This window comes from Mesorhizobium sp. M6A.T.Cr.TU.014.01.1.1 (assembly GCF_004022765.1).
Lineage (GTDB): Bacteria > Pseudomonadota > Alphaproteobacteria > Rhizobiales > Rhizobiaceae > Mesorhizobium > Mesorhizobium mediterraneum.
The window spans coordinates 1-90,747 of sequence record NZ_RZPG01000031.1; the positions used below are offsets into that span (position 1 = coordinate 1).

The window sequence follows — 90,747 nt, forward strand, 5'->3', positions numbered from 1 at the left end:
AATCGTCTCATCCGACGCCGCCAGACCGTCCGCCAGACTCAACTGACCCAAAACACGATCCGCCATCCCGAATCTCCCTGCTCCAACCTTCACCACAGAATCACCGTTCGGCTTCTGTGCAAAGGTCTCCTTGTGGGAGAAGGTGGATCGGCGCGCAGCGCCGAGACGGTTGAGGGGTGTTGGAAGGAATGAGGCGTTCGCGTTCCCTGGAACACCCCTCATCCGACCGAGCTTCGCTCGGCCACCTTCTCCCACAACAAGGGGAGAAGGGAGAGCTGCATATGGACGCAATAAGGCGCCAATTTCGAGCTCACTCTATTCGTCGCGCGAAATGATTTCCTGGCCGCCGATGACCAGCCTGAGGCCGAGATCGCCGGCGCGGCGGCGCGCGAGGAAGCGCGGGCGGCGCGTGTTCGAAATCCGACCCTTGCGACGGTCCTGCGCCGGCAATGTCTTGATGGCGGCGCCTAGCGATTCCTCCAGCGTGCGGGCGACGCCGTCGGATTCGATCAGAAGCATCGGCAGACGGTAAGCGTCGGCCCAGGCGCGCCAGTCGGCGGCGACATCCTCGAGATCGTCGGCAACAAGCAACGGCACCGACAGCATCGGATCATTGTGCAGAAGCTCCAAAGTCACCGTGACATTGCCATCCGGATCCTCCATCGCTCGGGCGGCCACGCCGCGAAACGCGTTGGCGGGCAGAGCGATGATCGCCGGCACGCCGCTCATCTCCAGCATGCGGCGAATGACGGCGCCACGGTGGTCGATGGTGAAGGTAACGTCGCCATAGTCGTCGCGCGTGGCGTAGCTCACCACCTGCGGCAGGCGGAATGGGTCGAGGCGCATGTTGCGCCCGGCCCAGACTGGCTTCAGTCCAGTGTTCATATTGTGCCTTTCCTGTCTCTCCTGAGAGCCGGTCTTCCGGGTCTCCGGGCCGGTTTTTCCAGCCTCGTTGTGGGGAAACATTAGCGCGGGCTTCTTATCGCTGCGCTTAAGAAAGTCGGTTAAATTTTGCTGATCTCGGAGGGATGGTTATCGGAATACGACCAGGCACAAGATATCGAAAGGATCAGATAACCTTACCGGGATTCATGATGCCGGCCGGATCGAAGGCCGTCTTCACCCTGCGCATCAGCTCGATCGCCATCGGCGGCGCCGTCGCGATCAATTCATCCCGCTTCAGCTGGCCAATGCCGTGCTCTGCCGAGATCGAGCCGTGGAAGCTGCGCACGACATCGTGCACGGCCTTGTTCATGGCGTGGTAGAGCGCAAGAAACGCTTCATCATCGCCGCCGACCGGCCGGGAAATATTGTAGTGGAGGTTGCCGTCGCCCATATGGCCGAAACAGACCTCGCGCGCACCGGGGCTGACCGACTGCACGGCGCCGGCCGCCTTTTCGATGAATTGCGGGATAGCCGCCACCGGCACCGAGATGTCATGCTTGATCGAGGCGCCTTCGGGCTTCTGTGCGTCGGGCAGCACCTCGCGGAAATTCCAGAAGGCATCGCCTTGGGCGAGACTTGCCGCGATCACCGCATCGCCGACGATCTCCTGTTCAAGACCTTCCGACAGCACCTCCTCGATCAGGGCCCTTGCATCTTCCGCTGAGCGGCCCGACGAGATCTGCATCAGCACATACCACGGCCAATCCTCGGCCAGCGGCCGCACGGCGCCTGGCGCGTGCAGAAGCGTGAAGTCATAGGGCCTCTGTCCGATTAGCTCGAAAGCAGTGAGCGCGGCCCCGGCACGATCCGCCAGGCTGAGCAGAGACAGCGCCGCCTCGGGCGAGGACAGGCCGGCAAACGCCACCTCGCGCCCCTTGGGCTTGGGGAAAAGCTTGAGCACGGCAGCGGTGATGATGCCGAGCGTGCCTTCCGCACCGACAAACAGGTTCTTCAGATCGTAGCCGGTGTTGTCCTTTTTCAGCTTGCGCAGATCGTCGAACACCTCGCCGGTCGGCAGCACCACCTCGACGCCGAGGCAGAGCTCACGCGCATTGCCATAGGCAAGCACGCCGGTGCCGCCGGCATTGGAAGAGAGATTGCCGCCGATCTGGCAGGAGCCTTGCGCGGCAAGCGACAGCGGAAACAGCCGGTCGGCGGCATCGGCCGCCTCCTGCAGCGTCTGCAGGATGACCCCGGCCTCGACGGTGACCGTGTTGGACAGCACGTCGATCTCGCGGATGCTGTTCAGCCGCGACAGCGACAGCACGATCTCGCGGCCGGATGTGTCTGGCACCTGCGCGCCGACCAGCCCGGTATTGCCGCTCTGCGGCACGATGGGCGTCCCCGTCTCGGTCGCCAGCCGCATGATGCGGCTGACCTCGTCGACGCTGCCGGGCCTCAGGACCAGCGCCGTCCGGCCATGCCAAAGGCCGCGTCTCTCCGTGAGGTAAGGCGCGATGTCCTGCTCGTCGCGAAGCGCATATTTGTCGCCGACGATGACCGCAAAGCGTTCGACGAGGGCGGGGTCGATATCCCTGGATATGTCGTTCATGGATGGGAAACTATGGTGCTCAATCGATCTTGTCACGGGGGGCGGCCTGGTCACGAGGGGCGGCGGCGCGCGAAAGCCGGTCGTTGATCGCCTCGCCTAGCCCATCGAATGGTATGGGCTCGACGGCGATTGTCCTGGCGCCGCTGCGATCGAGATCCTGCATGTGGGCAAAGAGGTTGGCTGCGGCCTCGCGCAGGTCGCCGGTCTCGGACAGGTTGCGCAAAGCGGCGGCATTCTGCCAGCCCTCGGCACGGCGATCGCCGAAGGCCAGCAAGGCTTCGCCTTTGGCAATTGTCTCGGCGTTGAGCCGCACCGCAGCGCCCGGCGCATAGTGCGAGGCCAACATGCCGGGAGCCTCGATGCCCGCCGCGCCGCGCGACAGCTTCACGCCGGCGGCCGCTTCGATCTCCTCGGCGGCAATGCCGCCCGGCCGCAGCAGCCGCAGCTTTCCGCCCTCGACCTTGACGATCGTCGATTCGAGCCCAACGGACGTTGCGCCGCCATCGACCACCAGCCTGATTTTTGAGCCGAGATCGGTCGCCACTGCCTCGGCCGTCGTGGCACTGATCCTTCCCGAAGAATTGGCGCTGGGCGCCGCAAGCGGGCGGCCGAGCCTGGCGATCAGCTCGCCGCCAAAGCCTTTCGGCATGCGCAGCGCGATCGTATCCAACCCGGCGGTGACCAGCGGATGAATACCGTTGCCCGGCCGCTGCGGCAGCACCAGCGTCAGCGGTCCCGGCCAGAATGTCTGCGCCAGTCTTTTCGACAGCGGATCGAACAGCGCGATATGCTCGGCCATCGCCAGATTGGCGACATGGGCGATCAGCGGGTTGAAGCGTGGCCGGCCCTTGACCTCGAAGATACGCGCCACGCCAACGCCATTGGTGGCGTCGCCGGCCAGCCCGTAGACGGTTTCCGTCGGAATGGCGACGACATCGCCGCCTTCGAGCAGCGCCAGCGCCCGCTCCATCGCCTCGCCGGCGGCAAGTATCTCAGCCACTCTCATCACCTCACAGATGTGGGTGCGTAATACGGTGACGTTTACGGAGCAAGTCCGGGCGTTGGCGAATTACCAAATCGCTAAAATGCTATCTTTCCTCGCAAGCCCGCATCAATTCCCCGACGGTATGGTGCCGGCTTGTTGGGCAAGGGGAACTATCATGGTCTGGGTGCGTATCCTGGGAGCGCTTGGTCTCACTTTGGCGGCGGGCGGAGCACAGGCTTCGTCCTTCGTCGTTCTCGGTGCAGCATCCTCGACGCCGTCCGTCGTCAGGCTCGGCGCGCCCGAACCGGTGAAAGTGACTGAGAGTTCCTCGACACCGTCGATCGTGGCGCTCGGCGAACTAGTGCCCGATGTCGCCTATGAAAAAGTTGCTGCGATCCCGATCCAGCCCAAGCATGATTTCGTGCAAAGCCCGATGATCATTCGCGGCGGCATCGTCGGCGACGCCTTCGCAACACCGGCTCCCAGTTCCGCACCTGCCGCGACCACCGCTGCCGCAGCACCTGGTGCAGACACCAAATCCGACAAAAAGGCAGGGAAAACGAACAGCGAGCCGGCAACGCCACAGCCGACGCCCATTCCCGAGATCGACCAAGCCAGATAGCCGCTCGAGGCCAGGACGACGCTCACGCGCCGCCCCGGTTCACTGAGTAAAACTCCGTCGCTTGAAAAAACCTAGGCCGCGACCTCTTCGTCCGCGTCGTCGGAGGCGTCCGACTCTTCCTCTTCTTCCTCTTCCTCAGCGTCCGGCGCCTCGGCCTTCACGCTGTCGTCTTCGTCGTCATCTTCTTCGTCTTCGTCGTCTTCCTCATCGTCATCCGAGAGGGTGGCGGCTTTGTCGTCTTCAGCGCCTTCCTCGGCCGTCGCTTCGCTTTCGTCGTCGTCACTGTCCTCGTCCGACAGATCGGCAGCTTCGACTGCAGTGGTGGCGGCCTGGTCGAGGGTCGTTTCGGAAGCCGACTCAAGCGTCTCAGCAGGCGTTTCTTCTGTCACTTCGATGTCGCGAGCGGAATTCATGGAAGCCTCCGTGGGTTTGGGGAACATGCTCCTTGTGCCACGCAGAGATCATCGTCATATGACTGTAAGCCGGCTCGAATCGGCTATTGGAACAAATTATTTCCAAGCCTCAGCCGGCGATCTTCGAGAAATCCGCGACCTGGCCAGTCGCTGCCCGGATGCGCGCCAGCAGTGCCAGACGGTTGGCTCGAACGGCCTGATCCTCATCATTCACGAGAACGCGTTCAAAGAATGAATCAACCGGTTCGCGCAACGCGCTAAGCGCCAGCATGGCGGCGGAAAAGTCTTCATTGTGAATCGCTTGGCCGGCTTCCTTCTCGGCCTGATTCACCGCAGCAAACAGCGTTTTCTCGGCATCTTCCCGGAATAGAGCTGGCTCAACATGCTCGGCGATCGTCGTTTTCTTCTTCTCCTCGGCAGCCAGAATGTTCGCCGCACGCTTGGTGCCGGCCAACAGGTTCTTGCCGTCCTCAGTGTCGAGGAAGGAGCCAAGCGCCTCGACCCGGCGGACGATTTGAAGCAGGTCGTCGTTCGGCGATTGACCAATCTCCCCCCTTGAGGGGGAGATGCCCGGCAGGGCAGAGGGGGGCGTGACAGAATGAGACGCCGGCGGTCCCCCCTCTGTCGGCTCCGCCGACATCTCCCCCTCTAGGGGGGAGATTGGCGCGCTTCCGCCACCCGCCAGCACAGCATCGATTAGATCATGGCGAGCGCCTTGATCGCGGAGATAGACCTTCAGACGATCATGGAAGAAGGAGAGGAGGTCGGCAATTATTTCAGCCGCAGAATGGTCTGGGAGTTCTACGCCACGTACCTCCGAGGACAACAAACCTGCTCGCTCACTGAGCAGATCATCGGCCGATCCAACGCCGGTAGTGAAATCCCCCCCGTCATCCGCTCGCCAGACCACCGAAAAACGATCACCGCCATTGTAGGTAAGTCCGAACAGTGCGTTAAGAAACTGGCGCTGGACCGGTAGCCTAACCTCATTCTCAACCAAAATCCTTACCACCCCGAGCGCAGCCCTCCGCAACGCATAGGGATCTTTTGATCCGGTCGGCTTTTCGTCAATCGCCCAGAACCCCACCAGCGTATCTAGCTTGTCGGCGAGCGCCACGGCCACGGATACCGGATCGGTCGGAACACGGTCGGACGGCCCCTGCGGCTTGTAGTGCTCCTCAATGGCCGCGGCGACGGATGGATGCTCGCCCTGCAGCAGCGCATATTTGCGGCCCATGGCGCCCTGCAGCTCAGGGAATTCTCCGACCACTTCGGTGGTGAGATCTGCCTTGGCCAGGACTGCGGCGCGGCGTGCGAGCGCGGGAATCTCCCCCCTTGAGGGGGAGATGTCGCCGAAGGCGACAGAGGGGGTCGGCACGTCCTGACGCGACTCCGTATTGCGGACAGAGGATGCCGGCGCTTCACGCGAGGCGACCCCCTCTGGCCTGCCGGCCATCTCCCCCTCGAGGGGGGAGATTGAACTCGCTACGATCGGCGCCAACTCCTCGGCAAGCCGGGCAATCCGCTCAACCCGCTCGCCTTGCGTGCCGAGCTTGGCGTGGAAGGTGACACCGAGATGGTCGAGGCGAGCCATGCGCTGGTCGAGCGGCTTTTTGAGATCGAGCCCGAACTTTTCCGCCGATGCCTGTAACTGGTCGAGGTCAGGCAGGTCGCCCTGGTCGGTCTTCCAGAAGTAGAGCGCGTCGGAGAGGCGGGCGCGCACCACCTTGCCGTTGCCGTAGGCGATCTCCTTGCCACCGTCGCTTGCTTCGGTGTTGGCGGTCAGGATGAAGCGGTTGGAAAGGGGCGATTGGCCATTCTCCCCCCTTGAGGGGGAGATGCCCGGCAGGGCAGAGGGGGGTGCCTCGCGCCCAGAGGTCGGCGGGACAGCGCCCCCCTCTGTCGGCTTCGCCGACATCTCCCCCTCAAGGGGGGAGATCAGGCGCGTCGTCACGAAACACTTCTGGTTGGCCCGGATGGTCAGCCGGATCACCTCGGCCGGAATGGCGAGAAAGTCTTGCTCGAATTCGCCCATCAGCACGACAGGCCATTCGACCAGGCCTGACACTTCCTCGAGCAGGCCCTCGTCTTCGACCAGGTCGAGCCCGTTGGCGAAAGCGAGATTCCTGGCGTCGGAAAGGATGATCTGCTTGCGCCGGTCGGCATCGAGCACGACCTTGGCTGCCTCCAGCTTTGCTGCATAGTCGTCGAAGCGGCGCACGGTGATCGCGCCCGGCGCATGAAAACGGTGGCCGTAGGTGACATTGCCGGAGCGGATGCCGTCGATCTCGAAATCAACCACCACCGGCTCTTCGGTCTCCGGGCCGAAGGTGCAGAGGATGGATTGCAGCGGCCGCACCCAGCGCAACGATCCAGGTTTCGCCGAGGCCGCCCCCCAGCGCATCGATTTCGGCCATGGAAAGCCGCGGATGATGCCCGGCACCAACTCGGCGATGATTTCTTCCGCCGCCCTGCCTGGCTTCGCAATATGGGCGACGTAGAAATCGCCCTTCTTCGGATCGGAATGGACATGCGCCTCGGCGATCGAGGAAAGACCGGCCTTGCGCAGAAAACCCTGGACCGCCTGTTCGGGCGCCTTGGTCGAGGGTCCCTTGATCTCCTCGCTTATGTCCTTCGAGCGCGCGATCATGCCGCGAATGTCGAGCGCCAACCGGCGCGGCGTCCAATATTCGCGCGCCGCCTCATAGGTCAGTCCGGCCTCGACCAAACCGTCCGTCATCATCTTCTTCAGGTCACCGGCCGCCTTGCGCTGCATGCGGGCAGGGATTTCCTCGGAGCGAAGTTCTAAAAGCAGGTCGGGCATTGATTGTGCTCACGCGGCAAAATGGTCCGGGCGGGGCATAGCAACTCGGCTGGCCGCTGTCACCCTTCCCCATGCAATCGGCGCATCTACCAACGATTTCCAAAAACATTCCGCTGTCTGTCGGGTCGAAGCGGGGTCGTCCGTCCTTGGGTCAAAGATTTCCATGAACCGAACGCAGCGCTGAAGCGACCCACGCTCAGGCAGAGAACTATTGGCTGAACGACCATGAAGACGGCATCGACATTCCTTCAGATCCTCGCGCTCAGCGCCTGTTTCGCGGCGCAGGCTCATGGCACGTTCGCGATGCCCGGCGTTAGACAAGCGCTGCGGACAATGGCTGGATCCAGCGCCCAAGGCGTATTGCCAATCAGCGCTTCAGTCGAAATCGCCAACGGCCTTTGGAGCTAAGCCGCCAGCCCACCTGCCTGCGTCAGCAAAAACGCCTCGCCGCAGGCTTTCGCCAGATTGCGCACCCGCAAGATGTAGCTCTGCCGCTCGGTGACGGAAATCACGCCGCGCGCGTCGAGCAGGTTGAAGACGTGGCTGGCCTTGATGCACTGGTCGTAGGCGGGAAACACCATCCGGTGCATCGCCAGATTGTCGTTCGAAGCTGGCGCGCCGGCATCGAGCAGCGCCTTGCACTCGGCTTCGGCGTCCTCGAAATGCCGAAGCAGCATCGCCGTGTTGGCGAATTCGAAATTGTGGCGCGAATATTCCTGCTCGGCCTGCAGGAAGACGTCGCCATAGGTCACCTTGTCGGCGCCCTCGCGGCCGTTGAAGTTGAGGTCGTAGACATTGTCGACGCCTTGCACATACATGGCCAGCCGCTCCAGCCCGTAGGTAAGCTCGCCCGCCACCGGCGCGCATTCGATGCCGCAGACCTGTTGGAAATAGGTGAACTGCGACACTTCCATGCCGTCGCACCAGCACTCCCAGCCCAGTCCCCAGGCGCCGAGCGTCGGGCTTTCCCAGTCGTCCTCGACGAAGCGGATGTCATGCAGAAGCGGATCGACGCCGATGGCCGCCAGCGAGCCGAGATAAAGCTCCTGCAGATTGGGCGGGTTCGGCTTCAGGATCACCTGGTATTGGTAATAGTGCTGCAGCCGGTTCGGATTCTCGCCGTAGCGCCCGTCCTTGGGCCGTCGCGAAGGCTGCACATAGGCGGCGTTCCAGCGCTTTGGCCCCAGCGCGCGCAACGTCGTCGCCGGATGGAACGTGCCGGCGCCGACTTCCATGTCATAGGGCTGGAGAACGACGCAGCCATAGTCCGCCCAGTAGTTATGCAAGGTCAGGATCAGCCCCTGGAACGAGCGGCTGGGATGCATATGGGCTGGGATATCAACAGTCACGGCGGCCTCGACGGAGCGGCGGGATGCGGCACCTGTTGGATCAGGCCGCATGATCTGTCCGAAAAGTCTGCAACTTTTTGCTGCGCTGACCTTCGGTTCGGGATCAGGCTCTAGAGCGCCACCCGCCGAGCGTCAAGGCGAACGGGTCAGCCCTTCGGCGCGGGCGCCGGTTCGGGCTTGACCTTCGGGGTTTCCTGCGCCGTGTTGGATTCGATCGGCGGCAGGCCCTTCAGCAGTTTCTGCTGCAAGGCGGCGAGCACGTCGGGATCCGGCTTCAGGTCGCGGGCCTGGTTCCACTGGAAGGTGGCTTCCAGCCTGCGGCCGACCCGCCAATAGGCATCGCCGAGGTGATCGTTCAGCACCGGATCTTCCGGCTTCAGCGACACGGCACGCTCCATTTCGCGAACAGCGTCATCAAACCTGCCCAGGCGGAAATAGGCCCAGCCCAGCGAATCGACGATGTAGCCGTCGCTCGGCCTGAGGTCGACGGCCTTCTGGATCATCTCAAGGCCTTCCTTGAGGTTCATGTTCTTGTCCACCCAGGAATAGCCGAGATAGTTCAGAACCTGCGGTTGGTCGGGGAACAATTCCAGCGCCTTGCGGAAATTCGGCTCGGCTTTCGGCCACTCCTTCAGCCGCTCATAGGCGATGCCGCGCTGGTAGAAAATGTTCCAGTCGGCGCGGGTCGGGGCCTGCAGCGCCGCCACCGCCTTGTCAAAGAGATCGGCCGCGGAGCGGAAGTCCTCCTTCGAGGCATAGACGCCACCGAGCGCCTGATAGGTGCGCATGTCGTTGGGATGCGCTTCGACGAGGGCTTTCAGATGGGAGATGGCCTCGTCATGGCGGTCGAGATCGGCAAGGTTGAGGCCGAGCTGCAGTTCCGAAAGCTCCTTCAGTGGCGAACTGGCCGGGATGCGGCGATAGAAGGCGATGGCGCCCTCGCCGTCCTTCAGCTGCTCGGAAACGGCGGCGAGCTGGACAAGGGCCACGTCGCTGTCGGGCTTCAGCGCCAGGGCATATTGCAGATAGAGGCGGACGAACGGCTCGCCGCCACCGCGATTGAGCGCGGTGGCGAGATCGAGCAGAATTTCCGCGGCGCCGTCGGACGGGCCGGCAACGAAGGGTTCGATCTTCTCGCCCTTGGTGATCTTGTCGCGAAGCGCTGATATCTCCACCTTGCCGGATGCAAATGCCTCGGCCTGATCAAGCACGGACAGCGCCTTGTCCTTGTCGCCCTTGCGGGCGAGGAAAGAGGCATAGGCCTGCGCATTGCGCATCCAGGTTTCGGGCGCGGCGCTACCGGTCGCGGTGTCCTGGAGGGTCGCGGCGTAAATCGCATCCGCCTTTTCGGGCAAGCCAGATGCGTCCGCAATCAGCGCGCGATGGAAGGATTTGAAGAGGCCGAACCAGTCCGGACCCTGCAGCTTGTCGATGGAGGCCATGGCCTCGCTGGCGTCGCCGGCGCCCTGCTTGGCCCAACCGGTCATAACGCCGGAGATCAGCCGGTCGAGGTCGGATTCAAGCGAAAGCTTGAGCCAGTATTCTGCCTTGGTGAAATCCTTCTTGTGAAAGGAATCGACGGCCAGCGCCAGGCGCGAGAACCGCTCGACGTCGGGAACCGCCTTGAGCTTGTCGGCATAGACCAGGGATTCTTCGAAGCGCCCTTGCGCGATCAGCGACAACATCAGGCTTTGCTGCAACGAGGTATCGTCGGGTGCGAAGGCGAGCGCCTGCTTGTAGTAGGCGATGGCATTGTCGAGATCATTGTCGCCTTCGGCGACCCGCGCGGCCAGATAAGCTCCCGAGAAGGATGTGATCTTGACCGGCTCGGTGGTCTCTTTGGCCAGGGCTGGCAGACCAGAGATCGCCATGCCCGTCACAATTGCCAGCCGTGTCAGCCAGCGCGCACATCCTTGCCGCATCGTATCCCTTTCAGTCAAAGCCATGCCCGCGTCAGCGGGATCGCCGTAGACTCGATCTTTTCCAGGCAAAGCATGGCCTTTTTGGGGTCACGCTTCAACCCGGCCCGAATTCACAATCGAGTCATGCGATTATCAAAGCATGCGGAACGGCGCGCAACTGCGACCATCGACCGCGCTTTGCCGGCCTGGCGGGCTGCCGGCTTGCCCTGCTGCGGCACCGGCAACCCGATGCCGTAAGCGATCCGTAAGCGGCGGGCGTCGAAAGTTTACGCAACGGAATGATGCGTGGAACCGTGCAGATGGATGCCGTTGCTTCGCCCAGGAAGATGCCGATGCTGGAAATGCCGCAGGACGAGCAGGCCTTCGCCATTGTCGATCTAATCTACGAAGCGGCGTTCGCGGCCGAGCTATGGCCGGAGGTGTTGGGAACGGCAAGCGCGATCTCCCGCTCGGCAAGCGGCGCGATCTTTGTATTCAGCGATCACTCGCCGGTCCGCGCCATCACCGAAGCGCATGTCCAGCCCTTGCTCGATGAGTTCATGGAAGCGGACAGCTGGAAGTTTTCCGAAAGTGTGCAGCGCATGTGCAGCACACAGCCAGCAAGCTTTGTGCGGGTCGATGATTTCATGACCGGCGAGGAGATCGAGCGCGACCCCGTCCGCAAAAGCGCAACGGCATTTGGCGTTGGATCGCATGTATGCACATCCGTCCCAATGCCTGGCGGAGAGCTTGTGCTTTTTGTCTTCCAGCGCTGGCTAAGGGACGGGATCTACGATCAGGCCGCGATCGATCGGCTGGACGAACTGCGCCCTCACCTCGCGAGAGCTGGCGTTATTGCCGGGCGCCTGGGTCTGGAACGGGCAAAGACCGCCGTATCGACGCTGCGCGAAATTGGACTGCCGGCCGCTGTCATGAGCGGGTCGGGCCGCGTGCTGACGGCCAATCCGCTCCTCGAAGACATGGCCCACGTTTTCCTCCCCACGGCCCATGGCGGCATCGCGCTTGCCGATGAACCGGCAAACGCGCTTTTCCAGCAGGCCATCGCGCAGAACCGGGATAACCGCATCGTGCGGTCCATCCCTGTTCCGGGCACGAAGGGGCGGCCCGCGCTGGTCGTCCACCTGCTGCCGTTGCGCCGCGCCGCGCATGATATCTTTTCGGGTGCGGATGTTCTCGTTTCGGCAACCGAGGTCAGCCTCTGCGCGACTGTTCCGTCGCCCAATATCCTTTCCGGCCTGTTCGACCTGACGCCGGCTGAAGCCCGGCTCGCCGTCGAGCTTGCCTCCGGCCGTTCCGTGCAGGAGGTGGCCATAGAAATCGGCATCGCCGTCAAATCGGCCCGCACCTATCTCGAACGAATATTTCGGAAAACCGGAACTGGCCGTCAGAGCCAGTTGGTGGCGCTGCTGAAGAGCGCGTGGTCGTTTTCATGATCTCGACAGCACCCAGTTTCGAAGTTGCTTGAGGATCTGCTGGCCGGGAAATTCCGTGCTGATTTCGCCCCCACGCTTGATAAAACTCAGGATTCTTGGACAAGTCTTGCGTCCAGCGACTGCATCGCCACGGTGATCAGAGCGTGCAGCCGCTCTTTCGGCACACCGTCGCGCGCCTGCACCGAGAGACCAAACAAGAGCGTGGTGTAGTAATCGCCCAAGGCCTCCGGGTCCGTGTCCGGTTTGAGCTCCCCGTCCCGAACGCCCTTTCTCAGGCGCTCGACAATCAGCGCATTGCGCGCTCGGCGACGTTCGGCCAGCCAATAAAGCACGCGATCGTTCTCGGCGGCACAGTTGGTCGCGGCCGTGACGACCATGCAGCCCTGCGGCAGATCCGGCCTCGTGTAGATTTCGATTGCATCACGCAGCAACCGCTCGACAAACCGCCGAGCGGTTGGCTCCTCGGCAAGCGCGCGGGTGGCGAAGCTTCCTTCTTTGGTCTCGTAGAGAACGACCGCTTCCCGAAACAGGTCCTCCTTCGAGCCGAAGGCGGCATAGATGCGCGGCGAGGCCAGACCAAGCACCGACACGAGATCGGCCATCGAGGTGCCCTCATAGCCGCGCGTCCAGAAGGCGTCGCGGGCCTTCTCCAGCGCCTGATCCCGATCGAACTCCCTTGGCCTTCCTGCCATCGCGACCTCCATTTTTTATCAATCAACAAATAATCCGCTTGACTTCGGATTGCAAACTCAATTCTTTGTCGATCGATAAAGAATCAACATGGAGATTTGACATGAGCTCACTCGATCAAGGCGCGCCGTTCGGCGCCGCGGCAGCAGGGGGGATCGGCGCGAAGCGCGGCGCCACACTGGCGTTGCTCGCCTTCGCCCAGCTCATCATCGCTCTCGACCTCAACATCGTCTTCGTGGCTTTGCCGGAAATCGGCGCCGGGTTGGGCTTTTCGGGCCAGACCCTGCAATGGGTGGTCAGTGCCTACACCGTGTTCACCGGTGGCTTCCTGCTGTTCGGCGGCCGGGCTGCCGACCTGATCGGCCAGCGCCGTGTTTTCATCTTCGCGCTTTGGCTCTATGCGCTTTCGTCCCTGGTCGGCGGCCTCGCCTGGTCGCCGGAAGTGATCATCGCGGCCCGTGCGGTGCAAGGCATCGGCGCCGCCTTCCTGTTCCCGACCACGCTGTCGCTGATCAATCGGCTGTTTGCCGAGGGGCCGGAACGCAATCGGGCGCTCGCGGTCTGGGGCGGCGCCGGAGCGAGCGGCCTCACGCTCGGCTCGTTGGCGGGAGGCCTTCTCACCAGCGCCTTCGGCTGGCCCTCGGTCTTCTATGTCAACGTGCTCTTGGCCGGGGTCGCCATCATCGCGGCCTTCGCCATCATTCCGCGGGACCGCAAGCGGCATGAACATCGCAGCTTCGATCTGCCGGGCGCGCTGACCGTCACCACCGGCGCGACGCTGCTTGTCTTCACGCTGGTTCAGGGCCCCGAATATGGCTGGGGGTCGACTGCGATCATCGTCAGCGCCGCACTGGCGGCACTCTTCCTGATCGCCTTCGCGGTGATAGAGGCGAAGAGCGCCGATCCGCTGATGCCGCTGCGCCTGTTCCACAACCGCAGCCTGATCGCCGGCATGACAATCACCTTCCTCTTCATGGGGACTTTCGGCGCCCTGCCCTACTTCCTCACCGTGCTGCTGCAGAACGTGCATGGCTTCACCGCCTTGCAGGCCGGCCTTGCGTTCCTGGTGCCATCGGTCGCCATCGCGGTCGGCACGCAATTCGGTGAACGCCTGGCAACGCGTTTTTCGACACGCGCCACGCTGGTCGGCGGCATGGTCATTGGCGCGATCGGGACGGCCTTGATGGTATCAGGCGCATCCGCAGACAGCAGCTATCTATCCCTCGTGCCCGGCCTGATCATCTCCGGCGTCGGACAAGGCATCGTCTGGACCGCCATGTGGATCGCCGCCGCCTCGGGTGTTTCCCACGACGAACAGGGCGTCGCGTCGGGAATGGCCTCCACCATGCTCAATGTCGGCAATGCGATCGGCATGGCGGTGTTGATCGCGATCGCCAACCGCCATGTCGGCGGATTGGCCGGTGATGCCTTGAAGATCGCTGTTGCCGACGGCATCCAGGTCGCCTTCTGGCTCGCTGCGGCAGGCATCGCCGTCAGCCTGCTCGCCGCAATGGTGCTTCCGGGGAAACCAAGATGAGGAGCGGCGCCTCTCAGTTCACCCGGCTGATGCAGAAATCGATGACGTCGATCAGCGCCGATTTCTGCGGCGTCGCTTCGAGCGGCGCCAGCGCGTCGCGGGCAATCTCGCCGAAATGGCCGGCGCGTCCAATGGTGTCGGCGATTGCCCCGTGACGGGTCATCAATCCGATCGCCTTTTCCAACCCGGCGTCGTCGATGACATTGTCCTCGATGGCGCGCTTCCAGAAGGTGCGTTCGGCCTTGGTGCCGCGCCGGTAAGCGAGAATCACCGGTAGCGTCACCTTACCCTCGCGGAAGTCGTCGCCGACATTCTTGCCCAGATCCTTGCTGGTGCCGCCATAATCCAGCGCATCGTCGATCAGCTGGAAGGCAAGGCCGAGATTCATGCCATAGGAGCGCAGTGCCGCGCGATCGTTGCGCGTCGCCTGGGCGATAACCGGACCGACCTCGGCGGCGGCCGAGAACAGGGCCGCCGTCTTGGCCTTGATCACGGCGAAATGCTCATCCTCGGTGGTTTCGAGGTTCTTGGCGGCAGCGAGCTGCATCACCTCGCCCTCGGCAATGATCGAGGCAGCACTCGACAGGATATCGAGCGCTTCCAGCGAGCCGACATCGACCATCATGCGGAAAGCCTGGCCAAGCAGGAAATCGCCGACCAGCACGCTCGCCTGGTTGCCCCAGATCATGCGGGCTGTCTTCTTGCCACGCCGCATGCCGCTCTCGTCGACGACATCGTCGTGGAGAAGCGTGGCGGTATGCATGAACTCGACTGATGTGGCGAGTTTGACGTGGCCCTCGCCGGAATAGCCGAACATCTGGGCTGAGGCGAGCGTCAGCATCGGCCTCAGCCGCTTGCCGCCCGAAGAGATCAGGTGGTTGGCAATCTCCGGGATCATCTCGACGTCGGAACCGGCCTTCGACAGGATCAATTTGTTAACGCGCCCCATATCGGCTGCCGTCAGGTCGATGAGATCCTTGATCGAGGCGGCTTCCCGCTTCCCGTTTTCGATGTTGAGAACGACACCCACCACAAACACTCCCGTCTATAAGTCACGCGCACGACGGCACCCTGATCCCGCCACAGACTCTAGGGCGGTACCCACAGGCACGGCAAGAGGCGATTTGGCGCGGTCGAGGCTGGCGACGGAGCCCACCCACATTTACATAGACGCTGCAACCTGCGAGTTTCGTCCGATGATAGAGCTTATCCGCACCAACGATGCCGTGATCATCTCCTTTGTCGAATCGCTGATGCGCGATGCCGGCATCGGCTGTTTCGTCGCCGACCAGAACATGAGCGTGCTCGACGGTTCGATCGGCATCCTGCCCCGGCGCATCATGGTCGAAGCCGATCAGGCCGATGCGGCGCGGCGCATCCTGACGGATGCCGGCATCGCCAACGAGATCCGCCAGAAATAATGTCCGCGGCGCGCGCCACCCTTGTCCAGGATACGCCGGCCCATACGGTCGATGCCTTCCATCGCGGACGGTTCTGGCTGGTTCAGCCGAAACAGGCCGGCCATCGCGCCGGCATGGACGCCATGATGCTGGCGGCTGCCGTGCCGTCCTCCTTCGCCGGGCGCCTCGCCGATTTCGGCGCGGGTGCTGGCGCCGCAGGCCTGGCGGTGCTGTCGCGCTGTCCTGATGCCAAGGCCGTGCTCATCGAACGGTCTGCGGAAATGGCGGCCTTTGCCGCAACGACGCTTGCCCACCCCGGCAATGCGCATCTTAACGACCGCGCCTCGGTCCTCGCCGCCGACGTCGCTCTGTCGGGTCAGGCGCGAACAGCCGCCGGGCTTGCCGACAATTCCTTCGATTTCGTCATCATGAACCCGCCCTTCAATGCCGCCGAGGATCGCGCCACGCCCGACCCGCTCAGAAGGGCAGCACATGTGACGGAGGACGGGCTGTTCGACAGCTGGATCCGAAGTGCGGCTGCTGTGGTCAGGCCGCGCGGTGGTCTTGCCGTGATTGCCAGGCCCGATCAGCTCGGCGCCATCCTCGATGCGATAACAGGCCGCTTCGGCGATGCTGAGATGCTGGCCGTCCACCCTCGCCCCGAGGCGGCGGCGATCCGCATCGTCGTCAGGGCGATACTCGGGGCACGCGGAAAACTGTCGATCCGCCCGCCGCTGATGCTGCATGCGCAATCGGGCGACAGCCCAACGGAGCGGACCGAGATGATCAACAACGGACTGGCTTCGCTGTTCGGCGACTGACCTACAGCGCCGCCCGTCCTTCCGGACGAGCCAGGAGCGCTGTAGCACTTTTGATTTGCGCATGATCCTTTCCTAAAATCGATTCTGATTTTAGGGGTCATGCGGCTAGCCGGCCGGCGTCGCGGCATTGCCGTTGGCCGGCGAATCCCTACATGCCTTCAGGCCAATTGACCGGAGATCCCGTGAAACGCTTTCTCAACCGCCTGCTGCCGAAATCCTGGCGCTCCGACATCATTATCATTCCCGTCATCCGGCTGCACGGCACCATCATGGCCGGCGGCGGCCAGTTCCGGCCGAGCCTTTCGCTTGCGTCCACCGCCGGCCCTATCGAGAAGGCGTTTTCCTTCGAAGCCCCCGCGGTGGCCATTTCGATCAATTCGCCGGGCGGCTCGCCGGTGCAATCGCGGCTGATCTTCAAACGAATTCGCGACCTGGCGGCCGAGAAGAACAAAAAGGTTCTGGTCTTCGTCGAGGACGTGGCGGCGTCGGGCGGCTACATGATCGCGGTCGCCGGCGACGAGATCTTCGCCGATCCGTCCTCCATCGTCGGTTCGATCGGCGTGGTCTCGGCCTCGTTCGGCTTTCCCGAGCTGATGAAGAAGATCGGCGTCGAGCGCCGCGTCCATACCGCCGGCCAGAACAAGGCGGTGCTCGATCCGTTCAAGCCCGAGAAGAAGGAAGACATCGAGCGGCTGAAGGCGCTGCAGCTCGATGTCCACGAGACCTTCATCGACCTCGTCAAGGACCGGCGCGGCACCAAGCTCAAGGACGACCCGGATCTGTTCACCGGCTTGTTCTGGACCGGTAAGAAGGGGCTGGAGCTTGGCCTTGTCGATGCGCTCGGCGATATGCGCAGCGTGCTGAAGACCCGTTTCGGGCCGAAAACCCAGCTCAAGCTGATCACGGCGCCACGCGGCCTGTTCGGCCGGTTCGGCTGGTTCGGCTCAAGCAAGGGGGGCTTTTCAGCGCCCGATATCGCCGCTGCTGCCGCAAGCGGCGTGATCGATGCGGCGCAAGAGCGCGCGCTATGGGCTCGCTTCGGGCTTTGAAAAATTGGTGAAACCGTCTAGCATGATGCGTCAAACGACCCGACCGGACCCCTGTGCCGGCCTTGCGAGGGAGGAGTTTTGATATGCCGCAGATCATTTTCTTTGTCCTCGTTGGCGTCGTCGCCTATGTCGGCTATCGCTCCTTTGTCAGGGAAGCCGAGCGCGTGACGGCCAAGATACGGCGCACCGAAAAGCAGGCTACCAACGGCTCAATGGGCACGCTGGTCAAGGACCCGAAGACCGGCGAATACCGTCTGGCCAAGGACTGACATCATCCCGCTCGCGACTGACACAGTGGATTCCGGCATCACCGTCCGGGCATTGCATGCGCATGCCAAGATAAATCTCGCGCTGCACGTCACCGGCAGGCGCGCCGACGGCTATCACACGATCGAGAGCCTGGCGGTGTTCACGCGCTTCGGCGATAGGGTCGAGATCGAGCTCGCCGACAGCGACGGGTTTTCCGTGTCGGGCCGATACGCCTCCGCGGTCCCGCTCGACGACAGCAATCTGGTCGTCAAAGCGCGCGACGCGCTGCGGAAGCGGGCCGGTCTCCAACATGCGCCGCCGGTCGCCATCAGGCTCGAAAAGAACCTGCCGGTCGCATCCGGCGTCGGCGGCGGCTCGAGCGACGCCGCAACGGTGCTGCGCGGGCTGGCTGAGACGTGGAGACTGGACCTCGACGAAGCCGAACTGGCGCGGTTCGGCCTCTCGCTGGGCGCCGACGTTCCCATGTGCCTTACGGCGAAACCGCTGATCGCGCGCGGTGTTGGTGACGAGCTGTCGGCCGTGCCGGGCTTTCCCGCACTCGGGCTGGTCCTCGTCAATCCCGGCATCGCCGTCTCCACGGCCGAGGTGTTCAACGCGCTTTCCCATCGCGACAATGAGGGATTGCCGCCGCTGCCGCGCAGCCTCGACTTCCACAGCATCCGCAATTGGCTGGAGATCACGCGCAACGATCTCGAGCCCGCTGCACGGGCGATCCAACCCGCCATCGGCAAGGCGCTTTCGGTGCTCAACAAGGCCGGGGCGGGGTTCGCCCGGATGTCCGGTTCCGGCGCGACCTGCCTCGGGCTGTTCGAGACCGGCAATGTGGCCAAGCGCGCGGCCGTCGATATTCGCAGCCGCCATCCCGACTGGTTCGTCGCCGCAACGCGAAGCATGACATCGGAGGCTGACGCACATGGTCAGGATTGACGAGAGCCGCTCCTTCATTCCCGTGCGCATCGCGGTGCTGACCGTTTCCGACACCCGCGGCCTCGCCGACGACAAATCCGGCCAGACGCTGGCCGACCGCATCGTGGAGGCCGGCCATGTCCTGGCCGACCGCGACATCGTCACCGACGACCGCCAGAAAATTCGCGACAAGGTTCTGGGCTGGTCGAAGGATGAAGCGATTGATGTCGTCATCACCACCGGCGGCACCGGCTTTACCGGCCGCGACGTGACGCCGGAGGCGCTGGAGCCGATCTTCGAAAAGCGCATGGACGGCTTTTCCGAAGTGTTCCACCGCATTTCCTACGACAAGATCGGCACTTCGACGATCCAGAGCCGTGCCACCGGCGGCGTCGTCAACGCGACCTTCGTCTTCGTGCTACCGGGTTCGCCCGGCGCCTGCAAGGACGCCTGGGACGGCATTTTGAAGCCGCAGCTCGACTACCGGCACATGCCCTGCAACTTCGTCGAGATCATGCCGCGCCTGGACGAACATCTGCGGCGCGGCGGCACCAAGACAAGTTAGGCCAAGTTCCGGAAAGGCTGCTTCTGGGCTTTCCCAAAAATCAGCGGCAAAGATCAGCGGATGACGGGCTCACCGTGGAACCGCCGCCGTGAGGGCGGCGAAACGCCGAAGCCGACTTCCATCATCAGCCGCGGTTTGCGCGTCGGCACGGTGCCCATGTGGAAGCCGAAGGGATCCTCGACAAAGCCCAAACCCGCCTCGCCGGTCAGCGTAATCGGGCTCTGCGCGCCGTAGACGTTCAGGACCTCTTCCGCCGGGTGGCCGACAAGAAGCGTCATCTGGTGCTTGAGGATGCGGCGATTGTGGCTGCCGCGGACATAGACATGCGGACCGGTCTCGGTATCGACCGGATTGAGATAGAAGAAGAATTTCAGCATCCGCCAATCGTCGAGATCGAAGTGGTATTTGCCAAGCGACGCCAGGTTCTTCTCGGCGTCGGAGACGGAGCTCGTCGGAAAGCTCCACCAGACGCGCGTGGTGATCAGCTTCGCCTGGCTGCCGAGATAATGGGCGGCGATGTCGAGAAGCAGCGGGTCGCGCTGCACGGTAAGCGCGGCATTACAGTCGAGGATCCGCTCGAAAAAGTGCCCGCTGAGCAAGGGACGGCCGAAGTGCTTCTCGGCGTCGGCATGCTCGGCCGGCATGAACTCCAGCCGACGGTCGAAATTGCCGAAGCAAGGCGTGCGCTGCGCAAAGCTGGCGATCTCTTCGTGGACCGACGACGGCAGGGCAAGCCCGGAAAAGAGACCGTCCGAGCGGAGTGCGCCGACAGCCGCATCACGATCGACGCCGGTGAACATTGTTTCCTGGGCTTTTTGCGCCGGCCGAACCGGTTTTGCGCCACGCCAATGCAACCGCCGCGCCGGCATGGTGCGCGCCAGCATGAACATCGGCAGCCATGCCGGATTCTCGCGAAGGTCCGACAGATAGGTCGGAATCCGCACGGCAATGCGGCGCAGCAGGCTGCCGTTTCGAGCGATCGACTCAAGGCTTGCAGCACCAGACTTGTCAGGGCTTGAAAAGGTCATCAGTATCCTCAGCTATGAGGGCAGCGTCGACAAAGCGTCGGTCGCTCACCGCTCCGGCATTACCCAAGCCCGTCCGCCCGCGACGAAAGAATGGTAACCCCAGGTCTGATTTTGTGCAATGCACAATAAAAAGAGAGGCTGGTAATTTTTCTGGGGAATTATGCTCGCCCCATCAACTCACCCAGCGCCGACATTTTACAATCGAATGCCGTCGGCGCCGAACAAATATGCGCGCTGGAGTCCGAAAATTTCTGTTTTGCCGGTTTCGAAACGATCCGCTTCGCGGCTTTCAACGGTTATCATCGAGCCGCTAGCGAGCAAAACATGGCCGTAGGTGACGCCGCCAAGGCGCTCGACAAGGGAGATCTTGCCAGAAAGCGCTCCAGTTGCGCCTTTGGCGGGCACGAAATGCTCCGGACGAATGCCGAGACTGACAGATGTTCCCAGTTTCGGCGGCGCGCCGCGTGTGGCAACGGCCATGCCGACGAGGCCGGCCTCCGGCGCCGTGACCACAGCCCGTCCGTCTTCGACAGCCATGACCGTGGCCGGGACGAAATTCATCCGTGGTGAGCCGATGAAGCCTGCCACGAAACTGTTGTCGGGATTCTCATAAAGCTCCAGTGGGGCGCCGACCTGCTCGATGCGACCGGCGCGCAGCACGACGATACGGCTGGCCAGCGTCATTGCCTCGATCTGGTCGTGCGTGACATAGATCATGGTCGTGCCGAGTTCCTGATGCAGCCGGGCGATCTCGATGCGCATCTGCACACGCAGTTCGGCGTCGAGGTTCGACAGCGGCTCATCGAACAGGAAGACGCCCGGCTGGCGCACGATCGCGCGGCCGATGGCAACGCGTTGGCGTTGGCCGCCGGAAAGCTCGCGTGGCTTACGCTCGAGATAGGCCTCCAGATGCAGTATCTTCGCCGCTTCCGCCACCTTGCGGTCGATCTCCTCCTTGGGGCGTTTGGCCATCTCCAACGGAAATCCCATGTTGGTGGCCACAGTCATGTGCGGGTAGAGCGCATAGGTCTGGAATACCATGGCTATACCGCGCTTGGCTGGATCCTCGTCGGTGACGTCGCGCCCGCCAATCAGGATACGCCCGTCGGACGTTCTTTCCAGCCCGGCGATCATACGCAGAAGCGTTGATTTGCCGCAGCCGGAGGGGCCGACAAAGACGACAAACTCACCATCGGCGACGTCAAGATCGACGCCGCCGATAACCTCCGTTTCGCCAAAGCGCTTCCTGACCGACTGAAGTGATAGACCCGCCATAGTTCTTCCCTCGAGCCTATTTCACGGCGCCATCGGTAAGGCCGGAGACGAACCAACGGCCGACAAGGGCGAAGAGTGCGACGACCGGAATGATGGCTGCCGTGGCGCCGGCAAGCAGGAGGCCCCAGTCGATCTGATACTGGCCGATAATGCCGGCAAAGCCGACCGGAATGGTGCGCCTGGCATCCGACACGATCAATACCGAGGCGAACAGGAACTCCGTCCAGGACGAGATGAACGCGAAGATAGCGACGCTGGCGATGCCCGGCGCAATCAGCGGCATCAGGATTCTGATCAGAATGGTGGTGGTGGGTGCTCCATCGACGACCGCCGCCTCCTCGATCTCGCGCGGAACGGTCGCCAGGAATGAACGCATCATCCAGATCGAGAACGGCAATGCGAAGGCAACGTTGACGATAACCAGCGCCACGGGGCTGTCGATCAGCCCGACCTTCGCGAACAGGCCGTAGAGCGGGATCAGCACCACCACGCCAGGGAAAGCGTAAGCGAGCAGGATCGTCTTGTAGAGCGCGTTGCGGCCCGGAAACTCCATGCGAAAAAAGGCATAGGCGGCAGGCAAGGCAAGCAACACCGTGAAGGCCGTGGAAAACAGCGCCACAACCATGCTGTTGAACAGATAAATCGGGAAATCCGAAGCCTGCAGCAGCTTTTCGAAATGTTGAAGGGTAAAGCTGTGCGGCACCATCGTGGGCACACGCTGGATGATTTCCTTCGGCAATTTGATGGAGCCGGTCAACACCCACCAGAACGGCAGACCGATCGCGAGAACAAGGACCAGAACGCCGCCATAGAGCGAAAGCGACTGGCCGAAAGTACGCCTCATCGATCCGCCTCCGCCGCCGTCATGGCTCGTGTCGTCAAAAAGGCAAATCCCATCAGGAGGATGCTGGTGAGAACGGAAATCGTTGCAGCTTCGCTCAAACGATAGCCCTTGAAGGCGGTTTCATAGATGAGCACAGGCAATGTCTGGGTTGCGCTGGACGGGCCACCCGCGGTGAGCAGCCAGATCACATCGAAGACGTTGAAGGACAGAAGCGTGCCGACGACGCCGAGCACCATCAGCGTCGGTTGCAGCAACGGCCAGGTGATGCGCTTGAAACGCTGGAAGGTGCCAGCGCCATCAATCCGCGCCGCCTCGTAGAGATCGCCAGGAATGCGCATCAGGCCAGCCAGCATCATCAGTGTGGTGAATGGAAACCAGCGCCAGGAATTGATCATGATCAGCGTGGTCATGGCGCCTTCGCGCGTGGCGAAGAAACCAACCGGACGCTCGATCACGCCGGCCTGGATCAAAAGAGGGTTGATCATGCCGCCCGACGAGGAAAGCAACCACCGCCAGATGATGACAACGACCACGGTCGGCACAATCCATGTGAGAATTATCCAGGTGCGTGCGATCCGGACGCCGGGAAATTTCTGATTGAGGATAAGCGCCGCTGCCAGCGCCAACAAAGTCTGCACCACCGCGTTGGACAGCACCCAGACGACACTGCGGCCAAGCGCCCGCCAGAAGCCGGCGCCGCCGAGGATCGTCGCATAGTTGCCGAGCCCAATGAAGTGGCCTTCAGAGCCGATCACGCCGACATCCTGAAAGCTCAGGATGGCGGCTTGAACGAGCGGCCAGCCGAGAACCGCCAGCAGGAAGAGGAGCGCCGGCGAAACGAACGCAAAAGCGAGCGTCGTGTTCTTCATGAGCGTTCCCCGGCTTGCCCGCTATTTGGCGGCGATTTCGGACATCCGCGCCTGCCCGGCCTTGACGGCATCGGCGGCGCTCTGACCGTCGACAACAACGCGCTGCAAGGTCTCGGCGATCACGTTCTGAGCCGAGATGGCGCCGATCGACGGAAACACCTTGCCGGTGGTGAAGCCGAAGAGCTTGCCGGTTTGCGAATTGGCAATCATGGTTTCGACCTGGGACTTGTATTTAGTCACGGTCTTGTCGCTCCAGAACGATTCCGCCTTGGCGCCGTCATTAGTCACCGGCAGGAACAGGCCTGGCTCCATTGTGAGAAAGCGCCCGTAATTTGCAGATTCAAGCAACCATGTGAGAAACACCTTGGCGGCTTTCTGCTTCGCCTCATCCTTTGTCGTCAGCATGATGGCGTTCGAATAGGAGATGGTCGCCGACGCGCTCTGCTCGTCGGCATGCGGAACGGGCGCCACGCCGAGATCGGCGGCATCGCCTTCGGCCTGCGTTTCGTAGGTGTTGATGACACCGAATTGCAGGATCATGCCGCAGCTGCTGTTCGCAAAGCAGGCCTCCGCCTCCCCCCATGTCCACGTGCTGTTGTCGGGTGGCGAAAACTTGGCAAGCTTGCTGTAGAAATCGTAAGCCTTGACGGTTTCCGGCTTGTCGAAAGCAATCGAGCCGTCGTCGTTGTAGAGATCGCCGGCACCGCTGTTGACCATGAAGCTATAGACGGTTTGGTCCGTATAGAGCTGCTTGTTGGCCGGAAGACCGATGCCGGATTTGCCATCGGTGCTGAGCTTCTCGGCGGCCGCCTGCCACTCGCTCCAGGTCTTCGGCACCTCGACGCCTGCCGCTTTCAGCACGCTGTTGCGGTACCATAGCGAGATCGCCATGTTGTAGGCCGGCACGGCCCAAACATGGTCGTCGTATTTATAGGGCGCGAGCGTCGCCTCGACGAAGCCATGCTTGCTGTCGAGGTCCTTGACCAGATCGTCGACCGGCACGACCACATCGATGCCTTTCAGGACTGTTGTGAAATCGGGAATGGTAAAGAGAAGGTCCGGACCGTTTCCGGCGGCGAAGGCCGCCGGCGCCTTAGCGTAGACCTCACCCCAGCTTTGCGGCTCCTGCTTGACCTGGATGTCGGGATGGGCGGCGTTGAATTCGTCGAGCAGTTCCTTCATGCGCTGCACGCGGTGCGGCGGCTGCTCCATATGCCAGACCGTCAGGTCGACCGGCTCGGCATAGGCGGTGCCGGCAAGAAGTGTAGCGGCGAAGCCGGCGATCGTCAGAAATCTCGTAGGGCTCATCATCATATTCCTCCCGTTGCTCCGAGACTCCCGTTGAGTCCGGAATCCCTGTGTCCTGGAATTCTCAAAGATGCGGATTGCGCGGTCGATAACGATCAACCAGCGCCTCGTTGACCTCCTTGGCGCCCGGCATATTGGCGCTGAGATAAATGGGTGCGGCGCCACCAGCCGACTGCAGACGCGCAGCTGCTTCGACGAACACGGCGTTCATCAGCGCTGCCCCAATCGAAGTTGACACCGGGCCGACACGCAATTTGCTCCCCGGCAGGTTGATGGTGGCGTCACCAGGAGGCGCACCATTGTCAAGGACGATGTCGGCGACGTCGGCGAGCCGCGTCCGCCCTTGGGCAGCAACCTTCGAATAGGCTTCCGAGGTGATCGCGACAACGGTCGCTCCGATTGTCTTGCCGATCAGCGCAGCCTCCACGGTGGCCGTATTGACGCCGCTGTTAGACACGACGATCAGCACATCGTTTGGCCCGATCGGATAGCGGGCGAATATGGGCGCGACGATGCCCGACATTCGCTCGAATACAGTGCCCGCGACCGCACCTTCATGCACCATGGTCGTAGCGGCGAGGATCGGCACGGTCAGCGCCAGCCCACCGGCCCGGTAGTGCGCCTCTTCGGCCATGGTGTGGCTATGGCCGGTGCCAAAAACATAGACCAGCCCGTCAGCCTTGGCCGTGCGCTCGACGGCGGCGGCGGCGAGCGCGATCGCTTCGGCATTGTCGTCGTATAGACGACCGATACGAGTAGTGAGGTCGGCTAAATAAGCGGCGGCAGTCGGCGTTTTGGTCATGTGTCTGTTCCGAGCGTCAGATTGACGCGCATCACGAAGCAGTCGCCGCGATAGACCGCCCGGACGTATTCGATCGGACGGCCCGTCGCGTCGAGCGTGCGGCGGGTGAGAAAGAGAACCGGACTCTGCAGCGAAATACCAAGTGAGGCAGCACTGGCCGCATCCGGATGCGCGGACCAGAGCTTCTGCTCGGCTTCGCTCGGGTAGAGGCCATAGTCCTCTCGCAGCACGCGATAGAGCGAATCCGTGCTGAAATCCGCGCGTTCCAGCAGTTTCGGCGCCAGCGCCGCCGGGATTTCGGTGCGCTCGAGGCCAACGGGCTCGGCATCCGCCAGACGCACACGAACCAAGCGATGGACCGGCGCATGCTCTGCAATGCCAAGCGCCGCCGCCGCTTCCCGATCCGCCGCGCCGACGCCTGCATCCAGCACGATGCTGGAAGCCAAGCGGCCGCCGCGATGCATCTCCTCGGTAAAACCGCTCAGAGTACTGAGCTGCTGTTCGATGCGCGGATGGGCGACAAAGGCGCCTCGGCCGGTACGCGTCTCCACCAAGCCGCGCCGTTCGAGAAGCTTAAGCGCCTGGCGAGCCGTCATTCGGCTCGCGCCGAGCTCCTCGGCCATCTGCCGCTCCGACGGCAATCTTTCGCCGACCTTCAGCGCACCGGATGCTATCTGCGCCGCGAACGAACTCGCGATGCGTTGATAAAGCGGCACATGATCTGCGGCGACGATTGAAGGCATGGACAGGTTAAACCAGAATTTCTCGTGGTATGTACCACCTGAAACAACTTTGTAGAGCTTTTCCGGCTATCTGCGCAAGCTGCTGTCGCGGCGGGCGCGATAATTAGCGAAGGCGCGGTCCCAGGCCGGCTTCACGGAACCGTCCGGCTCATGGCGGCGCTGTATCTGCCGGGTCGCCTTCGACGCTTCGCGGATCGAACCGAACCGTCCAATGGCTGTCGCCGCGAGGAGAGCTGCTCCCCTGGCACCAAATTCGGTCCCGGCCGGGACGAGAACAGTGATGCCGAGCGCGTCGGCGATCATTTGGGTCCACATCAGGCTGCGCGCTCCGCCGCCGGTCAGCAGGATTTTGTCGCCGGTGCCTTCCAGACCTTGGTACAGATCGCGCATCGCCAGCGTCACGCCCTCATAGACGGCCCGGATCATGTGAGGCCGCCCGTGTCGGGGTGCGAGACCGTAAAAACCGGCACGCGCCTCGTGGTCAACCACCGGCGCAATGATGCCGCTCTCGCTGAGATATGGCAAATAGGTCACGCCCTCATTGCCGATAGGTAGCGGGGCGATCATCGCCTCCATCCGCGCGTAGAGATTGGGTTCCCCGGCTAGGTCGGGCAACAGCGTTTCGATAGCCCAGTCAAGGTTGAGCGTGCCGGCCACGTTGACCATCGCGCGAAACCAGTTCTCGCCGGGCAGGGTAAAAAGCAGGCCCAAATTGGGTGGCGTGAACACGGGCTGATCGGAGACGATGCCGACCATGCAGGTCGTACCGAGAACGGCCATCGCCATCCCGCTTTCGAGTGCGCTGGCGCCAATGACCGTCGCCGGGACATCGCCAGCGCCGATCGCCACCGGCGTGCCTTCCCTCAGGCCGGTAGCAGTTGCTGCCGTGGCCGTGACGAAGCCGCCTATGGTTTCGGAATCTGCTGCTGGCGGCAGTTTGTGCGCCAGGTCGGCGACGTCGAACAATGCAAGCATTTCGGGGCTATGGTCGCGCTGCCGCGCGCTGCCTGGCGCCACTGCAGCTTCCGTGCGATCGGTGGCTACCCGTCCGGTCACTTTCAGGCGCAGGAAATCCTTATAGCCGAAGACATGTGCCGCCCTGTCCAGCACATCTGGCTCATACGTTCGCAGCCAAGCAAGTAGCGGCAACGTGCACCCCTGCTGTAATACGCAACCATCGGATTGGAAGACCCTTTGATAGAAATCCGGCACGTCGGCCGCCCGCCGTTCCAGCAAATCCTGCGCCCGGCTGTCTTCCCAAACGATACCGGGACGCAAGGCACTGCCGGTATCATCGACCAGCCATGCCCCTACCATGGCCGCCGACAGACCCACGGCGGCAATATCGTTTCCCACGATACCGGCGTTGGCGAGAGCTGCACGGATCGCCTCGCTCACCGCGTTCCATGCAAGGACAGGATCGAGTTCCGACCAACCCGGATAGGGTCTTTGCAAACGGATGCGACGAAATCCCATGCCGAGCTGTTGGCCTTTTTCGTCGAATACCGCGACTTTGGTTACTGACGAGCCCGCGTCGATGCCAAGGAAATAACTGGTCATGAATTGGTCTTATCTCTGATGGCACGCAATGCTGGCTGATGCACCGTCACCTCGGTGCCGATTCAATCGTGCCCAACATCAGTGCGCACTTGTCTCACGAAAGAGTTTGCTGATGGCGCCGGGATCGCCTGGCAGCTACCATATTTCATCTGCCCAGCCCGAGCTCAGCAACGAAATCGTAGGCGTCGCCGCGAAAAATCGACCGACTGGATTCAACGACGACGCCATCCTCCCTCCGGGTTATCCGGTAGATGTCGAGCGCTGCAGCGCCCGTCGGTGCGTTGAGAAGGCGGGCGCTCTTTTCGTCGAGGTTGATCGCCGAGAAACGCTGAACGGCCTTGACCGGAACATGACCAAGATCGCGCAATGTCCGGTAGAGGGAGTCTTCGATCTGCTTCGGGTCGGGCAGGATAGCAGCCGGAATCAATGAGGTTTCCAACGCAATGGGCTCTTTATCCGCCAGCCGCAGCCGGCACATCCGAACGACAGACCCGCCATTGGGCATTTCGAGCCGGCGCGCCTCATCGGCATTCGCCACGCTAAGGTCGCGCTCCAGCCACAGCGTACCTGGCGACCGTCCGCGCGACGTCATGTCTTCGGAGAAGGAATAAAGTCGGCTCAAGCTTTGCACGACGCGCTCGCGCGTCCCCGAAACATACGTTCCGCTGCCATGTCGCTGGATAATCAGACCTTGGCGGACAAGTTCAGCCATCGCTCTACGCACGGTAACCCGCGAAATGCCAAGTTCAAGGGCAAGCTCACGTTCGGGCGGAAGAACGGCGCCCGGTTTCAAGGTGCCCGAGGCGATCGCGTCGACTAGGGCTGCCTGCAGGCGCCTATAGACCGGCGCATCACTTCCATTGCTCTGCGCAGCAGCAAAAAATTCGAGGAATGTCACGCCTGGGACCCATAGCGACAATACCAACATGATACCAATTTCCGCGATGACCGCAACAACCAGAGTGGCACGTCCGGAAGCTGCCCTCGTTAGTCCCATCGGCCCGCAGAGTGGAGGGGCAGCTAACTCTGCCCCCTGAAGCCAAACGACAGCGAGTGTTTTGAGCGAGTGGAAAGAAGAGGTTGCGCACGGCGGAGAAGATCGGGACGAAGCGATCAGACCCCTTCGAGGATGATGATCGTCGGCCGGTCGGGCAGCGTCTTCAGCGAGACCGTCAGCGACCGGCCGGAGAGGAATTCCACCGCGAAATCGTCACCCATCCTGCCTGTGAACTCACTGATCGGGGTCGAATGGCGATGCATCGGCAGGATCATCGACGAATAGAGCCGCGCGGTGATTTCGGTCATCCGGTCGAGCGACAGCGTCATGCCGCCGTCGATAGGCACCATAAGGACGTCGAGCCGGCCAATGGCGCCATAATGCGCGTCCTCCAGCCGGTGGTGCAGATGGCCGAGATGGCCGATGCAGACCCCCGCCACTTCGAAGATGAAGATGGAGTTGCCGTCCTTGCCGAGATCGCCGCCATTGCGGATATCCGTCGGCACGTTGCGGATGTAGACGTCATCCACGACAAGAGCGTGGCGCGCCGGACCGCCGTCCGGATTCCAACCGCGCAGCACATATTCGATGGCGGGATCCGGATGGTCCGAATAATGGGTGCGGTGGGCCTTGTTCATGGTCACCACGCGCGGCAGCGGGTCAGCGCCGTAGACGCCGGAAAAGTCGGTGGCGATCCTGACGCCGGCGGGTGTCTCGATGATGTAGGTCGAATGGCCGGCATAGGTGATCGTAACGTCGCCGTCGACGAAGGCCTCGGCCAGCATAGGCGTCTGCGCCTTTGGCGCTGTGAAGCTGGCATAGGTGGCCGACGGCAGCGCTTGCGCGATCGCAACGCATCTCGACGGCGGCGGCTGTTCCTGGGCCGAAGCGGTGAGCGGCCAGAAAGCCAGGATCAGCAGAACGGCGGCAGATAGGCGGAGCATGGCTGCCTCCCGTGGCAGAACTGGCGCCACGCCACGATAGCGCTAACGATTACGATGGCTATCGCCGGGAAAGTCACGTTTTCGCGAGCGCCGGAGGGGCTGAACGTCTGAACCGATTGTCGCGACTTGCGCGACAATCGCGTGAAATGGGACGCGCCATGGCCCGGCCGCCCGGATATCGCCAGCGATCAGGGCGTCGGGCGGAAGACGCCGTTCTCGTCGCGCTTGAGCGGCGCGGTTTGCCGGGAAAGCGGCGCACCAGGCGCTTCGGTGACCGAAACACCCTCCGTCCAATCGGCGGGTGCAATTGCGATGTAACGCGCATATCCGCCTGACCCGCCGAGCGGCTTGGCAAAGCCGATTGTAACCAACGCCCCGGCCTCCGGCACCTTGTCGAGGTTTGCAACGCCTTCTGCCTGGGTGAAATCGTTGTGCAGCAGCCAATGTTCGCCTTCGAGATTGGGCGTGGTGTCGGTGTCGAGCGGCTCATGGCCATGAAACAGAATCTTCCGCTCCAGATGCAGGAACTTCAGCGCGTCCAAACTGACGCCTGGAAACGGCTTCTGGTTGAAGCGGGCGGCATCGGACCATTTCTTGTACCAATCCGAACGCACGAAGACGACCGAACCTTCCGGTATGCGGCCGTGCTCCTTTTCCCACTCTTCGATGTCGGCGACCTGAAGGTGATAGCCTTCGTCAGTCTGCACCTTGCCGCTGATGTCGATCACGACGAGCGGCCGCACGGCATAAGTGGCCGGCAGGTCGCTGATCGTTGCACCGAGTGGGTTCCAGTGGGAGGGCGGATCGAGCTGCGTGCCATATTGGTCCGTCGTCAGCTCGTAGGCGGTCGCGACGAACCCATGCTTGTCGTAAGTGAACTCTTCGCCGGCCTTGACGTAGCCCTCGATGTCCCGACCGGCGACAGTCGGTTTGAACTTGGCATTGGCGAAGCCCGGCCATACAGGCTGCACCGGCTCGAAGGCATGGGTCAGATCGATGTACTTGGCCGATTTGAGCGTGTTCTCATAAACCGACCAAAGGGACGACTCCTGCGCCGACGCGATCGCCGGCACTGACCAAGCTGCTGCCAGCAAGGCGATACGAACGAATTTAGATACATTCATCTGCAATCTCCCCGAAATGTTGCCAAGTATCGCGAGTTTCCCGCACGGCGACAAGCGTATGCATTCCTCCCAGGAGGGTAGCTGCAATACGGCTTCCACCAAGCCGCTTTCCGCCCACGGCTTGCGCGCCGCCTAACCCAGCAAGCTACGGCAGAGGAAGGCCCCTCATTTCGCCGGCGCCACCCAGATCTCGGCGTCGAGCCGCTTGGTCGCAAGGCCGCGCGCGATGGCTTCGGCGCTGCGGGCGTTTTTCGACAAGGCCGCGGCCTGACGCTTGCTGATCACCAGCCCTTCGGCCAGTGCCCGGTTTCCCGAAAAGACCCGCGACAGGAACGGCACGCGGCTGCCGCGCGCCCTCGAGAACCGCGCCGGCATGGTTTGCCTGGCCGTGTGGGCGGCCACCTCGTCGATCCAGCCTTCCGCCAGCCGCGCGCCCGGCTCCAGCAGCAGCAGCCAGTCGCCCTTTGCCTGCCTGATACCGGCAGCAACGCCGCCGCTCGCCACAAAAAGGCAGCCGGCATGTTCAGCAACGCGGTGCGTCTGGTCGGTCGAGCCGCCGTCGCAGACGACGACATCGCGCACCACGCCCTCGACCGCGCCGCCGATCAGCGAGGCGAGCGTGCGGGCAAGTCTCTCTTCGTCATTCAGGGTCTGGATGAGAACGCTGAGCATCGTTAGCCGAATAGCGGAAAGCCGAACGCGACGCCAGTTTTTGCGTCGCGTCATAAAAAAGTTCTTGATTTGTTCTCATCGGCAAAATAGGATTATTTTCATGAACAGAGCGAATCGACAGCCAGCCGACAGTCCCTGGGAGAGGGCGAAGATGGAACAGATCGTACGTGCCGACATTGCCGCCTTCGGCGCCGGAAGAGCCGAGATGGCCAATGCAATGATCGAGCAGAGTGGCGTCCGCGTCCGCCCCGACCGCAATCGCGGCCGTTCCGCCGGCATCAACCCGTCCGGCCGGTTCGAGCCGGTCAGCCGGCATGTGTTCGACGATGGCTGGAATTCGCTGGAGGAACTGCCGCCCTTCAAGACCGAGGTGCAGGTCGAGAAGCCGCGCACCATCATCACCCGTAACGAGTCGCCCGACATTTCCTTCGACCGCTCGATCAACCCCTATCGCGGCTGCGAGCATGGCTGCGTCTATTGCTTTGCCCGGCCGACGCACAGCTTCATGGGCCTGTCGCCAGGGCTGGATTTCGAATCGAAGCTGTTCGCCAAGCCGGATGCGGCGCGGCTGCTCGACAAGGAACTGTCCAAGGACGGCTATCAGCCGCGCACCATTGCCATCGGCACCAACACCGATCCCTACCAACCGATCGAGAAGCAGTACCGGATCATGCGCGAGATCCTCGAAGTGCTGGAGGCGCGCGGCCACCCGGTCGGCATCGTCACCAAATCCGCGCTGGTGACGCGCGACATCGACATTCTGTCGCGCATGGCCGAACGCGGGCTGGCCAAGGTGGCGCTGTCGGTGACGACATTGGACCGGATGTTGGCCAGAACGATGGAGCCACGCGCGTCGACGCCGACCAAGCGGCTGGAGGCGATCTGGCAACTTTCGGATGCCGGCATTCCGACCTCGGTCATGGTCGCTCCGATCATCCCCGGCCTGACCGATCAGGAGATGGAACGCATCCTCGATTCGGCACGTGCAGCAGGAGCGCGCGAGGCCGGCTATGTCGTGCTGCGCCTGCCGCTGGAAGTCGCGCCGATCTTCAAGGATTGGCTGCTGCGCCATTATCCGGACCGCTACCGTCACGTCATGTCGCTGATCCGTTCGATGCGCGACGGCAAGGATTACGATTCGGATTGGGGCAAGCGCATGAAAGGCGCCGGTCCCTATGCCTGGCAGATCGGCCGGCGCTTCGAGATATCAGCCAAAAGGCTGGGGCTCAACGCCGAGCGGCGGTCGCTCAGGACCGATCAGTTCGTCGTCGCGGCCAAGGCAACCGAGCAACTGATGTTGCTGTGAAGACATCATGTGCCGCCGGCGCCGGCGGCACATAAAGAGATCCCGTCCGGCCTGTCTTGTCCCCGGGCTTGCAGACGGTGCCCTCTAGGTCCGGTGCCCCGCCCGACCCGGAGGGGCTTGCGGAGAATCGGAGCCAATGCGAACCTCGCCGCAACATGGCTCGCGCGCGCTCTGATTCTCCGCTTCTCTTCGAAATCGTCGAGAGACCCGATTTCTCCTTCGAGACGAAGGCGATGGCCGAAGGCCTGTGGCCGGTCGCGGGAATGGACGAGGCTGGCCGCGGCCCGCTCGCCGGGCCGGTCGTCGCGGCAGCGGTGGTGCTCGATCCCGCCAACATTCCCGATGGCCTCGATGATTCCAAGCGCCTCGGCCATCTACAGCGCGAAGCGCTGTTCCTGAAAATTCTCGGCTCCGCTCTTGGCGTGTCGATGGCTTCGGTCAGCGCGGAAGGCATCGATGGCAGCAATATTCTCAAGGCCAGCCTCGAGGCGATGCGTCGCGCATTGGTCGGGCTCTCGGTGCAGCCAAAACTGGCCCTGGCCGACGGCCGCGACGTGCCGCCCGGGCTGCCATGCGAAGGCAGAGCGCTGATCAAGGGCGACCAGCGCTCGCAGTCGATCGCCGCCGCCTCGATCGTCGCCAAGGTGATGCGCGACCGCATGATGTGCGGCTGCGGCAGCCATCACGCGCAATACGGTTTCGAGGTCCATATGGGCTATGCCACCGTCCGCCACCGGACGGCGATCGAGGTGCATGGACCGGTGGCGCGGCTGCACCGCGCGTCCTTCGCACCGTTCCGGCTTGGCGGCACCGAAGTGCTCGACGAAGAGGGCCTTGCCGGCCTGGATTGAAGCAGCGCCAAATCTCCCCCCTTGAGGGGGAGATGTCGCCGAAGGCGACAGAGGGGGTCGCTTCAGCTGGCGCGACGCCATCTGGGGCGAAGAGAAGGCTGGCGCTTCACGCGCGGCTACCCCCTCTGGCCTGCCGGCCATCTCCCCCTCAAGGAGGGAGATTACGCGCTCGCCCGCCCGCACAAAAAAAGCCGCCAGGTTTCCCAGGCGGCTTTCGATGAATTTCTCGATGAAATCGCTTAATTCAGCTTGGACTTAACATCCTGAAGCGAGGCCTTGAACAGGTCGGCGCCGGCCTTGGCGTCGATCTTGCCGGCGAGCAGCGTGCGTGCGGCTTCGACGGCGATATCGACGGCACTGGCGCGCACCTCACCGATCGCCTCGCGCTCGGCCTGACCGATCTTCAATTCGGCAAGCGCGGTGCGCCGGGCGACATAGTCCTCGGTCTTCTGATGCGCCTCGGCGGCTAGCATGTCGGCCTCGCGCTTGGCGGCGGCGACGATGTCGGCGGCCTCCTGCTCGGCTTCCTTGCGCTTGCGCTGGTATTGGCCGAGCAGTTGCTGGGCCTCCTCGCGCAGCCGGCGCGCGTCCTCAAGCTCGTTGCTGATCTTGTCGGCGCGGGCATCGAGCGCCTTGGCGATCAGCCCCGGCACCTTGATGTAGACGGCAATGGCCAGGAAAATGACGAGGGCAACAGTGGCCCAAAGCGTCGCGAGTGATGTGGCGTCCATGATGCGCTCCTCACCGGGCCACGGATTTGACGGCTGCTGCGATCTCGGCCTTGCTGGCCTTGCCGCCGACAAGCGCCTCGACGATGGCCGAAGCGGTGTCCTCGGCGATCGTGCCGACTTCCTTCATGGCATTGGCCTTGATGGACGAAATGCGGGCCTCGGCCTCGCCAAGTTTTTTGTCGAGGGCAGCCTCGACCTTCTTGCGGGCGGCCTCGGCTTCCATCTTGGCGGCATCGTTGGCCTGCTGCCCGATCGCATTGGCCTTGGTCTTGGCTTCCGCCAGTTCCTGCTCATAGGCGGCAACGGCGGCATCGGCCTCGCCCTTCAGCCTGGCGGCATGGTCGAGGTCCTGGGTGATGCGGTCGTTGCGGACATCGATGATGCCGCCGACACGCGGCATCACCACCTTCTTGAGGAACAGATAGAACAGCCCAAAGGTGATCGCCAGCCACAGAAGCTGCGACGGGAATGTCGCCGGATCGAATGGCGGGAACATGCCGTGCGCCTCGGCAGGCACGCCGGTGCCGGAATGCGTTTCGCCTTCCGTGCCGGTATGGCCGCCTTCGACGGCGGGCGCGGACTCTTGCGCAAAGGCAGATGTCACGAACATGGACTATTCCCTGATATCAGGCCCGCCGCTGATTGCGGCCGGCCCGTCCAATTCCCAATGTTAGCCGAACAGGGGCTCAGCCGAACAGAGCCAGAAGCGCGATGAGAAGGGAGAAGATGCCCAGCGCTTCCGTCACGGCGAAGCCGAAGATCAGACGGCCGAACTGGCCATCCGCGGCCGACGGGTTGCGCAGCGCGCCCGCCAGATAGCTGCCGAAGATGTTGCCAAGGCCGATACCGGCGCCACCCATGCCGAGGCATGCGATGCCGGCGCCGATGTACTTTGCTGCTTCTGCTTCCATTTGTTCAACTCCTTTGGATCTAAAATTCCGTTGCGATTCCATCCGGCAGCAATGCCGGAAACTCTTGGCCAGCCTGGGTCAGTGCCCGGGATGCAGGGCATCGTTCAGATACATGCAAGTCAGCACGGCAAAGACATAGGCCTGCAGGAAGGCGACCAGCAGTTCCAGCGCCGTCAGCGCCACGGCCATCGCCAGCGGCAGGACCGATCCGGCAATGCCGAGCGTGCCAAGCGCGCTCAAGCTCACCACGAAGCCCGAGAACACCTTCAGCGTGATGTGGCCCGCCAGCATATTGGCGAACAGACGCACCGAGAGGCTGACCGGGCGCGAGACGAAGGAAATCACCTCGATCAGCACCACCAGCGGCAGCAGGTAGACCGGCACGCCATGCGGCACGAACAATTTCAGGAAACCAAGGCCGTGCTTCATGAAGCCGTAGACGACGACCGTTCCGATCACCAGCGCGGCGAGGCCGAAGGTGACGATGATGTGGCTGGTGACGGTGAAGAAATATGGGAAAAGACCGAGCAGATTGGCAACGAGCACGAACATGAACAGCGAAAACACGAGGGGGAAGAACTTCATGCCCTGCGTTCCGGCTGCGTCCCTCAGCATGTTGCCGACGAATTCGTAGGCCATTTCCGAGACCGACTGAAGACGGCCGGGAACGAGGCTGCGGCTCGAGGTGGTGAGATAGAGGAACGCCGACGCAACGGCAACGGTCGCGACCATGAAAAGAGCCGAATTGGTGAAGGACAGGTCGTAGCCGCCGATCTCGATCGGAATCAGCTTGTTGATATGGAACTGGTGGATCGGATCGACCTTGTCAGCAGCCACTTTAATTCCCCATCAAAGCCGCACGCGGCCTGAGTGTCTTTGTTCACTGCGCCGGCAAGCGGCGCCTCAAGTTCATTCTTTCGGATCGCGCGTTTTGTCGCCCTGTCCGAATTCCGCCATAAGCCCTGCGGAACGCAGGACGTTGAGCACGCCGGCGCCAAAACCCAGCAGCAAAAAAACGATCAGACCCCATGGCGATGTCCCCGCCACACGGTCGATGATCCAGCCAAGACCTGCGCCAACCACTATCCCGGCGATGAACTCGCTGGACAGCTTGAGCGCCTGGCCATATCCGGCCGCACTGCCCGCTTTCGCGTCGTCTTTCCCCTCGAGCCGGTTCGGCCGCCTTGTCGCAAGCGATGCTTCAAGGTCGCGCCGGCGGCGCTCAAGATCGTCGTCGCGGATGTCGGCTTGACGCTGTTTGCCGCGGCCGGTTTCTCCGGTTCCGTCTGGCCCATTCTCGTCGGCCATCGCAACCCCCTTGCCCGGTCAGATCGTCACCGTCCGTCCGCTCTTAAGTCGCCGGCAACATAGTTAGAGGGTCCGCGCCCGTCAAGCCACGGGCGGAACTTCAACCCCAAGTATTTTCCCTATTGAAATCAATGATTTGCCAGGGTGCGACATCGTGCCCGATACCGTCGTTGGCATGCCGCGACCGAATCCCTCCGGCGACGGGTCTTCGATCGACCGCGCCGGGGGCCTTGCCGGAGCGCTCAGCTCCAGCCGCCGCCATAGGTGCGGTAGAAGATGTGCAGGCCGATCTTGGTCATTTTTTTCATCGTTCGCGCCCAACCCGGGTTGACGTAGTTGGCGTAGTAATGGGTCGATGATCCCACTTCCGGGATGAAGATCTTGCCGGCAGTGACCGCCATGGCGACATCCTGCGCGGTCTTGTAGTGGGCGGGGCTCTGGATGCGCTTCTTCCTGCCGTCGCAGGCGAAGGAAAACTGGCAACGGTTGAACCATTTGTCGTTCTGGTAGACGACGCCGCAGATCGAGTTCGGATAGGCCGGATTGCGAACGCGATTGAGGATGACCTGGGCGACGGCAGCCTGGCCGCGCACGGATTCACCGCGCGCCTCGAAATAGATGCCGTTGGCCAGGCAAGTCTGTTCCGGCTTGGAGAAGACGCTCGCCGGCAGCGGCGTTTGCATCCACGAATGATCGCCCTTGGCCACCGGCGGAATGAAGCGGCCATCGTTGGGTTTTTCGTCCTGCAGCAAGGCCTCGAAGGGCGACGCTTGCGCATAGTCGGGCGCGGCCGAGGCGTAGGCCGTCGCCAGGACGTCGGGGTGATCGTTGTTGACCAGTGCGGCAAGCATGGCCGGCACGCCCGGATCCGGTTTCTTGTCGACGCGCGCGTGGAACGCGGCGGCGATCTGGATCTCCTTGCCTTTGATCTCTGGCTTGGCGAAAGCCATCTTCAGGCTGCTGTCCATGCTTGGGCGAAGAAGAGAGGAAGTGCGTTTGAAAATCGAGCCGGCGTTGAAATTCTTCGGCGGCGCGACCGGCGAGACCATGATGATGCGGCCCTTCTTGGCGGCTCGCACGACGCGGTCCTCGTCGGGCGTCGTGCTGGCCACGCTGCCCTTGCCGCGAAACGACACAGCGCCGATGCCGGGCAACTGGACGCCGGAACCCGAGATCGAGCCGGTGCTGTCGGAATCGAGGAAAGGCATTTCGGCGGCATGGACCGATCCGGCGACGGATTTCTCGACATAGGCGTTCCAGCGGGCGTTCGGCGCCTTGAGGCCGGAAACCAGGCTCGTCATGTCCTGGTAGGCAATGACATTGGGAAAACCGACCCAGATGCCAAGCCCAATGACCAGAGGAGACAGGAGTGAACGTCTTTTCTCACCGACGGCGGCAACCGGCGTCGAGACACGTCGGCGCATGGGGATCTTCGGAAAGCCGACCCGACTGCACAGACCAATAATGGACGGAGACAGGAGTGAACGTTTCTTCTCACCGGCGACAGCGACAAGCCGCTTCAAAACACGTCGATGCACGGAACTCTCCAGAAACGCAACTGACCCCACTGGAGAGGCACAATGATGCATTAACCTTGATGGTGCGTTAACAGGTTGGATCGTGTTTTCCCTGTCGACCTTCCCTGTCGATCTGAAGTCAGGCGCTTTTGCGGCCATGTTCGGGCCGAAGAAAGATCGGCCCGGCGATCAGTGCGCAAAAAGCCGCAGCCAGCCAGACGACCGCCCACGACCAGAAGCCGAGAAGCCCCGGAATGGCGATCGGCACCAGGAAGAAGGCAATGAAGACGAGGCTGTTGGCGAGGCCGAGCGCCGTTCCAGCGTGGTTAGCGCCGGCCGTCGCCGCCGGGTTGGGACTGACGATCCGCACCGATATCGGTCTGCCGTCCACTGTCAGGGCAATGACGCCGGAGGTTTTGGGGCTGCCCGCACTGCCTGAGATGGCGCTGTTCCTGCATCGCAAGGAGGCCGAGCCGGATCCGGTGGCGGCACGCCTTGCCGATATCCTGCTGCAGGCGGCGCTGGAATCGCTACCCGAAAACGCGCAAGCGCATAGCGGTCATCGGAGCGCTGTTTAAGGACCCGCGGCGGCGCTCAGCGGCGTTTTTTCGCCTTGCTGGCGAACGGATTTTCCGAGGTGCGCAAGGCGATGCGGATCGGCACGCCAGGCATGTCGAAGGCTTCGCGCAGGCTGTTCGAGAGATAGCGGACATAAGATTGCGGCATCGCGTCCGGCCGTGAGCAGGAGACGACGAAGCCCGGCGGGCGCGTCTTGGCCTGCGTGACATATTTGATCTTCAGCCGGCGCCCCGCCACGGCGGGCGGCGGATGATGCGCCAGGATGCCTTCCAGCCAGCGGTTGAGCTTGCCGGTCGAGACGCGGCTGTTCCACACTCTGTGCGTCTTGATGACGGCATCCATCAACTTGTCGAGGCCGCGCCCAGTCTCGGCCGAGACCGGCACTGCCTGCATGCCCCGCGCCTGCGGCAACAGCCGCTCGGTCTTCTCGCGCAGTTCCGCCAGGAGTTCCTGGGGGTGGTCGATCATGTCCCATTTGTTGAAGGCGATCACCGGCGCGCGGCCCTCGCGGATGATCAGGTCGGCAATCTGCAGATCCTGCTTCTCGAAGGGAATGGTGGCGTCGAGCACGATGATGACGATCTCGGCAAAGCGGATGGCGCGCAAGCCGTCCTGCACCGACATGACTTCCAGCTTTTCGTGGATCCTGGCCTTGCGGCGCATGCCGGCGGTGTCGAACAGTTTCAGGCGGCGGCCATGCCAGTCCCAGTCGACGGAGATGGAATCACGGGTGATGCCAGCTTCCGGCCCGGTCAAGAGCCGCTCCTCGCCGATCAGCGCGTTGATCAGCGTCGACTTGCCGGCGTTCGGGCGGCCGACGACGGCGATGCGCATCGGCTTGGTATCGTCATAGCTCGGCTCGGCATCCGGATCGGTGATGTCCTCGCCGATCAGCACCTCGCTGGCGGCGGTCTCCTCGTCCGCATCCCCTTCTTCTTCGCCGAAGGCGCGCGCCTCGCCAAGCGCTGCGATCACCGCATCGCGCAAATCGGGCAGGCCCTGGCCGTGTTCGGCCGAGACCGGGATGGGCTCGCCAAGGCCGAGTTCCCAGGCCTCCAGCATGCCGCCCTGCGCGCCGCGCGCCTCGGCCTTGTTGGCGACGACGACAACCGGCTTGCCGGATTTGCGCACGATCTCGGCGAAGGTCTTGTCGTCAGGCATCAGCCCGGACTTGGCATCGATCGTGAAAAAGATCAGGTCGGCTTCGCGTATGGCGATCTCGGTCTGGGCGCGCATGCGGCCTGGCAGCGTCGAAGCAGCAGCGTCCTCGAAGCCGGCGGTGTCGATGACATCAAAATGCAGATCGTAGAGCTTGGCGGCGTGGACGCGACGGTCGCGGGTGACGCCCGGCGTGTCGTCGACAAGCGCCAGCTTCCTTCCCACCAGACGGTTGAAAAGGGTCGATTTGCCGACGTTAGGCCGGCCGATGATGGCGACTTTGAATGTCATCGGACTCTACCTATTGTGCATGTCGTTGACCCCAAAACCGCTGCGCACCCTTGGGTCAAGCCCGAGGGCATGCTTTTGGGCAACATGCACTACGACGCGCTGCCCGACCCGCGGATCAGCTCGGACATCAACGTCGCCCGCTCGCGCGCGTTGCGCGGGGCGCCGTCATCCGAGGCGATCTGGTCGAACAGTTTCAGTGCGTCCGTCGCCTTGCCTTCCTTCCAGGCGGCAAGGCCGAGCGCCTCGCGCGCCGTATGGCGCAGCGTGTTGGTATCGGCGGTGAGAGCCTCGACGCGGCTGGAGACATCGGCGAAGGAACCGTGGTCAACGAGCAGCAGTGCTGCCCTGAGGCGCGCCATGTCGCGAAGACCCGATGGAATGTCTGCGTCGGCGGCGACCTCGTCGAAGTCCTTGACTGCGGCGGCGACGTCGCCCTTGTCCGCCTTGACGGTTGCCGCGCGCATGCGGGCGAGCAGCGGATAGGCGCCGTAGCCATCCTTTTCCAGCGCATCGAGGGCCGTCAGCGCTTCGTCGCTCTTGCCCTCATTGGCAAGCTTCAGCGCCTGCGAGAAGGCATCGCCCGAGCGATTGGCGCGGGTCTCGTCCCAATAGCGATAGCCGACGAAGGCAGCGGTGCCGACCACCACCAGCACCGCGAGCGCAAGCAAGGCAGGACCAAAACGGTCCCATAGCGCATGCGCCTGATCGCGACGCATCTCTTCGTTGACTTCGCGGATAAAACTGTCGTCCGACATGGATCAAAAACCATTCCTGCCCCGGCCGGGGCGTACATGAGCCCGCGTTTTAGCGAAATTCTGTCCGCATGGAAGGGGTTCGACAGGAAAATCGGCTAATCGCCGGATAGGCGACGTAAATGGCGACCGCACCCGCGCCACATTTCGCCGATAGCCGGTGCTCGAACCCTCCCCAAATCCAGATCAGATGTCGATGCCTCGCTTGTCCCGCATTGTTGCGTTTTCCATCGCGTCGCTTGCTGCGGCGGGCACTGCCGTCGCCGATCCGCCCGCGGCGCCTGCGCCGACAAAGCCGAAGCAGGTCGTCATCATCTCGTTCGATAGCGCTCGCGATATTCCGCAGTGGAAGCGCAGCCGGGCGCTGGCAGCCCGCACCGGCGCCCATTTCACCTATTTCGTGTCCTGCGTCTTCCTGCTCTCGCCGAAAACGCGCAAGGAATATACGGCGCCCGGCAAGACCGCAGGCAAATCCAACATCGGCTTTGCCGCCTCGAAACAGGAAGTCGCTGACCGGCTCGAGCAGATAAACCTTGCCGCCTCGGAAGGTCATGACATCGGCAGCCACGGTTGCGGCCATTTCGACGGCAAGGACTGGAGCAAGGCCGACTGGCTGAGCGAGTTCGGCTCTTTCTCACACATTCTCGAAAGCGCCTATTCGATCAACGGCATTGCCCCCGAACCCGCGGGCTGGCGCGAAATCGCGCGCAAGGCGGTCGGCTTTCGCGCGCCCTATCTGTCTGCAAACAAGGCGCTCTACGAGGCGCTGCCAAGGGCGGGCTACCTGTTCGACGCGAGCGGCGTCTCGCGCGGCCCAGTCCGGCCGACGACCGCCAATGGCATCATGCGCTTTTCGCTGCCGCAGATTCCGGAAGGGCCTCGTTCAAGGCCGGTTATCGCGATGGACTACAATCTCTATGTCAGACATTCCGGCGGCTTCGAGCGGCCGAGCAAGGCGGACGAATTCGCCGACCGGACCTATGATGCCTTTCGCGCCGCCTTCGACGCCCAATACCAGGGAAAACGCATTCCGCTGGAGCTCGGCTTTCATTTCACGCTTATGAATGACGGCGCCTACTGGAATGCGCTGGAGCGCTTTGCCGGCGAGGTCTGCACCAGGCCCGATGTCGAGTGCATCAGCTATCGCGACTATGTTTCGCGCCAACGCGGCCACGAAAAGCAGGCGTCGGTGGGCGGCTGAGCCGGAAGCGCTCGCCGCCCGCCTCTCCTAGCTTACCGGCTGATCTTCAGGGCGCAAGCCGGCTTGCTCACGCTCCAGATAATGCTGGTCGATGTCCGGAAGCGGTTCGCCGTGGATCGTTGCCTCAAAGGCGCGTAGACGCTTGTGCACCGACAGAAGCTCGACGATCGTCGACCATGAATTGACGAGATACTGGAACGAGCTAGTCACCTGGCCGAAAGCTGAACTGACCTGGTTGATGAGACCCAGCGTTACCGTTCCCGCGATGATCGAGGGCACCATCAGAAAGAGGGCGAAGATGTTGTTGGTCTGCAAATAGAGATAGCGGACCACATTGAAATAGACGTAGTGGAAATAGAGGCGAAAATAGTTTCTGCGCACATTTCCAAACAGTTCCACAACTGTCGGCGGCTGCGCCCGATCTGCATTGTCCTCACCGTAGACGAGTTCCTTACGGTAGGCCGCTTCGACGCGCTGGTTTCTGAATTGCAGGCCGGGAAGTTTTATGCCGGCGGTGGCAATGCAGACCGTGCCGAAAATTGCCCAGAAGATCGCAGCCACAACCAGCGGCTGCGGAACGTGACCAATGAACGGCAAAACAGTGATGTGCTTAGAGTAAGCCAGCAAAATCGGCATGAAAGCGATCAGGGTCATGATGGAATCGACAAAGCTGGTACCAAGGTCTTCCATGATTTGGGAAAACCGCATCGTGTCTTCCTGCACGCGCTGGGAAGCCCCTTCGATATGGCGCAGCTTTGGCCAATACGACATGTAATAATTGTTCATCGCAGTACGCCAGCGGAACACCCAATGGCTGACGAAGAAGTTCGTAATGACAAAAACTGTAACCGCAACGAGAGCGATGCCGAGGAACGCCAATACTTGCGCGTAAAGATCAGCTTCTGTGGCCGTTACAGTTTTGCTGAGGATGGCTTGAATGAGATCCCAGAACGGCCCGTACCAGGCATTGATCGCGACGCTCACCTGGACCTGAAAATAGGTCGTGAACAAGATCAGCGAGGAACCCAGGATGGACCAGCGGTCCCACGGGTGCGGGGAATACCAATGCCAAAAGGCGTAAAAGAGCAGCACACCAAGGGTAAAGTAGATGTAAAACCAAAGGAATGGAGGAGACCAGAAGACCGAAACGCCAATGATCGGCGGCGCGTCCGCTGCGAGGGGAGGCAATCCGATCAAAGCGCCTAGCTGGTCGCCACCGAGAAACCATACGGCCACCATGACCGCACTCCAGAGGGCCGCCGAGGTGAAGAACAACTTCGGCTGCGGGAAGAAGGATACGAACACGGTGGGGAAATCCTCGGTCGATGCGCAAATCAGCGGCGTTGCTGTTCAGCGGGCATAAGGTCACACATCGATCGGAATGAAAATGGCCGGTGCGTGATGCCCGGCACCGAGCAAGACCACAATCATGGCGATTTTGGAGCAGCCGACCAGGTGATCGCGCCAGAAATCAGCAGGACGGCGGCGGCCACGATCGATGCGAGGAAGAAGTCGCCCGAGGCTTGCGCAAGCAGCCCGGCGACGATCGGACCGACGATCTGACCGAGGCCGAAAGAGGCCGTCATCAACGCCAAGATCCGGCGTGGCGCTTGCGGGACAAGCTGTCTTCCGGTCTGCAGGCCGAGCGCGGTGATGGCGATGAAGGTCCCGCCAAGCAGAAACCCGCCGAGCAGCGGCCCAACGTGTCCGCCCATGGCGACGCTCGCGGTGACGCCGACCACCTCGACTAGGCACCCTAAGGCATAAGCCGCATACAGGCCGATCCTTGCGGCGATCTTCTGCCAGAGCCAGATCGAAGGAATCCCGGCTAGGCCGGTGACCATCCAGACCACGGCTTCGAACACACGTCCGCCGCCACCTTGCCGGACAATGGCGATCAGAAACGTCGCCGTCACGATGTAACCGAAGCCGAACAGGCCATAGGCGACGATGATCTTCATCAGCGAGCGGTCCTTCGGCAGCGCCGGTTCGCGACCATCGGCCCCGTTGGCGGTCGAAGTGCTGCCGACCAGCAGCGCCACGACCGCAAAGGCGGAGGCTGAGATCGCGGCGGACCAAAACCAGCCCGCTGCCCAGCCGGCATGTTCCGTCACGAGGATCGCCATCAGCGCCGAGGACGCCGCTATGCCGAGGCCGACGCCGCCGAAATGCAGCGCCTGCAGGTCGTTTCGGCCGGCGGCGGCCAGATGGCCGAAAACGATGCTGGACATGAAGACCAAGACGAAGGCGCTGGCCAGACCGGCAAGAAAGCGGATGACGAGAAAGGCGGCCATAGTGCCGGCCAAGCCCATCAGCCCGGTGAGGACCGCGGTGGCGGCAAGACCGGCCAGCATCAGCAGGCGCTCGCGACCGTGCGCCCAGCCGCCGACGGCTGCAAGCGCACCAATGAGATAGCCGAGATAGTTAGCGGATGCGATCCAGCCGGCATCGGCCGGCGACAGGCCAAGTTCCTCCATCATGCCGGGCAGGATCGGCGTGTAGACGAAGCGGCCGATGCCCATGGCAGCGGCCAAGCCAATCATGCCGGCAAAGGCGAGACGCAAGGGAGACGGCGAAACGGCTTTCATTGCAGTGCACAATAGGTGCACGAGCCTGTGAGACAATCCGCTTGTGTTGGGCCAGAACGGGTTGCCGCAGCCGCCAGCATCCAGCCTCCGCCCGCACGTGCCGGCAGCTGAGGGCGACCGCCCGCTGCTACCGTTTCAGAAGCTTCAACCGCAACCTGCTTGCACGGTAGCCGTCTCGTAGGCAGTGCGCCGGGCCGTCAGCCGGAACGGCACGTCGCCGAGCTCGCGCTCCGACATGGTGTCGAGCACAGGATGCGACAGCGGATCAATCACCCATCGGGTGGTCTCGCTTTCAGGCGACCGGCTTTGCCGCGCGCCGGCAGCGGAAAAGACCCTGAGCAATGATAAAATCTTCATCGGATTTTCCTCCAGTGGTCTGCTTGTTTCGCTAAAATCTGCCAATCAGCCCTGCGTTTCAATTGAGATTTCAATCGCGGCGGTTTAGAAAAACTGTATGGTCATGCTGAACCGCGTCCACCTCAACGGCTTGCGCGCCGTGGAAACCGTCGCCCGTCTGGGATCGCTTTCGGCTGCGGCGAGCGAACTCAACGTGTCCGCGAGCGCCGTCAGCCAGCAGGTCAAACGAACAGAAGAGCAACTCGGCCAGGCGCTGTTCGAACGAACGGCGAGCGGTCTGGTGCTGACCGAATTCGGCACCGTCTTCACCGCGCGCCTTGGGGCAGGTTTCCGTGAGCTTGCGCACGCCGTGGCGCTCGCCGACGAGACCTCAGAATGCACGCTGGTGGTTTCGGTCGCGCCGGCCTTCGCCTCGAAGTGGCTGCTGCCGAGGCTGTCGCGGCACTTCGCCCGGCATCCGAATGTGCTTTTGCGCATCGACGCCTCGGGCCGGATCGCCGATCTCGACCATTCCGACATCGACATCGGCATCCGGATGGGCGACGGCAAATGGCCGGGCGTCCGCGCGGAACTGCTACTGGCGCAGGAGGTGTTTCCGGTCTGCGCGCCGTCGATCGCGGCCAGACTGAAGTCGATCCAAGACCTGGCGCAGACCTGCGCCATCACCGACGAGCGGTCGATGATCAGTTGGGACAGTTGGTTCGAGGCGGCCGGGGTGAAGCCTGTCACCTTTCTCAAGGGTGCGCGTTTCACCGACCCGATGCTTTGCCTGGAATCGGCGATTGCCGGCCATGGCGTGATGCTCGCCTGGCAATTACTGACGGCTGACGCTCTCACCGACGGCCGACTGGTCGCGCCGTTCGGCGTGCGCGCTGAGAGCGGGTTGGGCTACTGGCTGGTGACCGCCAAGTCCGAAAGCCGCAAGGTCAGGGATTTCAAGATCTGGATCCGCGAAGAGATAGCGGCGACCATGGCGCAATTCGGGTCGCTCGCCAGCGTGGGTTGAACCTGGGCGCATGACCCCAAAAATCGGAATCGATTTTTGGAAAAGGATCATGCGCAAGATCAAAGTGCCACAGCGTCCTTTGCGCGTCCGCCAGGACGCGCGGCGCTGTGGTAGTCGCAATCGCTGTGGAAAGCGCAGCGACGGCGATCTATGTAGGAACCAGACACCACATCACGACAGGCAGGATCATGACCACACATTCGCGCGGCGTTTCCGCAACGATCGACCCGGTGAAACTCGACAGGCTGGCCGAAGTCGCCATCAAGGTCGGGCTGCAATTGCAGCCGGGGCAGGATCTGGTGCTGACGTCGTCGATCGCAGCGCTGCCTTTAACGCGGCGGATCGTCGAGCATGCATACAAGGCCGGCGCCGGCCTGGTGACGCCGATCTTCAACGACGACGAGATGACGCTGGCGCGCTTCCGCCATGGCGCCGATGCCGGCTTCGACCACGCCGCCGGCTGGCTCTATGAGGGCATGGCAAAGGCCTTCGCCAACAATGCGGCGCGGCTCGCCGTGCGCGGCGAGGATCCGTCGCTGCTGTCGGCGCAGGATCCGGCGAAAGTGGCGCGCGCCAACAAGGCGAACTCGATGGCCTATCGGCCGGCGCTGGAAAAAATCACCGGCTTCGACATCAACTGGAACATCGTCGCCTATCCTGATCAGGCCTGGGCTAAGCAGGTTTTCCCGGGCGATACCGACGACGTCGCCGTGGCCAAGCTCGCCGACGCCATCTTTGCCGCCTCACGGGTCGATGTCGACGACCCGATCGGCAATTGGACAGCGCATAATGCCGCGCTGCGCGGCCGCACCGCATGGCTGAACGGCCATAATTTCCACGCGCTGCATTTCACCGGACCCGGCACCGATCTGACCGTCGGTCTCGCCGACGGCCATGAATGGATGGGCGGCGCCTCGACCGCCAAGAACGGCATCACCTGCAACCCGAACATCCCGACCGAGGAGGTCTTCACCACACCGCATGCCAGGCGCGTCGAGGGCCATGTTTCGAGCACCAAGCCGCTGTCCTACCAAGGCACGTTGATCGATGAGATCTCGGTGCGTTTCGAGGAAGGCAGGATCGTCGAGGCAAAGGCTTCGAAGGGAGAGGACGTGCTGAAGAAGGTGCTCGACACCGATGAAGGCTCGCGCCGTCTCGGCGAGGTCGCGCTGGTGCCGCATTCCTCGCCGATCTCGGCGAGCGGGCTGCTGTTCTTCAACACTCTGTTCGACGAGAACGCCGCCTGCCACATCGCATTGGGACAGTGCTATTCGAAGTGCTTTGTCGACGGCGCCTCGCTCAGCCAGGACGAGATCGCGGCGCGCGGCGGCAACAAGAGCTTCATCCATATCGACTGGATGATCGGTTCGGACAAGATCGACATCGACGGCATCGGCAAGGACGGCAGCCGCGTGCCGGTCATGCGCAAGGGCGAGTGGGCGTAAGGAGCCGCCAACAGCCGTCATGGCGGTCAACCCCGGAGTTGACGATGAAACTCGACATCAAGGTCAAGCGCATCTATGAGCCGCCCTCGCCTAACGATGGGCAGCGGGTGCTCGTAGACCGCGTATGGCCGCGCGGCGTCCGCAAAGAAGACGCCGAGCTGACGCTATGGCTGAAGACCATTGCGCCAAGCGATGAATTGCGCAAATGGTTCGGCCACGAGCCGACACGCTGGATGGAATTCCAGCAGCGATATCGCGGCGAGCTCGACAGGAACGGCGACGCGGTTGGCCAGTTGCGCGCCCTGCTCGACAACGGCCGGGTGACGCTGCTCTACGGCGCCCAAGACGAGCTGCACAATAATGCGGTGGCTTTGGCTGACTATCTCAGTCTAAAGGGTTGAGGCGGCGCGCACGCTGCACCGCGTCTATTTCCCAACCACCGCCTGCTGGTAAACATCAGGCTTGAAGCCGACGAGGATGCGATCGCCGAGCTCCAGCACCGGCCGCTTGATCATCGTCGGCTTGGCCAGCATCAGCGCCTTGGCTTTGTTCTCGTCGAGGCTCAGCTTGTCCTTGTCCGACAGTTCGCGAAACGTCGTGCTCGCCTTGTTGAGCAGGATTTCCCAGCCGACCTTGCTGGACCAGCCGTCCAGCCGCTTCGCGTGGAGCCCTTCGACCCGGTAGTCGTGAAACCGGTAGGCGACGTCATGGCGTTCCAGCCAGGTGCGGGCCTTCTTGATCGTGTCGCAATTGGTGATGCCGTACATGGTGATCGTCAAGATTGTGATCCTCGGACTGGTCTGTGTTCGAATCCGGCGGCACCCTAAAACCGCGTTTGCGACTTTGCCAGCGGCCAGGCCGGCATCTTCAAATTTTTGGGCTTGCCAATACTAAGGAATTTTCCTAAGTATTTTCCCGAACCATCTTTGACCATGCGCAGTGGCGCGAGGAAGACATGACCGTCGCAACAAACTCGCAGACCGCAAGCCCCCCGCCGATCGACGGCATTTTCCGGGCGCTTGCCGATCCAACGCGTCGACGTGTTGTCGAGCGGCTGAACAGAAGCCCCGCCTCGGTCGGCGAGCTTGCCCAGCCCTTCGACATGGCCCTGCCCTCCTTCATCGAACATCTGAAGGTGCTGGAAGGTTGCGGGCTGGTGCGCTCGCAAAAGACCGGCCGCGTCAGGACCTACCGGCTTGCGCCAGAGCCGCTGAAGCTCGCCGAAAACTGGCTGGCCGAGCAGCGTGCAATGTGGGAGCGCCGCCTCGACCAGTTCGACGCCTACGTCATGACACTCAAGGAGAAAGACATATGAGCATAGTGTTCAAACCGGATCCCAGACTGGACCTCGTTCTCGAACGCGTCGTCGACGCGCCACGAGAACTGCTCTGGACCGCCTACACCAAGCCCGAGCATGTCCGCCAATGGTTCACGCCGAAGCCATGGATCGTCACCGATTGCGAGATCGATCTGAGGCCCGGCGGACTGTTCAGGACCTGCATGCAGTCGCCGGACGGCAAGCAAGTCAACGACCGCCATTGCTGCTATCTCGACATCGTCCCGAACGAGCGGCTAGTGTGGACCGATGCGTTGCTGCCCGGCTATCGGCCGTCAGGGGACCCATTCATCACAGCGGTCATATCGTTGCAGCCAGAAGGCAAGGCGACGCGCTACACCGCGACCGCCATCCACAGGGATGAAGCGACACGAAAGAACCACGAGGAGATGGGCTTTTTCGATGGCTGGGGCACCGTGGTCGACCAGCTTGCGCAATACGTCAAGACGATCTGACACGGCGTCTTCTCACACGGCGGCCACAGCGTCGTCCTGGTCGCTCAATTGCCAGCGGCCATAGAGTTGATACCGGCCGCGCCCAAGGAAACTGTGGATGAGGACGAAGTCCCGCACCGTCCAGCCGATCGGTTCGATGACCCGTTCGCCTAGCTTCGCGACACGCGTCCTGTCGCGCAGCAAGGTGACATGAGGTTCGAAGGAATTCGCCACTAAGGGCTTCAGCGGGCTATCGGAGAGCGTAGCGCCGAGGCTGCGCCAAAAGGTTTGCAAGGCTGGATTGCCGCCGCTACCGCGCAGCACCAGTGCGCCACCGCCGAAGGCCGACAGGCGATCGAGGGTAACATCGAACGATGCTGCCTGAACGAGCCCGCCGGCGCGGCAGGCGGTGTCCACAAGGGACATCGGCAATCCGTCATGGTCGCCGAGCCCAACCAGCGAGACATGCAACTGCTCCGCCGCAATGAGCTTGCCGCGCAGGCCCAACTCACGCTGCCAACCAGCCGCCTTCAGCGCCAGCGGCGTGGCAATCGTGCTGTCCAAAAGAATGGCGAAAAACAGCCGATCGTTCCGCCGCTGGTCTGGCTCGTTCCAGCGGAAGAAAGTCTGGCCGTTTTTGCCGATTCCGAATGAAGGCAGCTCGTTCATGGCTGATCCCGTCCGGTATTTTATCCGCGGGAACAAACTACAAGGGAGAATAGCAGCCGCGCTCGATGGCGAGGCGGCGCACCAGCGCCAGCACGCTGTCGATGGTGGGAGTCGGCTGGCCAGTCAGCCGGCCAAGCTCCTGGACCGCTGTCACCAGCGCGTCGATCTCCATCGGCCGGCCGCGCTCCAGGTCCTGCAGCATCGAGGTCTTGTGCTCGCCGACGTCGCCGGCGCCCTTGATGCGGCGGTCGACATTTATCGGAAAACGCACGCCGAGGCTTTCGCCGATTGCCTGCGCCTCCAGCATCATGGTGCGGGCAAGCGTGCGGGTTGCCTCGTCGGCAGCGATTGCCGCAAGCGTGCTGCCGGTCAGCGCGGAAATCGGGTTGAACGAGAGATTGCCCCAGAGCTTCACCCAGATTTCGCTGCGAATGTCGTCGCGAACCGGCACCTGCAGGCCCGCCGCAACCATTTCCTCGGCAAGCCGGGTGACTCGTTCGCTCTTCTCGCCCGACGGCTCACCAAGCGAGAAGCGTTTTCCCTCGATATGGCGGACCAGGCCGGGCGCATCCACCTCGGCAGCGGGATAGACGACTGAGCCGATGACGCGAGCCGGCCCAAGCCGATCCCAGATCACCCCGCCGGGATCCACCGCTTGCAACCGCGTGCCTTCGAGCGACCCGCCGATCTTGTGGAAGTACCACCACGGCACGCCATTCTGCATGGTAACGACGGCCGTCCCCTCGCCCAGCAGCGGCGCGATCTGGTCGAGCGCTGGTGCTAGGGAATGGGCCTTGAGCGCCAACACGACATAGTCTTGGACGCCTAGTTCCTCCGGCTGCGCAGCGGCCCTGACAGAGGCGATGGAATCATGACCGTCTTCGATCAGGCGAAGCCCGTTCGCCCTGATCGCGTCGAGATGCGCGCCGCGCGCCACGATCGAAAGATCGACCCGACCGGCCATGGCAAGTTTGGCCGCGAGATAGCCGCCGATCGCGCCGGCGCCAAAAATGGTGATCCGCATCATTATCCCAGACCGGGTTTGGCAAGACCGAGTTTGGTCGCGAGACCGATACGCTGCAGCTTGCCCGTAGCGCCCTTCGGGATTTCGTCCAGGATCAGGACAATGCGCGGCACCTTGAAGTCGGCAAGCCGCATCGCGGCAAAGCTGCGAATCTCGCCTTCGGTCGCGGCCATGCCCTCGCGCAGCACGATCGCAGCCGCGACCTCCTCGCCGAGCTTGTCGTGCGGCGTGGCGAAGGTGACGACCTGCGCCACCGCCGGATGGTCCATCAGTACGTCGTCGACCTCGAGCGGCGAGATCTTCTCGCCGCCGCGGTTGATGATCTCCTTGAGCCGGCCGGTGACGCGCAGATAGCCGTCGTCGTCGAGCACGCCCTGGTCGCCGGTATGAAACCAGCCATGCGCGAAGGCGGTGGCATTGGCGTCCGGGTTCTTCTCGTAGCCCGCGGTGACATTGGGTCCGCGAATGACGATCTCGCCGGTCTCACCCGGCTTCAGCAATTGTCCGTCCAGCGCCATTACCGCCACCGCCGGTCCGGCGGCGGCGCCGACGCTGCCCGGCTTGCGCACGCCCGGCGGCAGCCGGTTCGAGGCCATCTGGTGCGCAGCCTCCGTCATGCCGTAGGATTCAATCACCGGGCAGCCGAAGGTCGCCTCGAGCTCGGCCATCACCTGCGGCGGCAGCGATGCCGAGGACGAGCGGATGAAGCGGAGAGGCGCTGTCGCCAGCGCATCGGCATTGCGCGCCGCGCGCGGCAGGATCGCCTGATGCATGGTCGGCACGGCCGTGTACCAGCTCGGCCGCGCCTCGCTTAGCCAATGGAAGAAGCGCAGCGCGTTGAAGCCCGGCGTGCAGAACACGCTGCCGCCGGCGGCGAGCGAGGACAGCACCGCCGCGATCAGCCCATGGATGTGGAACAGTGGCATGATGTTGAGGCAGCGATCACCTGATGTCAGGCCGAGCGTCGCGCCAATGTGGGCGGCCGAGGCGGCGAGATTGGCATGGCTGAGCGGCACCAGCTTGGGGCGCGACGTGGTGCCGGAAGTGTGCAGCAACAACGCGATGTCGCCATCCTCAGCCAGGCCGGACAAAACAGACGGACCAACCGGTTTGCCCTCGATCTTAAAACTGCCGGCTGGCGCGTCACGCCGCGTGACCAGCCTCAGCACCGCTATGCCGAGACGCTCGGCAACCGCGACCGCCGGGCCGCTTTCGTCCTCGGCGACCAAGATTGCGTTGGCGCCGATGTCGGAGAGATAAAAATCGAGCTCGTCGGCCCGGTAGGCCGGGTTGAGCGGCGCCGTGGATGCCGCCGCCGCCGCAGCGACAAAGGCAGTGGCCATCTCCGGCCCGTTCGGCAGCACGATGGCTATCCGGTCGCCACGGCCGAGGCCCAGTGCATGCAGTTGCGCCGCCGTTTCGGAGATCAGGCGGCGCAGCCCGCCATGGGTCAGCGTGATCCTGTCGGGTGCCGAAATCGCCGGCGCATCATCCGCTCCGGCGGCAAGCCGTTCAATGATCGACGCTTCAGACAACGCGAACCTCTAGGCCGCCGACGCCATCGATATGACCGCGAAGAACATCACCGCGAACAACCGCCCCGACGCCCGCCGGCGTGCCGGAAAGGATGATGTCCCCCGGCATCAGCGTGAAAAGACCTGAGAGATAGCTGATCATTTCCGGAACTTTCCAAATCATCTGGTTGAGGTCGCCGGTCTGTTTTCGCTCGCCATTGACGTCCAGCCAAATCGCTCCCTGGGTTGGATGACCGATCGAGCTTGCCGGAACCAACGGCGTGCATGGCGCCGACGCCTCGAAGGCCTTGCCGACCTCCCAAGGACGGCCCATGTCCTTCGCCTTACCTTGCAGGTCGCGCCGCGTCATGTCGAGACCTACGCCATAACCGAATACGCAGTCCAGAGCCTTTTCGACCGCGATGTCCGTGCCGCCGCTTTGGAGCGCCACGACCATTTCGATCTCGTGATGGACATCGTTGGAGGCCGGAGGATATGGAAATTCTCCGCTAACATTGAGGTTATCGGGGTTCTTCTGGAAGAAGAACGGTGGCTCCTTGTTGGGGTCGTGTCCCATCTCGACGGCATGCGCGGCATAGTTCCGCCCGACGCAATAGACGCGGTGCACCGGAAACATCTTGTCGGTTCCCGCCACCGGAATGCTTGGGATTGCGGTCGGTTCGATGACGTAGCTTGAGGTCGTGCCGTGCATGTTCACTGTCTTGCTCCTGCATAGTATTCGACTTTGGCTTCGGCCCTTTCGATCAGTTCGGCGATCAGCAGGGCGAAGGCAAAAAGGATGATGGTCAAGGCCCAGAATTCGGCCATGCGGAAATTTCGCGAGAAGGTCTCGAACAGCGCGCCGTAGCCGACGATGGCGACGAGCAACTGGCCGATGACGACGCCCTTGACGCCGCGGATGAGGCCGAGGCGGATGCCGGCAAGGATTTCCGGAAGAGCCGCCCACAGGATGATCTTGGTATAGAGCGCCGGGCGCGAGGCGCCATAGGAACGCGCCATTTCGATCAGCGACGGCGAGATGTGGCGGACCCCGGCGCGGGTGTCTAGAACGATGATCCAGATCGCAAACAGGAACACCGCCGCAACGATCGTTTTCTCGCCGAAGCCGAACAGGATCATCAGCACCGGGACGATGGCCGAGAGCGGTGCGCTTGAAAAGATATTGACCCACATGCCGAGCAGGTCGTCGGCAATCTTGACGCGTCCCATCAGGACGCCCAGTGGCACGCCGATTACGATCGACAGCGCCATGCCCATGGCAAAGGCGCGAAGGGTCGTGACCGTCGCGCTCTGCCAGGACGGGGTCTGCACCAGACCGACTGCCGCAGCCAGCACGTCGCTAAACGGCGGCAGCAGAAAGACAAGGTCCAGCCGGCCGACGATTTCCCATATGACGCACCAGACGAGCAGAGATGCCATCATTGGTACACGGTAGCCAAACAAGGTCATGGCCGGTCATTCCACATATTGCTTCAGCCCCTGCCAGATCTCATCGACGGTATCGAGATAGTGCCTGTCGCGATGAATGCGCTCCGGGTCGCCGGAGCGATCGATTTCCGGTTCAATGATCTGCGAAACCCGGCCGGGTCTCGGTGACAGCAACACGATGCGGTCGGAGATGTAGACCGCCTCCTCGATCGAGTGCGTCACGAAGATGAAGGTCTTGTTTTGGTTGGTGCGCAGCCGGATCAGATCTTCCTGGAACTTCCGCCGGTTCTGCTCGTCGACCGCCGAAAACGGTTCATCGAGCAACAGGACATCGGCATCGACCGACAAGGCCCGCGCCAGGCCGACGCGCTGGCGCATGCCGCCCGACAGCTCGTGCGGATATTTGTCCTCGAAGCCGGCGAGCCCCACTTCGGCGATGTAGCGGCGGGCGATCTCCTCGCGCTCGGCCTTGTTGGTGCCGCGCAATTCCAGCCCGAAGGCCACGTTGCGCGTCACGGTCGCCCAAGGCATCAGCGCAAAGTCCTGGAACACGAAAGCGCGTTCGGGGCCTGGAGCGCTGACACGCTTGCCGTTGATCGCGACGGTCCCGCCATCGGCCCGTATCAGCCCCGCTATGATCTTCAACAGCGTCGTCTTTCCGCAGCCGCTGGGTCCGAGAAGGCTGGTCAGCTTGCCCCTGGGAAAGTCGAGATCGATGCCACGCAACGCCTCGACATTGCCGTAGGTCTTGGAGATTCCTCTCACTTCCACGATTGGATCGATCGGTGCGGGAACCGGCGACGGTCCATTTCGCAATGCGGTCGCGCCCATGTTAAGCACCTCTACTCTCGGGCCTGAAAACACGGACTTCCACCCACTGCAGAAAGACGAGCGTCAGGGTAGAAAGCGCGATGATCGAGGCAATTGTTGCGTACATCTCGGCGTAGTCTGCGCGCGAGCGGTGGAAGGTGATGAGGTCGCCGATGCCGGTCGGGGTAATCAGCAGCTCGGCGAGCACCACGCCGACGAACCCGGCAGCGACGCCGAGGCGCAAGCCGGCAAAGATCACCGGGCTGGCGTCGGGAAGAATGATCTTGGCGACGGTCTGCCAACGTGTGCCCAGGAATGATCGGCACATGACGAGCAGCGACTCGTTGACGTTGCGCACCGCCTTGTAAGTGTTGAGAACGATGACCGGCAGCGCCAGGATCATGACGGCGAGCGTCTTGGCGGTCATGCCGATCCCGTAGACGAAGGTGACCATTGGAATGAAGGCGGCGACGGGTGCAGCCTGAAGCACGATGAACACGGGGATTAGCAGCCATTCGCCGGTGCGCCATAGACCACAGATCGTGCCGAGACCGACACCCAGGAACGCCGACAAGACAACGCCGAGCACCAGCGGCTGCAGCGTCGAGAGGTAGGCAGTTGCCAGGCTGCCATCGGCGAGCAATCCGAAAAACGCGACGATCGTGTCGGAAAAGGTCGGGAAGGCGAAGCTGACGGGAATGCGGCCGGCCACCTCCCAAATTCCCGCGAACAGGGCGATCGACACGAGCCTGAGCAGGATCGGCTGGTCCCACGATGCGCCCGTTGCACTGCGATTGGAAAGGGGAGCGAGGCCGGCAGCCTCGCCGTCGGTTCTGATGCTTACGGCCATCCGGCAGGCCGCCTATTTCTTGCCGAGCTTGGCGACAGCGCGGTCGAGTGCCGAGACATCCCAGAAGTCCTCGACCTTGAGGCTCGCGGGATCGCCTTCGATCTGGCCGGCAAGGCTGAAGAAGGCGAAGTCGTCTGCGGCCGCATCCGCTCCGCCGCCATTCAGCGCAAGGCTGCCGGCTTCCGCGGTTTCCTTGTAGTATTCGGTGATTTCGCTATCCGCTTCCGCGCCGAGATCCGGCAGCAATTTGTACTTGTTGCGGAGCTCGACCGCCACCGCCGGGTTCGCGGTTATCTCGCGCGCGGTCTTCATCAATTCCTCGACCAGGATGTCGACGTCGGCGGCGTTGTTCTTCAGATAGTCTGCGGTCGCGAAAAGCGCTTCGTCCGAGGCGCCGAGATCCTCGACCGGCAAGACGATGAACTTTCCGGGGGCTTCGGCCTCGAGCGCGCGCCTGTTGGCGGCGTCGACGATCGACGCCTTGATGGTTCCCTGGAGCAGCGCATTGCGGCGAACCTCGGAGCCCGGGACATAGCTGATGTTGCCGAGCTTGATGCCGTGATTTTTCGCCATCAGGAGCATGACGGCCTCGGTACCAGAGCCGCGCGCCTGAACGGCGACTTCCTGCCCGTCGAGATCCTTCCATTCCTTGTAGAATTCGCTGTTGACGACGGGAAAGAAGCGCAGCGTCGATATCTGCGCAAAGATGCGAATCGGCACGCCCACCTTCTGGATCAGAGTATAGGGCGCGCCGATGCCGACATCGGCCTGGCCGCCGACAATGGCCTGGGCAGCCAGATCCTCGTCATTGAGAACGATGAGCTCGACATTCACGCCGCGTTCCTTGGCGCGCTCTATCGCCGCGAGTGTCTGGATGGATTCTATACCGGGAAGGTCGCCGAATGCGATGCGCATGTCGCCCGCATTTGCGGCCGACAGGGGCAGTGCCCATGCCAGGGCCGCGGCAAAAGCGGTGGCAAGGATGGTACGTCTGGTCATGCTGGCCATTGTCATTCCTCCCGTTTCCTGTAACCATTACCTTAATTGGTTAAGGCCACAGACCGGATTGGTCAAGGAGAAACTGCGGCGTGTCGGACACGTTCGCCCAGAAAACTCGGCAGTTGACGGTTTGCGCTAATCGTTTTAACACCAACAAAGGGAAATCTTATGCGAATTGGTTAAATTGATGGACGATCCCGGAAATGGCGGCCACGCCGCTCTGGTTCAGCTTCAGGCCTATCTTGCCCAGATGGACCATGCCGGCGAGACTCGGCTGCCTGCCGAGCGGGAACTGTCCGAGAGCCTCGGCGTATCGCGCGGCGATCTGCGCAAGGCGCTGGCGGTGCTCGAGAAAGACGGCCGCATCTGGCGTCACGTCGGCAGGGGCACCTTCGTCGGCAGTGGACCGGTCGAGGAGACGATTGGGATTTCGGAAATCGCCGGGCGCACGAATCCGGCCGACGTGATGCGCGCGCGTCTCATCATTGAGCCCGAGATTGCGCGCGAAGCGGCGCTGCACGCCACGCTTTCGGATATCGCCTCGATGCGGCAATCGCTGGTGCAGACGCGGGAAGCCGTCACATGGCGGCAATATGAGAACATCGACAATCTGCTCCACCGGCAGATTGCGCAGGCGAGCCGCAACAATGTGCTGCTCGGCCTGTTCGACGTCCTGAACGCGGTGCGCCGAACCGTGGTCTGGGGACGTCTTCGTTCAGATGGCGCCCGTCCTCCGGCGGACCATCACAGCTTTGCCGACCATGAACGGATCGTCGAGGCGATCGCCGAACGCGACCTTGGCGGCGCGGCCGCGGCGATGCGCTTGCATCTCCAACAGGTCGAGCGGCGCCTGATCCCTGTCCGCGAAGCCGCCGAATAGTTTGGATTGGCCACGCTACAGCGCCGCGCGTCCTTCTTAAACGCGCGGCGCTGTTCGGGTCATGCGCTAGAGCAATTCCAGGAAAAGTGTGAAGCGGTTTTCCGTCCGGAATTGCGCAAAAACAAAGAGATAGAGCGGTTCGGCGTTTCCGTGAAACGATGAACCGCTCTAGGCGCCGTAGCCGATGATGCCCTTGATCTCGAGGAAATCATGGATCGCCCAGTCGGCATATTCGCGGCCGTTGCCGGATTGCTTGTAGCCGCCGAAGGGCGCGAACGTATCCCACTCCGGATAGTTGATCGAGACCTGTCCGGCGCGCAGGCGGCCGGCGACTTTTCGCGCGTGATCGATATCCCCGGACTGCACATAGGCGGCGAGGCCATAAACAGTGTCGTTGGCGATCTTCACCGCGTCGTCGTCGTCATCATAGGAGATGACCGAAAGCACCGGCCCAAAAATCTCCTCCTTCTCGATGGTCATGCCCGGCGTGACGTGACCGAAGACGGTCGGCCTGACATAGTAGCCGCGGTTGAGGTGCTCCGGCCGACCGGGACCGCCGGTGACCAGCGTAGCACCCTCGGCGATGCCGGCCTCGATCAGCCGCTGGATCTTGTCGAACTGGATGTTGCTGACCACCGGACCGAGCTTGGTCTCTTCCGAGCGCGGATCACCGACCTTGTGCGCTTCGGCCGCTTTCTTGGCGATCGTCAGCGCCTCGTCGTGGCGGGCCGCCGGCACCAGCATGCGCGTCGGCGCGTCGCACGACTGGCCGCTATTGCCGAAACAGGCGTTGACGCCGTGGCGCACGGCCGCCTCGAAGTCGGCGTCGGGAAGCACGATGTTGGCCGATTTGCCGCCGAGCTCCTGCGCCACGCGCTTGACGGTCTCGGCCGCCGTCTTGGCGACGATGATGCCGGCCCGGGTCGAGCCAGTGAAGGAAACCATGTCGACATCGGGATGGCCGGCCATGACCTGCCCGACGTCGGGACCGGTGCCGTTGACCATGTTGTAGACCCCCTTCGGCGTGCCTGCCGCCTCCATCACTTCCGAAAAGATGACGCCGCTGATCGGCGCGATCTCGGAAGGCTTCAGCACGACCGTGCAGCCGGCGGCGATCGCCGGCGCCACCTTGCAGACGATCTGGTTGAGCGGCCAGTTCCATGGCGTGATCAGCGCGCAGACGCCGACCGGTTCCTTGACCACCATGGTGCCGCCGCGCTTCTCGCTGAATTCGTAATCCTCCAGCGCTTTGATGGTGGATTCCATATGCGCCCTGCCTGCCCAGGCCTGCGCCTCGCGCGCCCAGGTGATCGGCGCGCCCATCTCCTGGGAGACAGCTTGCGCGATATCCTCGTAGCGCTCGTTGTAGACCTCGAGGATGCGCTTCAGCAGCTTCAGACGCTCGGCCTTGCTGGTTTGGGAAAAGGCCGGAAAGGCCGCCTTGGCCGCTGCCACGGCGCGATCCACATCGGCCTTCGAGCCGACGGAGATTTTCGTGTAGGCCTCTTCAGTGGACGGGTCGATCACATCCAGCGTTGCCGGCACCACGGGCGCGACCCATTTTCCGTCGATAAAGAAGTTCAGATGATTGCTCATCGGGTAATGCTCCGGTTTTCTGGAAAAGATAGGGAACAGATTAGCTGGGTAGCATAGGGCAGTTAGCGCCACGGCGCAGGCTGATATGCGCCACGTCGCCGACGCTGAATTGAAAACCTTCCGCCCGGCGTGGCGCGTCGATCACCACCGGTATCCCCTGCCCCAATTCGGCGTGCAGGCGCAAGGTGCGGCCGTGAAAGACAATGCTGCTCACCCGCGCCGGCGCGGTGCCGGTCGCCGCTTCGGTTGCTGCCAAAAGATCCTCCGGACGCACGCCGATGGTTCGCAACGCGCCTTCACCCGGTGCTTCGCCGGTTTCCGACGTGGCTTCCAGCGGCAAGGCGCCGGCGTTGAAATGCAACCGATCGCCGTCACGGCCGACAAAGCGCGACTGCAGCAGGTTCATCGTGCCGATGAAACTGGCGACGAATTTGGTGGCGGGCCGGTCGTAGAGCGCTGCCGGCGGTGCGATCTGCTCGATACGGCCCTTGTTCATGACGACGATGCGGTCGGAGATCGACAGCGCCTCGGTCTGGTCGTGGGTGACCATGACGAAAGTGGTGCCAAGCCGCGACTGCAGCCGCTTCAGCTCGACCTGCATCTGTTCGCGCAGATGCGCGTCGAGCGCCGATAGCGGCTCGTCGAGCAACAGCACACGCGGTTCGCAGACGATGGCACGGGCAAGCGCGACGCGCTGGCGCTGGCCGCCCGACAATTCGGACACGCGGGCGCCGAGCTTTTCGGCAAGGCCAACCATGTCGAGCGCTTCGCCGACGCGCTTTGCCTGTTCTGCCCCGGAAAGCTTGCGCAGCGACAGGCCGAAGCCGACATTTTCGGCGACGTCCATGTGCGGAAACAGCGCATAGTCCTGGAACACGGTGTTGACCGGCCGGTCAAACGGCCTGAGTGCCGTGATGTCACGGCCTTCGAGCAGCACCCGCCCGCTTGACGGGCTTTCGAAACCAGCGATCACCCGCAGGCTGGTGGTCTTGCCGCAGCCGGAGGGTCCGAGCAACGTCAGGAACTCGCCGCGGGCAATGTCGAGATCGATGGTGTCGAGACCGACGATGCCGCCGGGGAACATCTTCGACACCGCATCCAGCCGGACGAGAGGATCAGGCGCCATCGCGAACCTCGGACGGCTTGGTCGTGTTGACCCAGAGGATCTGGCAGCACTCGACGCCCGGATTGCGGAAGGCATGCAGCAAGGTGCTCTTGAAGGCGAAGCTGTCGCCGGCCTTCAGCCCATAGGTGGTGGAATCGACCACAAGCTCGACCTCGCCCGACATGACGAACCCGAATTCGTGGCCGGCGTGCGCATAGGCCTCGGCGGTGCCGCCGCCGGCTTCCACCGTCACCAGCATGCCGGTGAGCGTAGCGGCCGGCGGCGACAGCAGCGCCTTGGCAATGCCTTCCGATTTCACCGGGATTTGCCGACGGCTGTTGGCGCGCACGCAATAGAGGTCGTTGCCGGCATCGTTGCCGTCGGCGATCAGCGCCGACGGCTCGATGTCGAGCGCGGCGGCAAGCGGCCAGATCACCTTGACGCGAAGCGAGGACAGGCCGCGCTCGATCTGGCTGAGCGCACCGATCGAAACGCCGGCCTTGGCGGCAAGCTCGGCCAGCGAAAGATTGCGTCCCAGCCTGAGCGCCCGCACGCGCCGGCCGACCCGCACATCGGCGTCGTCCTTCGGCTTTTCAGCGGTTTCGTTTCGTATGTCCATCTGTTTCCCGACCTCGTTTTCGGTATCCTGAAGCGGTGCTTCGCGGTTCTCCCTTCCCCCTTGTGGGAGAAGGTGGATCGGCGCGCAGCGCCGAGACGGTTGAGGGGTGCTGGCCGGAGTGCGGTTGGTGCCAAGCTGGAGCACCCCTCATCCGACCGAGCTCCGCTCGGCCACCTTCTCCCACAAGGGGAGAAGGGAAGGCGAGACTCAGCCGCCTGCCTTGACCTTCTCAAACATCTTGGCGAGTTCGTCATTCTGTTTCATCGGCCCGGTGAAGACGGTGGTCTTCAGCATCACTTCCGGATCGGACGGCAGCTGCAGTTTCTCCAGTTCTTCCTTCGGCACCGCAGCGAAGGCCGAGCTGGTCGAACTGCCGTAGCCATAAGCCTGGATCAGGTATTTTCCCGAATCCGTCTCCAGCCGGCTGTTGATGAAGTCATAGGCGAGATCGACGTTCTTGGCATCCTTGAGCATGACGAAGCCGCACGACCAGGTCAGCATTCCTTCCTTCGGCTTCATGAACTCGACCGGAACGCCCTGCTTCTTAAGCGAGGTGGCTGACGCATTCCAGGTCATGGCGGCGACCAGCTGGCCGCTGGCCAGTGCCTGTTCGACCGAGGTCATGTCGGTGGTGTAGTTCGAGAGCAGCGGGCGCTGCTCGCGCAGCTTTTCAGCCACCTTGTCCATCTGTTCCGGCGTCATGTCGAATGGATTGACGCCGGCGAGAAGGGCCGCCACCACGGGCGTGTCGTGGACGGCGTCGATCGTCGCCATGCGCCCGGCATATTGCTTGTCCCACAGCAAGTTCCAGCTCGGTTCCGGGTTCTTCACGAGATCGGTGCGGTAGAGGATCGAGGTGTTGCCCCAATCCCACGGCACCATCCAGACCTTGCCGTCGCCGGCCTGCAGGTCGGGCAGGTTCCTGAAGACCGGAAAAATCGAATCCCAGTTCTTGATGCGCTTGGTGTCGATCGGCTGCAGCAGGCCTTCCTTGTTCCAGCGCGCCACCTTGTCGTAGCAGGGATGCGCGACATCAGGGCGGAAACCGGCCTTGACCTTGGTGAAGGCATCATCGTCGTCGCCGAACATCGAGGCTTCTACGCCATCGGGGTGTGCGACGAGGAAGCTCTTGTTGAAGTCGGGCAGTTCGTAGCCCGACCAGGTGAAATATTGCAGCTTGTCGGCCGCAAACGCGACGGTCGACGAAAGCGCCAGCGCGAAGGCGGCCAATCCGGCTTGGACTGTCTTGCGATTTATCGATTTCAGGTCGAATGCCATTGCAGTTCTCCTCTTTCGGTTTCTTCTGGTTTGGACAGGTCGGCGGGCACCGGCCGCTGAGCGGCGGCGAGCCCACGATGGCGCAGGATTTCGGCCATTGCCGCGATGACGAAGGACAGGGCCAGGATTGCCGTGCCCAGCGCCATGACGGTCGGCAGCGACTTCGGGAATCGCAGCTGGCTCCAGATATAAAGCGGCAGCGTCGGCTCGGTGCCGGCCAGGAAGAAGGCGACGATGAACTCGTCGAAGGAGGTCAGGAAGGCCAACATGAACGCCGACACAATGGCGGGCAGGCTGAGCGGCAGCATGACCCGCCTGAATGTCGTCCAGTCGGAAGCGCCGAGATCGAGCGCGGCCTCGCGGATCGTCTTCGGGATAGCGGCGAAGCGGCTTTTCATGATCACCACCGTCGTCGGCAGCGCCACCAAAATGTGGCCGAGGACGATGGCGATGCGCGACGGACCGAAGCCGATGAGATTGACCAGGATCAGCAGCGAGATACCGATGATGACGCCGGGGATCAGGATCGGCAGCCGCGCGATGGCGCTGATCGTGAGGGCAAGCGGCGAGCGGCCGTAGAGGTCCATATAGGACACGGTGATGCCGCAAAGCGTCGCGCCGGTGGCGGCAATCGCGCCGATGACGAGGCTGTTGGCAAGAGCGCCGGACAACGCCGAATTGCCGAACAGCGTCGCGTACCATTCAAACGTGAGGCCTTGCAGCGGAAACGCCGCCTGGATCGAATCGTTGAAGGAGAAAAGCGGGATCAGCGATACCGGCAAATAGAGGAATGCCAGATAGACAAGCACGTAGGCGCCGAGCCAGCTCCCACCTTTCTTTGCGTCTATGCGCGCCGCGCTCATGTCCGGCTGCCAAACCTGCGGTCGGCGAAACGCACGACCAGCACCACGGCGAGGATGACCAGCATGACGGCGACGGCGAGCGCTGCGCCGAATGGCCAGTCATTGGCCTTGCCGAACTGGGCCTGGATCAGCGTGCCGATCATGGTGCTGGCAGGGCCGCCGACCAGCGCCGGGGTCACATAGTCGCCAACCGTCGGCACGAAGACGACGAGGGCCGCCGCCAGCACCCCAGGCATCGAGTTCGGCAGCACGACGCGGCGGAAGCTGGTGAACGGTCTGGCGCCGAGATCGGAAGCGGCTTCGAGCAGCGATTTCGGGATGGTGTCCAGCGCCACATAGATGGGCAGGATGGCGAATGGCGCGTAGGCGTGAGCCAGCGTGACGACGACGGCCGCCGGCGTGTTGAGAAACGCCAATGTCGGCTCGGACCAGATACCGCTTTCGATCAGCGCCGAGTTCAGCACGCCATTGTAGGCGAGCACGATCTTCCAGGCGAAGACGCGCAGGAGATAGCTGGTCCAGAACGGCAACGTCACCAGAAACAACAGCAGGCCGCGCCGTCGGCCGGCGTGGAAAGCAAGATAGTAGGCGACCGGATAGGCGGTGACGACCGTTGCCAGCGTCACCAGACCGGCGATGGTCAGCGAGCGCAGCGTCACCGTCCAGTACAGCGGGTCGGACACCACCGTGATGAAATTCGCAAGGGTGAACCCGGCGCCCAGCAGCGAACCATCATTGCCGCGAAAGGCGAGGAAGAGCACGAGGCCGAGGGCAAACAGGATCAGGAAGAAGGTGACCAGTCCGCCCGGCAGCAGCATGGCCAAGCGGAAACCCGAAGAAAACCGGGATTCCGGCGGCGGCTGCGTCGCAACGATGGTCGACATCGTCTTACCCTATCGGGATTTTGAAATCGCCTAAGATTTTTTCATAATCATGAAACCGTCAAGCTGATTCCTGCGCCGGCATGAAATCAGCGCTCGAATGCATCCAGCATACGATACCAGGCGATCGTCGCGGCAACGCCGATCTGCCGAAAGGCGTGCAACGGGATCGGCCGGATCGGAGAGACCGGAAACGGCAATTGCCTGGCATCACCGCTCGCCAGATAGCCAGCAATGCGCTCGCCAAGCGCGGTCATCAGGCCGACGCCACGGCCCTGGCAACCGACCACGGCCATCAGGCCCTGCTCGGGCTCGTGGATATGCGGGAGATGATCCGGCGTCATCGCCACCCGACCAAACCAGCGCTTTTCGACGGCAACGCCGGACAGCGCCGGATAGAGCCGGAGCAGCGCGCGCTCGAGATGCGCCCAGTCACCTTCGCTGGTCGGCAGCGCCATCCGGCCGCGCCCGCCAAGCACCAGCCGCCCGTCGGCGCTCTTGCGGTAATAAACGAGGATGCGGCGCGAATCCGACACCGCTTGCCCCTCCGGCAGAATCCCGGCTGCCACATCGGGCGGCAGCGGCGCTGTCGCGATCTGGAAGGAGTGCAGCGGAACGATTGTCTCGGCGAGACCGGGCAGCAAATCCCCGGTATAGGCGTTCGTCGCCAGAATGACCGCTTTGGCCCGCAATTCGGCGCCGCCTTCCGTCGAGATGCGCCACAGGCCGGCGTTCTTGTCGAGCCGTATCACCTTCTGGCGCTCGGCAATCTTCACGCCCGCGGCCGAGGCGATCCGTGCCAGCTCCGACGTGTAGGCAAGCGGATCGATCACGCCGGCGCGGCGGTCGAGCCAGCCGCCGAGATAGCCCCGCGCGCCAGTCAACGCGGCGATCTCGGTCTGGCTCAGAAGCCGGACATCGGCGCCGCGGGCCTGCCACTGGCGGTCCCTGTTCGCTGCCGCCTTCAGCGCCGTCTCGGTGTGCGCTGCCTGGATCCAGCCGTTGCGAACGAACGGCACCGCCAGTTTCTCGTCGCGGATCAATTCGAAGACGGCGTCCGCCGTCGAGGCGGCAAAATTGACGAGGATCTCGCCGCGGTCGGGGCCAAAATGCTCCAGCAGCCATTCCGGATCATATTTAAGGCCGGGGATCACCTGGCCGCCATTCAGGCCCGATGCGCCCTGGCCGATCTCGCCGGCTTCCAGCACCTGCACGGCAAGCCCGAGCCGGGCTGCATGCAAGGCGGTCGACAGACCGAGGATCCCGCCACCGACGATAACGACATCGACACGTTGCCCGCCGGGAAAAAGCGACTGGAACGCAGGGGCCGCCGGCGGCTTCTGCCAGATCGGATCGGAAAACGGTACGGGCAAAGGTCACCTGAAATGGGTTTCGTCAAATGAAAATCCTAGTGACGATTTCATGATTTTGAAAGAGCGTCTTGATCTCGGCATCAGCGGATTGAAATGGATGACGTCCGGCGATGCGAAATACAGCGGATGGCTCGACCGCGAGGAACGGGATAGACCTTTGGCGGGAATTTGTTGAAAGTGCCGCCGCCGCGGGCCAGGCTTTTGATGAACCATTGGTCCGGCAGTGACGACCGTCACAGCAGAACAAGACAGCAGAGGACCGCAGCCATGACGAACACCACTCTCCTGCCCGACGAGGGCCTCTTCATCGGCCGCGCCCGGACAAGCGATAGGTCCCATCCGCTGGTGGTCACGGTGCGCGACGGCACTGTCTTCGACATCACGTCGAGCATGGCACCAACCGTGCGCGACGTCTGCGAGATGCCGGATCCGGCAGGCTACGTCCACGCTGCCGGGGGCGAACCAATCGGGTCGCTTGACGCAATCGCCGCCAACAGTTTCCAGGCCACGCGCGATCCGCAAAAACCATACCTGCTTTCCCCGGTCGACCTGCACGCCGTCAAGGCGTCTGGTGTCACCTTCGTCGTCAGCCTGCTCGAACGGGTCATCGAGGAGCAGGCGCGCGGCTCGGCGGAAAAAGCCGACGCCATTCGCGCCGACATTGCCGGGCTGATCGGTCACGATCTGTCGAAGCTCAAGCCAGGCTCGCCGGAGGCGATGGAGATCAAGGCCAAGCTCATCCAGCGCGGCGCCTGGTCGCAATATCTGGAAGTGGGTATCGGCCCCGACGCCGAGATCTTCACCAAATGCCAGCCGATGGCGTCGGTTGGCTTCGGCGCCGATGTCGGCCTGCATCCGGTGTCCACCTGGAACAATCCGGAGCCGGAGATCGCCATGATTGCCGCCAGCAGCGGCAGGATCGTCGGCGCGACGCTCGGCAACGATGTCAATCTGCGCGACGTCGAAGGGCGCTCGGCGCTGTTGCTCGGTAAGGCCAAGGACAACAACGCCTCGGCAGCACTTGGTCCGTTCATCCGGCTGTTCGACGATAGCTTTTCCATCGATGATGTGAAGCAGGCCACCGTGCGCCTGAAGGTCGAGGGCGAGGACGGTTTCTCGCTGGAAGGTGCAAGCTCGATGGCCGAGATCAGCCGCTCGCCTGAAGAGCTGGTCGCTGCCGCCATGGGTCCGCATCACCAATACCCGGACGGGTTGGCGCTCTATCTCGGCACCATGTTCGTGCCATCGAAGGATCGCGGCGAAAAGGGCAAGGGCTTTACGCACAAGGTCGGCGACATCGTCACCATCTCGTCGGAGAAATTCGGCGCCTTGGTCAACCGGGTGCGGCTGTCGCCCGACTGTCCCCACTGGACCTATGGCGCCAGCCATCTGATGCGCGATCTCGCCAAGGCCGATCTTATCTAGGTTCCGCCCCCGACTGCGACGGAGAGAAGTCTCGGCCTGATCCGCCTGCCTGGAAAATATCAGCCAAACTGATGCAATCTGATGGGACGGGTGATGGCGCATTGTCGCGCGCCAACTACCACTGGCAAATGGAGGCTTGCCATCGACCGAAAAAGCGGATGCTCTGATGCATCCAGATCGGCGCTGGCAAGAATACGATCAGGGTTTGCCGTGATCGTCGTCGGAGGGAAGCAGTTTTCAAAATGGGAGGAAATCAAATGCTGACAAGGCTACGACTATTTGTATTCGGCCTGATCGTGGCGCTGGCCATTCCGGCGGCGGCGCAGGCCAAGACCTTCTACTGGATTTCGCATGGCGGCCCGGCCGATCCGGTCTGGACCTACTTCCTCGCCGGCGCCAAGCAATGGGCTGCAGACACCGGCAACACCGTCAACACCTCGTTCCACAATGGCGACGTGGCATCCCAGCAGGAGGCGGTTCGCGCGGCCATCGCCGCCAAGGCCGACGGCATCGCCACCACCAGCCCCGACCCGGGCAGCCTTATCGAGCTCGCCAAGGAAGCACGGGCGGCAAACATCCCGATCATCAACTTCAACACGCCCGATCCGAAGGCGGACTTCAACGCCTATGTCGGCGGCGACAACGTCACCTTCGGCAAGAACTGGGCGCAGTATCTGGTCGACAAGGGCCTGGTGAAGAAGGGCGATTTCGTCTGGATGCCGGTCGAAATCCCGGGCGCCACCTATGGCGTCCAGGAAGAAGAAGGCATCAAGAGCGTCTTCGAGCCGCTCGGCATCACTTATGAGATCACCGAGGCGACGCTCGACCAGGCCGAAGCGATCAACCGCATGGTCGACTACCTCACCGCCAACAGGGCCAAGGTCAAGGCGATCATCGGCCTCGGCGATCTGGTGACCGGCTCGATCAAGCGGGTGTTCGACCAGGCCGGCATCAAGCCGGGCGAAATCCCGGTGGTCGGCTGGGGCAACTCGCTGGATACCACCCAGGAGGTGCTGACCGGCTACGTCAATGCCGGGCAGTGGCAGGATCCGCAGGCGACCAGCTATGTGGCGCTTTCGCTCGCCAACATGGCCGCCAGCGGCATTCCCCCCGGCTTCGACGTGATCACCGGCGCGCTCTACGAAAAGGACACTGCGCAGGTCTACGACGACATCCTGTCCGGGAAATAACACCGCGATCGGGATGATCGCGGCGGCGCCTGCCGCGGTCATCCCTGTCATTCCGCCGAACCTCGAACCGGATTATGCGGTGCCAGGCTTGGCCAGTTCCAACCATGTCGCGGGTCCAACGTGGAAAATAGTTCCATCATCCAACGCTCGATCGCCAGGCCGGAATTCGGGCCCTTCGTGCTGCTTGTGGTCGAACTCGCCGTGTTCTGGGGGTTCAACCACGACTTCCTGTCGCCGCAGAACATCAGCAACATATTGGCCTTCACGGTCGAGCTCGGCCTGATCGCGCTGGCGATGACGCTGTTGATGACATCGGGCGAATTCGACCTCTCGGTCGGATCGCTGTTCGGCTTCTCGCCTGTCTTGATGTGGACGCTCTTCAACAGCGGCCTCACCTCGCTGGAAGCCGGCTTCGTCGTGGCCTTGTTGGTTGCCGCCTTCATCGGCCTGGTCAATGGCTGGTTCGTGACGCAGCTCAAAATCCCGTCCTTCCTGGTGACGCTCGGCATGCTGCTGGTGGTGCGCGGCACCGCCCTGTTCGTCACCAACGGATTTCCGCAGCGCACCTGGAGCGCCGAGGGCAGCTGGCTCGCCGAGGCGCTGGTCGGCGATTTCTTCATCGGGCCGTTCCGCATCTACATGTCGCTGTTCTGGTTCATCGCCGCCGCAATCGCACTCGGCTACGTGCTGACGCAGAGCCGGACCGGCAACTGGATTCAGGCGGCAGGCGGCAACCCCCAGGCAGCAAGGGCGCGCGGCGTCAACGTCAGCGGCGTCAAGATCGGCCTGTTCATCCTGTCGTCGGTCATGGCTTCGCTTGCCGGCGTGATCAGCTCACTGCGGACCTCGGCGGCCAATCCCAACAGCGGCACCGGCTACGAGCTCGAAGTGATCGCCATGGTGGTGATCGGCGGCACGGCGCTGACCGGCGGACGCGGCACCATCATCGGAACCGTGCTCGGCATCCTGATCCTGCGCGTCATGCGCAACGGCATCGTGCTGATCGGCGTGCCGGGCCTTGCCTACAACATTTTCATCGGCGCAATCATCCTCGGCATGATGGCGCTTCACTCATGGCTGGAACGCCGGCATCAGGCGGGGACTTGAACCATGGCTGAACCGCTTGTCCGCATGGAAAACATCCGCAAGTCCTACGGCCGCGTGCAAGCGCTCGTAGACGCCAATTTCCAGGTCAACGAAAGGGAGATCGTCGGTCTGCTCGGCGACAATGGCGCCGGCAAATCGACGCTGATCAAGGTTCTGTCGGGTGCGGTTCCGCTGACCAGCGGCGAGATCTTCATCCGTGGCAAGAAGGTGGACCTGCGCAGCACTAGCGACGCTATCGCCCACGGTATCGAGACGATCTACCAAGACTCGGCACTGGTCACGCAATTGTCGATCGCGCGCAACCTGTTCCTTGGGCGCGAGCCGATCAAACCGCCGCGTTTCCTCAACCGCATGGACCAGGAGGCGATGAACGTGGTCGCCCGCGACCTGCTCAAGCAGGTCGGCATCTCGAAGAACATCCCGCCGACGACGCCGATCGGCTCGCTCTCCGGCGGTGAGCGGCAGGCCGTGGCGATCGCGCGCGCCATGCATTTCGACAGCGACCTCATCATCCTCGACGAGCCGACCAACAATCTCGGCGTCGCCGAGACGCAAGGCGTGCTGAGCTTCGTGCGCAGCGCCCGCGATTCAGGCCATTCCTGCATCTTCATCGCCCATAACATCCACCACGTCTTCCAGGTGGTCGACCGCATCGTCGTCATGCGGCGCGGCAAGGTGGTCGCCGACGATATCGATCCGAAGAACACCAACGTCGCGGAAGTCGAACGGATCATCACCGGCATGTCCGACGAGCAGATCCACGACGCCATCGTCCAGGGGAAGCAATCGCAAGGCTGAGCGGGCCAGTTGGAAGCCGGGTTCGCCGTATCTCTGGCACGGGATCACATCAGCTCCTATGACTGCGACCATGAAAGCCACCGTTGCGGACATCGCCAGAAGCTGCGGGTTGTCGACCGCCACGGTCGACCGGGTGCTGAACAACCGGCCGGGTGCCAGCGCGGCCAACCGGCAGCGGGTGATGGAGGCGGCCAAGCAGCTCGGCTATTTGCCGGTCGTGGATCAGGTCACACTGCCCTCGCGGCCGGCGCATCTGGAATTCTTCCTGCCGATCGGCTCCAACGCCTTCATGATGGATCTGGCAAATCATATCGAGGATTATGCGGCGCGCCTGCCGCTCGTCGCCTCCTGCCGGATCCACAAGCTCGCCGGCATCTCGCCGAGCGCGTTGCAGGCAGCCGTCGAAAACCTCTCGCTTAGGGCAAACGGCGTTGGCGTCATCGCGATCGATCATCCGAGAACGCGCAACATCCTGCGAGAGATCGTCGAGGCCGGCATCCGCCTGGTCACGCTGGTGTCGGACGTGCCGGGCGCACCGCGATCGGCCTATGTCGGCATCGACAACCGTGTGGCCGGCCGCACCGCGGCGCTGTTGATGGGACGTTTCCTGGGCGGGCGCCGGGGCCATCTGGCAATGGTCGTCGGCTCACGCTCCTACCGCGGGCACGAGGAACGCGAAATGGGCTTTCGGTCCGTGCTCAGCGAGGAGTTCCCCAATCTGACCGTCACCAGTGCCGTCGAGATCAACGATGAGCCTGATATCAGCTACAGGGCGACGATGAAGGCGCTGCACAACGAGCCGGAGCTGCTCGGCATCTATTGCGTCGGCGCTGGACGCTCTGGCGTGGCGAAAGCGCTGCTGGAAGCCAAGCCGCAAAGGAAGCCGGTGTTCATCTGTCACGACCTGACAAGGGCGACACGCGGCTATCTCGTCGATGATCTGCTTGATGTCGTCATCGACCAAAACGCGCGGCTGATCGCCGAGCAATCGGTCATTCGCCTGCTCGGCTCGATCGCTTCCTCGGCGCCCTATTTGACGCGGAAGTTCATCGAACCGCGCCTGATCTTCAAGGAAAACGTCCCGGTGCAGTGACGCCGCGCAAGGGCGACGTTCAATCTGCCCATAGTTAAGATTCGGTTGATACAGCAAATCTGCACATCTGCTATGCATCTTTCGTTGTTGCCGAATCATTGGGCAATCGGTAGTTTCGCAGTTGTCGGCCATCTACTCCTCCCAGATGCGATGCCGACGCTGAGTGCGGTACACCTCCTCCCGTGCCGTATTCGAAATCAAGCCCGCTGCCACCTCCTCCCGGCAGCGGGCTTTTTTGTTCCGGCTCCGGGTGTGGGCAAAGGCGGAGGTCATGACCATCACCGGACACGATTATCGGTCCGCGCGTCGAATGACCATTAGGGGCGATCGCCACCGGCTTGTTCGGCGAGCGGTAGGGCATGTTGCAGCCGCGATCAGCGGATTCGCCGGAATCCCGTCACACTTGTCACTCTCACCAATTCGCTATCGGTCCTATCCTGCCTCACCAAGCAACAGGTCGCGCCGGTGGTGCGGCGACAGACCGGCAAAGGAGACGCGCGATGACGGTATATCCGAACGGACAAAAAGCATTCGGCGGCGCGGCTCGCAATGAACACGCCACCGGTCGTTCCGCCGCTTGCGAGACTATCTGGCCCTGAAAGAGGTGATCAGGCCTTCCGCCATGCGGACGAATTGCGCGCTAGGGCCCTCGGCTCCGACGCTTTGCAGGCTGACGCGGGCGCCTTCAAGCAGCAGCGACAATGTATCGGCGAGAAGTTCCGCCTGTCCGATGCCGGCATCCCGGCACAGGCCGACCAGGCGTTCGCGCTGGGCCTGCTTGAGCTCCTTGATCACCCGACGGGCCGGATGGTCGGTCTCGCTCAACTCAATGGCGGCGTTCGCCATGTCGCAACCGCGACCGTCACTCAACAGGCAATCAGCCGCCATCCGAACCCAGGCGTGCAACTGCGCAAGCTTGTCGCCCGGATGCTCGGCCTCGAACTTTTGCCACATCGCATTGGCGCTGCATGCGGTCGCCCGCAGGCACTCGATGACCAGGTCGTCCTTGGACTCGAAATGACGGTAGAGCGTCATCTTATTGGTACCGGCGGCCTCAGTGATCGCGTCGACGCCGACGCCCTTGATGCCATGCTTGTGGAACATATCCCGTGCCGTTTCCAGGATGCGATCCCGCGGGCGGATGCGTTCCGCAGTGCCGTCTTCCATCAAAACCTCCTTGGTTTCCGGGGTTTCCGAAAAATCCCTCGGCGCACCTCTTGACTAGGGTGTTACCGGTCTGTAACTTCTAGATGTTACTTACTGGTAACACCCCAATTGCCTCGTGTCAAATCTCGCAGGCGCCTGTGAATAGCCTCCGCCGAATCGGCCCAGGCATGAAACTGCGCCCTAGGCGATTTTTGGCCGCGAACAAGAAGACCACCCGATCTGCGGCATGCGCCGCGGATCGCAAGCCAGGAGCCGCTACGATGTCGCAGCGCAAAGATTTGACGATCGACGAAGTTGTTAAGGATCCGATGATCCGGATGCTGATGAAGGCCGACCGCGTCGACCCGCGCTCTTTCGAGACGATGCTGCGTACTCTTGCGGATGCGCAAGGGTACGGCCGCAAGGCGCCGCATCGTTTTCTGGAAGATCCGGGTCAAAGGCGCAGCCGGCGGCTGTCCAGAGTGGCCAAGGCTTTTGGCGAGGCGAGAGCATCGGGCGAGGCGTACGTGTCATGGTAAACTTCTTCATCCACCGACCGATCTTCGCATCGTCGATCGCCATCATCATGGTGCTCGCCGGGGCGATCTGCTATTTCCTGCTGCCTGTCTCGCAGTTTCCAGACATCACGCCACCTCAGGTCGTGGTCAGCGCCAACTATCCGGGCGCCAGTGCGCAGGTCGTGGCCGACACCGTCACGACGCCGCTCGAACAGCAGATCAACGGCGTTCAGGGGATGACCTATATGTCGTCATCGAGCTCCAATGACGGCTCGTCGACGATCACCATCACCTTCGAGGTCGGCTATTCCCTGAGCACCGCCGCCGTCGACGTCCAGAACCGCGTGTCGCAGGCGGCGTCCTCGCTGCCGGCCATCGTCAACCAGGGCGGCGTGACGATCAAGAAGCAGAACCCGAATTTCGTCCTGATCGTCAACCTCACCTCGCCCGACGGCTCCGTCGATCCGGTCGCGCTCAGCAACCTCGCCTACCTGCAAGTGGTCGACCCGCTGAAGCGCCTGCCAGGCGTCGGCGACGTGCAGATCTTCGGCGAGCGGCGGTATTCGATGCGCGTATGGCTCGATCCAGACAAGCTCGCCAATCTCGGCATCACCGCCGTCGATGTCCAGAACGCCATCGCCGAGCAGAATGTCCAGGTCGCGGCCGGCAAGATCGGGCAGTCGCCGGCGCCGGCCGGCACCGCTTTCGAAATGCAGGTCAACGCGGTCGGCCGACTGAGCGACCCCAAGGAATTCGGCGACATCGTCGTGCGCGCCGATGCCGCGAACGGTTCGTTGGTGCGGTTGCGTGACGTTGCGCGCATCGAACTTGGCGCCCTGCAATATTCGTCGTCGGCCTTCTTCGCCGAAGACCCGACCGTGGTGCTCGCCGTCTACCAGATGCCGGGCTCGAACGCGCTCGATCTGCAGCAGCGCGTCAAGGACAAGATGCAGGAACTGTCGGGCCGCTTCCCGAAGGGCGTGAGCTACGCCATGCACTACGACACGACGCGCTTCGTCTCGGCGTCGATGCACGACGTGCTGGTCACGCTCGGCGAGGCGCTGGTCCTGGTTGTCGCGGTGGTGTTCATCTTCCTGCAGAGCTGGCGCACCACGATCATCCCGACGATCGCGATTCCGGTGTCGCTGGTCGCCACGCTCGTCGTCATGTACATGTTCGGCTTCTCGCTGAACATGCTCAGCCTGCTCGGCATGGTGCTGGCGATAGGCCTCGTCGTCGACGATGCGATCGTCGTCGTCGAGAACGTCGAGCGCCAGCTGGAGGCCGGCCTCAAACCGCTGGCTGCCACGCGCGCGGCGATGGCCGAGGTCACCGGCCCGATCATCGCCACGACCGCCGTGCTGATGGCCGTGTTCGTGCCGGTCGCCTTCATACCCGGCGTTTCCGGCCGGCTCTACAACCAGTTTGCGCTGACGGTGGCGATCTCCTTCGGCATCTCCGCCTTCGTCTCGCTGACGCTCACTCCGGCGCTCAGCGCCGCCTTCCTGCGCCACCGCCCGGCAACGCAGTTCGTGCTGTTCCGCTGGTTCAACACGGGCTTCGAACGGCTGTCGCATGCCTATGCCCATGGTGTGCGCTTCCTCATCCGCCTGCGCTGGATCATGCTCGGGCTGTTCGCGGCCGGGCTTGTCGCCACCTATTTCGTCTGGCAGCGCCTGCCCTCGACCTTCCTTCCGGTCGAGGACCAGGGCTACTTCTTCGTGGTCATCCAGTTGCCGGATGGGGCGTCACTGGAACGCACCGACGCCGTGGCCCGGAAGGCACGCGCCATCCTGCAGAACACCCCCGGCGTCGATATCGTCGGCTCGATCAGCGGTTTGAACTTCCTAACCAACGCAGCCCAGTCGAACTCAGCGGTGGAATTCGCCATCCTGAAGCCATGGGACGAACGCGGCCCTGACCAGAGCGCCTCGAAGCTCGTCGCCGACGTGCGCTCGAAACTCATGGAACTTCCGGAAGCCTTCGCGCTGAGCTTCGATCCGCCTTCGATCCCGGGTATCGGCACGACCGGCGGCTTCGAATTCCAGGTGCAGGATCTGACCGGTCGCGGCAGCGCTGCGCTCAACGATGCGACGCAAGCCGTGCTCGCCGAGGCGCGCAAGCAGCCCGAGCTCAACCCGCAGCAATTGTTCTCGTCGTTCTCGACCTCGACGCCACAGTTCAACTACGACCTCGACCGTAACAAGGCGAAGCTGCTCGGCCTCAGCCTGCCTGACGTGTTCAACACGCTGCAGATCTATCTCGGCTCGCTCTATGTGAACGACTTCAACCTGTTCGGCCGCACCTTCCGGGTGACGATCCAGGCCGACAAGGATGCGCGTGCGGGTGCTGCCGACATTTCACGGCTCTATGTGCGCAATGCCTCTGGCGGCATGGTGCCGTTGAGCACACTCGGCAAGCTCGTGCCTATCGTCGGCCCGGAAACCGTCCCGCATTACAACAACAATGCGTCGGCCCTGATCAATGGCGGTGCTGCACCCGGTTACTCCTCCGGCCAGGCGGTCGCGGCGATGGAACGTGCCGCTGCCACGGCGCTGCCGAAGGATTTCGGCTACGAATGGACGGGCATCACCTATCAGGAGCTCAAGGCTGGATCGATCGCCTCGATCGTCTTCGGTCTCGCCATGGTCTTCGTCTTCCTGATCCTCGCCGCCCAATATGAGAGCTGGGCCATGCCCTTCATGGTTCTGCTCGCGGTGCCGCTTGCCCTGTTTGGTGCCTTCGTCGCCTTGTTGATGCGCGGCATGCAGATCGACGTCTATTCGCAGATCGGCTTCGTCATGCTGATCGGGCTGGCGGCAAAGAACGCCATTTTGATCGTGGAGTTTGCCCGGCGCCGGCGCGAGGAAGGTCTCAGCATCGTCGACGCGGCAATGGAAGCGGCGCGTTTGCGGCTGCGGCCCATCCTGATGACCGCCTTCGCGTTCATCCTCGGTGTGCTGCCGCTGATGTTCTCCACAGGTGCCGGTGCAGCGAGCCGCCAGTCGATCGGCACCACCGTCTTTGGCGGCATGGTCGCGGCGACAATCCTGTCGCTGGTGTTCGTGCCGGTCTTCTATGCGGTGATCGAGCAACTGCGCGAGCGCGGCAGCAAGAACGAACCCGTTGCCGAACCGACTGAACCCACTGCCGAACCCGCTTTCGCGCGATTGGCCGAAGCGGCCGAATAGGATTGGAGAATTGATCATGCGTAAATGGAAAATTGCGTTGGGAGCGGCCGTCGCCCTGGGGGCGATCTCGATGGCGAGCGTTCACTTGCTCGACATGGGCAATTTCGGCCTCAACGCCGGCACGGCAGGAGCGGCAACGCCCGAACCCGCGGCGCCCGAGCCCGCAGCGTTTGTCATGCCGGTGCCGGTGGTGAGCGTCGTCAAGAAGACGATCCCGATCTATCTCGACTATGCGGCCCGCACCGAGCCGATCCGCAGCATCACGCTGCAAGCGCGCGTACCGGGTTATCTGCAGGAGCAGGTCGCGCCCGACGGCAGCGATGTCAAGAAGGGCGACCTTCTCTACAAGATCGCTCCAGAGGATTTCCACGCTGCCCTCGACCAGGCGAAGGCGCAGGTCCAGCGCGACGAAGCAACGCTTGACTATGCCCGTTCCAACCTTGGCCGCGGCACCGAGCTCGCCAAGAGCGGATACATCGCCAAGGATGCGTTCGACCAGCGCACCAGCAGCTTGCGCGAGGCCCAGGCCTCGCTCGCCGTGAACCAAGCGGCTGTGCGGACCGCTGAGCTCAATCTGAGTTATTCGGAAATCAAGGCGCCGTTCGCCGGGCGCGTCGGCCGCAACCAGGCTTCGGTTGGAACGCTGGTCAGCGTCGCCGGCACGGTGCTCAACACGCTGGTGCAGCTCGACCCGATCTATGTCACCTTCAATCCGAGCGAAACGGATCTGGCGCAGATCGAGGAAGCCCGCGCGGCGGGGCCGATCGACGTCGACGTCCTGCTTCCCGGCGATACAGAACCGCGCCAGAGAGGTCAGCTCACCTTCATCGACAACACGATCGATCGATCGACCGGCACCATCACCGCACGGGCGACGATCGGCAACGCCAAATTCACGCTGCTGCCGGGCCAATATGTTCGCGTGAAGCTGCATATCAAGCAGCAGCCCGATGCACTGATGGTGCCGCAGACGGCGTTGGGATCGAGCCAGCTCGGCAAATACCTCTACGTCGTCGGCAAAGACAACACTGTCGACCAGCGCATCGTTTCGCTCGGGCCGACCAACGGCGATCTGGTGGCCATCTCGAGCGGCGTATCGGAAGGCGACCAGGTGATCACAGGCAATCTGCAGAAGATCGGGCCGGGAATGCCGGTCTCGCCGCTGCCACAGAAACCGGCCACCTGATACCCCCCCGTCAGGTCCGGTCCAGCGGCGCCCTCGGCTCCCACGCCAAGGGCGCCGTTTTGCTATGTTTGTTTTTCCGCAATTCCGGACGGAAAACCGCTATGCACTTTTCCTGGAATTGCTCCAAGCAGCGCGACGAGCCCGGCAACATCGGCGCGCTCAGCCTTTGCCTCAGGCATGAAGGCGCAATAGGGATGACCGAGGCGCAGAGATACCGACGAGGGCGCGATTAGGCGCCCGGCTTCCAGGTCCCCATGGGCCATGGCCCGCTGGCCAAGCGCAATTCCGAGACCAAGCCTCGCCGAGACGATCGCCAGGCTGGACAGACCGACACGGCGCCCATGCGAGGGATCAGGCGCGCGGCTGCCGCCTGACGCCGAAAACCAATCCGCCCATGTCGGATGCGAGGCATAGTTCGGACCCCAGTTGGTGTGGATGAACAAGCTCTCGTGCACATCCGCAAGGCTGGATGCATCGTTGCCGTATCTTTGCCAGAAGTCCGGCGCGCAGACCGGCAGGACGTCGTCATGGATGAGGCGGACCATCCGCAAACCGGGATAGTGATAGTCGCCATAGCTGATGCGAAGATCGATGTTCTGGCGCATCAGGTCGACGGGATCGTCTTCGACGCGGACGTCGATCGCCATTTGCGGGAAGGCATCGAGAAGAACGGCCAGCCTGGGCGCCAGCCACAATTCGGCCAGCGAAAACGGCACGCTGACGACGAGACGCGTCCTCAGCCCGCCCTCCAGCATGCGCCGACCGATCGCCGCGATGTCGCCCAAGGCGCGTGCGGTCTGCGGATAGATTGCGTGGCCGGCGTCGGTCAGCGCGATGCGGTTGCCGCTGCGCACGAACAGCTGCTTGCCGAACCAGGTCTCGAGATTGCGGATCTGCTGGCTGACCGCCGCCGAGGAAACGCCGAGTTCGGTGGCGGCCAAAGTAAAATTGCCAGTCCGCGCGGCGACCTCGAAGGCCTTGATCGCGTTCAGCGGGGGGAGCCGTTCCATGAGCCTTCCGTAAGTTTTTCCTGCGGAAGACTAATAATTTTCGCCGTTGAGAGAAAGATTTTTTTGCCGTCTTCTACGCTCGAACCTTGGAGCATGAGACGATGAAAGACATTCTCGATCTGGACCGGTACCCGCTCGACCGTGAAGGCAGCGCTGAATGGAAGCGCCTTGTGGAGGCCTCGATCGCGACGCTGGAAGCCGATGGCATGTTCAATCTGGAGGGTTTTTTGCGGCCTGGCGTGGCCGAACGGGCGGTGCGGGAAATCCAGCCCGTCATGGACAGCCGGTCGCACATGCACAAGCGGATGCATAATATCTACTTCAAGCCCGATATCCCGGAGCTCGCTCCGGACCATCCCGCGCTGCGCAAGGTCGAGACCATCAGCCATACGGTCTGCGCCGACCAGATTCCTGGCAGCCTGGTCCTCGCCATCTACGAATACGAGCCGCTGCTGCACTTCCTGGCGGCGGCGATGGGGAAGACGCGGCTGCATGTCATGCAGGACCCGCTGGCGCGCACCAATGTGATGGCCTACCGCGCCGGCGAGGCGCTGAACTGGCATTTCGATCGCTCGGAATTCACCACGACGCTACTGTTGCAGGCGGCGCAACGCGGCGGCGACCTCGAATACCGCACCGATCTCCGGTCGGACGACAATCCCAATTACGACGGCGTCGCCAGGCTGCTCGAAGGGCGCGACCCCGAGGCGAAGATACTGCGCATGAAGCCGGGCACGCTGAACGTCTTCCGTGGCAAGAACACAGCGCATCGCGTCACCACAGTCGAAGGCGAGCGCGAACGCATGATCGCGGTGTTCTCCTACTATGAGAAATCAGGCGTGATGTTCAGCGACGAGGAACGGGTCGGCTTTTACGGCCGGGCTGCATGAGAACGAAGTCGCCGATTCTGCCCGGAATCAGGAATCCAGAAATAGCTCTTGTTAGATTGTCGACAATCTGCTTGATTTCGGTTCCTTATGGAGTGGCCGAATGGGGAAGCTGGATTTTGCGCCGATCGCGGATACGACAAGGCGCGCCGAGATCGTGGCGCTGCTTCGGCGCGCGATCCTGACCGGCCAGCTGGAACCGGGGCAAAAACTCAACGAGCTCAGGATTGCCGAACAGATGCGGGTGAGCCGCGCGCCGCTACGCGAAGCGATGCGCGAACTGGTGCAGGAAGGCATCCTGACCAGCATTCCCTACGCCGGAACCTTCGTCATCGACGTGACCGCCAAGGACATCGACGATGCCTATTCGCTTAACAAGGTGCTGGATGAGTTCGCTATCGAACTGACCTGGCGGCTTCGCGACCAGCGCTTCTTCGACGAGCTTGACAGGCGCCACGAGGCGGTGAAGCAGGCGACGCGCAACCTCGACACCACCCGCCAGATCGAAACGGCGCTGCAATTGCACGGCCTGATCCATGAATGGGCCGACAATTCGGTGTTGCTGGAGACTTGGCAGCGCCTGGCCAGCCGGCTGCAGATGTATTTTGCCCTCCACCAGCGGGCGCGCAAAGAGCCGGTGCCTGCCGAAGACATCCACGAGACCTATGTGCGGCTGCTGAAGGGCTCCGACATGCGCGCCGCCCAGCGCCATGCCCGCGAGCATATCGACCTCGATTTCGAGGAACTGCTTGCCTATGCGCGCAGCCTCGAACAGCGAGCTTCAAAAGGCGCCAAGGCGACCGTTGCCAACCGGCAGCAAATCTGAACATCGCGAACAACGGATAAGCACGTGCAGATCAAAACCATCAAAGCCTACCATGTCGTGCAGCCCTTCGTGGACGGGCCCTATCGCATGTCCAAGGGGCGTGTCGCCGATGCGTTCGACGCGGTGATCGTCGCCATCACCTCCGATAGCGGGCTGACCGGCTGGGGCGAGATGGCGCCGCTCGGCAATTTCTACTCGCCGGCCTTCGCAGCCGGCACGCGCGCCGGCATCATAGAAATCGCGCCGCATCTGCTCGGCCACGATCCCCGGGCCTTGGCCAGAATCGGCCGGCTGATGGACACGGTGTTCAAGGGCCATCCCTACATCAAGTCCGCGCTCGACATGGCGTGCTCAGATCTCGCGGCGCGCGCCGCCGACGTGCCGCTGGTCACGCTGCTCGGTGGACGCGAGAGCGAGACGGCGGAACTCTACAAGGTCGTCACCCATGGCACGGTCGACGCCATGGCCGCACTTGCCGAGCGCATCGTCAAGGAGGGGTTTCACCGGCTGCAGGTCAAGGTCGGCGGCAACGTCCATGACGACATCGAGCGCGTCACCGCGGTCGCCGCTTCGGTGCCGAAAGGCACGGTGATCTTCTGCGACGCCAATGCCGGCTGGACGCCCTATCAGGCGCGCCAGTTCGTCGATGCGACGCGCGCCATCGACTACACGTTCGAGCAGCCCTGCGCCACGATCGACGAATGCATGTCGGTGCGCCGTTCGCTCGACAAGCCGATGGTGCTGGATGAATCCGTCGCCTCGCTGGACGACACGCTCGACATCCACCGCAAGGGCGCGGCCGACGGGCTGACGCTGAAAATCTCGCGGCTGGGCGGCGTCACCAAGACGCGCCAGATCCGCGATCTTGCGGTCGACCTGGGCTTCATGATCACCGTCGAGGACACCGGCGGCGCCGAGATCGACACATCAGCGATGGCGCATCTGTCGCTGTCGACGCCGGAGGAGCGCCGGCTGCACGCCATCGCCTTCCACGAATGGGTGACGGTGCGCACCGCATCGAACATGCCGCCGGTCACGGGCAGCCGCATGGGCATTCCGGAGGGGCCGGGTCTCGGCATCGATGTCGTTCCCGACCTGCTCGGCGCGCCCTTCTTCGAGGTCGGCAGCTGAGATACCGGCATGCGCCGAGCATGGCGCCTCGGCCATCGCCGTCCGCATCCTAAAGATCACCGCCCTTCTCCGTCCCCTAAAGCGCGTCGCGTTGAAACGATGCAATCGACGGGCTTTAAGCCTTTGTTTTTATGCATGTCGTTATCCCAGAACCGCTGCGCACCTTTGGGCGACGTGCATTAGCCGGCTGGGCAGTCAAGCCGCATGCCAGGGCACAAAATCGAAATCACACAACTTTGGGAAGGAAGCTGCCGAATTGCATGTTGAAATATTTTTCATTTGGAAATAGGAATGTTCAGAACGATGATCTCGACGCTGCGACGCGTCAGGAACTGGAGGAAGCGATATGGCCCATCCGCAATTTGCAGCGGAACTTTTGCAACGCGCTGAAAAGCAGGGACCGATCACTATCGGGCTTGCCGGCGCCGGGCAGATGGGCACCGATATCGTCGTCCAGGTTGCGCTGATGCCGGGCATGCGGATCGGCGCCATTTCCGAGGTCAGGCCGCAGGCGGCGATCGACGCAGCACTTCTCGCCGGCCACGACCGCTCCGACATCGTCCAGGCCGGCAATGCAGCGGCGATCGACCGCGCCATCGAGGCCGGCAAGATCGCGGTGACCGAAGACTTGCATGCGCTGGCGTCCGCCGGCCGCATCGACGTCATCATCGACGCAACAGGCAACCCCAACATCGGCACGCTGTTCGCGCTCGAAGTGATGAAGAACGGCAAGCACATCGTCATGCTCAACGTCGAGGCCGACATCACCATCGGCCGCTTCCTCAAGGAAGAGGCGCGCAAAGCCGGCGTCGTTTATACGGGTGCCGCCGGCGACGAGCCCGCCTGCACGTTGGAGATCATCGGCTTTGCCAAAAGCCTCGGCTTCAACATCATCGCCGCCGGCAAGGGCAAGAACAACCCTCTGAAGATCGACGCTATGCCGGCCGACTACGAGAAGGAGGCGGCCGAGCGCAACATGAATGCGCGCATGCTGGTCGAGTTCGTCGATGGCTCGAAGACGGCGATCGAGATGGTGGCGATTGCCAACGCCACCGGCCTGGTGCCCGACGTGCCGGGCATGCATGGCCCGACCGCGACGCTGGAGGAACTCGCCAGCGTGCTTTGCCCGCGCGAGGATGGCGGCGTGTTGCATCGCAAGGGCGTCGTCGACTATTCGATCGGCAAGGGCGTGGCGCCCGGCGTGTTCTGCATCATCGAGACACGGCATCCGCGGGTGCTGGAGCGCATGATCGACCTCAAGGTCGGCAAGGGCCCCTATTTCACGATCTTCCGGCCCTATCACCTGACCAGCCTCGAAGTGCCGCTGTCGGCGGCGCGCGCCGTGGTCTACAAGCGCGCCGACATGGAGCCGCTCGACCATCCGGTGGCCGAGGCGGTGGCGGTTGCCAAGAGCGACCTTGGCCTCGGCCAGTCGCTCGGCATGATCGGCGAGAACGACTATCGCGGCTTCGCCATGACCTGGGAGGACGCGCGCACCCGTGGCGCCTTGCCGCTCGGCCTCGCCGAACGCGCCAAGGTGGTCAAGCCGGTCAAGACAGGTGATTTCCTCACCTATGAAAATTGTGTACCCGACGATTCGATGGTGATAACCCAGATCCGCCGTCGTCTCGACCAATCGGACGGGCGGTTCGTTACAAACGCAGCCTGACTCCACCGGATAACCGCCTGATGGACGATGTCGTAATCGGGATCGACGCCTCGACGACGGCCGTGAAGGCGATCGCTTTCACGCGCGACGGCAAGGAGCTGTTCCATGCGCGCGAAGCCTATCCGCTTTCAAATCCCAAGCCCGGCCATTTCGAGCAGGATGCCGAACATTGGTGGACCGCACTGCTCGGTGCATTGAAGCGGGTCGCTGAGGCGGTGGGCGCTTCGCGCGTGGCGGCGATCTCCATCGCCCACCAGCGCGAGACTTTCACGCTGATCGATCATGCCGGCAAGCCGCTCATTCCGGCGATCTTGTGGCTGGATGAGCGCGCTCGCCCGCAAGTTATAAGGCTGTCGTCCGAACTCGGTCGCGAGGCGATCCGCGACTGGAGCGGCAAGCCACCGGACCCGACGCCCGCGCTCTATGCTGTTCGCTGGCTTGCCGAACACCAGCCGCAAGCGCTCGACGACGCAGCCGCAATCGTCGACGTGCATGGCTTCTTCGTCCACCGGCTGACCGGACATCTGGTCACCAGCAGGGCAAGTGCGGATCCGCTCGGGCTGCTCGACGTCAAGAATGGCACCTGGCACCCTGAGCTCGTTGCGGCCGCCGGGCTGCGGCCGGACCAGTTGCCGGAACTGGTCACGCCCGGCACGATCTGCGGTGGCCTTATTGAAAGCGTGGCCCGACTGACCGGCCTGAAAGCCGGCACGCCTGTCGTCGCCGGCGCCGGCGACGGCCAGGCGATGGGCCTCGGCATGGGGGTCTACGACGAAGGCAAAAGCTATCTTTCGCTCGGCTCGGGCGTCGTCAGCGGCTGCTATTCCCATGGGATCACGACATCGGACGCGTTTCGAACGCTGGTCTCGCCGACCGGCTCGGGATTCATGCTGGAGACCGTGTTGCGCTCGGGCATGCAGCTGGTCGACTGGATCGTTCGCACGACCGGTTCGCCGTCTGCCGCCGCACTTGAAAAAGCGGCGGTGGACGTTGCCGCCGGCAGCGAGGGACTGCTTGTCATGCCGTACTGGGCTGGCGTCATGAGTCCATATTGGGACGGCGCGGCGCGCGGCGCCATTGTCGGCCTGTCGCTAGACCATGAGCCGAAGCACCTTTTTCGAGCGGTTCTGGAAGGCATCGCCTTCGAGCAGGCCATCGCCAGCGAGGCAATGGAAACTCAAGCCGGCGGCAAACCGGCGGCGATGATAGCTGCCGGCGGCGGCACCAACTGCGCCCTGCTGGTGCGGATCATGGCAACCGTGCTCGAACGGCCGCTCGCCGTCTCGCCAGTCAACGAAGCCGCAGCGCTCGGCGCCGCCATGCTGGCGGCTTCGGCGATAGGATGGTTTGCCTCACCCCAGATTGCGGCCGAAGCGATGGCCACGCCCCCCACCAGGCATGTCGATCCGGTCGACGGCCTGATCTCCGGCTACCGCGCCCGTAAGGCGATCTACCGCGACCTCTATCAGGCGACGCGCGACATCCACGTGCGTCTCGGCGAAGTTGGGCAAGTTTAGTTCAGTCTCGGTACGGTGTGAGATGCTGGCGGGACAGCACCCCTCTGTCCTGCCGGACAGAGGGGTGCTCCGGCGTAAAAGATTCCGGACCTTAGCGGTTGAGCAGGCCCTTGGCCGCATCCTCGTCGGTGATCAGAACCGAAACCTTGGTGTTGGCGAGCGCCGCCCGCATGATGGCTATCTTTTCCTGCCCTCCCGAAACCAGGATGATGGCCGGGATGTCCGCCAGGTCCTGCAGCGGATAGGCGCAGACCCGGCGATTGACCTCATGGTCGACGAGGCGACCCTCGGCGTCGATGAAATGACATAAAATATCGCCAACCGCGCCAGCCGCCTGCAGCTCCTCGAGTTCGCTGGGCTTGATGAAGCCGTAATTGGCGATCGGGCTGTCGTTGGAAAACGAACCGACACTGAGCACGGCGATGTTTGCCCGGCGCGCGCGGAAAACGACGTCCTGAACGCTGCGCTGGCTCATGAAGGCGTCGCGCTGCTCCGGCCTGTCGGCATAGACCGGCACCGGCAGCAAAAAGCACTCGGCGCCGATCTTTTCGGCGAATTCCCAAGCGCTTTCGGTCGGGTTGAGCGGCTGGGCGTGCGTGAGGCCGCCCAGCATGGAGACCACCGTCGTCCTGGCGATCGGCCGCCGCGGCAATTCATTGATGGCGAATTTCAGCGTCCGCCCCCAGCCGAGCGCGATGACATCGCCGGCATTCACATTGTCGGCCAGATAGGCGCCCGCGGCATGGCCGATCATCAGCGGCGCGTTGCTCCGGTCGGCGGCCGACGGCACCACAACGGCCTGGCTGAGCCCGAAACGCTGCTTCAGAGCCTCTTCCAGCACCATGCATTCGACGACGCTGTCCCGGATGCGGAACTGGACGACGCCCTCCTCACGCGCGGCGGAGAGGATACGATGCACCTTGATGCGGCCGATGCCGAGGATCTCCGAAATCCTCTCCTGCGTCAGACCCTCGACATAATAGTGCCACGCGGCACGGGCCTTCAGCTCGACATCCGGGAAGCGCGAGGCCTTGTCATTCTCTATCATCGCCATCTTTTTGCCCTCCCGCGGTCGTCCGGATCTTTAGATGCCATTCAGATGGCATATCCGACCAAGCGACACGAAATCGTTCTGCGTGCCCAGGATTCAAGATTTAAGATATCGACAGGATAACGTCCACAACGCGAGATGAAAGCCAAATGGTCAACATTTACTTTGTCTTGGCCGTCCTGCCCTGCTCAAGCAGCTGGAATGAATTCGCAGGGATGAGACCGGACCTGAAACGCCGCATTTCGTGCTCTTCCGTAAGGCAACCCGCCTGGCGGCGCAAACCAGGGCGGAATGATGCCGCGGGCCTTGACAATTTTCCGACGAACAGTTTAGCTGAACAAAATTGCATACCAAAGATAAATTGTTCACAGGGAGGTGCCTGGTGAACAACGGCGAGCCGGCGACCCATCGCCGAACTGCTGGTGGAGGAGACAAAATGGCTGTGAGCAACGGTGCAAGCGAGTTGAAAGCCGGCCCAAATGCGCAGGCCGCGGCGGGCGCTAAGCTTTCTGCCCTGTTCGCCGGGACCATGGGACCGCTGATCGGGCTGGTGCTGCTGTGCCTCGCCCTGTCGCTGACCACCGACACGTTCCTGACGGTCCGCAACATCCTCAACGTGCTCGACCAGGTCACGGTGCTCGGCATCATGGCGATCGGCATGACGCTGGTCATCCTGCTCGGCGGCATCGACCTGTCCGTCGGCTCCGTCCTGGCGCTCGCCGCCATGGTGATGGGTTTTGTCGCCCACCCCGACTATCTCAATCTCGGCATGCCCGCTGGGATCGTCACGGCACTTGTCGTTGCTGGACTTTGCGGTCTGGTTTCAGGCCTGCTCGTGACCGTCACCAAGCTGCCACCCTTCATCGCCACGCTGGCCATGATGTCGGTGGCGCGCGGTCTCGCCAACATGATCACCGACGGCTCGCAGATCATCGGCTTTCCCGACTGGTTCACCAGCCTGTCGATCATTCGCCATTTCGGCTTCCTGTCGGTCACCGTCGGGCTGATGATCGTGCTGGCCATCATCTTCGCGATCTTCCTGAATTACCGCGCGACCGGCCGCAGCCTCTATGCCATCGGCGGCAGCGCCGAGGTCGCCAGGCTGTCCGGCATACCGGTCAAGTCGCTGACCAACTGGGTCTATGCGATCTGCGGCGTGCTGGCCGGGCTCGCCGGCATCGTGCTTGCAGCACGGCTCGATTCTGTCCAGCCGAGCTCCGGCTTCGGCTACGAGCTGGACACGATCGCGGCGGTGGTGATCGGCGGCGCCAGCCTATCGGGCGGCGTCGGCTCGATCGGCGGCACCGCTATCGGCGTGCTCATCATCGGCGTGCTGCGCAATGGGCTGAACCTGCTCGGCGTGTCGCCCTTCATCCAGCAGGTGGTGATCGGCGTCGTGATCGCGCTGGCGGTTGCCACGGACACATGGCGGCGCAGAACGCAATGAAGAATTCGCCCGGGTGTCCGGGCGAAAACGGATCGGTTGATCCGAACTGGGAGTTGTTCGGCCAAGGGCGCCGTGATGCGCCGGCGGGACAGATTTGAACATCAACGGAGGAAACACATGCTGACCAAACGTTCATTGCTGCTTGCTGCCGCGGCCGTCATTCCGCTGCTCGGATTGTCCGACATGGCCTCGGCCAAGGAGGCCAAGAAGCTTGGCCTTGCCGTCGCCAACCTACAGGCCGACTTCTTCAACCAGATCAAGCAGTCCGTCGAAGCCTACGGCAAGGAAAAGGGCATCGAAATCGTCACCGTCGACGCCAAGGGCGATTCGGCGACCCAGGTCAGCCAGGTGCAGGACCTGATCACGCAAAACATCGATGCGCTGATCTACATCCCGGCCGGCGCAACCGCCGCCACCGTGCCGACCAAGACGGCCAAGGCTGCAGGCATCCCGGTCATCAATGTCGACCGCAACGCCGACGGCGCGCCCGGCGACACCTTCATCGCCACCAACAGCGTGGCATCGGCCAAGGCGGTTTGCGACTACATCGCCAAGCAGGCCGGCGGCAAGGGCGAGCTGATCATCATCCATGGCCAGAAAGGCACGACGCCCGAGGTCGACCGTTCGAAGGGCTGCGGCGAAGCGCTGAGCGCCTATCCCGACATCAAGGTGGTCGGCGAGCTGTGGAGCGAAGGCTGGCACCAGGACGAAGGCTTCAAGCTGACGCAGGACCTGCTGCAGTCGCATCCCGACGTCTCGATCGTCATCGGCCAGGCCGACGCGCTGGCGCTCGGTGCTGCACAAGCGGTCAAGGTCGCCAATCCCGGCCACAAGGTCTGGGTTGCCGGCTTCGACGGCGACGTGGCGGCGCTCAAGGCACTAAAAGGCGGCGTCTTCGACGTGACCGCGACGCAGCAGACACAAGGCATGGGGCGGCTTGCCGTCGATGCGGCGATCAAGCTGGTGGCCGGCGAAACCGTTGCCGCAGAACAGCTGCAGGACGCGACGCTGACCACCAAGGACAATGTCGATCAATTCATCGCCAAGCATCCCTGACAATCGGTAGCGGAACGATGTCCTTGGATCCCAGCCATACGCAGGCCCCGCATCTGGGGCTCTTCGTCAGCGGCCTCTGCAAGAGCTACGGACCGGTCCAGGTCCTGGCCGATGCGAGCTTCGAGGTACGACCGGGAGAGGTCGTGGCGCTGCTTGGAGAAAATGGCGCGGGCAAGTCCACCGTCTCGAACATCATCGCCGGGTCGACCAAACCCGATGCCGGCAGCATCACATGGCGGGGGAAACCCTATTCCCCCGCCTCTCCTGCCGCGGCCATCGACGCAGGCGTCGGCATGATCCACCAGGAGCTGAAGCTGCTGCCGGATCTGTCGGTGGCCGAAAACGTCTATGTCGGGCGCCTGCCGATGCGCGGCGGCCGCATCGACCGCGTGTCAATGAATGCGCAGGCATCGGCGCAGCTGAGGCGCCTCGGCCTCGATGTCTCGCCGGAGCGCAAGGTGCGCACGCTGCGCATCGCCGCCCAGCAGCAGGTCGAGATCGCAAAAGCGCTGACGCTCAATGCCGAGCTTCTGATCTTCGACGAACCGACGGCAGCGCTTGGCAGCGAGGAAACGGAGCTGTTGTTCAAGCAGATCCGCAAGCTCAAGGCGGAAGGCATGTCCTTCATCTATATCAGCCACCGGCTGGACGAGATCGCTGAGATCGCCGACCGTGTGGTGGTGATGCGCGACGGGCGCATCGTCGCCCGGCACGAGCGCGCCGACATCCCGGTGCGCACCGTGGTCGAGCAGATGGTCGGCCGCAGCGTCGAGCGGATGTTCCCGCCGCTCTCGGAACCGGGCAGCGAGACGTTGCTCGAGGTCGAGAACCTGTCCTCGCCGGAACGCAGCTTTCAGAATGTCAGCTTCTCGGTGCGGACCGGCGAAATTCTTGGCATCGCCGGGCTGATCGGCGCTGGCCGCACGGAGCTGGTGCGGGCGATTGCCGGAGCCGATCCGATTTCGTCGGGGTCGGTGCGTGTCGCCGGCAAACCGGTGCACCTCAATGGCCCGGCGGCGGCGATCAAGGCCGGCGTCGTGCTGGTGCCGGAAGACCGCAAGGCGCAAGGCGTGGTGCTCGACCAGACCATCGGCGAGAATCTGGCGATCGGCAATTTCGACCATGTCGCGCCGAATGGCTGGGTGTTCCCGAGGGCGGTGCAGAAATTCGCCGAGGCCGGCATTGGCCGGCTCGGCGTCAAGGGCCGACCTAACCAGGCGATCAGCAAGCTTTCCGGCGGCAATCAGCAGAAGGTAATTATCGCCAAATGGATTTCACGGCCGCCCAAGGTGTTCATCCTGGACGAGCCGACACGCGGCATCGATGTCGGCGCCCGGGCCGCGATCTACGATGTCATCGCCGACCTCGCCCGCTCCGGCATGGCGGTGGTGGTGGTGAGTTCCGATCTCGAGGAAGTGCTCGGCCTGTCGCATCGCGTGCTGGTGCTGAGCCGTGGCCGCCAGCGCGGAATTCTCGAGCGCAGCGAAGCGAGCAACGTCGCCGTCATGGAACTCGCCACAAGCTAGGAGCGAATCGGAACAAAGCGCAGCAGGTGGTATCCTCCCAAGCACCGGACCGCGCGGGGCGCCAGCTAGGACTGGCGCCCCTTCCTTCCTAGCCAGCACCCGCGGCTCAACAGGAAACATTTCGATGAAACTATTCGATCTTCATGGGGACGTGGCTCTCGTCACCGGCGCCGGCAGCGGCATCGGGCAAGCAATCGCCATCGGCCTGGCCGAAGCCGGCGCCGATATCGCCTGTTTCGGCCATGCCTCGAAGGGCGGGCTGGACGAAACCGCGCACAGGATCTCGGCGCTTGGCCGCAAGGCGTTGGTGCTGACCGGCACGGTGACTTCAGAGGCCGATCTAGCGGCAGCGATCGAACGCACGGAGAAGGAGCTCGGCGCGCTGACCATCGCCGTCAACAATGCCGGCGTTGCCGGGGCCGAGCCGGCCGAGACGCTGTCGCTGGAGAAATGGCAGAAGCTCTACGACGTCAATGTCAGCGGCGTGTTCCTGTCCTGCCAGGCCGAAGCGCGCGCGATGCTGACGCGGCGCAAGGGCTCGATCATCAACATCGCCTCGATGTCGGGCTCGATCGTCAATCGCGGCCTGACTCAGGCGCATTACAATTCATCCAAGGCCGCCGTCATCCACATGTCGAAGAGCCTTGCCATGGAATGGGCCGATCGCGGCCTGCGCGTCAACGTCGTCAGTCCCGGCTATACGCTGACTCCGATGAACAAGCGGCCGGAGGTCGCCGACCAGGTCAGGATCTTCGAGCGCGATACACCAATGGGGCGCATGGCGGCGCCGGAGGAGATGGTCGGGCCGACCGTGTTCCTGGCCAGCCGCGCCTCGAGTTTCGTCACCGGCATCGACCTGATCGTCGATGGCGGCTTCGTCTGCTGGTAGGAGAGAAAATGCAGAAGCGATTCCAGGGTAAGACGGCGGTCATCACTGGCGCCAGCGGCGGCATCGGTGCGGCGATGGCCAGGCGGTTCGCGGCGGAAGGTGCTGCGGTCGTTGTCAGCGCCATCGACCCGCGCGTCGATGAGGTCGCTGGCGGACTGAAGGCGGAAGGCGCCAAGGTCGCATCGCTGCGCATGGACGTGACCAAAAAAGACGAGGTCGCCGCCCTCTACGATCTGGCCGAGCAGCAGTTCGGCCGTGTCGACATCTCCGTGCAGAATGCCGGCGTCATCACCATCGCCAGGATCGAGGCGATGACCGAGGCCGAATGGGACAAGGTGATGGCGGTCAACACCAAGGGCGTGTTCCTGTGCTGCCAGGAGGCGATCGCGCGCATCCGCAAGCATGGCGACGGCGGCCGGCTGATCAACACCGCCTCCGGCCAGGCGCGGCAGGGTTTCATCTATACGCCGCATTATGCGGCGTCGAAATTCGGCGTGGTCGGGATCACTCAGAGCCTCGCCAAGGAAGTGGCTAAGGAGAAGATCACCGTCAACGCGATCTGTCCCGGCATCATCGACACGGACATGTGGGCCTACAACGACGCGGCTTGGGGCAAGCTGATGGGCGACTACAAGCCCGGCGAGCTGATGGCCGAATGGGTGAAGAACATCCCGATGGGCCGCGCCGGCAGCGGCGAGGATGTTTCCGGCCTGGTCAGCTTTCTGGCCAGCAACGACGCAGCCTATATCACCGGCCAGACGATCAATGTCGATGGCGGCCTGATCATGTCGTGAGGCGCCACCGCTTCTTTCCTTCTCCCCCTGGGAGACCTTTGCACAGAAGCCGAACGGTGATTCTGTGGTGAAGGTTGGAGCAGGGAGATTCGGGATGGCGGATCGTGTTTTGGGTCAGTTGAGTCTGGCGGACGGTCTGGCGGCGTCGGATGAGACGATT

Annotated in this window: 89 protein-coding genes and 1 pseudogene; 38 read left to right on the forward strand and 52 right to left on the reverse strand. The window is 62.9% G+C overall.

The window, feature by feature from the left end; all coding sequences use genetic code 11:
• Nucleotides 1-192: hypothetical protein (locus EN885_RS33900; protein ID WP_206616856.1), on the forward strand; the 192-nt coding region annotated here is incomplete at its 5' end.
• A gap of 123 nt (nt 193-315) precedes the next feature.
• Here the strand turns inward: EN885_RS33900 and EN885_RS27485 are convergent.
• The 3 genes from EN885_RS27485 to EN885_RS27495 all read right to left on the reverse strand — a co-directional run bounded on the left by EN885_RS27485 (nt 316) and on the right by EN885_RS27495 (nt 3,497).
• On the reverse strand, nt 316-885 hold the full coding sequence (locus tag EN885_RS27485) for a DUF6101 family protein (RefSeq protein WP_095483974.1): 570 nt from the start codon (nt 883-885) through the stop codon (nt 316-318).
• A gap of 184 nt (nt 886-1,069) precedes the next feature.
• Nucleotides 1,070-2,497 (reverse strand): FAD-binding oxidoreductase, encoded by a 1,428-nt coding sequence (locus EN885_RS27490; protein WP_128243417.1) that lies wholly within the window; start codon nt 2,495-2,497, stop codon nt 1,070-1,072.
• A gap of 19 nt (nt 2,498-2,516) precedes the next feature.
• Nucleotides 2,517-3,497 carry an L-threonylcarbamoyladenylate synthase gene (locus tag EN885_RS27495; RefSeq protein WP_164897930.1) on the reverse strand — a complete coding sequence of 327 codons (981 nt, stop codon included), beginning with the start codon at nt 3,495-3,497 and terminating at the stop codon, nt 2,517-2,519.
• A gap of 160 nt (nt 3,498-3,657) precedes the next feature.
• Here EN885_RS27495 and EN885_RS27500 point away from each other — a divergent pair, with 160 nt between their 5' ends.
• Nucleotides 3,658-4,104, forward strand: a complete 447-nt coding sequence (locus EN885_RS27500; protein ID WP_128243415.1) for a hypothetical protein — start codon at nt 3,658-3,660, stop codon at nt 4,102-4,104.
• A gap of 71 nt (nt 4,105-4,175) precedes the next feature.
• Here EN885_RS27500 and EN885_RS27505 read toward each other — a convergent pair whose 3' ends face one another.
• From EN885_RS27505 to EN885_RS27525, 4 genes are all read right to left on the reverse strand, one after another.
• A complete protein-coding gene (locus EN885_RS27505; RefSeq protein WP_128243414.1) occupies nt 4,176-4,517 on the reverse strand; it encodes a hypothetical protein in 342 nt (113 codons plus the stop codon).
• 109 nt (nt 4,518-4,626) lie between these two features.
• Nucleotides 4,627-7,293 carry a glycine--tRNA ligase subunit beta gene (locus tag EN885_RS27510; RefSeq protein ID WP_348631653.1) on the reverse strand — a complete coding sequence of 889 codons (2,667 nt, stop codon included), beginning with the start codon at nt 7,291-7,293 and terminating at the stop codon, nt 4,627-4,629.
• A 452-nt stretch (nt 7,294-7,745) separates the two neighbouring features.
• On the reverse strand, nt 7,746-8,666 hold the full coding sequence (locus EN885_RS27520; RefSeq protein WP_206616857.1) for a glycine--tRNA ligase subunit alpha: 921 nt from the start codon (nt 8,664-8,666) through the stop codon (nt 7,746-7,748).
• A 170-nt stretch (nt 8,667-8,836) separates the two neighbouring features.
• Nucleotides 8,837-10,612, reverse strand: coding sequence for a tetratricopeptide repeat protein (locus EN885_RS27525; protein ID WP_128243429.1), 1,776 nt, complete (start codon nt 10,610-10,612; stop codon nt 8,837-8,839).
• Nucleotides 10,613-10,911: 299 nt separating this feature from the next.
• On the opposite strand from EN885_RS27525, the gene EN885_RS27530 reads away from it, so the two are divergent.
• Nucleotides 10,912-12,045: a helix-turn-helix transcriptional regulator gene (locus tag EN885_RS27530; RefSeq protein ID WP_245493158.1), complete on the forward strand. Its 1,134-nt coding sequence runs from the start codon at nt 10,912-10,914 to the stop codon at nt 12,043-12,045.
• An 86-nt stretch (nt 12,046-12,131) separates the two neighbouring features.
• On the opposite strand, the gene EN885_RS27535 is transcribed toward EN885_RS27530, so the two are convergent.
• Nucleotides 12,132-12,737 (reverse strand): TetR/AcrR family transcriptional regulator, encoded by a 606-nt coding sequence (locus tag EN885_RS27535; RefSeq protein WP_126103278.1) that lies wholly within the window; start codon nt 12,735-12,737, stop codon nt 12,132-12,134.
• A 101-nt stretch (nt 12,738-12,838) separates the two neighbouring features.
• Between EN885_RS27535 and EN885_RS27540 the strand changes: the two genes are divergently transcribed.
• Entirely contained in the window at nt 12,839-14,272 is a 1,434-nt protein-coding gene (locus EN885_RS27540) for an MFS transporter (RefSeq protein ID WP_128243411.1), read from the forward strand.
• A gap of 13 nt (nt 14,273-14,285) precedes the next feature.
• Here the strand turns inward: EN885_RS27540 and EN885_RS27545 are convergent, their stop codons facing one another.
• On the reverse strand, nt 14,286-15,302 hold the full coding sequence (locus EN885_RS27545; RefSeq protein ID WP_095484027.1) for a polyprenyl synthetase family protein: 1,017 nt from the start codon (nt 15,300-15,302) through the stop codon (nt 14,286-14,288).
• A gap of 166 nt (nt 15,303-15,468) precedes the next feature.
• Between EN885_RS27545 and EN885_RS27550 the strand changes: the two genes are divergently transcribed.
• The 6 genes from EN885_RS27550 to moaB all read left to right on the forward strand — a co-directional run bounded on the left by EN885_RS27550 (nt 15,469) and on the right by moaB (nt 19,283).
• Nucleotides 15,469-15,693: a DUF2007 domain-containing protein gene (locus EN885_RS27550; RefSeq protein WP_095483967.1), complete on the forward strand. Its 225-nt coding sequence runs from the start codon at nt 15,469-15,471 to the stop codon at nt 15,691-15,693.
• Nucleotides 15,693-16,493 carry a methyltransferase gene (locus EN885_RS27555; RefSeq protein WP_128243410.1) on the forward strand — a complete coding sequence of 267 codons (801 nt, stop codon included), beginning with the start codon at nt 15,693-15,695 and terminating at the stop codon, nt 16,491-16,493. The genes EN885_RS27550 and EN885_RS27555 overlap by 1 nt, the downstream gene beginning before the upstream one ends.
• A 182-nt stretch (nt 16,494-16,675) precedes the next feature.
• The gene (locus EN885_RS27560; RefSeq protein WP_128243409.1) at nt 16,676-17,542 is read left to right on the forward strand and encodes a S49 family peptidase; all 867 of its coding nucleotides are present in this window, start codon (nt 16,676-16,678) and stop codon (nt 17,540-17,542) included.
• 83 nt (nt 17,543-17,625) lie between these two features.
• Nucleotides 17,626-17,811, forward strand: coding sequence for a hypothetical protein (locus EN885_RS27565; protein WP_126103282.1), 186 nt, complete (start codon nt 17,626-17,628; stop codon nt 17,809-17,811).
• A 25-nt stretch (nt 17,812-17,836) separates the two neighbouring features.
• Nucleotides 17,837-18,739, forward strand: coding sequence for a 4-(cytidine 5'-diphospho)-2-C-methyl-D-erythritol kinase (locus EN885_RS27570; protein WP_128243408.1), 903 nt, complete (start codon nt 17,837-17,839; stop codon nt 18,737-18,739).
• A complete protein-coding gene (gene moaB / locus EN885_RS27575) occupies nt 18,726-19,283 on the forward strand; it encodes a molybdenum cofactor biosynthesis protein B (RefSeq protein ID WP_126103284.1) in 558 nt (185 codons plus the stop codon). The genes EN885_RS27570 and moaB overlap by 14 nt, the downstream gene beginning before the upstream one ends.
• Nucleotides 19,284-19,336: 53 nt before the next feature.
• Here moaB and EN885_RS27580 read toward each other — a convergent pair whose 3' ends face one another.
• The 12 genes from EN885_RS27580 to EN885_RS27635 form a co-directional block, all read right to left on the reverse strand.
• Complete coding sequence (locus EN885_RS27580) at nt 19,337-20,311, reverse strand: hypothetical protein (RefSeq protein ID WP_128243407.1); 975 nt, start codon at nt 20,309-20,311, stop codon at nt 19,337-19,339.
• Nucleotides 20,312-20,506: 195 nt separating this feature from the next.
• Nucleotides 20,507-21,586, reverse strand: coding sequence for a sn-glycerol-3-phosphate ABC transporter ATP-binding protein UgpC (gene ugpC, locus EN885_RS27585; RefSeq protein WP_128243406.1), 1,080 nt, complete (start codon nt 21,584-21,586; stop codon nt 20,507-20,509).
• A 16-nt stretch (nt 21,587-21,602) separates the two neighbouring features.
• Entirely contained in the window at nt 21,603-22,430 is an 828-nt protein-coding gene (locus tag EN885_RS27590) for a carbohydrate ABC transporter permease (protein WP_126103287.1), read from the reverse strand.
• Nucleotides 22,427-23,299 (reverse strand): sugar ABC transporter permease, encoded by an 873-nt coding sequence (locus tag EN885_RS27595; protein ID WP_128243405.1) that lies wholly within the window; start codon nt 23,297-23,299, stop codon nt 22,427-22,429. The genes EN885_RS27590 and EN885_RS27595 overlap by 4 nt, the downstream gene beginning before the upstream one ends.
• A 21-nt stretch (nt 23,300-23,320) precedes the next feature.
• A complete protein-coding gene (locus EN885_RS27600; protein WP_128243404.1) occupies nt 23,321-24,607 on the reverse strand; it encodes an ABC transporter substrate-binding protein in 1,287 nt (428 codons plus the stop codon).
• 64 nt (nt 24,608-24,671) lie between these two features.
• Nucleotides 24,672-25,409 (reverse strand): SIS domain-containing protein, encoded by a 738-nt coding sequence (locus tag EN885_RS27605; protein WP_095483958.1) that lies wholly within the window; start codon nt 25,407-25,409, stop codon nt 24,672-24,674.
• Nucleotides 25,406-26,152, reverse strand: a complete 747-nt coding sequence (locus tag EN885_RS27610; protein WP_126103290.1) for a GntR family transcriptional regulator — start codon at nt 26,150-26,152, stop codon at nt 25,406-25,408. The genes EN885_RS27605 and EN885_RS27610 overlap by 4 nt, the downstream gene beginning before the upstream one ends.
• 66 nt (nt 26,153-26,218) lie before the next feature.
• Complete coding sequence (locus tag EN885_RS27615; protein WP_128243403.1) at nt 26,219-27,712, reverse strand: FGGY-family carbohydrate kinase; 1,494 nt, start codon at nt 27,710-27,712, stop codon at nt 26,219-26,221.
• Between the two features lie 145 nt (nt 27,713-27,857).
• Entirely contained in the window at nt 27,858-28,640 is a 783-nt protein-coding gene (locus EN885_RS27620; protein ID WP_128243402.1) for a GntR family transcriptional regulator, read from the reverse strand.
• 185 nt (nt 28,641-28,825) lie between these two features.
• Nucleotides 28,826-29,653, reverse strand: a complete 828-nt coding sequence (locus tag EN885_RS27625; RefSeq protein WP_128335237.1) for an MBL fold metallo-hydrolase — start codon at nt 29,651-29,653, stop codon at nt 28,826-28,828.
• 188 nt (nt 29,654-29,841) lie between these two features.
• Entirely contained in the window at nt 29,842-30,777 is a 936-nt protein-coding gene (locus EN885_RS27630) for a cyclase family protein (RefSeq protein WP_128243400.1), read from the reverse strand.
• Between the two features lie 165 nt (nt 30,778-30,942).
• Entirely contained in the window at nt 30,943-31,449 is a 507-nt protein-coding gene (locus tag EN885_RS27635) for a glycosyltransferase (protein ID WP_095483952.1), read from the reverse strand.
• Nucleotides 31,450-31,600: 151 nt separating this feature from the next.
• Here EN885_RS27635 and EN885_RS27640 point away from each other — a divergent pair, with 151 nt between their 5' ends.
• Complete coding sequence (locus EN885_RS27640; protein WP_128243399.1) at nt 31,601-32,755, forward strand: PA0069 family radical SAM protein; 1,155 nt, start codon at nt 31,601-31,603, stop codon at nt 32,753-32,755.
• A gap of 155 nt (nt 32,756-32,910) precedes the next feature.
• Complete coding sequence (locus EN885_RS27645) at nt 32,911-33,606, forward strand: ribonuclease HII (protein WP_128243398.1); 696 nt, start codon at nt 32,911-32,913, stop codon at nt 33,604-33,606.
• A gap of 239 nt (nt 33,607-33,845) precedes the next feature.
• Here the strand turns inward: EN885_RS27645 and EN885_RS27650 are convergent, their stop codons facing one another.
• The 7 genes from EN885_RS27650 to EN885_RS27680 all read right to left on the reverse strand — a co-directional run bounded on the left by EN885_RS27650 (nt 33,846) and on the right by EN885_RS27680 (nt 38,464).
• Complete coding sequence (locus EN885_RS27650; protein WP_126103297.1) at nt 33,846-34,337, reverse strand: F0F1 ATP synthase subunit B; 492 nt, start codon at nt 34,335-34,337, stop codon at nt 33,846-33,848.
• 10 nt (nt 34,338-34,347) lie between these two features.
• Nucleotides 34,348-34,947 (reverse strand): F0F1 ATP synthase subunit B, encoded by a 600-nt coding sequence (locus EN885_RS27655; RefSeq protein ID WP_095483948.1) that lies wholly within the window; start codon nt 34,945-34,947, stop codon nt 34,348-34,350.
• A gap of 76 nt (nt 34,948-35,023) precedes the next feature.
• Nucleotides 35,024-35,248 carry a F0F1 ATP synthase subunit C gene (locus tag EN885_RS27660; RefSeq protein WP_056103679.1) on the reverse strand — a complete coding sequence of 75 codons (225 nt, stop codon included), beginning with the start codon at nt 35,246-35,248 and terminating at the stop codon, nt 35,024-35,026.
• 78 nt (nt 35,249-35,326) lie between these two features.
• Nucleotides 35,327-36,085, reverse strand: coding sequence for a F0F1 ATP synthase subunit A (locus EN885_RS27665; protein ID WP_095483947.1), 759 nt, complete (start codon nt 36,083-36,085; stop codon nt 35,327-35,329).
• A 72-nt stretch (nt 36,086-36,157) separates the two neighbouring features.
• Nucleotides 36,158-36,556, reverse strand: coding sequence for an AtpZ/AtpI family protein (locus tag EN885_RS27670; RefSeq protein WP_127205449.1), 399 nt, complete (start codon nt 36,554-36,556; stop codon nt 36,158-36,160).
• A 242-nt stretch (nt 36,557-36,798) separates the two neighbouring features.
• Nucleotides 36,799-37,980: a cell wall hydrolase gene (locus tag EN885_RS27675; protein ID WP_095483945.1), complete on the reverse strand. Its 1,182-nt coding sequence runs from the start codon at nt 37,978-37,980 to the stop codon at nt 36,799-36,801.
• A gap of 232 nt (nt 37,981-38,212) precedes the next feature.
• Entirely contained in the window at nt 38,213-38,464 is a 252-nt protein-coding gene (locus EN885_RS27680; protein ID WP_245465528.1) for a hypothetical protein, read from the reverse strand.
• On the opposite strand from EN885_RS27680, the pseudogene EN885_RS27685 reads away from it, so the two are divergent.
• Nucleotides 38,409-38,651: pseudogene (locus tag EN885_RS27685) on the forward strand (LysR family transcriptional regulator); the annotation flags it as partial. The gene EN885_RS27680 and the pseudogene EN885_RS27685 overlap by 56 nt on opposite strands.
• A 16-nt stretch (nt 38,652-38,667) precedes the next feature.
• Here EN885_RS27685 and der read toward each other — a convergent pair.
• A complete protein-coding gene (der, locus tag EN885_RS27690) occupies nt 38,668-40,101 on the reverse strand; it encodes a ribosome biogenesis GTPase Der (protein ID WP_127289759.1) in 1,434 nt (477 codons plus the stop codon).
• An 89-nt stretch (nt 40,102-40,190) separates the two neighbouring features.
• Entirely contained in the window at nt 40,191-40,856 is a 666-nt protein-coding gene (locus tag EN885_RS27695) for a tetratricopeptide repeat protein (protein WP_127289757.1), read from the reverse strand.
• Nucleotides 40,857-41,049: 193 nt separating this feature from the next.
• Here EN885_RS27695 and EN885_RS27700 point away from each other — a divergent pair, with 193 nt between their 5' ends.
• A complete protein-coding gene (locus EN885_RS27700) occupies nt 41,050-42,054 on the forward strand; it encodes a polysaccharide deacetylase family protein (RefSeq protein ID WP_128243397.1) in 1,005 nt (334 codons plus the stop codon).
• A 27-nt stretch (nt 42,055-42,081) separates the two neighbouring features.
• Here the strand turns inward: EN885_RS27700 and sbmA are convergent, their stop codons facing one another.
• From sbmA to EN885_RS27715, 3 genes are all read right to left on the reverse strand, one after another.
• The gene (gene sbmA / locus EN885_RS27705; protein WP_128243396.1) at nt 42,082-43,359 is read right to left on the reverse strand and encodes a peptide antibiotic transporter SbmA; all 1,278 of its coding nucleotides are present in this window, start codon (nt 43,357-43,359) and stop codon (nt 42,082-42,084) included.
• A 122-nt stretch (nt 43,360-43,481) separates the two neighbouring features.
• Nucleotides 43,482-44,642, reverse strand: coding sequence for a YbfB/YjiJ family MFS transporter (locus EN885_RS27710; RefSeq protein ID WP_128243395.1), 1,161 nt, complete (start codon nt 44,640-44,642; stop codon nt 43,482-43,484).
• 144 nt (nt 44,643-44,786) lie between these two features.
• On the reverse strand, nt 44,787-44,999 hold the full coding sequence (locus EN885_RS27715; RefSeq protein ID WP_095483940.1) for a hypothetical protein: 213 nt from the start codon (nt 44,997-44,999) through the stop codon (nt 44,787-44,789).
• A 97-nt stretch (nt 45,000-45,096) separates the two neighbouring features.
• Here EN885_RS27715 and EN885_RS27720 point away from each other — a divergent pair, with 97 nt between their 5' ends.
• The 3 genes from EN885_RS27720 to EN885_RS27730 all read left to right on the forward strand — a co-directional run bounded on the left by EN885_RS27720 (nt 45,097) and on the right by EN885_RS27730 (nt 47,851).
• Entirely contained in the window at nt 45,097-46,005 is a 909-nt protein-coding gene (locus tag EN885_RS27720; protein ID WP_128243394.1) for a LysR substrate-binding domain-containing protein, read from the forward strand.
• 188 nt (nt 46,006-46,193) lie between these two features.
• Nucleotides 46,194-47,450 (forward strand): aminopeptidase, encoded by a 1,257-nt coding sequence (locus tag EN885_RS27725; protein WP_128243393.1) that lies wholly within the window; start codon nt 46,194-46,196, stop codon nt 47,448-47,450.
• A gap of 44 nt (nt 47,451-47,494) precedes the next feature.
• Nucleotides 47,495-47,851 carry a DUF488 domain-containing protein gene (locus EN885_RS27730; RefSeq protein ID WP_128243392.1) on the forward strand — a complete coding sequence of 119 codons (357 nt, stop codon included), beginning with the start codon at nt 47,495-47,497 and terminating at the stop codon, nt 47,849-47,851.
• 24 nt (nt 47,852-47,875) lie between these two features.
• Here EN885_RS27730 and EN885_RS27735 read toward each other — a convergent pair whose 3' ends face one another.
• Nucleotides 47,876-48,229 carry an ArsC family reductase gene (locus tag EN885_RS27735; RefSeq protein WP_128243391.1) on the reverse strand — a complete coding sequence of 118 codons (354 nt, stop codon included), beginning with the start codon at nt 48,227-48,229 and terminating at the stop codon, nt 47,876-47,878.
• A 176-nt stretch (nt 48,230-48,405) separates the two neighbouring features.
• Here EN885_RS27735 and EN885_RS27740 point away from each other — a divergent pair, with 176 nt between their 5' ends.
• Nucleotides 48,406-48,765 carry a metalloregulator ArsR/SmtB family transcription factor gene (locus EN885_RS27740; protein WP_128243390.1) on the forward strand — a complete coding sequence of 120 codons (360 nt, stop codon included), beginning with the start codon at nt 48,406-48,408 and terminating at the stop codon, nt 48,763-48,765.
• Nucleotides 48,762-49,241, forward strand: coding sequence for an SRPBCC family protein (locus EN885_RS27745; RefSeq protein WP_128243389.1), 480 nt, complete (start codon nt 48,762-48,764; stop codon nt 49,239-49,241). The genes EN885_RS27740 and EN885_RS27745 overlap by 4 nt, the downstream gene beginning before the upstream one ends.
• A gap of 12 nt (nt 49,242-49,253) precedes the next feature.
• Here the strand turns inward: EN885_RS27745 and EN885_RS27750 are convergent, their stop codons facing one another.
• From EN885_RS27750 to EN885_RS27785, 8 genes are read right to left on the reverse strand one after another with little or no spacing between them, the layout of a single operon-like run.
• Nucleotides 49,254-49,889: a 2'-5' RNA ligase family protein gene (locus tag EN885_RS27750; protein WP_128243388.1), complete on the reverse strand. Its 636-nt coding sequence runs from the start codon at nt 49,887-49,889 to the stop codon at nt 49,254-49,256.
• A gap of 37 nt (nt 49,890-49,926) precedes the next feature.
• Nucleotides 49,927-50,913 carry a 2-dehydropantoate 2-reductase gene (locus EN885_RS27755; RefSeq protein WP_128243427.1) on the reverse strand — a complete coding sequence of 329 codons (987 nt, stop codon included), beginning with the start codon at nt 50,911-50,913 and terminating at the stop codon, nt 49,927-49,929.
• Nucleotides 50,914-50,915: 2 nt separating this feature from the next.
• Nucleotides 50,916-52,448, reverse strand: a complete 1,533-nt coding sequence (locus EN885_RS27760) for an acyl--CoA ligase (RefSeq protein ID WP_128243387.1) — start codon at nt 52,446-52,448, stop codon at nt 50,916-50,918.
• A complete protein-coding gene (locus EN885_RS27765; protein ID WP_128243426.1) occupies nt 52,441-53,139 on the reverse strand; it encodes a fumarylacetoacetate hydrolase family protein in 699 nt (232 codons plus the stop codon). Before EN885_RS27765 ends, EN885_RS27760 begins: the two co-directional genes overlap by 8 nt.
• 2 nt (nt 53,140-53,141) lie before the next feature.
• The gene (locus EN885_RS27770) at nt 53,142-53,897 is read right to left on the reverse strand and encodes an ABC transporter permease subunit (RefSeq protein ID WP_128243386.1); all 756 of its coding nucleotides are present in this window, start codon (nt 53,895-53,897) and stop codon (nt 53,142-53,144) included.
• Between the two features lie 6 nt (nt 53,898-53,903).
• On the reverse strand, nt 53,904-54,707 hold the full coding sequence (locus EN885_RS27775; RefSeq protein ID WP_128243385.1) for an ABC transporter ATP-binding protein: 804 nt from the start codon (nt 54,705-54,707) through the stop codon (nt 53,904-53,906).
• Nucleotide 54,708: 1 nt separating this feature from the next.
• The gene (locus EN885_RS27780; protein ID WP_128243384.1) at nt 54,709-55,536 is read right to left on the reverse strand and encodes an ABC transporter permease; all 828 of its coding nucleotides are present in this window, start codon (nt 55,534-55,536) and stop codon (nt 54,709-54,711) included.
• 12 nt (nt 55,537-55,548) lie between these two features.
• Nucleotides 55,549-56,544 carry an ABC transporter substrate-binding protein gene (locus EN885_RS27785; protein ID WP_126103316.1) on the reverse strand — a complete coding sequence of 332 codons (996 nt, stop codon included), beginning with the start codon at nt 56,542-56,544 and terminating at the stop codon, nt 55,549-55,551.
• A 178-nt stretch (nt 56,545-56,722) separates the two neighbouring features.
• Here EN885_RS27785 and EN885_RS27790 point away from each other — a divergent pair, with 178 nt between their 5' ends.
• Nucleotides 56,723-57,415: an FCD domain-containing protein gene (locus EN885_RS27790; protein WP_126103317.1), complete on the forward strand. Its 693-nt coding sequence runs from the start codon at nt 56,723-56,725 to the stop codon at nt 57,413-57,415.
• Nucleotides 57,416-57,583: 168 nt separating this feature from the next.
• Here EN885_RS27790 and EN885_RS27795 read toward each other — a convergent pair whose 3' ends face one another.
• The 7 genes from EN885_RS27795 to EN885_RS27825 all read right to left on the reverse strand — a co-directional run bounded on the left by EN885_RS27795 (nt 57,584) and on the right by EN885_RS27825 (nt 65,130).
• Nucleotides 57,584-59,011, reverse strand: coding sequence for an aldehyde dehydrogenase family protein (locus tag EN885_RS27795; protein WP_128243383.1), 1,428 nt, complete (start codon nt 59,009-59,011; stop codon nt 57,584-57,586).
• Between the two features lie 40 nt (nt 59,012-59,051).
• Nucleotides 59,052-60,137 (reverse strand): ABC transporter ATP-binding protein, encoded by a 1,086-nt coding sequence (locus EN885_RS27800; protein ID WP_128243382.1) that lies wholly within the window; start codon nt 60,135-60,137, stop codon nt 59,052-59,054.
• Complete coding sequence (locus tag EN885_RS27805) at nt 60,127-60,735, reverse strand: cupin domain-containing protein (RefSeq protein ID WP_128243381.1); 609 nt, start codon at nt 60,733-60,735, stop codon at nt 60,127-60,129. Before EN885_RS27805 ends, EN885_RS27800 begins: the two co-directional genes overlap by 11 nt.
• 207 nt (nt 60,736-60,942) lie before the next feature.
• On the reverse strand, nt 60,943-62,013 hold the full coding sequence (locus tag EN885_RS27810; protein WP_126103321.1) for an ABC transporter substrate-binding protein: 1,071 nt from the start codon (nt 62,011-62,013) through the stop codon (nt 60,943-60,945).
• Entirely contained in the window at nt 61,998-62,876 is an 879-nt protein-coding gene (locus EN885_RS27815) for an ABC transporter permease (protein WP_128243380.1), read from the reverse strand. Before EN885_RS27815 ends, EN885_RS27810 begins: the two co-directional genes overlap by 16 nt.
• On the reverse strand, nt 62,873-63,760 hold the full coding sequence (locus EN885_RS27820; RefSeq protein ID WP_128243379.1) for an ABC transporter permease: 888 nt from the start codon (nt 63,758-63,760) through the stop codon (nt 62,873-62,875). The genes EN885_RS27815 and EN885_RS27820 overlap by 4 nt, the downstream gene beginning before the upstream one ends.
• 86 nt (nt 63,761-63,846) lie before the next feature.
• Complete coding sequence (locus tag EN885_RS27825; protein WP_128243378.1) at nt 63,847-65,130, reverse strand: FAD-dependent oxidoreductase; 1,284 nt, start codon at nt 65,128-65,130, stop codon at nt 63,847-63,849.
• A gap of 267 nt (nt 65,131-65,397) precedes the next feature.
• On the opposite strand from EN885_RS27825, the gene EN885_RS27830 reads away from it, so the two are divergent.
• From EN885_RS27830 to EN885_RS27850, 5 genes are all read left to right on the forward strand, one after another.
• Nucleotides 65,398-66,555, forward strand: a complete 1,158-nt coding sequence (locus EN885_RS27830) for a fumarylacetoacetate hydrolase family protein (protein WP_127205090.1) — start codon at nt 65,398-65,400, stop codon at nt 66,553-66,555.
• Between the two features lie 257 nt (nt 66,556-66,812).
• Complete coding sequence (locus tag EN885_RS27835; protein ID WP_127205091.1) at nt 66,813-67,745, forward strand: substrate-binding domain-containing protein; 933 nt, start codon at nt 66,813-66,815, stop codon at nt 67,743-67,745.
• A 120-nt stretch (nt 67,746-67,865) separates the two neighbouring features.
• Entirely contained in the window at nt 67,866-68,852 is a 987-nt protein-coding gene (locus EN885_RS27840; RefSeq protein ID WP_128243377.1) for an ABC transporter permease, read from the forward strand.
• A 3-nt stretch (nt 68,853-68,855) separates the two neighbouring features.
• Nucleotides 68,856-69,650 carry an ATP-binding cassette domain-containing protein gene (locus EN885_RS27845; protein ID WP_128243376.1) on the forward strand — a complete coding sequence of 265 codons (795 nt, stop codon included), beginning with the start codon at nt 68,856-68,858 and terminating at the stop codon, nt 69,648-69,650.
• Between the two features lie 70 nt (nt 69,651-69,720).
• Complete coding sequence (locus EN885_RS27850; protein ID WP_095484020.1) at nt 69,721-70,743, forward strand: LacI family DNA-binding transcriptional regulator; 1,023 nt, start codon at nt 69,721-69,723, stop codon at nt 70,741-70,743.
• 585 nt (nt 70,744-71,328) lie between these two features.
• On the opposite strand, the gene EN885_RS27860 is transcribed toward EN885_RS27850, so the two are convergent.
• On the reverse strand, nt 71,329-71,910 hold the full coding sequence (locus EN885_RS27860) for a TetR/AcrR family transcriptional regulator (RefSeq protein ID WP_126103328.1): 582 nt from the start codon (nt 71,908-71,910) through the stop codon (nt 71,329-71,331).
• Between the two features lie 167 nt (nt 71,911-72,077).
• On the opposite strand from EN885_RS27860, the gene EN885_RS27865 reads away from it, so the two are divergent.
• The 3 genes from EN885_RS27865 to EN885_RS27875 are packed head-to-tail and all read left to right on the forward strand — an operon-like array spanning nt 72,078 to nt 76,784.
• Nucleotides 72,078-72,428, forward strand: a complete 351-nt coding sequence (locus EN885_RS27865) for a hypothetical protein (RefSeq protein ID WP_245493159.1) — start codon at nt 72,078-72,080, stop codon at nt 72,426-72,428.
• Nucleotides 72,422-75,598 (forward strand): multidrug efflux RND transporter permease subunit, encoded by a 3,177-nt coding sequence (locus EN885_RS27870; protein ID WP_127289715.1) that lies wholly within the window; start codon nt 72,422-72,424, stop codon nt 75,596-75,598. The genes EN885_RS27865 and EN885_RS27870 overlap by 7 nt, the downstream gene beginning before the upstream one ends.
• A gap of 16 nt (nt 75,599-75,614) precedes the next feature.
• Nucleotides 75,615-76,784: an efflux RND transporter periplasmic adaptor subunit gene (locus tag EN885_RS27875; RefSeq protein WP_126103331.1), complete on the forward strand. Its 1,170-nt coding sequence runs from the start codon at nt 75,615-75,617 to the stop codon at nt 76,782-76,784.
• Nucleotides 76,785-76,846: 62 nt separating this feature from the next.
• Here the strand turns inward: EN885_RS27875 and EN885_RS27880 are convergent, their stop codons facing one another.
• Nucleotides 76,847-77,794 (reverse strand): LysR substrate-binding domain-containing protein, encoded by a 948-nt coding sequence (locus EN885_RS27880; protein WP_128243374.1) that lies wholly within the window; start codon nt 77,792-77,794, stop codon nt 76,847-76,849.
• A gap of 101 nt (nt 77,795-77,895) precedes the next feature.
• On the opposite strand from EN885_RS27880, the gene EN885_RS27885 reads away from it, so the two are divergent.
• From EN885_RS27885 to EN885_RS27905, 5 genes are all read left to right on the forward strand, one after another.
• Nucleotides 77,896-78,684 (forward strand): 2OG-Fe(II) oxygenase, encoded by a 789-nt coding sequence (locus EN885_RS27885; RefSeq protein WP_128243373.1) that lies wholly within the window; start codon nt 77,896-77,898, stop codon nt 78,682-78,684.
• A gap of 100 nt (nt 78,685-78,784) precedes the next feature.
• The gene (locus EN885_RS27890) at nt 78,785-79,507 is read left to right on the forward strand and encodes a GntR family transcriptional regulator (RefSeq protein WP_095483912.1); all 723 of its coding nucleotides are present in this window, start codon (nt 78,785-78,787) and stop codon (nt 79,505-79,507) included.
• Between the two features lie 24 nt (nt 79,508-79,531).
• Entirely contained in the window at nt 79,532-80,638 is a 1,107-nt protein-coding gene (locus EN885_RS27895) for a mandelate racemase/muconate lactonizing enzyme family protein (RefSeq protein WP_128243372.1), read from the forward strand.
• Between the two features lie 346 nt (nt 80,639-80,984).
• Nucleotides 80,985-82,307 (forward strand): homoserine dehydrogenase, encoded by a 1,323-nt coding sequence (locus EN885_RS27900; protein WP_128243371.1) that lies wholly within the window; start codon nt 80,985-80,987, stop codon nt 82,305-82,307.
• Nucleotides 82,308-82,327: 20 nt separating this feature from the next.
• Entirely contained in the window at nt 82,328-83,824 is a 1,497-nt protein-coding gene (locus EN885_RS27905; protein WP_128243370.1) for an FGGY family carbohydrate kinase, read from the forward strand.
• A 91-nt stretch (nt 83,825-83,915) separates the two neighbouring features.
• Here the strand turns inward: EN885_RS27905 and EN885_RS27910 are convergent, their stop codons facing one another.
• Nucleotides 83,916-84,878: a sugar-binding transcriptional regulator gene (locus tag EN885_RS27910; protein ID WP_095483908.1), complete on the reverse strand. Its 963-nt coding sequence runs from the start codon at nt 84,876-84,878 to the stop codon at nt 83,916-83,918.
• Between the two features lie 433 nt (nt 84,879-85,311).
• Between EN885_RS27910 and EN885_RS27915 the strand changes: the two genes are divergently transcribed.
• From EN885_RS27915 to EN885_RS27935, 5 genes are all read left to right on the forward strand, one after another.
• Nucleotides 85,312-86,322 (forward strand): ABC transporter permease, encoded by a 1,011-nt coding sequence (locus tag EN885_RS27915; protein WP_128243369.1) that lies wholly within the window; start codon nt 85,312-85,314, stop codon nt 86,320-86,322.
• 117 nt (nt 86,323-86,439) lie between these two features.
• Nucleotides 86,440-87,378, forward strand: a complete 939-nt coding sequence (locus tag EN885_RS27920) for a sugar ABC transporter substrate-binding protein (protein WP_127205097.1) — start codon at nt 86,440-86,442, stop codon at nt 87,376-87,378.
• A 17-nt stretch (nt 87,379-87,395) separates the two neighbouring features.
• Nucleotides 87,396-88,904, forward strand: a complete 1,509-nt coding sequence (locus EN885_RS27925) for a sugar ABC transporter ATP-binding protein (RefSeq protein WP_128243368.1) — start codon at nt 87,396-87,398, stop codon at nt 88,902-88,904.
• Between the two features lie 124 nt (nt 88,905-89,028).
• Nucleotides 89,029-89,793, forward strand: a complete 765-nt coding sequence (locus EN885_RS27930; RefSeq protein ID WP_128243367.1) for an SDR family oxidoreductase — start codon at nt 89,029-89,031, stop codon at nt 89,791-89,793.
• A gap of 8 nt (nt 89,794-89,801) precedes the next feature.
• Nucleotides 89,802-90,587 carry an SDR family oxidoreductase gene (locus EN885_RS27935; protein ID WP_128243366.1) on the forward strand — a complete coding sequence of 262 codons (786 nt, stop codon included), beginning with the start codon at nt 89,802-89,804 and terminating at the stop codon, nt 90,585-90,587.
• Nucleotides 90,588-90,747: the final 160 nt, after the last annotated feature.

What these genes read in the sequence shown, in the direction of transcription:
- EN885_RS27485 (WP_095483974.1), bottom strand. Translation starts at nt 885, where the DNA reads ATGAACACTGGACTGAAGCCAGTCTGGGCCGGGCGCAACATGCGCCTC.
- EN885_RS27490 (WP_128243417.1), bottom strand. Translation starts at nt 2,497, where the DNA reads ATGAACGACATATCCAGGGATATCGACCCCGCCCTCGTCGAACGCTTT.
- EN885_RS27500 (WP_128243415.1), top strand. Translation starts at nt 3,658, where the DNA reads ATGGTCTGGGTGCGTATCCTGGGAGCGCTTGGTCTCACTTTGGCGGCG.
- EN885_RS27505 (WP_128243414.1), bottom strand. Translation starts at nt 4,517, where the DNA reads ATGAATTCCGCTCGCGACATCGAAGTGACAGAAGAAACGCCTGCTGAG.
- EN885_RS27510 (WP_348631653.1), bottom strand. Translation starts at nt 7,293, where the DNA reads ATGCAGCGCAAGGCGGCCGGTGACCTGAAGAAGATGATGACGGACGGT.
- EN885_RS27520 (WP_206616857.1), bottom strand. Translation starts at nt 8,666, where the DNA reads ATGCATCCCAGCCGCTCGTTCCAGGGGCTGATCCTGACCTTGCATAAC.
- EN885_RS27525 (WP_128243429.1), bottom strand. Translation starts at nt 10,612, where the DNA reads ATGCGGCAAGGATGTGCGCGCTGGCTGACACGGCTGGCAATTGTGACG.
- EN885_RS27530 (WP_245493158.1), top strand. Translation starts at nt 10,912, where the DNA reads ATGGATGCCGTTGCTTCGCCCAGGAAGATGCCGATGCTGGAAATGCCG.
- EN885_RS27535 (WP_126103278.1), bottom strand. Translation starts at nt 12,737, where the DNA reads ATGGCAGGAAGGCCAAGGGAGTTCGATCGGGATCAGGCGCTGGAGAAG.
- EN885_RS27540 (WP_128243411.1), top strand. Translation starts at nt 12,839, where the DNA reads ATGAGCTCACTCGATCAAGGCGCGCCGTTCGGCGCCGCGGCAGCAGGG.
- EN885_RS27550 (WP_095483967.1), top strand. Translation starts at nt 15,469, where the DNA reads ATGATAGAGCTTATCCGCACCAACGATGCCGTGATCATCTCCTTTGTC.
- EN885_RS27555 (WP_128243410.1), top strand. Translation starts at nt 15,693, where the DNA reads ATGTCCGCGGCGCGCGCCACCCTTGTCCAGGATACGCCGGCCCATACG.
- EN885_RS27565 (WP_126103282.1), top strand. Translation starts at nt 17,626, where the DNA reads ATGCCGCAGATCATTTTCTTTGTCCTCGTTGGCGTCGTCGCCTATGTC.
- moaB (WP_126103284.1), top strand. Translation starts at nt 18,726, where the DNA reads ATGGTCAGGATTGACGAGAGCCGCTCCTTCATTCCCGTGCGCATCGCG.
- EN885_RS27580 (WP_128243407.1), bottom strand. Translation starts at nt 20,311, where the DNA reads ATGACCTTTTCAAGCCCTGACAAGTCTGGTGCTGCAAGCCTTGAGTCG.
- ugpC (WP_128243406.1), bottom strand. Translation starts at nt 21,586, where the DNA reads ATGGCGGGTCTATCACTTCAGTCGGTCAGGAAGCGCTTTGGCGAAACG.
- EN885_RS27590 (WP_126103287.1), bottom strand. Translation starts at nt 22,430, where the DNA reads ATGAGGCGTACTTTCGGCCAGTCGCTTTCGCTCTATGGCGGCGTTCTG.
- EN885_RS27595 (WP_128243405.1), bottom strand. Translation starts at nt 23,299, where the DNA reads ATGAAGAACACGACGCTCGCTTTTGCGTTCGTTTCGCCGGCGCTCCTC.
- EN885_RS27600 (WP_128243404.1), bottom strand. Translation starts at nt 24,607, where the DNA reads ATGAGCCCTACGAGATTTCTGACGATCGCCGGCTTCGCCGCTACACTT.
- EN885_RS27605 (WP_095483958.1), bottom strand. Translation starts at nt 25,409, where the DNA reads ATGACCAAAACGCCGACTGCCGCCGCTTATTTAGCCGACCTCACTACT.
- EN885_RS27610 (WP_126103290.1), bottom strand. Translation starts at nt 26,152, where the DNA reads ATGCCTTCAATCGTCGCCGCAGATCATGTGCCGCTTTATCAACGCATC.
- EN885_RS27615 (WP_128243403.1), bottom strand. Translation starts at nt 27,712, where the DNA reads ATGACCAGTTATTTCCTTGGCATCGACGCGGGCTCGTCAGTAACCAAA.
- EN885_RS27620 (WP_128243402.1), bottom strand. Translation starts at nt 28,640, where the DNA reads ATGTTGGTATTGTCGCTATGGGTCCCAGGCGTGACATTCCTCGAATTT.
- EN885_RS27625 (WP_128335237.1), bottom strand. Translation starts at nt 29,653, where the DNA reads ATGCTCCGCCTATCTGCCGCCGTTCTGCTGATCCTGGCTTTCTGGCCG.
- EN885_RS27630 (WP_128243400.1), bottom strand. Translation starts at nt 30,777, where the DNA reads ATGAATGTATCTAAATTCGTTCGTATCGCCTTGCTGGCAGCAGCTTGG.
- EN885_RS27635 (WP_095483952.1), bottom strand. Translation starts at nt 31,449, where the DNA reads ATGCTCAGCGTTCTCATCCAGACCCTGAATGACGAAGAGAGACTTGCC.
- EN885_RS27640 (WP_128243399.1), top strand. Translation starts at nt 31,601, where the DNA reads ATGGAACAGATCGTACGTGCCGACATTGCCGCCTTCGGCGCCGGAAGA.
- EN885_RS27645 (WP_128243398.1), top strand. Translation starts at nt 32,911, where the DNA reads ATGGCTCGCGCGCGCTCTGATTCTCCGCTTCTCTTCGAAATCGTCGAG.
- EN885_RS27650 (WP_126103297.1), bottom strand. Translation starts at nt 34,337, where the DNA reads ATGGACGCCACATCACTCGCGACGCTTTGGGCCACTGTTGCCCTCGTC.
- EN885_RS27655 (WP_095483948.1), bottom strand. Translation starts at nt 34,947, where the DNA reads ATGTTCGTGACATCTGCCTTTGCGCAAGAGTCCGCGCCCGCCGTCGAA.
- EN885_RS27660 (WP_056103679.1), bottom strand. Translation starts at nt 35,248, where the DNA reads ATGGAAGCAGAAGCAGCAAAGTACATCGGCGCCGGCATCGCATGCCTC.
- EN885_RS27670 (WP_127205449.1), bottom strand. Translation starts at nt 36,556, where the DNA reads ATGGCCGACGAGAATGGGCCAGACGGAACCGGAGAAACCGGCCGCGGC.
- EN885_RS27675 (WP_095483945.1), bottom strand. Translation starts at nt 37,980, where the DNA reads ATGCGCCGACGTGTCTCGACGCCGGTTGCCGCCGTCGGTGAGAAAAGA.
- der (WP_127289759.1), bottom strand. Translation starts at nt 40,101, where the DNA reads ATGACATTCAAAGTCGCCATCATCGGCCGGCCTAACGTCGGCAAATCG.
- EN885_RS27695 (WP_127289757.1), bottom strand. Translation starts at nt 40,856, where the DNA reads ATGTCGGACGACAGTTTTATCCGCGAAGTCAACGAAGAGATGCGTCGC.
- EN885_RS27700 (WP_128243397.1), top strand. Translation starts at nt 41,050, where the DNA reads ATGCCTCGCTTGTCCCGCATTGTTGCGTTTTCCATCGCGTCGCTTGCT.
- EN885_RS27710 (WP_128243395.1), bottom strand. Translation starts at nt 44,642, where the DNA reads ATGAAAGCCGTTTCGCCGTCTCCCTTGCGTCTCGCCTTTGCCGGCATG.
- EN885_RS27715 (WP_095483940.1), bottom strand. Translation starts at nt 44,999, where the DNA reads ATGAAGATTTTATCATTGCTCAGGGTCTTTTCCGCTGCCGGCGCGCGG.
- EN885_RS27720 (WP_128243394.1), top strand. Translation starts at nt 45,097, where the DNA reads ATGGTCATGCTGAACCGCGTCCACCTCAACGGCTTGCGCGCCGTGGAA.
- EN885_RS27725 (WP_128243393.1), top strand. Translation starts at nt 46,194, where the DNA reads ATGACCACACATTCGCGCGGCGTTTCCGCAACGATCGACCCGGTGAAA.
- EN885_RS27730 (WP_128243392.1), top strand. Translation starts at nt 47,495, where the DNA reads ATGAAACTCGACATCAAGGTCAAGCGCATCTATGAGCCGCCCTCGCCT.
- EN885_RS27740 (WP_128243390.1), top strand. Translation starts at nt 48,406, where the DNA reads ATGACCGTCGCAACAAACTCGCAGACCGCAAGCCCCCCGCCGATCGAC.
- EN885_RS27745 (WP_128243389.1), top strand. Translation starts at nt 48,762, where the DNA reads ATGAGCATAGTGTTCAAACCGGATCCCAGACTGGACCTCGTTCTCGAA.
- EN885_RS27750 (WP_128243388.1), bottom strand. Translation starts at nt 49,889, where the DNA reads ATGAACGAGCTGCCTTCATTCGGAATCGGCAAAAACGGCCAGACTTTC.
- EN885_RS27755 (WP_128243427.1), bottom strand. Translation starts at nt 50,913, where the DNA reads ATGCGGATCACCATTTTTGGCGCCGGCGCGATCGGCGGCTATCTCGCG.
- EN885_RS27765 (WP_128243426.1), bottom strand. Translation starts at nt 53,139, where the DNA reads ATGCACGGCACGACCTCAAGCTACGTCATCGAACCGACCGCAATCCCA.
- EN885_RS27770 (WP_128243386.1), bottom strand. Translation starts at nt 53,897, where the DNA reads ATGACCTTGTTTGGCTACCGTGTACCAATGATGGCATCTCTGCTCGTC.
- EN885_RS27775 (WP_128243385.1), bottom strand. Translation starts at nt 54,707, where the DNA reads ATGGGCGCGACCGCATTGCGAAATGGACCGTCGCCGGTTCCCGCACCG.
- EN885_RS27780 (WP_128243384.1), bottom strand. Translation starts at nt 55,536, where the DNA reads ATGGCCGTAAGCATCAGAACCGACGGCGAGGCTGCCGGCCTCGCTCCC.
- EN885_RS27785 (WP_126103316.1), bottom strand. Translation starts at nt 56,544, where the DNA reads ATGGCCAGCATGACCAGACGTACCATCCTTGCCACCGCTTTTGCCGCG.
- EN885_RS27790 (WP_126103317.1), top strand. Translation starts at nt 56,723, where the DNA reads ATGGACGATCCCGGAAATGGCGGCCACGCCGCTCTGGTTCAGCTTCAG.
- EN885_RS27795 (WP_128243383.1), bottom strand. Translation starts at nt 59,011, where the DNA reads ATGAGCAATCATCTGAACTTCTTTATCGACGGAAAATGGGTCGCGCCC.
- EN885_RS27800 (WP_128243382.1), bottom strand. Translation starts at nt 60,137, where the DNA reads ATGGCGCCTGATCCTCTCGTCCGGCTGGATGCGGTGTCGAAGATGTTC.
- EN885_RS27805 (WP_128243381.1), bottom strand. Translation starts at nt 60,735, where the DNA reads ATGGACATACGAAACGAAACCGCTGAAAAGCCGAAGGACGACGCCGAT.
- EN885_RS27810 (WP_126103321.1), bottom strand. Translation starts at nt 62,013, where the DNA reads ATGGCATTCGACCTGAAATCGATAAATCGCAAGACAGTCCAAGCCGGA.
- EN885_RS27815 (WP_128243380.1), bottom strand. Translation starts at nt 62,876, where the DNA reads ATGAGCGCGGCGCGCATAGACGCAAAGAAAGGTGGGAGCTGGCTCGGC.
- EN885_RS27820 (WP_128243379.1), bottom strand. Translation starts at nt 63,760, where the DNA reads ATGTCGACCATCGTTGCGACGCAGCCGCCGCCGGAATCCCGGTTTTCT.
- EN885_RS27830 (WP_127205090.1), top strand. Translation starts at nt 65,398, where the DNA reads ATGACGAACACCACTCTCCTGCCCGACGAGGGCCTCTTCATCGGCCGC.
- EN885_RS27835 (WP_127205091.1), top strand. Translation starts at nt 66,813, where the DNA reads ATGCTGACAAGGCTACGACTATTTGTATTCGGCCTGATCGTGGCGCTG.
- EN885_RS27845 (WP_128243376.1), top strand. Translation starts at nt 68,856, where the DNA reads ATGGCTGAACCGCTTGTCCGCATGGAAAACATCCGCAAGTCCTACGGC.
- EN885_RS27850 (WP_095484020.1), top strand. Translation starts at nt 69,721, where the DNA reads ATGAAAGCCACCGTTGCGGACATCGCCAGAAGCTGCGGGTTGTCGACC.
- EN885_RS27860 (WP_126103328.1), bottom strand. Translation starts at nt 71,910, where the DNA reads ATGGAAGACGGCACTGCGGAACGCATCCGCCCGCGGGATCGCATCCTG.
- EN885_RS27865 (WP_245493159.1), top strand. Translation starts at nt 72,078, where the DNA reads ATGAAACTGCGCCCTAGGCGATTTTTGGCCGCGAACAAGAAGACCACC.
- EN885_RS27870 (WP_127289715.1), top strand. Translation starts at nt 72,422, where the DNA reads ATGGTAAACTTCTTCATCCACCGACCGATCTTCGCATCGTCGATCGCC.
- EN885_RS27875 (WP_126103331.1), top strand. Translation starts at nt 75,615, where the DNA reads ATGCGTAAATGGAAAATTGCGTTGGGAGCGGCCGTCGCCCTGGGGGCG.
- EN885_RS27880 (WP_128243374.1), bottom strand. Translation starts at nt 77,794, where the DNA reads ATGGAACGGCTCCCCCCGCTGAACGCGATCAAGGCCTTCGAGGTCGCC.
- EN885_RS27885 (WP_128243373.1), top strand. Translation starts at nt 77,896, where the DNA reads ATGAAAGACATTCTCGATCTGGACCGGTACCCGCTCGACCGTGAAGGC.
- EN885_RS27890 (WP_095483912.1), top strand. Translation starts at nt 78,785, where the DNA reads ATGGGGAAGCTGGATTTTGCGCCGATCGCGGATACGACAAGGCGCGCC.
- EN885_RS27900 (WP_128243371.1), top strand. Translation starts at nt 80,985, where the DNA reads ATGGCCCATCCGCAATTTGCAGCGGAACTTTTGCAACGCGCTGAAAAG.
- EN885_RS27905 (WP_128243370.1), top strand. Translation starts at nt 82,328, where the DNA reads ATGGACGATGTCGTAATCGGGATCGACGCCTCGACGACGGCCGTGAAG.
- EN885_RS27910 (WP_095483908.1), bottom strand. Translation starts at nt 84,878, where the DNA reads ATGGCGATGATAGAGAATGACAAGGCCTCGCGCTTCCCGGATGTCGAG.
- EN885_RS27915 (WP_128243369.1), top strand. Translation starts at nt 85,312, where the DNA reads ATGGCTGTGAGCAACGGTGCAAGCGAGTTGAAAGCCGGCCCAAATGCG.
- EN885_RS27920 (WP_127205097.1), top strand. Translation starts at nt 86,440, where the DNA reads ATGCTGACCAAACGTTCATTGCTGCTTGCTGCCGCGGCCGTCATTCCG.
- EN885_RS27925 (WP_128243368.1), top strand. Translation starts at nt 87,396, where the DNA reads ATGTCCTTGGATCCCAGCCATACGCAGGCCCCGCATCTGGGGCTCTTC.
- EN885_RS27930 (WP_128243367.1), top strand. Translation starts at nt 89,029, where the DNA reads ATGAAACTATTCGATCTTCATGGGGACGTGGCTCTCGTCACCGGCGCC.
- EN885_RS27935 (WP_128243366.1), top strand. Translation starts at nt 89,802, where the DNA reads ATGCAGAAGCGATTCCAGGGTAAGACGGCGGTCATCACTGGCGCCAGC.